The sequence below is a fragment of the Mesorhizobium sp. B2-4-3 genome (assembly GCF_006442815.1).
GTDB lineage: Bacteria > Pseudomonadota > Alphaproteobacteria > Rhizobiales > Rhizobiaceae > Mesorhizobium.
In genome coordinates this window covers 53,618-162,500 of record NZ_VFVL01000003.1, presented here as the reverse complement: position 1 = coordinate 162,500, position 108,883 = coordinate 53,618, and the positions used below count along the sequence as shown (strand labels likewise).

Sequence of the window (108,883 nt, the reverse complement as noted above, 5' to 3'; positions counted from 1 at the left end):
CTGGTGGTCAGGTAGAGTATACCAAGGCGCTTGAGAGAACTATGCTGAAGGAACTCGGCAAATTGCACGCGTAACTTCGGAAGAAGCGTGACCCTTTTCTGCGCAAGCAGGGGAGGGTGGCACAGACCAGGGGGTAGCGACTGTTTATCAAAAACACAGGGCTCTGCGAAGCCGCAAGGCGACGTATAGGGTCTGACGCCTGCCCGGTGCTGGAAGGTTAAGAGGAGGGGTGCAAGCTCTGAATCGAAGCCCCAGTAAACGGCGGCCGTAACTATAACGGTCCTAAGGTAGCGAAATTCCTTGTCGGGTAAGTTCCGACCTGCACGAATGGCGTAACGACTTCCCCGCTGTCTCCAGCATAGACTCAGTGAAATTGAATTCCCCGTGAAGATGCGGGGTTCCTGCGGTTAGACGGAAAGACCCCGTGCACCTTTACTATAGCTTTACATTGGCATTCGTAGTGGCATGTGTAGGATAGGTGGTAGGCTTTGAAACCTGGGCGCCAGCTCAGGTGGAGCCACCCTTGAAATACCACCCTTATTACTATGGATGTCTAACCGCGGCCCGTCATCCGGGTCCGGGACAATGTATGGTGGGTAGTTTGACTGGGGCGGTCGCCTCCTAAAGAGTAACGGAGGCGCGCGATGGTGGGCTCAGAACGGTCGGAAATCGTTCGCTGAGTGCAATGGCATAAGCCTGCCTGACTGCGAGACTGACAAGTCGAGCAGAGACGAAAGTCGGTCATAGTGATCCGGTGGTCCCGCGTGGAAGGGCCATCGCTCAACGGATAAAAGGTACGCCGGGGATAACAGGCTGATGACCCCCAAGAGTCCATATCGACGGGGTTGTTTGGCACCTCGATGTCGACTCATCGCATCCTGGGGCTGGAGCAGGTCCCAAGGGTATGGCTGTTCGCCATTTAAAGCGGTACGTGAGTTGGGTTCAGAACGTCGTGAGACAGTTCGGTCCCTATCTGCCGTGGGTGTAGGAATATTGAAAGGATCTGTCCCTAGTACGAGAGGACCGGGATGGACGGATCTCTGGTGGACCTGTTGTGGCGCCAGCCGCATTGCAGGGTAGCTATATCCGGACGGGATAACCGCTGAAGGCATCTAAGCGGGAAACCCACCTTGAAACGAGTATTCCCTGAGAACCGTGGAAGACGACCACGTTGATAGGCCGGGTGTGGAAGAGCGGCAACGCTTGAAGCTTACCGGTACTAATAGTTCGATAGGCTTGATCGTTCTCATTACTTATATCCATCAAGGCGCAATCCGAAGGATTGTCGCCGGCACGAATAGACAGCTTCTCGATTTGAACGTGCGTTTTGCCGACCTGGTGGTTATGGCGGAGCGGCTGCACCCGATCCCATTCCGAACTCGGCCGTGAAACGCTCCAGCGCTGATGGTACTTCGTCTCAAGACGCGGGAGAGTAGGTCGCTGCCAGGTCTGCCAAGCGCATGTTCAGCTCAAATCCGGATCGACCGGATCGAGACAGATCTTCTCGTTACGATATTTAGGCCCGCCAAACGGGATCATGGGCCGCGCAAGCGGCCCTTTCATTTGGCGGTCTCTTGATTCCGGTAAGTTAAACCTTACCTCAAAGGACGCAAGCAAACGCTTGCTCGTGGTCGCAAGCAAACGCTTGCTCGTGGTTGACGCGGGGTGGAGCAGCCCGGTAGCTCGTCAGGCTCATAACCTGAAGGTCACAGGTTCAAATCCTGTCCCCGCAACCAAATACAAAAGAGCCCGCCTCGCGCGGGCTCTTTTGTATTTTGCTGTGGTGGCCGGCGATCTTAACCTGCATCAGGGGCCCGCAAGGAGGCGAAGCCGACGCCGCGGGACAGAGAACTCAAATCCTGTCCCCGCAACCAAATACCAAAACGGCCCGCCTGGCACTCCCCCGGCGGGCCGTTTTGCTATCCGGCTGTGAGGGCTAGTCGATTTGAACTCTCATCAGGGGCTGCAATAAGGGCAAAGCTGACGCCCCGGAACAGAGAAGCCAAATCCTGGCCTCGCTACCAGCTTCGATTGAAAACGCCGGCAACTCAACGAGTTGCCGGCGTTTTGTTTTTCGTGGCGCAGTTCCGCTCAGACGGGATCGTCAGGCGTGCTTGTCGTCGGGATGGCCAAGCTCGCAGAACCAGCCGCCGAGATATTTCACCGACGGCTTGTTCGGATCGGGAACAGGGGCTTTGGCCTCGACCGCGGCGCGAAATGGCTCGGCACTGTCCTGCGGGATGAACCCAAGGTGGTCCGCACCGCTGTTGTCGACCATCTTCAGCTTGTTGTTGGAAATTCCGAAGGAGATCGTGTGGCCGACGCGCGGCGCGGTCAGCGACGCTTCGACCAGGCGCACGCAGTCGGCGAAGGAAAGATATGACCACAGCATGCGGCGGTCGGCCGGCTCGGGGAAGGACGAGAAGATGCGCAGGCACACCGTCTCGATGCCGAACTTGTCCCAATAGAGCCGGCTGAGGCTCTCGACGAAATTCTTCGACACCCCATAGAGGCTGTCGGGGCGCACCGGCGCGTCGACGCCGATATGCGCCTCGATCTCGTGATAGCCGATGGCATGCACCGACGAAGCGTAGATGACGCGCTTCACGCCGTGTTTCCGGGCGCCTTCGTAGATGTGGTAGGAGCCGCGGATGCTGGAATCGAGGATGGTCTGCCATTCGCATTCGAGCGGCGCGCCGCCGAAATGCACGATCGCGTCGCAATCCTTGGTCGCCGCGATCGTCGCTTCCATGTCGGCGAGGTCGAAGACCGCTTCCTCCTCGTGCGGCGCAAGGTCGCCGAAGGGTTCGCGCCCCGCCAGGCGGATCGTCTTGGCCAACGGCACCAGCCCCTTGCGCAGCTGCGCGCCGAGCCGGCCGGCGGCGCCGGTGATCAGGATACGTTCGTAATGCGGCATCACTTACTCCACTTGCGCGACGGCGGCGTTGATCCGCGCGATCGCCTCGGTCAGCACCTCTTGGCTGGTCGCGGTCGAGATGCGGAAATAGGGGGACAGTCCATAGGCGACACCAGGCACCGACGCCACCCGGCCTTCGTTGAGAAGATAATTCGAGACGGCCGCGTCGTCCTCCAGCACGACCCCCTTGGGCGTCTTGCGGCCGATCAGGCTGGCGCAGCCGATATAGGCGTAGAAAGCGCCTTCCGGCGGCGACAGCGTCAGGCCGTTGATCTTCCGGATGCCGTCGACGACCAGGTCGCGGCGTGCCTCGAACGCCTGGCGGAAGCGGGCGACCTCGTCCTGCGGGCCGTTGAGCGCGGCGACCGTCGCTGCCTGCGCGATCGAGCAAACCGAGGTGCAGGACTGGCTCTGGATGGTCGACATCGCCTTGAGAAGCGGCATCGGCCCGGCCGCGTAGCCGACGCGCCAGCCGGTCATCGCGTAGGATTTCGAAACGCCGTTGACGATCAGCATGCGCTCCTTGAGTTCGGGGCAGGCCTTGCCGAAGGAAACGAACTCGCGTCCGTCGAACAGGATGTGCTCGTAGATCTCGTCGGAAAGGATGAGCACCTGCGGATGCTTCGCCAGCACCGCGCCCAGCGCCTTCAGATCGGATTGCGAATAAACCGCGCCGGACGGGTTGCCCGGCATGTTGAGGAAGAGCCACTTCGTTCTCGGCGTGATCGCCTTTTCCAAGAGCGCCGGCGTCAGCCGGAAGCCGTTGATCTCCGGGCATTCGACGACGACTGGCGCACCGCCGAGCAGCTTCACCATCTCGGGGTAGGAAACGAAGTAGGGCGCCGGCAGAATCGCCTCGTCGCCGGTTTCCAGTGTCGCCATCAGCGCGTTGAAGATGATCTGCTTGGCGCCGTTGGCGACGACGATATCATCGGCGGTGTAATCCAGCCCGTTCTCGCGGCGGAATTTGCCGGCTATGGCTTCGCACACTTCGACCGTGCCGGCAGCGGCCGTATAGAGCGTCTGGCCGGCCTTGGCGGCGAAATGAGCGGCATCGATGATATGATGCGGTGTCGGAAAATCGGGCTCGCCCAGGCCGAGATCGATCACGTCGACGCCCTTGGCGCGCAGCGCCTTGGCGGCCTGCGAGGCCGCCATCGAAGCCGAAGGCTTCACCGCCGACAGGCGCGAGGCAACATAGCTCATCGGTCGTTCTCCGTGATGTAGCCCTTGGATCGGTCATTGGCCCGCGCGGCCGCGTTGCGCCTGGCCGGATCGCCATAGCCGCCGCCGCCCGGCAGTTCGAGGATCAGCCGGCGCCCTGCCGGCACATGCTGCCAGCCCTTGGGACGCATCCTGGTGCCATCGTCCAGCTTGACCACGCCAGCGACGCCCGGCTTGCCGCCGTTGCGGCCGTGGGCCGGATGATTGACGCGGTCGAACATGGCCGAAAAGTCGAACTCGTGGCCGTCGGTCGCTGCGATCTCGATGACCTGTCCAAGGCCGCCGCGGAATTCGCCGTCGCCGCCGGAGTTGGGCCGCAGCTCCTTGCGCCAGATGACGATCGGCCCGGTATGTTCGGTCGCCTCGATCGGCATGGTGTGCACGCCGGACGGGAAGGCCGTGGCCGACAAGCCGTCAAGCTCGGGGCGGGCGCCCATACCGCCGGAGTTGAACATCAGCACCTCGGCGCGTCGGCCGGACGCGCCTGAAACTGGGCGCGCCGAAATATGGATGTTCCAGAGCGCGCCGGCGCCTTCGGCGAGGATTTTTCCGGGCAAGGCCTTGGAAAAGGCGCCGAGCACCAGATCGGGAACCATGTGGCCGAAAATATGCCTGAGCGCCACCGGCGCCGGCCGCACCGCGTTGAGGATGTTGACAGGCGAGGATACGGTGAAGAAGGCCAGCGAGGCGGCATTGTTGGGAATGTCGGGCGCCACCATGCATTTCAGCGCATAGCAGGCATAGGCCTTGCTGTAGATGATCGGGCAGTTGATGCCCCAGCGGCTCATCGGATCGGTGCCGGTGAAATCGACCTCGACATGGTCGTCGCGGACCGAGACCGTGGCTGCAAGCTTGACCGGCTCGTCGTAGCCGTCGGTCACCAGCTCGTTCGACCAGCTTCCCTTCGGCAGCGCCTCGATGCGTTCGAGCATCGCGTCGCGGGTGCGCGAGAAGATGAAGTCGCCGAGCCCGTCGAGCGACGCCAGGCCGATCTCCTTCATCATGTCGACCAGGCGCCGGTGGCCGACCTCGTTGCAGGCGGCCAAGGAATAGAAATCACCGACCACCTGGTTGGGCTCGCGGACATTGGCGCGCAGGATGCGGACAAGGTCGAGGTTGACCTTGCCCTTTTCCGCGAACTTCATGATCGGGATCTGGATGCCTTCCTCATAGACCGACTTGCCGTCGGCGCCGAAGCCGCGGCCGCCGACATCGACGACATGCGCGGTGCAGGCGAAGAAGGCCACGAGCTCGCCGTTGAGAAAGGACGGCGACACCATGGTGATGTCGTGCAGGTGGCCAGTACCGAGCCAAGGGTCGTTGGTGACGTAGGTGTCGCCTTCGAACATCTCCTCGCGCGGGATTTCGTGCATGAAATGCAGCACGGCCTCGGCCATGGTGTTGACGTGGCCCGGCGTGCCGGTCACCGCCTGCGCTAGCATCTGGCCGCGCGGATCGAACACGCCGGCCGACAGGTCGCCGGATTCGCGCACCGAGGTCGAGAAGGCGGTGCGCAGCAAGGTGAGCGCCTGCTCCTCGACCACCGAGATCAACCGGTTCCACATGACCTGCATGCGGATTTCGCCAATATCGCTCATGACTGGCTGCCTTTACGGATCAGGAGGATGGCGCCGTCGCTCTGGATGACGGCGTCGAAGCTGGTGGTGACGACGGTGGAGGTCTCGCGCTCGACGATGACAACAGGACCTGCCACCCGGTCGCCGTCACAAAGCGTGTCGCGCTCGACGATGCCGTAGGTTCGCGAGGCGCCGCTGACAGGGTCAAAGACCTCGCGCGTCGTTGTCGGCTCGTTCGTCTTTTTGCCTTTGGTCAGCTCGTGCCTCGCAACGGCTGGCCGAACATCCGTCGCCTTGACCGACCAGGTGACGATCTCGATCTCCAGCCCGTCCAGCCCCTCGATGGCGCGGCCGAAGAAACGCTGGTAGTTCGCCTCGAACAGGTCCTTGAGCTTTGCTGCGGCATCATCGCCGAATGGTTCGTCCGCCAGCGGCACGGGAATTTCCCAGCCCTGGCCGGCATAGCGCATGAAAGCGGTGATCTCGCAGACGATTTTGCCGCTGGCGCCGGTGCGCACGAAACCCTCGGCGGAGGCTTTGAGATCGGCGAGCAGCGCATTGACCTCGGCCGGCTTGAACCGCGACAGCCGCGTCAGCTTCGAGGCCAACGCCTCGTAGCCGAACGGCGCCTTGAGAAAGCCGATCGCCGAGCCGACGCCGGCGCCGCGCGGCACGATACACTGATCGATGCCGAGCTTTTCGCAGAGCCTTGCCGCGTGGAGGGGTGCGGCGCCGCCGAAGGCGATCATCAGATTGTCGGAAATGTTCTTGCCGTTCTCGACGGCGTGGACGCGGGCTGCATTGGCCATGTTCTCGTCCACGACTTCGCAGATGCCGAAGGCGGTCGACATGGCGTTGAGCGACAGGCGCTCGCCGACCTCGCGCAGGATCGCCTGCTCGGATGCGGCCGTGTCGAGCTTGATCGCGCCGCCGGCAAAATTGTCGGGGTCGAGCTTGCCGAGCACCAGGTCGGCGTCGGTGATCGCCGGGCGCCTGCCGCCGCGGCCGTAGCAGGCGGGGCCGGGTTCCGAGCCGGCGCTTTCCGGTCCGGTCTGGATGCGGCCCATCGCGTCGACCCAGGCGATCGAACCGCCGCCGGCGCCGATCTCGATCATCTCGATCACCGGGATGGAGATCGGCATGCCCGAGCCCTTCGAAAAGCGGTAGGTGCGCGCCACCTCGAAGGTCCGCGCCGTGCGCGGCGCAAAATCCTCGATCAGGCAGATTTTGGCGGTGGTGCCGCCCATGTCATAGGAGACGACCTTTTCGAGGCCGAAGCGCCGGGCGATGTCGGCGGCGAAAATGGCGCCTCCCGCAGGGCCGGATTCGACCAGGCGAACAGGAAATTCCGAAGCGGTTTCGACCGAGATCAGGCCGCCGCCCGAATGGATCATGAAGACCGGGCAGTCGGCGCCCATGTCCTTCAGGCGCGTCTGCAGGCGGGCGAGATAGTCGGCCATCTGCGGCCGCACATAGGCGTTGGCGCAGACCGTGTTGAAGCGCTCGAACTCGCGCATCTGCGGCGAGACCTCGGCGCTGATCGAAATCGGAATGGTGAGTTTCCTGGAGAGGATCTCGCGGGCGCGACGCTCGTGGTCGGGGTTGGCGTAGGCGTGGATGAAGCCGATCGCTACCGAGCCGAAATTGCCGGCAGCGATCCGGTCGGCGATCTCCTCGAGTGCTGCTTCGTCGAGCGGCTGCAGTTCTTGCCCCTCGGCGCCGATGCGGCCCCGGACCGTGAACCGGTCTTCGCGCGAGATCAGCGGCGTCGGCAGTTGCAGGTTCAGATCATACTGCTCGAAGCGGTTCTCCGTCCGCATCTCGATCACATCGCGAAAACCTTCGGTCGTGATCAGCGCGGTCCGGGCGCCGCGCCGCTCGATCAGCGCGTTGGTGGCGAGCGTCGTGCCGTGGATGATGATGCCGATCTCGGCTGCAGAAATTCCGGCATCGCGGATCACCACGTCGATACCGTCGAGGATCGCCTGCTCGGGCGCCGCATAATTGGTCAGCACCTTGGTCGAAAACATCGTTCCCCTGACATCGAGCGCGATGTCGGTGAAGGTGCCGCCAATGTCGGCGCCGAGACGGATGTCGTCTGATCTGGAGGTCATGCCTTGGCCTTCTGCGAAGCGAGCGCGGCGTCGCGCATCTGGGAAAGGGTTTGCCGGGGCGTGAGCGCTTCGGGCGAGATGGCGATGTCGAGGACCGCGCCCGTTGTCGAGGCGAGCGCCCGGTCGAAGGCGGCGGCGAAATCCCCGGTCGATTCGACGCGCTCGGCGTGAAAACCATAGGCCTTTGCCAGCGCCACGAAGTCCGGGTTTTCCAGCGAGGTGCCGGAGACGCGGGCCGGATAGTTGCGCTCCTGATGCGCGCGGATCGTGCCATAGATGCCGTTGTTGATGATGAGCACGATCGGCTGCGCGCCGGCCTGCATGGCGGTGCCGAGTTCCTGGCAATTCATCTGGAAGTCGCCGTCGCCGGCAAAGCAGACGACCGTGCGGTCCGGATAGGCGACCTTCGCGGCGACTGCCGCCGGCAGGCCGTAGCCCATGGCGCCGGATTGCGGCGCGAGCAGCCGCGCCTGCGGTCCGAACTTGAAGAACTTGTTCGGCCATACGGTGAAATTGCCGGCGCCGTTGGTGAGGATGACGTCGGCCGGCAAGGTCTCGCGCAGCCAGGCGCTGACCGCGACCATGTCGACCGGGCCGGGCTGTACGGGTGCCGCGAAGGCGCCTTCATAGGCCTTGCGCGCCGCCGCGCGCCAGTCGGCCCAGCCACCCTTCACCGGCGTCAGGGCCTTGGCGAAAGTGTTCGGGCCGGCGTGGATACCGATCGCGGGCACATAGATCTTGCCGATCTCGCGGTCGGAGCCGTGCGCATGGATCAGCTTCTGGCGCGGCACCGGAACGTCGAGCAGCGTGTAGCCGTCTGTCGTCATCTCGCCGAAGCGGACATTGACGGCCAGGATCACGTCCGCATCGCGGATCAGCGTCTTGACATGCGCCACCATGCCGACGCCGGCTTCGCCGACGAACACCGGCGAATGGTTGTCGAACTGGTCCTGGTAGCGGAAGGCGGCAACCACGGGGATGTCTGAAGCCTCGGCGAAGGCCTGGAGCGCGGCGCGTCCATCGGTCGTCCAGTTGGCGCCACCCATGAGCAGCACCGGCTTCTGAGCCGCAGTCAGGATCTCAAGCGCCGCCACGACGGCATCCCGCGACGGAGCGGCTTCGAAAATCGAAGCAGGGCCGCTGAGCGGCGCGGCGTCGGTCATGGTCGTCAGCATGTCTTCGGGCAGCGCGACGACGACGGGGCCGGGCCGGCCGGTCAAGGCGGTGGTCCAGGCGCGCGCCACGATCTCGGGAAGTCGTGCAACGTCGTCGATCTCGACCGCCCATTTCGCGACGGTCCCGTAGACCGCCCGGTAATCGATCTCCTGGAAGGCTTCGCGGCCTTTCATGTCGGTGCCGACCTGGCCGACGAAGAGGATCATGGGCGAGGAGTCCTGCATGGCGGTGTGGACGCCGATGCTGGCATTGGTCACGCCCGGGCCACGCGTCACGAAGCAGATGCCCGGTGTGCCGGTCAGCTTGCCATAGGCGGACGCCATGAAGGCCGCGCCGCCTTCGTTGCGGCAAAGCACGTAGTCGAGCTTGCCATGGGTATCGTGCAGCGCGTCGAGGACGGCCAGATAGCTCTCGCCGGGAACGCCAAAGCTCTTGGTGGCACCCAAGGCAATGAGGCACTCGACAAGAAGGCGACCGCCATTGCGGACCATGCTTCGACATCCTCCTGGATCAGGATGACGTTTCGTTGAATCGCCATCCTGTTCCAACTCTTTGTTGGAGCATGATCTTCTCCGAAAACCGGTTCCCACTTTTCGGGATCATGCTCTTAAGCCGGCGGCAAGCGGACCGAGCCTGCCTTTCGGATTTATACCTGCACTGTGGCCGGCCGACGCGAAATCAAGAAATGCGATCTATACGAAAGTTTTTCTTTGCTATGAAATCCGTACCAAAACACCGGGGTTCATCATGCCCGACGGATCGAATGCATCCTTCAGCCGTGCCATGAACTCCCGCTCCACCGGACTTCTGTTCCGGTCGGCCATGGCGATCTTGGCGCGCCCGAGCCCATGCTCGGCGGCAAAGCTGCCGCCCATGCCGGTGGCCAAGGCAGCCAGCGCCTCGGCGAATGCCGTGGCCTTGCCGTCGAAATCGGCGCGGCCCTCCGGCGGCGACAGATTGTAGTGGATGTTGCCGTCGCCGAGATGACCGAACGGGTTGATCCGCACGCCGGGAAGAATGTCGTGGCATAGTTTCGCGCCGGCCTCGATGAAGCGCGCGATCGCGCCCGGCGGCACGGAGATGTCGTGCTTGAGCTGCTCGCCCTCCAGCCGCTGGCCCTCCGGCTGCTCCTCGCGCAGCCGCCAGAATTGCGCCCGCTGCGCGCCCGAATTGGCCAGCGCGCCATCAACGACCAGGCCTTGCTCCATGCCCCATTCCAGCGCCGAGGCAAGGATCTCGTCGAGAGGGACGCGCGTCGAGCCCGACGCCACTTCGACGAGCAGATAGACGTCGCCCCTCGTCTCCAGCTGATAGGCAAGATCCGGCAGATGCTTGAGCGCGAGCGTCAGGCCGACGTCCGAAAAGAACTCGAGGCCGGCCAGGAATTCTCCGGCCTCGCCGCGCAGGAAGGCGCCGAAGGACACAGCGGCGGCGAAATCGGACATCACCAAGAGCGCGCTCGCCTGCTGCCTTGGCGTGGGATAGAGCCTCAGCACCGCGCGTGTCACGATGCCGAGCGTGCCTTCCGAACCGCAGAACAGCTTGCGCAGCTGATAGCCGGCATTGTCCTTCTGCACGGCGCGAAGACCGTCCCACACCGTGCCGTCCGGCATCACGACCTCGAGGCCGAGCACCAGATCCTGCATCATGCCGAAGCGAAACGCCTGGCTGCCGCCGGCATTGGTGCCGATCAGGCCGCCGATCCTGGCGCTGCCTTCGGCCCCGAGATGCATCGGAAACATCAGGCCATGCGGTTCCAGCGCCTCATGCAGCGCGGCAAGCACCACGCCCGCGTCGACGATGATCGATCCGCTCTCCAGGTCCGGTTCGCCGATCGCCGTCATGCGTGAAAGCGAGACGATCACCGCGTTCGGCCGATCGGCGACGGCGCCGCCGCACAGGCCGGTGTTCCCGCCTTGCGGAATCACCGCCACGCCTGCTTCCCTGCATATGTTTACGACCGCCGCCACCTCCGCGGTGCTGGCAGGCCTGGCAATCCCAAGAGGCGCTACGCCATAGCGGTTGAGCCAATCGCGGTGGTAGGGCTCGGCATCACCACCGGAAAGCCAGCCTTTCGGCCCGAGGATTGCCTGCAATGCGATAACGAGATCAGCCATCTGGGTACCTGAGCTGTGGGACGAGCCGCGTATAGACAGTTGGGACGTACGGCTCAATGACCCAGGATCTGCGACAGGAATTGTCGCGTGCGATCGTTCCGGCAAGAGGTGAAGAACTCCTCCGGCGGCGCCTCTTCGACAATCTCTCCGCCGTCCATGAAGACCACCCGGTCGGCGACACGCCGCGCAAAGCCCATCTCATGCGTGACGCAGATCATCGTCATTCCATCGGAGGCGAGCGTCACCATCACATCCAGCACCTCCGATATCATTTCCGGATCGAGCGCCGAGGTCGGCTCGTCGAAAAGCATGATCTGCGGCTGCATGCAAAGCGCCCGCGCAATCGCCACACGCTGCTGCTGGCCGCCGGAGAGCTGGCCGGGAAACTTCATCGCCTGCTCGGGGATGCGGACCTTCTCAAGATAGCGCCGGGCAGTTGTCTCCGCTTCCGTGCGCGGCAGCTTGCGCACGATCATCGGTGCGATCATGCAGTTCTCCAGCACCGTCATATGCGGGAACAGGTTGAAGTGCTGGAACACCATGCCGACTTCGCGCCTGATCCCGTCGATGTTGGCGACATCATCGTTGAGCTCGGTGCCGAGCACGGTGATGCGGCCGCCATCGTGCTGCTCGAGCCGGTTGATGCAGCGGATCACGGTGGACTTGCCGGAGCCGGAAGGACCGCAGACGACGATCCTTTCGCCCCGCCCGACGGACAGGTTCACCTTCCGCAGCGCATGGAATGTCCCGTAGTGTTTGTCGAGGTTCTCGATGCGGACCGCCGGTCCGGAAGCTTTGCCCGGATTCATGTCTACCGCCTCCTCACCGTTCGCCGACCGACATGCGGCGCTCGAGGAAGGCGCCGTAGCGGGACAGGCTGAAGACGAAGATGAAGTAGATGAAGGCGATGAAGGCGTAGACCTCGACATAGGCGAAGCGCCATTCGCCGGTGCCGTAGGCGGCGTTGCCGGAGGCCAGGATCTCGAAGAAGCCGACGATGACCACCAGCGAGGTCTCCTTGAACGAGATCACGAACTGGTTGATCGTCGCCGGCAGCGCATTGCGCATCGCCTGCGGCAGAAGGATACGGCTGATGCGCTGCCAGTAGCTCATGCCGAGCGCCATGGCGGCTTCTTCCTGTCCCGCTGGCACGCCCTGCATGCCGCCTCTGACGATCTCGGCCTGGTAGGCCGAGAAGAACAGGGCGGAGCCGAGGATGACCCGATAGAGCTTGTCGCCAACCAGCCATTGCGGCAGCGCGAAGGGCAGGACGATTGCGAAAGTGAACAGGATCGAGATCAGCGGCAGCGAACGGACCCCATCGATGATGAGGGCGGTGGTACGCGATATCCAGGGAAGCTCCGACCGTCGCAACAGAGCCAGGCAGACCGCCAGCGGGAAGCCGATCAGGCAGGTGGTGACGAAGATGAAGAGGGTGAGCGCCAGGCCGCCCCAGGCTTCCTCGCCGACATAGGACAGCCCAAGCACGCCGCCCTTCATCAGCACGTAGTAGAGGGCCGTGCCTGCTCCCCAGACGAGCGCGATGCGGCGGCCCGTCCAGAAGGCCGGGATGCAGCTCAGCACCGTCATTACCACGACGGCCACACAGGCCAGCGCCGAGCGCCACTGTTCCTCGAAGGGATAGAGGCCGAAGAGGATGATGCGCCACCTTGCCGCGATGACCGACCAGCAGGCTCCAGCCGCAGCTTGGCAGGCCTCGGGTCCGCCGCTGGTCGTGAATACGGCCGAGAAGACTGCCCAGTCGAGCAGCTTCCAGACGACGAAAGCCATGATCGCCAGCGACATCAGCGACAGCAGCGCCTGGAGCGGCGTCGCGAAGAAGCGGCGCTTCAGGTCTTCGACCTTTCCCGGGGCAGGGGGAGCGACAACGACCATCTCCATCTCTCACGCCCTCAGTTGATTGCCCTTCAGGGCAATGGCTTTGTTGATGCGGTTGAAGATGGCGGCAAGGCTGAGGTTGATGGCGAGGAAACCTGCCATCAGGATGCCGATGGTTTCCAGCGTCTGGCCGGAATGGTTGATGGTCAGCGCCACGATCATGAAGAAATCGGTGAAGCCGACGGCGATGCCCATGGTCGTCGCCTTCATCAGCCAGACATACTGGTTGGCGAGGATCGGCAGCATGGCGCGCAGCGCCAGCGGCAACCGCACAAGCGTGAACACGCGCCAAGGGCTCAAGCCCAGCGAGAGCGCCGCCTCCATCTGGCCCTTGCCGACGGACTTGAAGCCGCCGCGCACGATCTCGGCGATGTAGGAGCCGCCATAGATGGCGATGGCGATAGCCAGCGCGGAAAACTCCGGCGGAATGCGCAGGCCTCCCTTGAGATTCAGGCCTTGCAAGGCGGGGAAGTCGAGAAGTGGCAGGTCCGGCAAGCGACCGAGCGCCAGGATTACGGCGGCGGTGGCCAGCGCCGTCGCCGCCGCAGCCAGTTGAATGCCGAGCCGCTCGCCGAATGGTTGGCTAAGGCGCGACGTCCTCCCCAGCCAGACGGGAAGCGCGATTGCCGCGATCACGGCAAGTATCGCCGCCGCAAACGCGATGGCCCCGACATTGGGGATCGGCACATAGAGCCCGCGGCTGGTCAGCATCATACCCCAGGCCTCATGCGCGGCGCGCGGCGTCGGCAGATGCGTGATGACGGCGTACCAGAAGAAGACCTGGAGAATCAGCGGGATGTTGCGGAAGATGTCGACATAGGTGCGGCCGAGCAGCCGCGCCAGCTCGTTCGAGGACGTCCGCGCCAGGCCGACGATCGTTCCGACCAGCGTCGCCAGCATCAGCCCGACGGTGCCGAGGAACAGCGTGTTGATGATGCCGATGAGGAAGAACCACCAATAGGGATCGTTGGCCGTGGCGGGCAGCAGCGAGAAGTTCACGTCCCAGCCCGTCGACTTGTAGAGGAAGTCGAAGCCGGAGGTGATCCCTTGCTCGGCAAGGTTGCGCCGGGCGATGACCACGCCGGCGAGCACAAGCGCCGCAAGCGCGCCGACATAGAGAACCTGCAACAGCGCGTTGCGGACCTTCTGATTTCTCAGCAGGCTGACCATCGACCTATCTCTCTCGAATTGCTGCCGGCTCCGCCCGGCGCAAGCCAGGCGGAGCCCAGAGCGGGATAACTTCAGACGCGGATCAATCGATCACCAAGGGGATCAATCGATCACCAGCGGGAACAGGACGCCGCCATTGTTCCACAGGTTGGTCAGCTCGCGATCCATCTTGTAGGGCGAATCCTTGCCGAGATCGCGATCGAAGATCTCGCCGTAATTGCCGACCTTCTTGATGACGTTGTAGGCCCAGTCGTCGGAAAGCCCGAGACCCTTGCCCATGCCCGGCGTGACGCCGAGGAATTTCGCCACCTGCGGCGAGGTCGGCTTGGCCTTGATCTCGTCGACATTCTTGGAGGTGATGCCTTCCTGCTCGGCGAAGATCAGCGTGCTCAGCGTCCAGTTGGCGATATCGACCCAGTTGTCGTCGCCCTGACGCATGATCATCACTTCAGGCTCGACCGCGAGCACGTCGGGCAGGATCACATGGTCCTCGACCTTGCTCTTGGCGATACGGGCGATGGCGAGTGTCGGTCCCCATTGCGCATAGAGGTCGCAGCGGCCCGAGAAATAGGCTTGTTCCAGCTCCTCGGTCTTTTCGATCAGCACCGGCTCGAGCTTGATGCCGAGCTTCTGGGCGTAGGCGGCGACCTGCTGCTCCTGCGAGGTGCCGGCGGGAATGCAGATCGTGCCGCCATTGGCGTCCTTGAGCGACTTCAGGTTCAGCTCCTTATGCGCCATCACCTTGGTGGTTCCAAGGTAATAGGACATGGAGAATTGCAGGCCGAGCTCGGTGTCGCGGCTGAGCGTGCCGCCCGAGGCCTTGATGATGATGTCGACGTCGCCCGACTGGAGCGACGGCCAGCGCTGCGCCCAGCTGATCGGAACGATCTTCAGCTTCGCCGGATCGCCGAACACGGCCGTGGCCACCGCCTTGCAAAGGTCGATGTCCATGCCCTTCCAGTTGCCCTTGTCGTCCACCTCGGCAAAGCCGAGATAGGAGCCGTCATGGCCGGTGCAGTTGAGCGCGCCGCGCGCCTTGACGGTTTCGAGCGTCTTGCCGCCGGCGGCTTGCGCCGGCGCAGACAGATGCACGAGGCCCAGGGCCATGGCGGCGGCCCCCCATTTGATCATTTTCATTTTGATTGTCTCCACTGTTGAGGTTGTTCCGTTTCTTGTTGTTGGAGCCCGTAGGATGCCTTTCGGAGCTCGGTCTCGAAGCCGCTTGTCAGTCGGAAAGCGGGGTCGGTTTCGGCAAGGAGATCTTGAGGTCGCTGCGCCAATCCTCCTGGGCCAGCCATCGATGGAGCGCGGCCACAGCCTTCACGCGCAGATGCCCACGCGGGACGACGAGGTAGAAGCCGGGCACTTCCTCCGGCCGCATGTCGGCGATGGCGTCGCGGCCGATCGGCGCGACCAGCGCGCCGGAGCGGAAATCCTCCTCGGCGTCGATGACGGAGACGAGGCCGACGCCGATGCCTTGCAAGGTCGCCCGGCGCATCGTCGCCGCGTCGTCGAAGCTGATGCTGCGGTCGCCGTCGGTCAGCTCCACGCCGAGGTGCCGCAATATGTCCGGCCACAGGCGCTTCGACTTGACGGTGTCGAGCAGCGTGAAACGCGTCAGGTCATGCGCCGACCCGATCTTCTCGCCGATCGCCGGCGTGCAGCAGATGATCTTCGGGTCAGGCACCAGCAGCGTGACCTCGTAGTCGGGCCAGTTGCCGTAGCCCCACTGCACAGTCATATCGATGTCGTCGCGGCCGAAGTCGGGCAGGTCGACCATCGTCGTCAGGCGCAGGTCCGCGCCGGGCAGCATATCGCGGAACAGCGAAAGCCTGGGCAGCAGGTAATGCGTCGCGAAATACGGGCTCGCATTGAGGTTGATGCGGTCGCGGTAGTTCGACTTGGTGACGCGGCGTACGCCTTCGGAAAATTCGTCGAAGCCCGCCTTGACGTAGTGCGAGAGCAGGATCGCCGACTCGGTCAGCTCGATCGAGCGGCCCTTGCGCTCGAACAGCGTCACTTGAAGCGTGTCTTCCAGCAGCTTGATCTGCTGCCCGACCGCCTGCGGCGTGACCAGCAATTCGTCGGCAGCCTGCCGGAAGCTCTTGTGCTGCGCCACGGCGTGGAAGACGCGAAGCGCATTGAGTGAAGGAAGGCGAAGCTTGCCGCTCATGGTAATTTCGCCTCCTCTCGTTCGAGCTCCGTCAATCATGCACTGCCATATGTCCGGCGGCGCCAGGCCGCCGAGACTCTATGCGTAGATGTAACCGCCTGAAACAATTACATTTTCTCCGGTCATGTAGGTGTTCTTCGGGCCACCGGCCATCAGCACCCATTCGGCGATCTCGGTGGGCTCGGCGCCACGGCCGAGCGGGCTTGCCTTGGCCAGTTCCTCGAGGAAGCCGAGGGCCTTGGCCTTCTCGGTAGCCATGCCGGCCGGCGCCACGGAGTTCACCAGGATGCCGTCCTTGGCGACGTAGTGGGCGAAGGACCGCGTCAGGCTGACGACGGCTGCCTTGGTCGCAGCATAGTGCGCGTTTTGAGGATGCGCCTTGAAGGCGTCGACGGAGGTCAGGTTCACGATCCGCCCACGCACATGGTCCTTCGGCTCTTGCGCCTGCATGTGGCGGACTGCCGCCACCATCATATGGTAGGTGCCCTTGATGTTGATGCCGTTGGAGGCGTCCCACTCGGCGTCGGTGATCTCGAGCAGCGGCCGACGCGGATAGATGGCGGCGCAGTTGATCAGCGTGTCGACACGCCCAAGCTTGGCCACGATGGCATCGAAGGCGGTGTGGCACTGCGGACCGACCTGGATGTCGCCAGTCGCGGCCGCGGTCGGCAGGCCCTTGGCCTTCGCCGGTTCGAGCGCGCTCTCCGCCGCCTGCTGGTTGATGTCGATGATGCCGATCTTTGCCGCCCCGGCCTCGACAGCCATCTTGGCCAGGAGCGCGCCGAGGCCGGCGCCGCCACCAACGATCAGAACGGAAAGATCCTTCATTCCAGTTTTCCCTACTTGGTGCCGCTGGGCGAGGTCGGCCAGGTCGGCATGATGTCGAAACGGGTGACGTCGGCCCATGCCGGCAACGCGAGCAGCGCGACGACCATCCTGGCCACGTCGTCGGGCTGCACCACCTTGCTGGCGTACATGGCGGCGCGCGCCTTGGCGTCGAGGATGTCCTGGTAGAGCTGCGTCTCGACACGGCCGGCGACGATTTCGGTGACGCGCACGCCGGACGGGGAGAGGTCGGCGCGCAGCGCGGCGGCAAAGCCGGAGATCGCCGCCTTGGTGGCCGCATAGACGGCAATGTTGGAGAATGCGGCGTGGCCCGCAACGGAGCCGGTGAACAATATGTGCCCCGACTGCCGCTCGCGCATCTGCGGCACGACGAGGCGGGTGAGCAGGATCGCCGCGCTGAGGTTCACCTCCAGCGTGGTATCGATGTCAGCGATCTTCATGTCGGCGAAATTGCCGAGCGGCGGCATGATGCCGGCGTTGTTGATCAGCACATCGATGGTGAGATCCGCCAGCACCGATTCCAGCGCCTCACGATCGGTGACGTCGACGGCGATGGGGACGATGCCCGGGCGTTCGGCCTGCAGGTCTTTCAGCGCCGCCTGGCTGCGGCCGGCCGCATAGACGTCGTAGCCGGCGTCGCTCAGCGCGATCGCCATCGCTCGTCCTATGCCGCTCGTCGCTCCGGTGATGAAGGCTGTCGTCACTTGGGCTTCCCCGTTTGCGGCTCCCCATTTGCCTGGTTTTCAGTGTGCGGCGCGGGCCGACGCCGCGAAACCAAGAAAACCAGCAAAAAGGAAAGATAAACTTTCGAGAGCCTTGCTGCCGACCGGAATATTCCAACCTGCCGGTGCGGCGGCAAATGCAGACAGCCCAAGGAAAACAATGCTTTCAGCGCGCGATAGCGGGCCGTTGGCCGCAAACCGGGAAAAAACACGGCTTTCGCGAACGACTGGCTTGGCGTGCTGCGACGGAGGCGAACGACATTGAAGCCAGCGAAACTATCCGGCTGTCGGCAAGGGCTTTCTCAGGTCGGTGAAAAGCGAGGCGGCGGCGGCTTTCTGTTCTGCTTCGGTGGCCTCGATGCCCGAAGCTTTCGCCAGCGCGCGCACACGTCCCAGGCTGTTCTGCAGATGCTTGCGCATCGCCTGGCGGGCCTTGGCTCCGTCCTGCCTTTCGATGGCATCGACGATCGCTTTGTGCTCGCTATGGATGCGCGCGTAGTAGCTGTCCTTGAGCGCGGGCTCGACCACGTAGCCGAGCTGGAATCGCGGCACGATCATCGGCCCGAGATAACTCAAGAAGCCGTGGATGAATTCATTGCGCGCGGCCTTGGCGATCGCGAGGTGGAAATCATAGTCGTAGTGGATCTGGACGGCGGCGGGGTCCGCATGCCGGGCGTCGATCTCATCCATCATGGCGCGGATGTCGCTTGCCTCCTTGTCGGTCCGCCGTTCCGCGCAGAGCCCGGCTGATTCCACTTCGACGCTCAATCTGAGCTCAAGCAAGGCGATGGTCTCCGGCAATGTCCGCAGCGCGTCCTCCGGAATCGAGAAATTGCGTGGCGCGGGCGTTTCGCTGACGAACATGCCGCGCCCCTGCTGCGGCACAACCATGCCCTCGGAGCGCAGCCGCGCCACCGCCTCGCGCACGACGGTGCGACTGACGTCGTATTCGGCGCAAAGCTCCGCCTCCGTCGGCAGTTGCGCGCCGGGAAGCAGCGACCCGGAGCGGATCTTTTCGGACAGGCTCTCCGCCACGACGGTGGACAGCGGCTTGCGCTTCGTCATCAGTCTCCCCGCGAGCAATTCCAGGAAAAGCGTGTAACGGTTTTCCGTCTGGAATTGCGTAGAAACAAAGACATAGAGCGGTTCGGCGTTTCCGTGAAACGCTGCAACGCTCGACCCAGATTCGGGAATGATGCCCGAACCGGCAGGACCATTCAAACCGCCGCTGTGACGATCAGTTCGACCAGCATACCGGGCTTGGCCATCCGGCCTTCGCCGGAGGATCGCGCCGGCGCGTGCTCCTTTGGAATCCAGGCGTCCCAGACCGTGTTGACCTCGTCGAAATCGCGCACGTCGTCCAGCCACATCTGGACGTGGAGGATGCGCGTCTTGTCCGTGCCTGCCTTGGCGAGCAGCACATCGATCTTGCCGAGCACCTCGCGCATCTGGTCGGTAGCCGATTGGCCGGGCCGGGCGACCTGGCCGGTGAGGTAGAGCGTCTGGTTGTGGATGACGCCGTGATGGATGCGGGTGTCGAAGTCGAAGCGCTGAATGTCGCTCACTTGTTCTCTCTCAGATTGCCGGCGTCTGCCGGATGGGATTGCCTTGCAGGTACTGCGCGTATGGCGCCTGCACGAGCCAGCCGGCATCGACCGGAAGCGTGACGCCGGTGATCGATGCGGCACGATCGGAGCAGAGGAAGAGCGCGGCTTCGGCAACGTCGCGTGGTTCGACGAAACGGCGCAACGCAGTCGTAGCCTGGATGGCTTGCGGGTTGCGCTCGCCCTTCTCGATCTTTGCTTTCAGCCCGTCCGACAGCGTGTAGCCGGGCGCCACGGCATTGACGCGAACGCCATCCGGGCCGAGCTCGGCGGCCAGCATTTGCGTCAGCGCCAGGACAGCATGCTTGCCCGGCGTGTAGGCCGGCAGCGACAGTGGCGCGAAAGAGGCAAGCGAGCCGACATTGAGGATCGCGCCGCGCCCGGCGGCCGACATCAACCGGCCGAACACCTGGCAGCCGAGCAGCGTGCCGCGATAGTTGATGCGCCACATCCGCTCGTCTTCGTCGAGTTCCTGGTCGAGGACGTGCTTGCCGCTCTGCAGGATGCCGGCGCAGTTGACCACGACATGCGGCGTGCCGAAGGCGCTTGCAACACCCGCCGCCAGGGCTTCGACCGAGGCGGGATCGGCGACATCGGTTTGCACGAAAAGGGCGCTTGGCGCGCCGGCGCTCTCGCAGGCGGCCGCCGCCTCCTTGCCCCGGACGGCATCGCGGCCGGCGACGACCACTTGATAGCCATCCTCGGCGAAGCGTTCGGCGATCGCGCGGCCGATGCCGGACGTGCCGCCGATGACGACGGCGGTCATCGCATCAGCCATTGCGGCGATCCTTGCGCTCGATGTCGAAGAATTCGGCCATGGCCTCGACCTGGAAATCCATCATCGGGCGTCCCGGCTGGATGCGGCAGCCGATCTCCTTCGCCGCCTTGAGCAGCGCCGTCTCGGCAGGCTCCATGATGATGTCGACGACCGTCATCTGCGGCGTCAGCTTGCTGACGTCCATCGGCAGCGGGTCGCTGGCCTTCAGCCCGGACGGCGTGGCGTTGATCGCCATATCCATGCCGGACGGATCGGGATCTGCGACCTCGATGCGGCAGTTGGGAAAAGCCTTGCCGACCAGCGAAGCGAGCTTTTGCGCGCGCTCCCGATCGATATCGGCCAGACGGATTTCCGCCGCGCCTTCTTCGGCAAGGCAGTAAGTCAGCGATGCGCCCGCGCCGCCGGCGCCGACCTGAAGGATGCGCTTGCCTGCGATCCGGTGTCCGCCGGCCTTCAGTCCCTCGATAAAGCCGACGCCGTCGAAATTGTCGGCATACCAGGTGCCGTCGGCCTGCCGGCGGACGGAATTCGCGCTCTGCACACGCGAAGCGCGATCATGGGCGGCGGCGCATTTGTAGAAGACCGGAACCTTGTACGGCACCGAGATGATCACGCCCCGGATGTTCTCGGCTGCCGTGATGCCGGCCCAAAACGTGTCGAAATCCTCCGGGCGGCAGCTCAGCGGCACCATCAGGCTGTCGAGCCCCTTCTGCTCGAAGATCTCGTTGAAGATGCCGGGGCTTTTCGCATGGCCCACGGGATGGGCCAGCATGACGAAGACATCGGCCTTGCCGGTTCCGCGCATCGTTATTCCTTTCCGTTTGAGAGTTCGTGATGACTGAGGATTTCGAGGGCTCGAACGAGTGAAGAATGGTCGGCCTCCGTGCCGCCCGCCCGGGCTGAGCAGGCATTCATCAGTTGTTGTGCCGTTGCGGTGCCCGGCAAGGCAACGCCGAGCGCGCGGGCGCTTTCCAACGCAAGATCGAGATCCTTCCGGTGCAGCCGGATACGAAAACCCGGCGCGAAGCTGCGGGCGATCATGCGTTCGCCATGCACCTCCAGGACCCGCGAGGAGGCGAAGCCGCCCATCAGGGCGCCACGCACCTTTGCCGGATCGCAACCGGCCTTGCTGGCGAAGACCAGCGCCTCGGCGACCGCCTCGATATTGAGCGCGACGATGATCTGGTTGGCGATCTTGCAGGTCTGGCCGGCGCCGTTGTCTTGCCCGATCAAGGTGATGTTCTTGCCGAGCTTCTCGAAGATCGGCAGCGCGCGCTCGAACTCGGCGGCCGGCCCGCCGACCATGATGGTGAGACTGGCCGCCTTGGCGCCGACCTCGCCGCCGGAGACCGGCGCATCGAGATAGCCTGCGCCTGCCTGCCTTGTCTTCGCGGCGAAGCCGGCCGTGGCGATCGGACTGATCGAGCTCATGTCGATGACCAGCTTGCCAGCCGACATTCCTTCCAGCACGCCGTTCTGCCCGAACAGGACGCGCTCGACGTCGGGCGTGTCGGGCAACATGGTGATGACGATCTCGGACGCCCGCGCCACCTCGGCGGGAGAGGCGACCACCGATGCGTCGAGGGTCTCCGGCAGAGGAGAGCGGTTGAGGACGGTGACGATCTCATAGCCCGCACCGGCGAGATGCCTGGCCATCGGCGCACCCATGACGCCAAGTCCGATGAAGCCGATTTTCATACGCAACTCCCATGCGGCGCCGGAGCGCCTTGCAGCTCAAGCAAGGCATATGATATAGGACATCATACAAATTTCAATGCACCTTCTTCACGACTGGAGACCGATCGCACATGCAGGAGCGCGTCAATTCGCTGAAGGCGGCCGTACAGGCCGGCCGGGCTCATATCGGCATCTGGTGCTCGCTGGCCTCGGCGCTCACCACCGAAGTCGTCGCGGGCTCCGGGGCGGGCTGGCTGCTGATCGACGGCGAGCACAGCCCGAACGACCTACGCAGCATCATGGCGCAGTTGCAGGTCGCGGCGGCGTTCCCCTGCGAGGCGGTCGTGCGCTTGCCATCCGACGATCCCAATCTGATGAAGCAGGCGCTGGATATCGGCGCCCGCAGCCTGATGATCCCCAATGTGCGCACGGCGGACCAGGCACGCGCAATCGTCGCGGCGATGACCTATGCTCCAGGCGGCTTCCGCGGTTTCTCGGTCGGCCACCGCGCCAATGCTTTCGGTCGTATCGCCGGCTACCACGCCAAGGCGCGCGAGCAGCAATTGCTTGCCGTGCAGATCGAGGACGAGGCCGGTGTGGCGAACGCCGCCGAAATCGCAGCGGTGGACGGTGTGGACGTTCTGTTCGTCGGGCCGGGCGACCTCTCCACCAATATGGGCGCGATGGGCAATCCTGGCGCCGGGCCTGTGCAGCAGGCGATATCGTCGGTACGCAAGGCCGCCGCCTCGGCAGGCAAGGCCAGCGGCATCCTGGCTCCCGTGAAGGCCGATGCGGACCGCTACCTCGCCGACGGCCTCACCATGGTAGCGGTCGGTTCCGATCTCGGCTTGCTGGCGCGGGGTTCGGACGCCCTGGTCGCCTCGTTCAATCGGTAGGAATAGTCATGGCGATCCCCCCTTACAAAGCACCGTCGCGCAACGCTTATGACATCGTCATCGTCGGCGGCGCGGTCGTCGGCTCGTCGACGGCCTATTGGCTGAGCCAGGCGCTGGGCGGCGGCGCCTCGATCCTCGTGGTCGAGCGCGACTCGAGCTACGAATTCTCCTCGACCGCGCTTTCCACCAGCGCGATCCGCCAGCAATATTCCAATCCGATCAACGTGAAGATCAGCCAGTTCGGCATCGAGATCATCCGTGGTTTCCAGGAGCGGATGGCCCCGTTCTACACGAACGAGCCGGCGCCCGATCTCGGCTTCAAGGAGCACGGGTATCTCTATTGCTGCTCGCCCGAGGGTGTGGAGGCGGCGCGCGAGCGGGTCGAGCTGCAGCGCAGCCTCGGCGCCCACACCGTCTTCCTCGAACCGGGCGCCCTGAAGGACCGTTTTCCGTGGCTGAATGTCGAGGATCTCGGCGGCGGTTCGTGGGGCGCTCGCGAAGAGGGCTGGTTCGATTCCATGGGCATGTTGAACGGCTTTCGCCGTGCGGCGCGTGGTAGCGGTGTCGAATATATCGACAATGCCGTGACGGCGCTGGACATCGTTGACGGGCGGGTCGTCTCGGTGAGGCTTGAGACGGGCGAGACGGTCGCTTGCGGCACGCTGGTCAACGCGGCGGGTCCGCGAGCGCAGCAGGTCGCCGCCATGGCCGGGCTGTCTATTCCGGTCGCGCCTTACAAGCGCTACAGCTTCGTGTTTGCCAGCGCCAATGCGATCCCGGGCCGCATGCCCAATGTCATCGACCTTTCAGGCACATTCGTGCGGCCGGAGGGCGAGCTTTTCCTTACCGGCAACACGCCGCAGGGCGACGGACCGGCCGGCTACGACGACTTCGAAATGCATTTCGAGGAGTTCGACGACCATATCTGGCCGGCGCTCTGGCACCGCATCCCGGCCTTCGACGCGCTGAAGGTGCAGACGAGCTGGACCGGCCATTACGAATACAACATGCTCGACCACAACGGCATTGTCGGCTTCCACCCGCAAGTGAAGAACTTCATGTTCGCCAACGGCTTTTCGGGGCACGGCCTGCAGCAGTCGCCGGCGGTCGGCCGTGCGGTGTCGGAGCTGATCGTCCACGGCGCGTTCCAGACGCTGGACCTTTCGCCATTCTGCTACGAAAGGATCGCGCGCAACGAACCGTTCCTCGAGGAAGCGGTGATCTAGAACAGGGAATGAATTGCAGCATACCCGAGCGAGGCGTTCGCTGCCAATGCAAGGTCGCTGCCGCGGGACGCCATCAGATAATCCGTGCGGCCAGGCGCCTAGCCCGGTAGTTCAGGATTGCGGCAGTGACACGCACACCTCAAACACTTTCGAGATAGGTCTCGATCTCGAAGTCGCTGACATTGAGCGCGAAAGTGTTCAGCTCCTGACGCTTGCAGGCGACGAAGGCGTCGCGCAGCACGTCCGGGAAGATTTCGGCGACACGCTGGCCCGCCTCGAAGGCGGCGATCGCCGAGGCCCAGTCGGGCGGCAGCTTGGCGAGTGTCAGCCCCTGGCCCTCGCCGCCGGTCGGCTCGCCGGGCGAGAGCTGGCGCTCGATGCCGATCAACGCCGCGCCGAGGATCGCCGCCAGCACCAGATAGGGATTGGCGTCGGCGCCGGAGACGCGATGCTCGATGCGGCGCGCGGCCGACGGGCCGCCCGGAATGCGTATCGCCACCATGCGGTTTTCATAACCCCAGGCGACGGCGGTCGGCGCATAGGAGCGCGGCCGCAGCCGGCGGTAGGAATTGAAATGCGGCGCGAACACCAGCGTGCTTTGAGCCATCGCGGCAAGCAGGCCGCCAACCGCATGGCGCATGGTGTCGGAGCCTTGATCCGAGCCGTCATCGAAGATGTTGCGGCCGTCCTTGTCGAGGACGCTGAAATGGACATGGAAGCCGTTTCCGGCGCGTTCGCCATAGGGCTTGGCCATGAAACAGGCGGCGAAGCCATGTTTGCGGGCAATGCCCTTGACGGTGCGCTTGAAGAGCACGGCATCGTCCGCGGCGCGCAGGGCGTCGGGCACGTGGTTGAGATTGATCTCGAACTGGCCGACGCCGTTCTCGGCGATCGCGGTGTCGACCGGAATGTCCTGCATGCGGCAGGCTTCGTAGATATCGTGGATGAAGGCTTCGAAATCGTCGACCTCATCGATCGAAAGCGCCGCGTCGGAATCGAGACGCCGACCGGTTACCGGCGAGACCGGTCCGACAGGCCGCTGCGACGTCGGATCGACAAGGTAGAATTCGAGCTCGGTCGCGGTAACGGGCGTCAGGCCGAGCGCGGCGTAGCGGTCGAGGATGCGTGCCAGCGCGCGGCGCGGATCGCCAAGGTAGGGGGCGCCGCCGTCGTCCGCCAGCCAGACCGGCAACAGCGCCGTCGGGTGCGCCGTCCAGTTGACCGGCAGTATGCCGCGCCCCGTCCAGTGGCAAAGCCCGTCGGCGTCGCCGGTCGAGAACACCTGGGCGTTGCCTTCGATGTCCTCGCCCCATATGTCGAGCCCGATGGCCGAATAGGGCATGCGCAGCTTGCCTTCGAGCGCCTTGCGCGCCTGCTCGACCGGAATGCGCTTGCCGCGCATGATGCCGTTCAGGTCGCACACCGCCGCCCGCAGGCTCTGGATGTCCTTCCTGCCGTCCAGCCACTTCAAAACGTCCGCAATCGCATCGCTCAATTTCCAGCCCCTTTTCTAGGTGCTGTAGCCCTGTCGGCTACGATATCCAATTTTCAGCTTGTGAGTTCGTGAAGGCCAACACGGCTGCTGCCGGGTGGCTTTTCTTCATTTTTTCAAGTCACTAGCTGGGATATCGGGAGGCATTTCAGGTCCATATTGTGCGATCTGCGATCGCAACATAGCGGCCCGATCGACGAAAGCCAAGCCGGATTCGAGGCCGCCTTGCCCGTCAGTGGCGCAGTTGCGGAAATTTCACCTGGCCGAGGATGTGGGCCGCACCCTCGGCGATATCGCGCACGATCGCGGCGCGCGCCCTTTCGCCGTCGCCGGCCTCGATCGCGGCCACGACCTCCTCGTGGTGGTCGATGCCGAGAATGCCGGCCAGGTCATCCTCGAAGCCGATGTGCAGGTTTCGCAGGAAGGGGCCGACCTGCATCCATACCGTCTCGATCAGGAAGAGCATCTGCTCGTTGCCGCAGTGGCGGTAGATCGAGAATTTGAAGTCATAGTTCTTGCGCAGATAGTTATCTATCCCGCCGCCGCGGGCGGCTTCGGTAAGCTCGGCGCAGTGGCGCCGGATCGCGCGCAGATTGTTGCCGTTGATGAGTTTCGTCGCGAGCTCGGTGGCCGTGCCTTCCAGGATCGTGCGCACGGCGGTCAGTTGCTGGAAGCGGTCGGCCGAAATCAGCGGCACCTCGACGCTGCCGTTCGGCATCGGGCTCAGGGCTCTGAGCGCCTGCAGCCGCATGAAGGCGCTGCGCACCGGCATGTCGCTGGTGCCGAGCTCCTTGGCGAGCTTGCGCGAGGTCAGCTTCTGGCCGGGCTGGAGCTGCCCCGACATCAAGGCGCGCACGAGCTCCAGATAGACTTTCTCATGCAGGGGAACGGTATCGACAGCGGTCAGTCCGAATTGCGATTTGTCGGCCATTGGCGATGCGCTGCTCCATCCGTCCTGAGATCTGTTTCGTCAGCTGATCCGCCGCCGGGATAGCTGGCCGGTCGTTTCGGCCGCACGATAGACGCTCAACGCGAACCGCCGCAAGGGCGGCCGGCGTTGCTATCCGATCCGCGCGTCGATGATCTCGACGAAGCGCGCGAAGAGACCCGCCTGCGACTTGATCTTGAGCTTGCGGTAGATATTGCGGCGGTGGACCTTCACCGTCCCCGGCACGATGCGCAGCGTCCTGGCGATCGATTCCGTGGAGTGGCCCTGGAGCACAAGGTCGACGATCTGCTTTTCGCGTGAGGTCAGTGACAGGCTCTTCCAGATATGCGCGCGATCGAGTTCGTTGGCTGTTGCGATGGTTTCGCCGGAGGGCTGGGTCGCGACCTCTTCGGTAGGCAGGGACGGCCAGTGCTGCCTGCAGAAGCCGATCACCGCCGGCGCCATGTCGCGCAGCAGCCTGGCATCCGCCGTTCCGAACGGCCCGGTGGCGCGCAGCCGCATCAGCGACAGCACCAGCGCGTCCTTGCCGGCCAGCGGCACGAAGAAGCCGACTTCCTCGGCGAGGCGGGTCTGGCTGTAATAGGACCGGTAATATTCGCTGGCATAGAAGCGGTCGGGCGCAAGCTCGCGCATGCGCCAAAAGCCCTCCTTGCGCTCGACGGCGGCGTGATGGAAGGGGTCGAGCAGATAGGGTCCTTCCTGATAGAGCGCGACGAAGATGTGGCTTTCCGTCGGCGAGAAGGTCTCGAACAGGAGCGGCGGCCTCGCGGCGCCGCGATAGCCGAAGATCACGCAGTGGTCGAAACGGACGTGCCCGCGCAGCCAGCCGACGATAGCCTTGCCGAAATGGTCGCCGCCGGTCTCGCGCGACGCGGCGATGACGGTGGCCAAGGCGTTGTAGTCGTCACTGCGGGAAGCGGCCAATTCATACCCCTCTAAACGATAAAATCAGCTAAATATACCACCTGCGAGGTATATACTAGGCGGCATTGCCTCTGCTAGCGTCAGGGCATTGCCTCACGCTGTCGCTGGAGCCCGTGGCTTGACTGCAGTGCCCGATATCGAATTTCGCGCGGTCACCAAGCGCTACGGCGCGGTCACCGCGGTCAGCGGCATCGACCTTGCCATCCCGCCTTCCGCTTTCGTCGCGCTGCTCGGCCCCTCAGGCTGCGGCAAGACGACCTGCCTTCGCATGATCGGCGGTTTCGAGCAGCCGAGCGAAGGCCAGGTGCTGATCCGCGGCCGCGACATGGCCGGCACGCCGCCCTACCGGCGGCCGGTCAACATGGTGTTCCAGCAATATGCGCTGTTCCCGCATCTCGATGTCGAGGAGAACATCTCCTACGGGCTGCGCCAGGCAAGACCCAGGCTGTCGTCGCGCGATATCTCCTCGAGGGCTGGCGAGGCGCTGGCCATGGTGCAGCTCGCCGGCTACGGACGCCGCAAGATCCACGAGCTTTCCGGCGGCCAGCAGCAGCGCGTGGCGCTTGCCCGCGCGCTGGTCAACAAGCCGGCGGTGCTGCTGCTCGACGAGCCGCTGGCCGCGCTCGACAAGAAGCTGCGCACCGACATGCAGATCGAGTTGCAGAACCTGCAGCGCGAGATCGGCATCACCTTCGTGCTGGTCACCCACGACCAGGAGGAAGCGCTGTCGATGAGCGACTTCGTCTGCGTCATGAATGGCGGCCGCGTCGTCCAGCTCGGACAGCCGAGCGAGATCTATGACGAGCCGGCGGACCTGTTCGTTGCGGATTTCGTCGGCAAGACCAATCTCTTGAGCGGCAAGGTGGCCGGGCTTTCCGGCGATCTCGCCGATGTCGCGCTCGCCGACGGCACGGTGATCTCGGCGCGCAAGCGGGGGCCGCTCAGCCGAGGCGAGGCCGTATCCGTCAGCCTGCGGCCGGAATCGCTCAGCCTTTCGGCGCCCGGAAACGGCAGTCTGAAAGGCATCGTCCGCAACCGCATCTTCCTGGGCTCGACGGCGGAATACGCGATCGAGGTCCAGGGCATCGGATCGCTGCTCGCCAAGGCCGATCATGTGATCGGCCAGGGCAACCTCTTCAAGCCGGGCGAACCCGTCGCCATCGGCTTTGCCGCCGGAGCGCCGCTGGCGTTTCCGGGACCCAAGAACAACGGGACCAACCAGAGGGAAGACCAACATGCCGAAATCCTATCGTGACGGACTGCCGATAACCCCCGATAAATTCGTCGACCAATTGATGCGCCTGAAGCGCGGCTCGATCAGCCGGCGCGATTTCCTCGGTCTCACCGGCCTTGGTGTGGCGACCGCGGTGATGGCGCGCGAGCTCGGCATCATGCCGACCCAGGCCTTCGCCGCCGAGAACCTTGGCGACCGCATGTCGATCGCCACCTGGCCGAACTACCACGACCCGCAGACCTTCGAGAATTTCAAGGCCGATACGGGCGTCGCCGTCGAGGTCAACGTCTTCGGCTCGAATGAGGAGATGCTGGCCAAGCTGCAGGCGGGCGGCTCGGGCTGGAGCCTGTTCGTGCCGACCAACTACACCATCTCGACCTACAAGAAGCTCGGCATCATCGAAGCCCTCGACATGGCCAAGCTCGGCAATTTCGATGGCAAGTCGGAAGATTCGCGTTTCACGGCGGAAGGCACGATCGACGGGACGATCTACGCCGTGCCGAAGAACTGGGGCACCACCGGCTTTGCCGTCAACACCAAGAAGCTGACCAAGCCGATGTCGAGCTGGAAGGAATTCTGGGACACGGCGATGGCCGAAGGCGACGGCCGCGCGATGGTGCACGACTATCAGCTGACCACGATCGGCAATGCGCTGAAATATCACGGCTATTCGTTCAACTCGCTGAAGCAGGACGAGCTTGCCAAGGCCGAGGAGCTGCTGCTCAAGGTCAAGCCGCATCTGTTCGCGGTGTCGAGCGACTATCAGCCGGGAATGCGCGCCGGCGATGCCTGGATGACGATGTGCTGGACCAATGACGGTGCGCAGCTCCACCGCGACATCCCCGAGATCGCCTATGTGCTCGGCAAGGAAGGCGGCGAGATCTGGACCGACTTCTACGCGATCCCGAAGGATGCGCCGAACAAGCCGGCCGGCTACGCGCTGCTCAACTACCTGATGAACCCGAAGGTCGCGGTGAAGGAGCATCTGGCCAACGGCGCGCCTTCGACCGACGCGCGCGTCAACGCGCTGCTGCCGAAGGAAGTGCTGGACAATCCGATCCTCTATCCGGCCGCCGATTTGTTGAAGCCGCTGGAATTCGGCGCCGCCGCGACGCTCACCGATCCGGGCCGCGCCGAGCTAATGGCGCGCTTCAAGTCGGCTTGAGCGGGAGCGGCCACAAACCCGAACCAGACAATGCGACCGGCGGACGAATGTCCGCCGGCTCCCAACCGGCTTTATCGATGCGCGGCAGTCTCTTTCGCAAAAACTTCATCACGGCGCTGCTGCTTGCTCCGGCGGCGCTGTGGCTGGTCGTCTTCCTGGTGCTGCCCTTCGTCGCCATCGCCATCTTCAGCGTCGGCGAGCGAGCGCCCGAAGGCGGCTACCAGGCAGCGCTGACTTTCGCGCAATACGCCAACCTGCCGGCGCGGGCGACCGCGTTCTGGAACACGATGGTGCTGGCCCCCGCCGGAGCGCTCGCCTGCCTGCTCGTCGCCTATCCCGTCGCCTATTATCTGGCGCTGCGGGCACCGGATCGCTGGCGATTGATCCTGCTCGCGCTGATCGTCATCCCGTTCTGGACCAGCCTTCTGATGCGCACCTATGCCTGGATGTACATCCTCGGCGGGCGCGGCATCCCGGCCCTGCTCGCCTATGTCGGCATCGAGGACCTGCGGCTGATCAACACTCCGGGTGCTGTTCTGCTCGGCATCGTCTACGGCTATCTGCCGCTGATGATCCTGCCGATCTATGTCAGCCTGGAGCGGCTCGACCGCCGGCTGCTGGAGGCTTCCGCCGATCTGGGTGCGACGCCGCTGTCGACCTTCCTCGGTGTGACGCTGAGGCTGTCGCTGCCCGGCGTCATGACCGGCTTCTCGCTGGTGATGATCCTGCTGCTCGGTGAGTACCTGATCCCGACGCTGCTCGGCGGCGGCAAGGTGTTCTTCATCGGCAACGCGCTGGTCGATCTCTTCTTGCAATCGCGCAACTGGCCGTTCGGATCGGCCATCGCCATCACGCTGGTGCTGGTCTCGGTCGTGGTGCTGACCGTCGCCAATCGGATCTCGACCCGGCTCTCGGGCGCACGCCGGGTGGACCTGATCTGATGCGCGCCTTCGTCTTTGCCGCCTTTGCCTTCCTCTATCTGCCGATCGCGCTGGTCGTGCTGTTCTCCTTCAATGCCGGGCATCATGCCAGCGAGTTCACCGGCTTCTCGGTGCAATGGTACGGCAAGGCGCTGTCCAATCCCTTCCTGGTCGAAGCGCTGAAGAACAGCCTGTTCATCGCCACGACGAGCGCGCTGCTCGCGGCTTTCTGCGGCACGGCCGCGGCGCTCGGGCTGCAGCGCGTCGGCGCGCGGACGCGGGCGCTGTTCGACGCGCTGCTGGGCGCCGCGATCGTCGTTCCGGGCGTCGTCATCGGCATCTCGACGCTGGTGGCGCTGGTGCAGCTCTTCGCCGTCCTCAATCCGTTCCTCGCTTCGCTGTGGCCGACCGACCAGCCGCCGCGGCTCTCGCTCGGCTACGGCTCGATCATCGCCGCGCACGGATTGTTCTCGATGGCGCTGGTGACGATGATCGTCGGCACGCGGCTCGGCAGCCTCGACCGCAATCTGGTCGAGGCCTCGAGCGATCTCTATGCCACGCCGCTGACGACGTTCCGATCGATCGTGCTCCCGCAGATCATGCCGGCGGTGATCGCCGGCTTCCTGCTCGCCTTCACCTTCTCCTTCGACGACTTCATCATCGCCTTCTTCGTCGCCGGCGCGCAGACGACGCTGCCGATCTATGTGTTCGCCTCGATCCGGCGCGGCGTGACGCCGGAGATCAACGCCATCGCGACGATCGTGCTCTGCGCATCGGTCCTACTTGTGCTGCTTGCGCAATGGCAGCTTGGCCGTCGAAAGCCATCGTCTTGAAAGACCAATCCATGATCCTGAAAGACCGTATCGCCGTGGTGACAGGCGCGGGGTCGGGCATCGGGCGCGCCGGGGCGATGATCATGGCCAGGGAAGGGGCGCTCGTGGTGATCGCGGACCGCGATCCGGCGGCGGGCGAAGCCACCGCCTCCGGCATCCGCGACGCCGGCGGCCGCGCCGAGGCTGTCGCCACCGATGTCGGCAACGACACGGCCGTCGAAGCACTCATCCAGGGAACGCTCGGCAAGCATGGCCGGATCGATATCCTGCACAGCCATGCCGGCATTCAGGTCGGCGGCACGCTGACGGAAGTCGGCACCGATGGCATGGACGCCTCATGGCGCATCAATGTGCGGGCGCAATTCCTGGCGGCGAAGACCGTCATGCCGGCGATGATTGCCCAAGGTGGCGGCGTCATCCTCAACACGGCGTCCAATTCCGGTGTCTTCTACGACCGCGAGATGATCGCCTATGCCACGTCAAAGCACGCCGTGGTGGCGATGACCAGGCAGATGTCGCTCGACTACGCCAGGCACAATGTGCGCATCAACGCGCTCTGCCCGGGCTGGGTCGACACGCCGTTCAACGAGCCGTTTATCGCCCAGATGGGCGGCCGCGACGCGATCGAAAACTATGTCCGCACCAAGATCCCGATGGGGCGCTGGGCAAGCGCGGAGGAGATCGCGGAAGCCATCCTGTTCCTCGTCTCCGACCGCTCGTCCTTCATGACCGGGCAGGCGCTGGTCGTGGATGGCGGCGAGAGCATCGGCTGATCTGGTCCAGCAAAGCGGACTTGCGCCGGCGGCGATGATCGGTCAAACCATAATTCCATCTTTAGTGAGACCCGTCATGCAAGCTGCAAAACAGCAATACCGCGAAAGGCATCCGATTTTTGCCTGCGGTGTTTCGTTTGCGCGTACGGGGTACCGCTGATCATGCGCTGCTGCCGCCATGAGAACCTGCAGCGCGCGGAGGAGACAAAGGTCGGCTCGCATGTCGTTCGCGACGGCTGGACCGAAGGTATGCAGGCCGCTGGACCCGGCCTTTCGGCCGGTCATCAGGCGGGCGTCCGTTCTCGGATAACGCAGCTTAGATAACGCCCCACCCGGAACGGACCTGCCCGCCGAAGCGATCTCTCCTTCGTACGGACATCACCAATGCCTGACAATCTGAACACCTCATTCCCCGGCGCGGACACGCAAGGCTGGCTGAAAACGCATGCGATCAATGAAGTCGAGTGCTTCGTGGCCGACGTCAACGGCGTGTTGCGCGGCAAGACCTTGCCGGTCGCCAAATTCCTCAAATCGCTCGACGACCGGGCGCTCTATCTGCCGAGCAGCGCCTTCCTGGTCGCCATCGACGGCCGCTATTCCGGCTCCATCGACGAGGGCTTCGCCTATTCGGACCCGGACATGCGCATGGTGCCGGACACGTCCACGCTGTGCGTCGCGCCCGGCAGCTCCGGCAAGGCCTATGTCTTTGCCGACACCTTCCGTATGGACGACCGGCCGTGGATGGCCTCGCCGCGCCATGTGCTGAGGGCCGTGCTCGACCTTTACCGCCAGCGTGGCTGGCGCGCGGTGATGGCGCCGGAGCTCGAATTCTATCTCACGGCGCCGAACCCCGATCCGGATCGCCCGATCACCGCGCCGACCGGACGCAACGGTCGGCCGGAAAGCGTGCAGCACCCTTACGACATGCAGGCGATGGAGGAGTTCGAAGCGGTGACGCGACGGATCTACGAACATGCCGCCGTCGCAGGTCTGCCGCTCGACACGCTGATCCACGAATCCGGTACGGCGCAGCTCGAGATCAATCTCCTGCATGGCGATCCGCTGGCGCTTGCCGACAAGGTGCTGTTGTTCAAGCGCCTGGCGCGCCAGGCGGCGCAGGCGAACGGCATGCACGCCACCTTCATGGCCAAGCCGATCGCCGCGCAGGCCGGCAGCTCGATGCATCTGCACATGTCGATCGTCGACGAAGCGGGCGAGCCCTTATTCGCCGGCGAAGACGGCGAGGACACCGGGATGTTCGCGCATTTCATCGGCGGCCTGCAGAAATACGTCCCCGAAATCATGCCGCTGTTCGCGCCCAACGTGAACTCCTACCGGCGCATCCGGCCCAACCACAGCGCCCCGGCCAACATCGAGTGGTCGCACGACAACCGCTCCTGCGGCCTGCGCGTGCCGATGGGCGGGCGCGCCGCGCGGCGGATCGAAAACCGGCTGCCGGGGGCGGACGCCAATCCCTACCTTGCCATGGCCGGCTCTCTGATCGCAGGCTATCTCGGTATTGAGGGGAAGCTGGCACGCTCGCCGGAAGCCTTCGGCAATGCCTATCGCAGCCGGAGCACGCTGCCGAAAACCATGGAGGAGGCGCTGGACCGCTTTGCCGCCTGCGAGCCCGCGCGGGCGCTGCTCGGCGAGGATTTCTTCCAGACCTATCTGCGCGTGAAGAGCGTCGAGCTCGACCTGTTCCAGAGCGTCGTGACGTCCTGGGAACGCGACCATCTGTTGCTCAAGGTGTGACCATGGCTTCGCGTTCGACAGGTTTCAATTCCGGTCTCGATATCGGCAAATCCTATTATGTCGCCACCGCCAATCCGGCGCCCGACCATCCAGCACTTGCCGGCGATGTCGAGGCCGATCTGGTGGTGGTCGGCGGCGGCTGCACAGGTCTGTCGGCGGCACTGCATGCGGCCGAACGTGGTCTCAAAGTGGTGCTGCTCGAAGGCGGCAAGATCGGCTGGGGCGCCTCGGGCCGAAATGGCGGCCAGATGATCCCGGGCCTGCGCAAGGGCGCCAGGGGCCTGGTCAAGAGCTTTGGGCCGGAACGGGCAAAGGCGCTGTTCGACCTCGCCTTCGAGGCGCGCGGGCTGGTGCTCGACATCATCGAGCGTCACGGCATCGAATGCGACTTGCGCCAGACCGGCCATCTGGTCGGCGCCGTCAGCGCTTCGGATGTGCGCGACTTCGAGCAAGAGGCCGAATGCCTCGCCAAGGTGATGAACTTCACCGATGTCGAGATCCTGTCGGCTTCGCAGGCGCGGCAGATGGTCGACACGCCCTATCAGGGCGCGGTCTACGAAAGGCTCGGCGGCCATATGCATCCGCTGAACTACACGCTGGGGCTCGCCCGCGCCGCTTCCGCCGCCGGCGTCGTCATCCATGAGAACTCGGTGGCCGTCCGGCTGGAGCGCGAGCCGTCGATCCGGGTGTTCACCGACAAGGGCTCGGTCCGCGCCAGGCATGTGGTGCTGGCCGGCGATGCGCTGCTCAAGGGATTGGAGCCGCGTGTCAACAGCCGCATCATGCCGGTCGGCAACTATATCGTCGCCACCGAACCGCTCGAGGGAGCGCGCAACGTCATCCCGGCCAATGTCGCAGTCTCGGACACGCTGTTCGTCGTCAACTACTACCGCATGTCGGCCGATGGCCGCCTGCTGTTCGGCGGCGGCGAGCGCTACACGCCGTCGCCGCCGGCCGACATCGCCGGCTTCGTGCGGCCGCATATGGAAAAGACCTTTCCGCAGCTTCAGGGCTGCCGCATCGATCATGCCTGGGGCGGTCTGGTGTCGGTGACGACCTCGCGCCTGCCGCATGTCGGGCATTATGGCGAGGTCTATTTCGCGCATGGCTATTCCGGCAAGGGCGTCATCCTGTCGACGCTGTCGGGCAAGCTTTTGGCGGAAGCGATCACGGGCGACGCCTCGCGGCTCGATCTGTTCTCGACGCTGACGCCGCTGCCGTTCCCGGGCGGCACGGCGCTGCGCGGGCCGCTCTATGTGCTCGGCATGCTGTGGTACGCGATGCGCGACCGGTTGCGGCATTGAGGCTGGCTTTCCCGTTCCCGGCGTGGCTAATGTCTCCGCGCCGGGACGAAATCCCGGGAAGGAAGAGCGATGAATATCGAGCCGGACCGGCTGACGAAGAAAGAACGACATGAGCTGATCCTGTCGGAGGTGCGGCGCTCGGCCTCGATCCGCATCTCGAAGCTTGCGCGCCGCATCGGCGTCGCCGGCGAGACCATCCGCCGCGACCTGATCGAGCTCGGCGAGGCGGGGCTCATCAACCGCACCTATGGCGGCGCCACCATTTCGCTGGTGACGTCGGAACCGGTGATCGCCGAACGCGGCCTCACCATGGTCGAGGAGCGCGCCCGCATCGGACGCGGCGCCGCGGGGCTGATCGAGCGAGGCCGCATCGTGATGATCGATGGCGGATCGACCACCTACGAGGTCGCGCGCAGCCTGTCGCAGCTCGGCCGGGACCTGACGATCATCACCAACTCCGTTGGCGCCGCCTCGGTGGCCGGCGCCAACCCCAGTTTCCGCGTCATCCTTTGCCCAGGCACCTATGACAGCCGTGAGGCCGCCGTGCTCGGCGAGGATACGGTCGAATTCGTGCGCCGCTACAATGCCGACGTCGCCATCATCGGCGCCTCGGCGCTGAATGCCGAAGGCCCGAGCGACATGATCTCGGGCGCCGCGGCGGTGAAGCGCGCGATGATGGGGCGATCACTGTCGACGATGCTGGTCGTCACCAACGACAAGTTCGGCCGCAGCGGCCTCGAACGCGTCTGCGCGCTGAGCGAGATCTCCGACGTCGTCACCGACAGCGAGCCGGCGGCGGCACTGCGCGCCGCGATCGACGAAGCGGGCGGCGAGCTGCACGTCTTTGCCGAATAATTCTCCGGCTGGCGCGTTTCACCGTTTCGCGGAACCGGCGAACCACTCTATCTCTTTGTTCCGACGTTCCGACGTTCCGACGCTCCGACGCAATTCCGGACGGAAAACCGCCCACACTTTTCCTAGGATTGCTCTAAGCGTCCCGGTTGGTCAAGGCGATGTGGCAGCAGCCGGGGCCGTGGCCAGGCGTCCAGGTGATATTGGCGAAGCGCACGCCGGTCGCCTCGAACAGGCCGCGGTCGAAGGCGCCGGCGATGCGGCAGAGCGTGGCGAGTTTTCCCTCGCCGACGCCGGCTTCGATCCAGGCGTCTTTCAGCGGGCAGCGCTTCACCTTGAAGGCGATGTGGTCCTGCCCTCGCTCGACATCGGTGGGATACATGCGCCCGCCATCCGGGCTGACGGCGAGAAACGCTTCGCCGATCGCCGGCGCGTCATTGGGGCCGAAGCCGGCGAAGGCCGCCGCCGCGACCTCCCGGCCGCGCTTCTCGATGCTGCGGATCATCACCGCCTCGGCCTTCTCGGCGCCGATCTCGGCGGTCAGCTCTTCGAGGAAAAGGCGGTAGAGGTCGGCGCGGTTGCGGAAGGCGGAGTCGAGCTCGCCCGACAGCTTTTCGGCTCTGGCGGATTCGGGATCGGTCATGGCGTGTCCTGATGTTGTTGTTTGACCATGGTCTTGTCCGCAAACCGGGTCCCACTTTGCGGGATCATGGTCGGCTCCTAGTCAATCTTGGCGTCGCCGCCACCAGCGCCTTGCCGATCGCCGATTGCGGGTTGGCGATGACGGCGCGGGCATCTCCGCTCTCGGCGACCCTGCCGGAATCGAGGACGATGATGCGGTGCGCCACGGCGCGGATGACGCCGAGGTCATGGGAAATGAACAGATAGGCGATCCGTTCCTGCCGCTGCAGGTCGAGCAGCAGTTCCAGGATCTGCCCGCGCACCGATACGTCGAGCGCCGACACCGCCTCATCGAGGACGATCAGCGACGGTCGCGTGGCGATGGCGCGGGCGATCGCAACGCGCTGGCGCTGGCCGCCGGAAATCTCGTGGATGGCGCGGCTGGCAAGGCTGGCGTCGAGGCCGACGCGCTCGAGCAGCGCCGCGATCCGGCGCGGACGCTCCGCGCGCGAGGCGATGTTGTGAATGCGCAATGGATCGTCCAGCACGCGCGCCACCGTGGCGCGCGGATTGAAGGCGGCGAGCGGATCCTGGAACACCATTTGCAGGCGGGCGCGGCGGGCGCGTAGCGCGGCGCCCGACAGCGCGAGGAAATCCGCGCCTTCGAAGTCGATGCGGCCGGCATCGGGCTCGATCAGACGCAGCACCAGCCGCGCGATGGTGGATTTGCCGCTGCCGGAGGGGCCGGCGAGCGCCAGCGTTTCCGCTCGGCCGATCTCGAAAGACACGTCGTCGACCGCCGCGAAAGGCTTGCCGCCGCGACGGTAGCGCTTGGCCAGATTGGAGACGGCAAGCACGGTCATGCCGACGCGCCTTGCCGGTCAAGCAGCGGTCTGGCGTCGAGGCCGAGATGGGCATCGAGCAGGGACCGCGTATAGGCATGGCGCGGCGCATTGAGGATCTGGTCCGTCTCGCCGAGCTCGATCAGTTCGCCGTGGCGCAGTACCGCGATACGATCGGCAAGCGTGGCGGCGAGCGCGATGTCGTGGCTGATGAAGAGCAGCGTCATGCCGTCCTCGGCGACCAGCCTGCGGATCAGGGCGACAATCTCGGCCTGGACGATGGTATCGAGGGCGCTGGTCGCTTCGTCGGCGATCAAGAGCTTTGGTCCAGCAGCGATTGCCGCGGCAATCGCCACGCGCTGCTTCTGGCCGCCGGAGAGCTGGTGCGGGTAGGCGTAGAGCACGGCGTCCGGGCTAGGCAGGCGCACGCGGTCGAGCAGGGTTTTGGCCAGGGTCATGGATTGCGGCCAGCCGAGGCCAAGATGAGCGCGGGCTACTTCCGCGATTTGCTTGCCGACCGGCATTACGGGGTCGAGGCTGGAAGAGGGGTCCTGGAAGACGAAGCCGATGTCACGGCCGAGGTGGGGGATGGTATCGCGTGGATGAGAAGGCTGGCGCTCTACGGCGCCCCCCTCTGTCCTGCCGGACATCTCCCCCACAAGGGGGGAGATTGGCGGTTTCGCCGCCGGCATCTCTCCTACAACGTTGGAGATTGGCGAAAGCGGCGATGAGGGCTCAATCTCCCCCCTTGTGGGGGAGATGTCCGGCAGGACAGAGAGGGGCGCGAAGGAATGAGACGTTTGCGATTTTGGTATCGTCCACTCGATGGTTCCGTCGATCACAGCACCCTTCGCCAACAGCCCCGCGACCGCCAGCGCCAGCGTGCTCTTGCCCGAGCCGCTTTCGCCGATGATCGCCAGGCGCTCTCCGGCCTCGACGTGCAGGCTCACACCTTTCAGTGCCCCCACACCATCGCGCCGATAGCGCACCGACAGATCGCGAATGGACAGCAGCGCCGTCACGACAGGCTCCTGCGCACGGCGGTGCTTTCCACCACGCCTTCGCCGGCGAGGTAGACGCCGAGCACGGTCAGCACCAGCGCGATACCGGGAACGACCGACAGGAAGGGAGCGGTTCGCAGCACCGTACGTCCCTCGGCGATCATGCCGCCCCAGGTAACGCGGTTGGGGTCGCCGAGGCCGAGGAAAGAGAGCGCTGCCTCAGTGAGGATCGCCGCTGCGACGATCACCGAGGACAGCGCCAGCACCGGCGGCAGGGCGTTGGGCAGCACCTCGCGAAAGGCTATTTCGAGCGGATGCATGCCGATGACGCGGGCGCCGGCGACATAATCGCGCTCGCGGATCGACAGGACTTCCGCGCGTGCCACCCGCGCCGGTCCGGTCCAGGCGCCGAGCGCGATCGCGGCGACGACGACGCCGAGCGAGGGGCCAACAATGCTGACGAAAGCGAGCGCGAGCAGGAAGCCCGGCACGGTCTGGAAGGCATCCGTGATGCGCATCAGCACATCGTCGACCAGGCCGCCGGCAAAGCCGGCCAAAGTGCCGACGACCGAGCCGATGAGGAGCGCAGCGGCGGCCGCCGCCAGCCCCACCGCCAGCGACGTGCGGGCGCCATGGAACAGCTCGGCCAGCACGTCGCGGCCGAGCCGGTCGGTGCCGAGCGGCAGCGACAGGTCCTGGAACGGCGGCAGCAGCGCCGGCCCGGCGATCGCCTGCGGGTCGCCGGGAAACAGCAGCGGCGCCGCCAACGCCATCACGATGAGCAAGGCCAGGATGATTGCGCCGGCAATCGCCTCCGGCGTCTGCAAGAAACGACGCAGGCGGTTCATGCGCTTGCCTCGCTGGCGCCGACGCGCGGATCGAGGACAGCGTAGGCGAGGTCGACCAGAAGATTGATGATGATGACCAGGACGGTGCTGACCAGGATGATGCCGAGCAGCAGCGGCGTGTCGCGTCCGGCGACGGCTTCCTGCGCCAGGCGGCCGAGACCCGGCACGGCGAAAACGCTTTCGATGACGACGCTGCCGCCCAGCATCTGTGCCGATTGCAGGCCAAGCATGGTGACCAAGGGCAGAAGCGCGTTGCGGGCAACATGGGCAAGCACGATGCGGCGGCGCGACAGGCCTCGCGCTCGAGCGGCAAGCACGAAATCCTGCCGCCAGGCCTCTGCCATGCCGGCGCGCATCATGCGCAGATAGAGCGCGAGATAAATAAAGCCGAGCGCCGAGACCGGCAGCACGAGATGAGTGGCGATGTCGTGGGCCCGCGCCAGCCCGGTCTTGGCCGACGCGATGGTCTCGATGCCGCCGATCGGCAGCCAGCGCAGGTCGACGGCAAAGACGACGATGAGCACAAGGCCGAGCCAGAAGCCGGGCACGGCATAGAGCGCCAGCGAGCCGATCGACAGGAGGCGGTCGCGAAAGCTGCCGGGCCGGGCACCGGCATAGATGCCAAGCGCCGAGCCCAGGCAGAAGGAGAGCGCGGTGGCGCTGCCCATCAGGATCAGCGTGGTCGGCAGGCGCTCGAAGATGATTTCGCGGATCGGCCGCGAGAAGGTGACCGACTGGCCGAGGTCGAGATGCAGCAGCGCCCAGAGGTAGTTGGCTAGCCGCGTCAGTTCCGACTGGTCGAGGCCCCATCGATGGCGCAGCAATTCGATCATGCCGGCATCGCCGCCGGTCGAGACGATATAGGCGTCGACGGCATCACCGGGGGCGGCTTCGAGCAGCAGGAAGCTGCCGATGACGACGATGAGGAGCACGAAGACGCTGCCGACGAGACGGCGGTGGAGGAGGGCGAGGGCGCGGGTCATGGCGAAAGTACGCTGTTCGCAAGCCTCTGAGGTCGCGCTCTACGGCGCCCCCCTCTGTCCTGCCGGACATCTCCCCCACTTGGGGGGAGATCAGCTGTCGTCACGGCGTTCGCCAATCTCCAAGGTTGCAGAGAGGTAAGGGGCGCGGAAGCCGCCAATCTCCCCCCTAATGGGGGAGATGTCCGGCAGGACAGAGGGGGGCGCGAAGGAACTCTCACCGTGGAAGCTGAGCACCCGATTAGGCGATGTGCAAGCCTTAGGAAAATGCTAGCCCGCGAGATAGGTGTCTGCCCAGTTCGACACCGCCCAGCGCGGGTTGTTGGCGATGTTGCCGACCGTGTCGCGGGCGACGGAGATGAAGCTCCATTCGGCGACGTTGATCAGCGGCAGATCGGCCGCCACCTTCTTCTGGAACTCCTTGTAGAGCTCGGTGCGGGCTGACGTATCCAGCGTCTCGGATGCCTTGATGATCAGCGCGTCGAGGTCGGCGTTCTTGTAGCCGCCCTGGTTGGAGAAGGGCACGCCGTCCGGGATGCCGCTCTGCACCAGGATGGTGGTGGAAATCGCCGGGTCGCCGCGGAACACCGGCGGGCCGACGGCGAGGTCGAAGGCATGATCGGTATAGACGGCCTTGATGTGGGCCGCCGAGTCGTTGTTGACGATCTCGGCGTCGATGCCGATTGCCGCGAGCGCCTGGCGCAGATAGTCGCCGAACTGTTTCGTCTCGTTGAAGTAGGGCGCCGGCAGCAGCTTCAGCGCAAAGCGCTTGCCGTCGTCGGCGCGCTTGTAGCCGGCCTCGTCGAGAAGCGCATTGGCCTTGGCGACGTCGAAGGCATAGGTCGGCACGTCGGCGGTGTAGAATTGCGGATCGTTTTTCGGCACCGGGCCGGTGGCGGCCGCGGCGTAGCCGAGGAAGATCGTCTTGATGACGAAATCCTTGTCGATGGCATGCGCGATCGCCTGCCGCACTTTCAGGTCGGCCAGCTCCTTGCGGCGGTGGTTGATCTCGACGACGAGCTGGTAGGTCAGCCCCTCATAGCCCTTGGTGATGACCTTGAGACCCGGCACCTTGGAAATGCGGTCGAGATCGGCGAGCGGCACGGCGGAGAAGGCGGCAAGCTGGATCTCTTCCGCCTCGAGCGCAGCGGCGGCCGAGGTGCGATCGGGGAGCACCTGGTAGACGATCTCGTCGAGATAGGGTTCGTCCTTGCCCCAATAGGCGTCGTTCCTGGCCAGACGGTAATATTGCCCGGCCTTGTATTCGGCGAACTTGAACGGGCCGGTGCCGACCGGCGCGTTGTTGGCCGGATTGTCCTCGATCTTGCCCACCTCATAAAGGTGCTTCGGCACGACGCTCGACAGCGCCGGCAGCGCGTTGCGGATCAGCTGGAACGGCGTCGGCTTGGCGAATTTGAAGACCGCCGTCAGCTCGTCCGGCGTGTCCACGGCCTCCAGGTCCTTGAACACCGTGCGGCCGAGATTTTGCAGCGGCTTCCAGATCTGCAGCGCCGAGAAGGCGACGTCGGCGGAGGTGAAGGGCTTGCCGTCATGCCATTTGACGCCGTCGCGCAACTTGAAGGTCACCGTCAGGCCGTCGGCGGCACCTTCCCAGGAAAGGGCCAGGCGCGGTTCGAGCCCGTCCTTGCCGTCGAAGGAGGCTTCGGCCAGCGTCTCGACGATCTTGCTCGAGATGAAGAAGACACCGTTGGAGGCGACGATCGCCGGGTTGAGGTTGCGCGGCTCGGAATCGGCGGCAAGGATCAGCCGGCCTCCCTTCTTCGGCGTCTGCGCGAAGCCGATGGTCGGCAGCGCGGTCGAGGCCAGAAGCAGCGCCGAGCCGGCCAGCAGGCCGCGGCGTGAAATCGTCAAGTCGGACATCGCTCAAACTCCCCTCTTCGCGCCGTGGCAGGCGCGGCAATCCGGCAATTATGGCCCTTGGCAGAGGTTTCGCCAGAGACGGATTTGGCGCATCATGGCTTGGCTTTGAAATTTCCGTCCACTGGACCAGCCGGCCGAAAGAGTCTCCCATGCCCCTATCTGGTAGGACCAGATTATAGAGAAACAGGATCTGGATTCGGGCAGAAACCGCCTTTGGCGCGAAAGTGATCAATTCTGGCTGGACCAGAGTGGTCAAAATGATGCAGATTTGGCCGACAGCCATAAATCATGACGTTCGGCGCTCCTGCGGCCGATGAAAAAAGGGAGAGGCAGATGAACATCGCTCCGGGCAAAACCGAGGTCAGCAATGTCCCGTTCGATCAGGCGCGGGTGGACCGGCTGATGGAAGAGGCCGGCATCGACGTGCTCTTCGCCACCTCCAAGCACAACACGCAATATCTGCTCGGCGGCTACAAGTTCATCTTCTTCGCGGCGATGGACGCGATCGGTCACAGCCGCTATTTGCCGATCGTCCTTTACGAGAAAGGCGCGCCGGAACATGCCGCTTATATCGGCAACAAGATGGAAGGCAGCGAACACCAGAACCATCCGTTCTGGACGCCGACCTTGCACACGGCCTGCTGGGGCACGCTCGATGCCGCCAATCTGGCGGTGGAGCATCTGCGCCAGATCGGCAAGTCGGCGGCCCGCATCGGCATCGAACCGGGTTTCCTGCCCTCCGACGCCTATATGCTGATCCGCAAGGCGTTGCCGGATGCCAAGCTGATCGACGCGACCGACATGCTGGAGCGCATGCGCGCCATCAAGACCGACGCGGAGCTGGAGCAGCTGCGCATCGCCTCCGAGCTCATCACCGATTCCATGCTGGCGACGATTGGCTGGGCGCGGGAAGGCACGAGCAAGACCGACATCATCGAGCAGCTCAGGCGCGAGGAGACCAATCGCGGCGCGCATTTCGAATATTGCCTGCTGACGCTGGGTTCCAGCCACAACCGCGCGGCGTCCAGCCAGGCCTGGAAGAAGGGCGAGGTGTTGTCGATCGATTCCGGCGGCAACTATCACGGCTATATCGGCGACCTCTGCCGCATGGGCGTGCTCGGCGAGCCGGACGCCGAGCTGGAGGATCTTCTGGCCGAAGTGGAAACGGTGCAGCAGGCGGCCTTTTCCAAGGTCAAGGCCGGCGTGCTGGGCGGCGACATGATCGCGCATGCGGAGAGCGTGCTGAAGGCCTCCAAGGTCGCGGCCTACACGGATTTCTTCGCGCATGGCATGGGGCTGATCACGCACGAGGCGCCGTTCCTGATGACCAACCACCCGGTCGCCTATGAAGGCACCTATGCGGCGAAGCCGCTGGAAAGGAACATGGTGCTTTCGGTCGAGACGACCATGCTTCACCCGACACGCGGCTTCATCAAGCTGGAGGACACGGTGGCCGTCACCGACGCCGGCTATGTGATGTTCGGCGATCGCGGGCGCGGGTGGAACCGGGGTGGGACGGCAGCATAGCGCTCGACGGCGCTCCCCCTCACCCGGATTGCCAGCCGAATTGCGAAGGGCAATTCGGGGCAACCCGACCTCTCCCCCAGGGGAGAGGAGCGGGCGGCGCCGGCGCCAACCTCTTCTCCCCGCCGGGGAGAAGGTGGCCGCGAAGCGGCCGGATGAGGGGGCTGCAACGCTGAAGATTATTTGCCCGCCGGCAGCAGCCTGAAATCCGGCAGGTCGCGCAGCGCCAGCTCCGGGCCGGCCGGGGAATAGACGACGAAAAGCTGCATCGGCTGGTCGCCGGTGTTCAGCGTCGAGTGGAAGCGGCTTTCCGGTACGTAGATGGTGCAGCCGGGACCGACCTTGGCCACCACCGGATTGCCGTTCTCGTCCTCGACCATCTGCTCGCCATTGCCGGAGATAACGAAGATGATCTCTTCGGCGCCCCGATGGTTGTGGCGGGTGTGGCCCTTGCCCGGCGGCAGGTCGACGACGCCGCCGGAAAAGCGTTCGGCGCCGTTCACTTCCGGCGCGACGGTCAGCGACAGCTTGCCCCAGTCGAAGCCGAAGGCGCTGACATCCTTCGGGTAGACGAACACCTTGCTCTTGTCGGCCATTGCCTCATCCCTTCCTTTCGTTTTTGTCGGAGCATCGGATTTTCCCAAAACCGGCTTCTACTTTTGGGTCCGATGCTCCAGCGCGACCGCTTTGAAATCCGCCGTCTGCCTGGCGATCGCCGCTTCGGCCGGCAGCCGTTCCATCGAGCTCGCGCCATAGAAGCCGTGCAGCCCCTCGCAGCGATCGAGGATGTAGCGCGCATCGTCGGGCATCGAGATCGGCCCGCCATGGCAAAGCAGGATGACGTCCTTGCGCACCGAGCGTGCGGCGTCGGCGATGGCGTCGATTTCCTTGACGCAGGCGTCGAGCGTTTTCGCCGAGGTGGCGCCGATCGAGCCGCCGGTCGTGACGCCCATATGGGCGACGACGATGTCGGCGCCGGCTCGCGTCATGGCGCGCGCCTCGTCGGGGTTGAAGACATAAGGCGTTGTGAGCAAGTTAAGCTTGTGCGCCTCGGCGATCATGTCGACCTCGAGCCCAAAACCCATGCCGGTCTCTTCGAAGCTTTGGCGCATGGTGCCGTCGAACAGGCCGACGGTCGGAAAATTCTGCACGCCGGAAAAGCCCATCGTCTTCAGTTCGGCCAAAAGCAGCGGCATGATGACGAAGGGGTCGGTGCCGTTGACGCCGGCCAGCACCGGCGTCTTCTTCACCACCGGCAGCACCTCATAGGCCATCTCCTTGACGATCTCGTTGGCGTTGCCATAGGCGAGCAGGCCGGCGGCCGAGCCGCGCCCGGCCATGCGGTAGCGGCCGGAATTGTAGATGATGATCAGGTCGATGCCGCCGGCTTCCTCGGCCTTGGCCGACAGGCCGGTGCCGGCGCCGCCGCCGACGATCGGCACGCCGTCGGCGATCATGTTGCGGAATTTTTCCAGGATCGTTTTGCGGGGAATGGCGGCCATGCTTGTCGTCTCTCAGTTTTTGGCGATGTCGAGGAACGCCTCTGCGGCGGCCCTGGCGAAGGCGGGGTCGTTGATGTGCAGCGGCAGGCGCGCCACCGTGCGGTTCCTGGTCGGCTCGATCGTGCGCTCGATGGCGTCGAAGAGCACTGCGTCGGCCTCGGCGTCGAAGAAGGCGCCGCCCTCGATGTCAAGCGCGGAGACGCCCTTTTCCGGGATCAGGAAACGGACCGGGCCGTCGCAGCGGGCGAGGCGACCGCCGATCCATTCACCGATCTTGCGGCATTCCTCGGCCGTGGTGCGCATCAGCGTGACGTTGGGATTGTGCTCGTAGAACAGGCGTCCGCGATAACGATCGGGGATCGTCGGCGGCGCCCAGAAGTTCACCATGTCGAGGGCGCCGACCGAGCCGACATAGGGCAGCTTCGCGCGGGCAATCGCGCCGAAGCGATCCTCGGTCGCGGGCAGCACGCCGCCGAACAGGAAGTCGCAGACTTCGGTCGTGGTGATGTCGAGGACGCCGGCCAGCAGACCGCTGTCGGCGAGCTTCTCCATCGAGCGGCCGCCGGTGCCGGTGGCGTGGAAGACCATGCAGTCATAGTCGGCGCGCAATCGGTCGACGATCGCGGTCACGCAGGGCGTGGTGACGCCGAACATGGTGAGCCCCAGCGCCGGCTTGCCGGCGGCGGCCGGGGCGGGCTTCGCGGCCATGCCGGCGATAGCCTGGGCGGCATTGTGCAGCACCGTGCGGGAGAGCCTGTTTAGTCCCGCCATGTCGGTCACCGACGGCATCATGACGATGTCGGAGACGTCGACGTAAGGCGCGGTATCGCCGGAGGCCAGCGTCGAAACCATGAGCTTCGGCAGGCCGAGCGGCAACGCGCGCATGCCGGCGGTGACGATCGACGTGCCGCCGCCGCCGCCGATGCCGATGACGCCGGCGATGTCGTTGCGCGACCGGATGAAATTGACGAAGGCGGCGCCCATGCCGGCGACGGCGGCGCCGCGGTCATCGATGCCGAGAACCGCGCCGACTCCCTTGGCATGGTGCGCGGCGACCTCGCTTGCGGGGATGTCGACCGGAACCGTCGCGCCGCGCGTGCCGATATCGACACGCATGACCGAGCCACCAGCCTTGGCGATAGTATCGGCCAGGAAAGCGAGTTCCTCACCCTTGGTGTCGGCGGTGCCGACCACATAGATGCGCCCCATCGGTGGTTCCCCGTCATCCGGCATGTCCGGCATCGCCGTCCGCCTTTTTTGCCCCACGCTTAAGCTCCTCGGCGAAAGCCTCGTCGCTGGTGGGGACCCCGTTTTTTTGCCCCACCCTTAAGCTCCTCGGCAAAAGCCTCGTCGCTGGTGGGGACCCAATATCGCGTGGCGTTGCGCCATTGCAAGTTTTTGAGACGCGCGTATCGTATTGATATGGATGTCTCACGTCAACAAGCCGCCTCCAACGACGATGCCGCCCAGGCGCCGGCCGTCGAGAAAGGGCCGCGCGCCCGCACAAGGCGACTGATGCTGGAGACGGCGACGAGGCTGATGCAGTCCGGCATGACCCCTTCGGTCAGCGAGGTCGCGGAGGCGGCGGAGGTGTCGCGCGCGACCGCCTACCGCTATTTCCCGAGCCAGGCGGCGCTGGTGCAGGCCGTGGTCGACGAAGGGCTCGGCCCGATCCTGACCTGGAAGTCGGCGTCCGACGATGCCGAGCGGCGCGTGGCGGATCTCTTCGCCACCGCGATGCCGCGCATCGAAGCCTTCGAGGCGACCTTCAAGGCGGCGCTGAAACTGTCCCTCGATCAATGGGCGCGGCGCCAGGCGGGCACGCTCGGATCGGAACCGGCCTTCAAGCGCGGCCATCGCGTCGACTTGCTGAAGGATGCGATCGCGCCGCTCAAGGGGCGCTTGAAGCCGCGCCAGTTCAGGCGCCTTGCCCAGGCGCTATCGCTGGTGTTCGGCGTCGAGGTGGTCACGGTGTTGAAGGATATATGGGGGCTGGACAGCGCCGAGATGATGTCGGTCGCGCAATGGGCGGCGGGCGCGCTGGTGCGTGCCGCGATGGCGGAATCGGAGGCGAAATCGGCGATGTCAAAGGCGACAACGGCCTAAATCTGGTTCGACCAGATTTAGGGGACAGTTTGGAATGTTAATTTTGATGGGCAGCCTGTGGCAAGGGCTTCGCATATCAAAGAGTAGGAAAAACAAGAGAAAACAGGCAGATATCGTAATGCTTCGCTTTTTCGGCTACCGCTGGCCGCTCAAGAAAGCGCTTGACGCCAAGCCGGAATTGGTAATACCAGATCAAGACCGATAAAGCGGATCAAAAAGTGAGGGCTGCGATCCATTTCCGGCAGGGCGACGAGGCCTGGAACCGGAGAGGCGCCATCACAGGAGGAACTACCAGGGCCGGCTTTCGCTGCCAGCCCGCATGAGACGGTAGAATGCGCACAAGGGAGGAAAACTATGCGCAAGTTAGTGACCAGCGTGCTTGCTGGTGTCGGCCTGGCGCTTGCCTGCGGGACATCCGTGCACGCGCAGGAAAAGTCGCTCACCATCTTCTGGGCGGAATGGGATCCGGCCAACTACCTGCAGGAACTCGGCAACGAGTATGAGAAGGAAACCGGCGTCAAGATCACGGTCGAAACCACGCCGTGGTCCGACTTCCAGACCAAGGCTTTCACCGAGTTCAACGCCCATGGCGACGCCTACGACCTGGTGGTGGGCGACTCGCAGTGGCTCGGCGCCGGCTCGACCGGCGGTCACTATGTCGACCTGACCGACTTCTTCAACAAGTACAATCTCAAAGAAGTTATGGCGCCGGCGACGGTCAAATACTACGCCGAATATCCCGGCAACAGCGGCAAGTACTGGGCAATCCCGCTCGAGGGCGACGCCGTCGGCTGGTCCTACCGCAAGGACTGGTTCGAGGACCCGAAGGAAAAGGAAGCCTTCAAGGCCAAGTATGGCTACGACCTCGACGTGCCGAAGGATTTCAAGGCGCTGCGCGACATCGCTGAATTCTTCTACCGGCCGGACCAGAAGAAATACGGCATCGCCATCTACACCGACAATTCCTATGACGCGATGGCGATGGGCTTCGAGAACGCCCTGTTCTCCTACGGCGGCGAGCTCGGCGACTACTCCACGTACAAGGTCGACGGTATCGTCAACTCCGACAAGGCCGTCGCGGCACTGGATGCCTACAAGGAACTCTACAAGTTCACGCCTCCGGGCTGGGCCAAGTCGTTCTTCGTCGAGGACAACCAGGCGATCACCGAGAACCTCGCGGCGATGAGCATGAACTACTTCGCCTTCTTCCCCTCGCTGATCAACGAGTCGTCAAACCCGAACGCCAAGAACACCGGTTTCTTCGCCAATCCTCCGGGACCGAATGGCGACCAGTTCGCGGCTCTCGGCGGCCAGGGCATCTCCATCGTCTCCTATTCGCAGAAGCAGGACGAGGCGATGAAGTTCCTGGAATGGTTCATCAAGGACGACACCCAGAAGAAATGGGCGGCGCTCGGCGGCTATACCTGCAGCGCCGCGGTGCTGAAATCGCCGGAATTCCAGAGTGCAACGCCGTACAACAAGGCCTTCTATGAGACCATGTTCAAGGTGAAGGACTTCTGGGCTGTGCCGGAATATGCCGAACTGCTGCAGCAGCTCAACCAGCGCGTTTATCCCTACATGATCGGCGGCTCGGGCACCGCCAAGGAAACGCTGGACGCGCTTGCCGCCGACTGGAACGCGACCTTCAAGAAATACGGCCGCGTGAAGTAACCGACATGCCTCACGGAGGAGGCTTCTCATGCCTCCTCCGTTTGCTTTTTTGAGAATCCGGAGCAGGGTTTTGGCGAGCACGATGATCACTACGCTGGACAGGTCCTCGCGGGCCGCAGCGCGCGGCCTCAGCGACATTTCGATCCGCAATCTCTTCATCATCCCGACGATCCTGTTCCTGATCGTCTTCAACATCTTCCCGCTGATCTATTCGCTCGGCTATTCCTTCACCGATTTCCGCGCGTCGACCAACGCGCCGGCTAATTTCGTCGGACTGCAGAACTATCGCGATCTGCTTAACGACCCCTATGTCTGGTCGAACTTCGCCATCACCGCGAAATACGTGATCGTCTCGGTCGTCGGACAACTGCTTGTCGGCTTTGGCGTGGCGATGCTGCTCAACCGGGATATTCCGCTCAAGGGCCTTATCACTACGCTGCTGCTACTGCCGATGATGCTGTCGATGGCCGTCGTCGGCCTGTTCTGGAAACTGCTTTATGACCCTTCATGGGGCGTCATCAACTATGCGCTCGGGCTCGGCAATTTCGAGTGGCTGGCAGACCCGAAAATGGCGCTCTATGCAGTCGCCTTGACCGATATCTGGATGTGGTCGCCCTTCGTCATGCTCTTGTCGCTGGCCGGCCTTTCGGCGGTGCCGAAACATCTCTACGAGGCCGCGGCGATCGACCGCGCCGGCCCGTTCTACACCTTCTTCCGCATCACTCTGCCGCTGGTCGCGCCGATCCTGATGATCGCGGTCATTTTCCGCACCATGGAAGCGTTCAAGACCTTCGATCTCGCCTACATCCTGACCAGCCAGCCGACGGCCGAACTGATCTCGATCCGGCTCTACAAGATGGCTTTCCAGGAATGGCAGACGGGGCGCTCCTGCGCCATGGCCTACATCGTGCTGATCATGGTGCTGGCGATCACCAACATCTACGTCAAATACCTCAACAAAGTGAAGGAGCGCTGACAGATGGCCGCCGTCCGCACTTCTTCAGAAATCACCTTCAACCGCATCGCCATCGTCATCGTTCTGCTGGTGACGATCATTTTCCTGGCGCCAATCTACTGGATCGCCTCGACGGCATTCAAGCCGCGCGCCCTCGCCACCACCATCCCGCCGACGGTCATCTTCCAGCCGGAGATATCGCCCTTCGTGAAGCTGTTCACCAAGCGGTCCCAGATGCGCAATCCGCCGACGCCGGAAGAATATGCGGCCGCCCCGTGGTGGGAGCGCGTCGTCTTCGACGGCGGCGAAAAGATCGTGCGCGACGGCAAGGGCGAGGTGCAGTGGTCGGGCTATCCGAGCCGCTTCCTGAACTCGCTGATCGTGGCGATCACCTCGACCGTGCTCGCAGTCGGCATGGGCACGTTCACCGCCTACGGCTTCTCGCGCTTCAAGGTGAAGGGGGAGGCGGACCTGCTCTTCTTCATCCTGTCGACGCGCATGCTGCCGCCGGTGGTGGTCGCGATCCCGATGTTCCTGATGTACCGGGCCGTGGGGCTGAACGATTCCCATCTCGGGCTGATCATCCTCTACACCGCCTTCAACCTGTCCTTCTCGGTCTGGTTGATGAAAGGCTTCATCGACGAGATTCCGAAGGAATACGAGGAGGCGGCGCTCGTCGACGGCTACACGCGCATGGATGCCTTTTTCAAGATCGTGCTGCCCGAAGCCGCGACCGGCATCGCCGCAACTGCGGTGTTCTGCTTCATCACGGCGTGGAACGAATATGCCTTCGCGCTGATCATGACCAACCGCCGCGCGCAGACCGCGCCGCCCTTCATTCCGAGCCAGGTCGGCTCCGGCCTGCCCGACTGGACGGTGATCGCCGCGGGTACATTCCTGTTCCTGCTGCCGGTCGCGATCTTCACCTTCCTGCTCCGCAACCATCTGTTGCGCGGCATGTCCTTCGGAGCGATCCGCAAATGAGCTTTCGCGCCATCAACGAGAAGTATCTCGAGCCGGGCTCGCAGATCCTGATGGTGCTGGGCATCGTCGCGCTCTGCCAGCCCTGGAACATGCCGCTCCACACCTACGGCGTGACGATCATCCTGATCGGCCTGATCGGCTTCAACGTCACCTCCAAGATCCCGCGCGAAGAACAAGCCGGCACCGGGCACGGAGCCGACCAGCAGGCGCGCAACGCGGGGGCACAGCATTGACCCAGATCGAGCTTCGCGGCGTCCAGAAATTCTTCGGCGCCGTCCAGGTCATCAAGGATCTGAACCTCAAGATCGACGACAACGAGTTCATCGTGCTGCTCGGACAGTCGGGCTGCGGCAAGACGACGACGCTGCGCGCCATTGCCGGACTGGAGACCATCGACCAGGGCGATATCCTGATCGATGGCAAGCCGGTGCAGCACCTCAAGGCCGCCGACCGCGACATCGCCATGGTGTTCCAGTCCTTCTCGCTCTATCCGCATATGAACGTCTACGAGAACATCGCTTTCCCGCTGCGCGCGACGCGCAAGAGCAGGAGCGAGATCGACACCGAGGTGCGCTCGGTAGCCAAGACGCTGCAGATCAGCGATCTCCTCAACAAGAAGCCCTCGGCGCTGTCGGGCGGCGACATGCAGCGCGTGGCCATCGGCCGGGCGCTGGTGCGGCGCCCGAAGGCGATGCTGATGGACGAGCCGATCGGCGCCCTCGATGCCAAGCTGCGCGAGGAAATGCGTGCCGAGATCAAGCGGCTGCATATCAAGCAAGGCTCGACCAGCATCTATGTCACGCACGACCAGATCGAGGCGATGAGCCTCGCCGACCGCATTGTCATCATGCATGAGGGCGTGCTGCAGCAGGTCGGCACGCCGGACGAGGTCTATTCGCATCCGGCCAATCTGTTCGTCGCGCAGTTCGTCGGCAGCCCGGTGATGAACGTGGCTGAGGCGACGGTCGCCGAGAATGCGTCGGCAGCTTCCGTCTCCGTCGGCGGCGCGGCCACCGGCTTCGAGTTTCCGCGCGCGCTGCTTTCCAAGCTCAACGGCCATGCCGGTGGCCAGCTCACCCTGGGCATCAGGCCGGAAGGCGTGCTGGTGCGCCGCGAGGCGACGGACGGTTTCCTGCCTGTCGAAACGCAGATCGTCGAGCCGCTGGGATCCTTCGATATCGTCGACCTCAAGGTCGGCTCCAAGATGCTGCGCGCCCGCACCAAGAGCGGCTTCATCGGCGGTGCGGGGGAAAAGGTCTATGCGCGGATCGATCCTTCGCAGGCGCATTTCTTCGACGCCGCGAGCGGCAAGTCGCTCGGAGTGAGATTGTAATGGCCCAGATCCAGCTGAAGAACATCTCCAAGACGTTCGGCAACCACACGGCTCTGTCCAATCTCGATCTCGACATCGCCGACGGCGAATTCTTCGTGCTGCTCGGCGAGACGGGCGCCGGCAAGACGACGACGCTGAGGATGGTCGCCGGTCTCGAAAAGCCGACCGAGGGCCAGGTCTTCATCGACGGCGTCGACGTCGCCGACTGGGGTGCTGCCGAACGCGACGTGGCGCTGGTGCTGCAGCAATATTCGCTCTATCCGCGCTACACGGTGCGGCAGAACCTCGAATTTCCGCTGAAGCCGAAGATCCGCCGGCTGCCGGACGCCGAGATCAAGGACCGCGTCGCGCGCGCGGCCCGCACACTCAGGATCGAGCACCTGCTCGACCGCAAGACGGACCGACTTTCCGGCGGCGAGATGCAGCGCGTCTCGATCGGCCGCGCCATCGTGCGCAAGCCGCGCGTGTTCCTGATGGACGAGCCGCTGTCGGCGCTCGACGCCAAGCTGCGCGAGGCGTTGCGCACGGAACTGAAGAACCTGCAAATGCAGCTCGGTGCCACATTCCTGTTCGTCACGCATGACCAGATCGAGGCCATGTCGATGGGCGACAAGGTCGGCGTGCTCAACCATGGCCGCATCGTCCAGACGGGCACGCCGCATGAGATCTACAACAATCCGCGCGACACCTATGTCGCGAGCTTCGTCGGTTCGCCGCCGATGAACCTCATCGACGGCAGGCTGGTCAACGACCGCGCCGTGATGGCGCCGATGAATTTCGAGCTGCCGCTGACAATTGGGGCCAAGACTTTTGGCGGGGGCAGGACGAGTGGCGCGACCGACGGTCGGCCACTCGTCTTCGGCATCCGTCCGGAGGACGTCTACCTGGAGAGCGGCGCGCCGGTCGAGGCACGCGTCCACGACGTCGAGAACCACGGCGTGGAAAAGATCCTGACGCTCAGGGTCGGCGAAACGATGTTGCGGGCCACCGTGCCGGCCAGGACCGATGTCGCGATCGAACAGCCGGTGCGCTTTGCCTGGAACCCCGACAAGGTGGTGCTGTTCGACAAGGGCAGCGGCGTCAGCCTGCGCCACGCCGGCTGACGGGGCCGCCGCTTCGCCGGAGGGATTTCGCCGGCCGGTGCTTGCGCTACTTCGGCAGATAGGTCTCGTAAGGCGTGTCGTTGATCAGCAGGATCACGCATTCGGTGTCCGACAGGCAGGCATCGTCATGCATTTCGTCGGCCTTCTGGGTCCAGTAGGAGCCGGGCGGCAACTCGACCCTGGTGGCTTCGCCACCCTGCATCTGCCAGTGCGCCCAGAGGCCCTTGATGACCACGGCGCGGTAATCGGCGGTATGGGCATGGACGGGCGCGCGCCAGTTGCCGGGAACCTTCAGCAGCGTGCCGGCCGGACCTTTTGCTCGTTCGCCCCATAGCGGACCGAGGCGCTGCGGCTGGCCCGGCGCCTCGACGGCGTAAGGGATCTTGTCGGCGGGCAGGTAGCTGTCTTCCAGCGCGAAAGCCGGGCCTGGCAGGATGGCGAGCGCAGCAAGCGCAAGCGGTGCAAGACGATTGGGCATGGCGGTTTCCTCCGCCAGCCAGCTTATGCGGCCTCGGCCGGCGGGGAATGACGCGGTGTCCAAAAGACTTGGCAATTCCTCCAGCGCGGCGGCCGGTTGACTGCTTTAGGAGTGTTCCTCGCTACTGCTGTTGCGGAAATGACTCGGCGCGACGCCCATCACCCGCTTGAAGGCGCGGCTGAAGGAGGCTTCCGAATCGTAGCCCAATCTCGACGCCGCCACCGAAACCCGCATGCCGTCGCGGCCAAGCCATTGCCGCGCCTGATGCATGCGCACGCGCAGCACGTATTTGGCCGGCGTCTCGCCGACCACGGTGGCGAAGCGTTGCGCAAAGGCCGAGCGCGAGGCGCCCATCATCCTGGCCAGCGCCTCCACCGTCCAGTCGCGCTCCGGCTGCAGGTGGATGGCGGCGAGCACCTTGCCGACATCCGGGTTGCGCACGGCGGCGATCCATCCGGTGGCGTCGCCGCAGCCATTCTCCACCCAGGAGCGGATGATGGTGGCCGCGAGCACGTCGGCCAGGCGGGCGAGGATGCCGCCGGAGCCGACCCGGTCCATCGTCACCTCGCCGGCCATCGCGTCGAGCAGATGCTGGATGCCTGGCGCATTCGCCATCAGCTTATGCGCCTGCATGAGATCAGGCATCATCTCCAGCAGCGGATGCGAGCCGTCGAGGTTGAAATGCATCGAGCCGCAAAACAGCAAGGTCTTGCAGCCGTCGCAGCCGTTCGAGACGTCGTAGATGTTCTCGCACACCGGCTCGATCGTGTAGCGGCCGATCGGCACCGGCGGCACGCCGGGCGCGCTCGCCAGCACATGCTCGTCGCCGCGCGGGATCAGCAGCGCGTCGCCCACCGAGAGCTCGATCCATTCCTTGGCCGGCGAGAACAGCCAGCAGCCCTGCTGTCCGATGAAATGGAACCGCGCCGCCTTCTGCGCGGGGAAGGAAACGGCCCAGGGCTCGCCAAGCACGCAGCGGCCGTAGTCGACGCCGTCCAGGCGCAGACCGCGCAACATGTCGGTGAGCGGGTCGCCCGAAGTCTCCAAAACGGATTTGGACGAATTGTAGTTCATTTCGGCGTTTCTAGCATGGAAAGTCCAGATAGTCACTCCCTATGTTGCACTGCAGCCAAATGTTGCGCTGCAACTCACCGGAGATTTGCCATGACCGAGCCTGCCACAGGCGCCATCGACGCCGCTGTCCTCGACAGAACCGAACCTGAAGAACGAAGTGAGCCTGCGTGGGGCGCGGTGGTCTCGCTGGCGCTCGGCGTCTTCGGCCTGGTGACCGCCGAATTCCTGCCCGCCAGCCTGTTGACGCGGCTGGCGCAGGACCTCGGTGTCAGCGAAGGCGCCGCCGGCCAAGCGGTGACCGCGACGGCTGTCGTCGGCGCGATCGCCGCGCCGACCATGGCGATCGTCACCAAGCGGCTCGACCGCCGGCTGGTCATGTGGATCCTCTCCGTCCTTTTGATCGTCTCCAACGTCGTCGCCGCCTTCGCGTCCTCGCTCATCATGCTGCTTCTTGCCCGCGTCGTGCTGGGCGTCGCGCTTGGCGGTTTCTGGTCGATGTCGGCGGCCATGGCGCTCAGGCTGGTGCCGATGCGGCTGATGCCGCGCGCCATGTCGATCATCCTGACCGGCGTCTCGGTCGCCACGGTCACGGCGGCGCCTGTCGGCGCCTATGTCGGCGACGTCTGGGGTTGGCGCACCGCCTTCATGATCGCGGCGGTCGTCGGCGGGCTGGCGCTGCTGGTGCAGCTCGCCACCCTGCCAAGCCTGCCGCCGACGGCGGTCGCGAGCTTCCGCACGCTGGCCGAGGTGCTGAAGCGGCCGATGATCCGCATCGCGCTGCTCGTCGTGTTGCTGGTCGCGTCCGGTCAGTTCGCCGGCTTCACCTATGTGCGGCCGTTCCTGGAGACGGTGCCGGCGATGCCGATCGAGACCATCTCGCTGGTGCTGCTCGCCTATGGCATCGGCGGCTTCTTCGGCAATTTCGCCGGCGCCTTCCTGGCCGAGCGCAACCTGAAGATGGCGGTCGGCCTGGCGCCGCTGCTGATCGCCTTGTCGGCGGCGACGCTGCTCGTGCTTGGCGCCTCGCCGATAACGGCGGCTGTCGCGGTCACCGCCTGGGGCTTTGCCTTCGGCGCCGTTCCGGTCGGCCTGCAGACCTGGCTGGTGCGCGCCGCGCCCGATCAGGCCGAGAGCGCCGGCGGCCTGATGGTCGCGACCTTCCAGGTGGCGATCGCGCTCGGCGCCATCGTCGGCGGCCTTCTGGTCGATCATGCCGGTGTCGCCACCGCCTTCGCCTATAGCGGCGTGGCGACCTTGCTCGCGGCGCTGGTGGCCTTCCTGATGGGGCCCAAGCAGGCCACTGAGTAGGCAAGCCTGCTCGCCTTGTCTGGCATCGGCCCGGCGGCTCTCACGCGCGCCGGGCCGTCAATTTAGCTTCAAGCCGAACGGCCGTCGAACTCGAACACTTCGACGGTCTTGAGGTCGACGCCGTCGAGGCAGTTGATGTTGACATAGGCGGATCGTTCGTTGCCCTGGCTGACATCCTCGGCGAAAGGGTGCATGCCGCAGGTGCGGCAGAAGCGGTGCGCGATTTGAGCCTTGCCGAAGGTGTAGCGGCCGAGGTCGTCGCCCCAGGCGATCAGATTGAGCTTCTCATGCGGCACGGCCCACAAAAGCGCGCCCTTGCGTGAGCAGATCGAGCAGTTGCAGCGCACGGCCATGCAGAGCTCACCCTCGACCTCGAACGCCACCTTGCCGCAGTGGCAGCTGCCTTTGTACAGCATCAGCATCTTCCCATCGCTGGCAGGGTGCAAAGGCACGCTTGCCGGGTTATCTCTTGCGCCGGCCCAACATCAGGCCGTGCCTAAAAGACGTTGCAACTTTGCAAGGCCCGACATCGAAAATGCAATCCATCCGAGACCGGCTTGAGATCATCCTGTCACGTCTTGCCAATCGCGCGGCCGACGAGAAGGTCTATACGAAGCTCTACGCCGAGGCCGCGCGGGCAGCCGCCGATGCGGCCGATGCCCGCCGCAAGGCCGGCGTGAGCCTCGGACCCCCCGACGGGCGCATCGTCTCGATCAAGGACCTCTTCGATGTCGCAGGCGAGTCGACGACGGCCGGGTCGCTGATCCGCGCCGAGGCCGCAGCCGCCACGCGAGACGCGGCGATCGTGCAAAGGCTGCGCCAGGCGGGTGCTGTCATCCTCGGCAAGACCAACATGACCGAATTCGCCTTCACCGCGATCGGCGATAATCCGCATCACGGCACGCCGGGCAATGCCGCCGATGCGAGCCTCATCCCGGGCGGCTCGTCGTCCGGGGCGGGCGTTGCGGTCGGCGAGGGCACGAGTGAGATCTCCATCGGTTCCGATACCGGCGGCTCGGTGCGCATCCCGGCCTCGCTCAACGGTGTCGTCGGCTTCAAGCCGACGGCGGGGCGGGTGCCTTTGGCAGGCGCTTTTCCGCTGTCGATGACGCTGGATTCGATCGGCCCGCTTGCCCGCAGCGTCGCCGATTGCGCGATCGCCGATGCGATCATGGCCGCAGAAGAGCCGGCGGTCCTTCAGCCGGCTTCGCTGGCCGGCCTGCGCATCGGCATTCCGCGCGGCGTCTTGTTCGGCGAGACGCAAGTGGAGGTCGCCGCGGCTTTCGAGGGCTGCATCGACAGGATCGGGCGGGCCGGCGCCCGCGCTGTCGATTTGTCCATCGATGATCTTGTCGCCGAGATGCGGGCTGCCACCAGGCGCGGGACCATCGCGTCCATGGAAGGCGCTGAGGTGCATGCCGATTGGCTGACGAGCGGCGCCTCGGTGCCGGTCGATCCGCATGTCACTGGGCCATTGACGCGCGCGCTGGCCGTTCCCGCTTCCGCCTATATCCGCACGATCCGCCGTCGCGGCGAACTTGTAGCGGCCATGGCGGGACGGCTTGAGGCGGTCGATCTCCTTGCATTGCCGACCGTGCCGATGGTCGCGCCCTCCATTGCCGCTATGGCCGCCGATGAAGCGCTGCGCGACAAGACGGAAGGGCTGCTCCTGCGCAACACGCAGGTCGCCAACCAGTTCGACCTTTGCGCGATCTCGCTGCCCATGCCCGGCACCAAATTGCCCGCGGGATTGATGCTGGTGGGCAAGCACGGGCACGATCGGCATCTTTTCGCGGTCGCGGCGGCGGTGGAGACATCGATCGCAAGTTGAATGCGCGGCTCCGGAGGAGTACGAGTCCTCAGTGGCCCGAGCAGTGAGCGCGTTCGCTATTCTTTGACGCGCGCTCGATGCCGGTCGCGATCAGCGTCGGCAGACTGTATTGCTTGCCGTTGAAGGTATGCCGCCGGTTTGCGATCGTGCCTGCGACGACGATCTTGCCGGCATAAAGCTTGTCTGGAAGGTCGAGCGCCTTGTCCTGCTGTGGCAGGCCGTCGACGTCGATCCACACTCCCTTGACGATCTTGCCGGTGGCGAGGTCGAGCGCGCTGTTCGAAGGGCAGGGTGCCATCACGCAGCGCAAGCCGTTGTCGCAGGGCACATAGCTGCCTTGATCAGCTTGAGCGCCAGTCGCGGCGACGCAGATGCCGGCAATCAGAACCAGGATTTCGGCGAGGTGCTTGGCCATGACGATGAAGGTCGCCGCCAAATCGGCGAAAATTGAGGCGCGGACTTCAGTCGGCCGGAAAGCGCCGCCGGTAATGCTCGATAACTTCCGGATTGCGCAGGTTGACCGGCAGCTTGCCAGCGAGCACCAGCAACGCCTCGCCGGCGGCGCCGACGCCCATGCGCATCATCGATTCCTCGGTGATGCCGGCCATATGCGGGGTGACGATGACATTGTCGAAGCCGAAATAGGGGTGGCTTGGCGGCAGCGGTTGGGTCGCAAAAACGTCGAGCGCTGCGCCGCCGATGCGGTCCTCTCGCAACGCTTCGATCAGCGCCTCGTCGTCGACAACCGGGCCGCGCGAGACATTGATCAGCAGCGCGTTGGGCTTCATGCGGGCGATGCGCTCGCGGCCGATCAGGCCGCGCGTTTCCTCCGTCAGCGGACAGCAGAGCACGATGATATCGCTCTGCTCGACCAGCGCGTCGATCGACAGGAAGCCGACACGTTCGGGCGCCGGACGCAGGCTGCGCGTCGTCGCCACGACATTGAGGTCGAAGCCGTGCGCGGCGATATGGCCGACGGCCTGGCCGACCGCGCCGAGGCCGACGATGCCGATCGTCTTGCCGGCAAGCTCGCTGGTCGAGTTGGCGTGCTCGCGCCCGGCAAGCCAGCCCTTGGCGCGCAGGTCGCGGTCCATCATGCGGAATCGCCGCAGCAGGGCAAGAGCCACGAACATCACATGCTCGGCGACCGAGCGGGCATTGACGGCGGGCACGTTCGCCACCAGCACGCCGGCGGCGGTCGCGGCCTCGACCGGGATCATGTCCAGCCCGGCACCGTGGCGGATCGCGGCGCGCAGGCTCGAAGCACCCGCAAACAGCTCAGGCGGCAGCGGCGCGCGCACGATGACTATGTCGGCGTCGCGGGCCTCAGTGGTCAGGGTCTTGGGATCGAGCGCGGAAGCGATCGCAAGCCGCCCGGCGCCCGCCAGCATGGCCGTGGCGCGAGGATGCAGCGAATGCGTCGACAGGATCTTGCGCATGAGGTTTTGTTTTTCTCCGCATTTCTGCGACGCCAAGCGATAATGCTTGGCTGCAAAATGCTCTAGGCCTTTTCGAGCGCCGCGCTTTTCGGTTCCGTTCCGAGGCCTTCGATGATCCCCTTCCAGTAGCTTTCGGCGCCCTGCAAATGGGCATTCATCAGGGCCTGGGCGAGGTTGCCGTCGCGGCGCAGCAGCGCCTCGTAGATCTGGATATGCTCGGCATGCGAGCGCACGCTGCGTTCGGGATCGTTGAAATAGATCGGCAGGCGCTGCTCGCCCATCAGGTAATAGACGCTGCAGATGTTGTGGAAGACGCTGTTCTTGGTCGCGCGCACGATCTCGAGGTGGAACTCGCGATCCTCCTTGGCGAGGCCTTCGCCGGCGGCGATGCGCTCTTCCGAAGCCTTCAGGATCTCGCGCAGGCGTTCGAAGTTCTCCTCGGTGGCGCGCGAGCAGGCAAGCTCGGCCGCCTTGATCTCGTGGATCTTGCGCAACTCTACGGTCTCGTAGATCTGCACCGGATCGAGCGGCAGGCCCGCGCGGGCGAAAAGCGCCAACGCTTCCACGCTCGCCTGCTTGGTGTCGATATAGATGCCGGACTTGGCGCGTCGCTCGACGATGCGCATGGCTTCCAGGATGGCCAACGCTTCGCGGATCTGGCCGCGGCTGACGCCGAAATGTTCCGCCAGCTCGCGCTCCGAGGGCGTGCGGCCGGACTCCTTGTCCGAGTTGGCGAAGAGGTAGGCGGCAAGTTCCGCGAGAAGGTTCTTTTCTTTCATCGTCAAATACGTTGCGCGTGCGCCTCCAGGAGTCGCTCGGAGATGGTGAAACCCAATCCCGGCTTTTCAGGGATCGCTATCATACCGTCCTTCGCTTCGACAGTCTCCTCGACAAGGTCGTGGATCATCGGATTGGCGCCGAGCGAATATTCGATGATGAAGCTGGCGGGCGAGGCGGCACAGACATGCAGCCCGGCAAAGAAGCAGGGTGCGCCGGCCCATAGATGCGGCGCGAAGCGCAGGTTGAAGGCGCTGGCGATGGTGCCGATCTTCATCGCCTCGCTGATGCCGCCGCAGAAGGCGGGATCCGGCTGGAAGATGTCGGCCGATTTCAGCACCGCCAGATCGCGGAAGGCGTAGCGCGTCGCCTCGCTTTCGCCGGTGGCAATCGGCGTCGCGCCCGAGGCACGCACTTCGGCCATGCCCGCCTTGTCGTCGGCGATCACCGGTTCCTCGAACCAGGCAAGGTCGAGATCGGCGGTCAGCTTGATGAAGCGCTTGGCCTCGGCGACGGTGTAGGTGCCGTGCGCGTCGACCATCAGCTCGATATCGGGCCCGATCGCCTGCCTTGCGGCGCGCACGCGCGCGGCCGAGACATGCGGGGCGCCGTCCATGGCGCCGACGCGCATCTTCAGCGCCTTGAAGCCGCCCTTGGCGATATAGGATTTCAACTGCTCGCCGATCGCGTCGGCAGAGGCCCAGCCGCCCGAGGCATAGGCCTGCATGCGCTCGACCTTGCGGCCGCCGAGCAGCCGCCACACCGGCTGCCCCAGCGACTTGCCGAGGATGTCCCAGAGCGCGATGTCGACGGCGCTGATCGCCGCCACGCTCATGCCGCGCCGGGCCAGCTGCGGCATGGCATGGCCGGCATGCGCCGCCGTCTCATGCCGAACGCCGTTGTAGAGCATTTCCCAGATGATGCCGATGTCGGCCGGATCGCAACCGATGAGCTGCGGGCCGATCTCGTGGTTGAGCAGATGGACGAGCGCGCCATAGCTGCCGGCGCTGCCGGCGGCGTTCTTGCCCTCGCCCCAGCCGACCAGGCCGTCATCGGTCTCGATGCGCAGAATGGCGGCGTCGAACGTCGTCACCTGGCCGAAGTCGCTGCGATGCTGCTTCGCGACTTCGATCGGGATACGAACCCACCAGGCCTGGACGCTTTTGATGCGCATGTTTTCCCTTCGGCCCCTCCGCCCGCCGGGTGGAAGGGATAGGTTTCAATCGGAGGCCTACTTGATCAGTGGCAGCAGCGTTTCGGCGGTGATGCGCATCTGGTCGGTGTAGAATTTTTCCGTAAGCACGCTGGAGCCGTGGTCCTGGATGAACTTGAGCTGCTCGGGCGAGATGTCGACCGGATTGCGCTCGACCATCTCCGGATAAGGCGCCGCCGGCGTGCGGTCGACGGGCGCGACGAACTCGTTGGTCAGCGCGCCGTCATAGCCGACTTCCTTCAGCGTGCGCACGATCTTCGGCCAGTCGATCTGGCCAAGGCCGGCAGCGAAGCGGTTGTTGTCGGCGACATGGAAATCGAACAGGCGCTTGCCGACCTGCCGGATCGCGTCATAGACGTTAAATTCCTCCATGTGGATATGGTAGGCGTCGAGGCAGACGCCGCATTCGGGGCTCACCGCATCGGCAAGCGCCAGCGCCTGGGCGCCGCGGTTGAAGAGATAGGTCTCGAAGCGGTTGAGCGGCTCGACGGCGATCCTGACGCCGACCTTCTTGGCATGGGTGAAACACTCGCGCGTGGCGTCGACCACCCAGCCCCATTCCTCCGCCTCGGTGCCGTCCGGCACGACCTTGCCGACGGTCGCGGGCACCAGCGTGATGATCTCGCCGTCGAGCTCGCTCACCATGGTGAGCACGTCCTTGACATATTGAACCGAGCGCTCGCGCTGGCCCTGGTCCCTGGCGGCAAGGTTGCGCTCGCCCAGCATCAGCGTCACCGAACCCCAGCAGCGGATGCCGTGCTCCTTGAGCAGCGCACGCGTCTCGTTGGTCTTGTACTGCTCGGGCTCGCCGGAAATCTCGATCGATTCATAGCCGAATTTCTTGATGCGCTTGAGCGTCACCTCCAGCGGCTCCGCCCGCATCCAATTGTGCGTCGAAAGATGCATGGTCTATCCTTCCCAGAATTCGCCTGTCACATTTTACCCCGCGACGCCTCCGACAGAGGCGGCCGCATGATTCCTCCCCAAGGCGTTGCCAGCATTTTCCTCCAAACTGGTTCGACCAATTGGGTCTGCCATGACCTCTACAGCAAATTTTAATGCACAGCAAGAAGTGGGTAGGGGAAGCCAAATCATCTCGTCAATAGGCTGATTTCACAAGGGAATTTTGCTCATCCGTTTGAAAGTCAGCCGCGTCTTCGTCGATTTCGGCCGCTTGACCGAATTACGAGATTTGGTAATACCAGAATGGCGCAACGCATGGACGCCGACAGTATTGACCAAACAGGCTGGCCCTCACTTCAATCGGCGCTATGCTTGGTCGCGAAAACAATGAGGGAGGATGCCGATGCCGACGACGATGAAGGGTCCCGGCCTGTTTCTGGCGCAGTTCGCGGGCGATGCCGCGCCGTTCAATTCCCTGGCTTCGATCACCAAATGGGCGGCCGGCCTGGGCTACAAGGGCGTGCAGATCCCGACCTGGGACGGGCGCCTGTTCGACCTCAAGAAGGCGGCGTCGTCGAAGGCCTATTGCGACGAGGTGAAAGGCATCTGCGCCGACGCCGACGTCGAGATCACCGAACTGTCGACGCATCTGCAGGGGCAACTGGTGGCGGTGCATCCAGCCTATGACGCGCAGATGGATGGCTTTGCTCCGCCTTCGGTCCACAACAATCCCAAGGCGCGGCAGAAATGGGCCGTCGAGCAGATGGAGTTCGGCGCCAAGGCATCGCGCAATCTCGGGCTGAACGCCTCGGTCTCATTCACCGGCTCGCTGGCTTTTCCTTACCTTTACCCCTTCCCGCAGCGCCCGGCCGGCCTCATCGAGGAAGCCTTCGGCGAACTCGGCAAACGCTGGAAGCCGATCCTCGATGTCTACGAGGACAACGGGGTCGATGTCGGCTACGAGATCCATCCCTCGGAGGACGTGTTCGACGGCGCTACCTTCGAGATGTTCCTCGACGCGGTCGGTGGACACAAGCGCTGCAACATCAACTACGATCCGTCGCACTTCCTGTTGCAGCAACTCGACTATCTCGAGTTCATCGACATCTACCACGAGCGGATCAAGGCGTTCCACGTCAAGGACGCCGAGTTCAACCCGACCGGACGGCAAGGCGTCTATTCCGGCTACCAGGGCTGGGTGAACCGGGCAGGCCGCTTCCGCTCGCTTGGCGACGGGCAGGTGGATTTCAGCGGCATCTTCTCCAAGCTTACGCAGTACAATTACGATTCCTGGGCGGTGCTGGAATGGGAATGCTGCCTGAAACATCCCGAGGACGGGGCCGCCGAAGGCGCGCCTTTTATCCAGCACCACATCATCCGGGTGACCGAGAAGGCCTTCGATGATTTCGCCGCCGGCACGACCGATAAAAAGCTGCTGCGGGCGATGATGGGGATTTGACCCGCAGCTCCCTTGAGGAGGTTCGGCCGCGGGTCCGGGTGGGGTTGAATCCCAAGTCGCAGCGGACTCTTATACCCCCACTCCGACGCCGCGCGTCGACCCTTCCCGCAAGGGGGAGGGTGAGGAGCTAAAGAGAGGACAAGAAATGGTCGGCGCATCGAAGTCGGAAGCGGGAGGCGGCCCGATCCGCTATGGCATGGTCGGCGGCGGGCAGGGTGCCTTCATCGGCGCGGTGCACCGCATCGCGGCGCGCATGGACAACGACTTCGTGCTGGTGGCCGGCGCGCTGTCGTCGGATCCGGCGCGGGCGAAGGCATCGGCCGAAGAACTCGGACTCGATCCGGCGCGCAGCTACAGCTCCTATGCCGAGATGGCCAAGGCCGAGGCCAAGCGTCCAGACGGCATCGAGGCCGTGGCGATCGTCACGCCCAACAACGTGCATGTGCCGGCGGCCAAAGCCTTCCTCGAGGCCGGCATCCATGTCATCTGCGACAAGCCGCTGGCGACGTCGCTGGCCGAGGCGAAGAAGCTTGCCGCCCTGGTCGAGAAGACCGGCAAGGTGTTCGTGCTGACCCACAACTACACCGCCTACCCGATGATCCGGCAGGCGCGCGAGATGGTGGCCAAGGGCCAGCTCGGCGACATCCGCATCGTGCAGTCGGAATATCCGCAGGACTGGCTGACCGAAGACCTCGCCGCCACAGGCCAGAAGCAGGCCTCGTGGCGCTCCGATCCCAAGCAGGCCGGCGCCGGCGGCGCGCTGGGCGACATCGGCACGCATGCCTATAATCTTGCCCGCTTCGTGTCCGGGCTGGAGCTCGATACGCTCTCAGCCGATCTCGACGCCTTCGTGCCTGGGCGCCAGCTCGACGACAATGTCAATGTCATGCTGCGCTTCAAGCCGGTCGGCAACAGGCATCCGGCCAAGGGCATGATCTGGGCAAGCCAGGTGGCGCCCGGCCACGAGAACGGGCTGAAGCTGCGCATCTATGGCTCCAAGGGCGGGCTGGAATGGGTGCAGGCCGACCCGAACTATCTCTGGTACACGCCGTTCGGCCAGCCGAAGCAGTTGCTCACCCGGGCCGGCGCCGGCGCGATGCCGGTCGCGGCCCGCGTCAGCCGCGTGCCGTCCGGCCATCCGGAGGGCTATCTCGAAGGTTTTGCCAATATCTACCAGGAGGCCGCACGGGCCATCCGCGCGGCGCGCAGGAAAGGCGGCAAGCCGGCCAAGGATGTCGTCTTCCCGACGATCGCGGACGGCGTCGAGGGCATGGCCTTCATCGAGGCCTGCGTGAAGTCGTCGAAGAAAAACGGGGCGTGGACGAAGCTTTAGGGGTGCCGATATTCAGGTGAGGCCGGTCTGCGAACGGCGGCTTCCTGCGCTTCCGGTGCTCACGTACTTAAAGTACGCTCCGCTCCGGTTCTCGGAAGCCACGGTTCTCGACTCGGCCTGACCTGAATCTCATCACCCCTAATCGAAGGTGATGGGGAGGGGTGTCGATGAAGATCGGCATGTGCATGTTCTTGTGGACGACCAGCGTCTCGAAGAAGCACGAGGCGCTGCTGAGGGACATCAAGGCGACCGGCTTCGATGGCGTCGAGATACCGGTCTTTGCCGGGGCGCCCGACGACTACAAAAGGCTCGGCGAGATGCTCGACCGCATCGGCCTGGAGCGCACCGCGGTCTCGGCGATGGGCGATCCGGCGATGAACCTAATCTCGCCAGATGCGGCGACCCGCAAGGCCGGCGTCGATTATATGAAATGGGCGATCGACTGCAGTGCCGCGCTCGGCGCGGATACCCTCAGCGGGCCCCTGCATTCGACGCTCGGCGCCTTTTCCGGCAGTGGCCCGACGGCGGCCGAGAAGAAGCGCTCGGTCGCCTCGCAGCGCGCCATCGGCGACCATGCCGGCAAGAAGAGCGTGACCATCGGGCTCGAAGCGCTCAACCGCTTCGAATGCTATCTCGTCAACACCATGGCCGACCTGTCGGAGCATATCGACGCGATCGACCAGCCGCATATCAAGGCGATGTACGACACGTTCCACGCCAATATCGAGGAGGCCGATCCGATCGGCGCCTACACGCGCAATCGCAAAAATATCGTCCATGTCCATATTTCGGAGAACGACCGCGGCGTGCCCGGGCGCGGCAACATCCCCTGGAAGGAGACGTTCTCCGCCATCCGCAAGAGCGGCTATGACGACTGGCTGACCATCGAGTCGTTCGGGCGCTCGCTCAAGGATCTTGCTGCGGCGACGAAGGTGTGGCGCGATTTCGCGGAGAGCCCAGAGGCGGTTTATCGCGAGGGGTATCGGCATATCAGGGATGGGTGGAAAAAGGCGGCTTAGGCGCGCCGCCTAACGAGCGTTGGCGATCCTTCGCGCCCCCCTCTCGCCGGTTCAGCACAGCAAGATTACCCCTGCGCCGCCTGCAGCCTGTTGTAATCATGCAGCGTGCGGCTCAGCCTTCGGCGCAGGAAGTTCGAGATGTTGTCGAAGATGAAGACGACGAGCAGCGTCAGCAGCACCATGTAGAAGACGTTGGCCCAGTTCGAGTTGGTGCGCATCGCTTCCCATAGTTTCAGGCCGATGCCGCCGGCGCCGACGGCGCCGATGATGGTGGCGCCGCGGGTGTTGGATTCCCACTGGTAGAGCGTCTGGCTGATAAAGACCGGCACCACTTCCGGCATCACGCCGTAGCGCTGCACGAGCAGGCCGTTGGCGCCGGTCGAGAGCACGCCTTCGCGCGGCTTGTCGTCGATGTTCTCGAGCGCTTCGGAATAGGTTTTGCCCAATGTGCCGATCTCGGTGAAGAAGATCGCGGCACTGCCGGCCAGCGGCCCGGGGCCGAAGGCGCGGGTGAAGAACAGCGCCCAGATCAGCATGTCGACCGAGCGCATGAAATCGAAGAAGCGTTTCAGCACCTGGCTGAGCAGGCCGCTCGGCGTGATGTTGCGGGCGGCGAAGAAGGCGAGCGGGAAGGCGACGATACCGCCGAGCAGCGTGCCGAGAAACGCCATGACGATGGTCTGCAGGAGTTTCGTCCAAACGTCGCCGTGCTGCCACTGCGCGTTGTTCCAGATGTTGTCGGCGGCCAAGGCGAGGTTCGAAGTGCCGGGCTGAAGCTCAGGCCCGGAGACGATCAGCGAGATGACCTCGCCGGCCGATTTGCCGAAGAAGGGCGAGCGCGTGTCGAAGACGAAATTGGCCCAGCCGAGGAAGCGCTTGCGAACCTTGACGCGGTCGACGGTGACGCGCACCTCGCCGGCGAAGCCCATCTTGGCGACGATCTCGTCGTCATGGACGGTCACCCAGTCAGGCACCGGACCCGTCACCTCTGGCTTGCCGCCGGTAAGCGACACCGGCACCGTCTGGCCGTTGGCGACGATCGTTGCCCTGGTCTTGTCGAAGGTGACGGACTTGTCCCGACCGTCGATCAGTACGGTGAAGGTGCCGTCCGGATTCTTGATCACCCAGTCGGGATCAGGATGCTCGCCGAGCGCCGAGAAGCGCGGATATTTGGGCGTGATCTCAGGCTGGTCGAGACGGAATTCCGGCTGCAGGTCGTAGCTGATCCATTGCGACAGGAAGAGCGGCAGGCGTTCCCAGTGCGACTCGCGCAGCACCTGCGGCAGGCTGAAGAACCAGAGGGCGTAGGCGAGGTAGAGCACCGTGCCCGCGATCAGCAGCAGTGGCCAAAAGCGCTTGTAGGCCGGCCGCTGGAACACCTGCGGGTGGCGGCTTTCGATGGCGCTTAGTTCGTCGGCGGTCATAGCCATATCAAGCGCTCATCAAAAATGCTTGCTCGCCGACAAGCTTGCGGCGCAGCCAGGCGGAGAACTGGTCGACGAGGAAAATGGTGATGAAGAGCAGCAGCACCAGCGCCAGCGTCTTGGCGCCGAAGCCGCGCGAGATCGAAAGCTTCAATTCCTCGCCGATACCGCCGCCGCCGACCGCGCCCATGATGGTCGAGATGCGCACGTTGATCTCGATCCGAAGCAGCGTGTAGGACATGAAATTGGGCAGCACCTGCGGCAGGTCGGCGAAACGCACGCGCTCGAACCAGTTGGCACCGACGGCGCGCAGGCCCTCTTCCGGGCGCATGTCGATGTTCTCGTTGATCTCATAGAACAGCTTGCCCAGCGCGCCGATCGAATGCAGGCCGATGGCGATGATGGCGGCGACAGGCCCGATCGAGACGATGGCCGCGAACAGGCCGGCAATGACGATTTCGGGGAAGGCGCGCAGCAATTCCATGAAGCGCTTGACGAAGAGCCGCAGGACCGGGCTCGGCGTCAGGTTGCGCGCGGCGATGAAGGAGAAGGGCACCGCGAAGACGAAGCCGATGAAGGTCGAGACCAGCGCCACGTTCACCGTGGTCAGCATCAGCTCGAAATATTCGGGGATGTAGAAGCCACCCCAGACATAGACGCGGCCGAGCGGGAAGTTGAACTCCTGCGTGCCCTTGTCGTTGGGCGAGGCGATGTCGAACAGGGCCCGCCAGACGTCGCTCCAGTCCTTCGGGACCAGCCAGCTCAGGAAATCGAGGATGTGCGGCAGCCGGTCGAAGAAATGCCCGGCATTGGCTTCGTCGGCGAACCACATGGTGGCGCACATGGCGACAAGCAGCAGGCCGACGCCGAGCGCGGTGTAGAAGCGGCGCAGCGAGGTCTGGCGCCGCCAGGCGTCGGCTTGCCGGCGGGTGGCGTCGGAATGGAGTGTCGCTGATGTCATGATCGGGACATGCAAAAAGGGCGGCGTCGCCGCATCGGCCCGAAAATCGAAATCCCGATCTTCGGAAAAAGCCGATGCGGCCATTCAAAGTGCTAAAGCGTACTTTGTGCGTCCAACTGGACGCACGTCGCTTTAGAGGAAGCCGCCGCCCTTTCTGATCTTGCCGTCAGCCGCCGATAGCGGCTTTGCGGGCTTCGACGATGACGCTGTAGAAATCAGGCTTCACCGGGACATAGCCAGTGAAATCGCCACCTTCGACGCCTTCGAAGCAGGCCTTGTCCTTGGCCGGCAGCGCGGTGAAGAAAGCGGTGAGCTTGGCGGTCATGTCGTCGCCAAGCGCGGTGCGGACAACCAGCGGGCCGTTCGGGATCAGGCCCGAGCGCCACACTTCGACGAAGTCGTTCGGGTCGACAGCGCCCTTGGCGACTTCCTTGTGGAAGGTGCCGGAGGTGTAGCCGTTCTTGAAGTCGCCGATGCCTGAGGAATCGTCCACCGCCACGTCGACCTTGCCGTCGCGCACGGCCAGCACGTTGTTCTCGTGGCCGCCGTTGAACTGGGTCGAGGCGAAGTAGGTTTCGTTGGACGCGCCGGTGTCCTTCGGAATCTGGGTCAGCGGGATCAGATAGCCGGAGGTCGAGTCCGGATCGGCATAGCCGAGCTTCTTGCCCTTGGCCGACTTGATGTCGGTGATCCCCGAGGTCTTCAGCGCCAGGCCGATCGAGTAATAGCCGGTCGAGCCGTCGGTCTGCTTGGTGGTGAGGATCGGCGTGACCGCCTTCGGGTCCTTGATATAGACGCTGGCGTAACCGGAGGCGCCGAGCTCGGCGAAGTCGAGCGTGCCGCCGAGCAGGCCCTGGATGACGCCATCATAGTCGGCGGCCGGGAACAGCGACACCTTCTCGAAGCCGAATTCCGACTTCAGGTGATCGGCGAGGCACTGGTAGTTGCGCAGGCGGTCGGTCTCGTTCTCGCCGCCGAGGATGCCGACGCGGAATTCCTTGATGTCAGCGGCGTGCGCGGCGCTTGCCGCCATGGCGAGCAGCGAAACCGCCCCAAAAACCATCTTCCTGAACATTTTGTCTCTCTCCTGTTGCTCCGGCTGCGCGCCGGCGGCGTTCTGATTTTTCAAGTCTTGCCTTTGACGCTGGCGGGCGATCCGGGTTGCTCTGCTGAAGTCCACGATTTGCCGGCACCGGCTGGCGCCGGGACGGTGGACTCAGTAGCCAGGGAAGGCTGGTTCGAGCGGTCCGGCGGATGCGGTGATCTTCGGCTTGATGGTCACGCTGGTCGACGTGATGGCTTCGGAGATCTCGGCGCCGCTGGCATCGGCGCCGTAGACCGTGCGCACGGCGTCGCGGTCGAGGTCTTCCGGTGCGCCATCGAAGACGACCTTTCCGGAGGCCATGCCGATGATGCGGTTGCAATAGGCGCGCGCGGTGTCCAGCGTGTGCAGGTTGGTGACGACGGTGATGCCTTCGCGCAGATTGATGTCGCGCAGCGAATCCATCACCACCTTGGCGTTGAGCGGGTCGAGCGAGGCGATCGGCTCGTCGGCCAGAAGCACTTTCGGTTGCTGCATCATGGCGCGGGCGATCGCCACACGCTGCTGCTGGCCGCCGGACAGCGTGCCGGCCGGCTGCAGCGCGGTGCGGGCGATGTCGAGGCGCTCGAGCGCGGCCACGGCCTCGGCGCATTCGGTGCGCGTGAACATGCCAAGCAGGTTGGAAACCGTCGAGCGGTGGTTGAGGCGGCCGAGCAGCACATTGGTCAGCACGTCGAGGCGCGGCACGAGGTTGAACTGCTGGAAGATCATGGCGCAGTCGCGCTGCCAGCGGCGCAGCGGCGAGCCTTGCAGGCTGGAAACCTCCGCGCCCTCAAAAAAAATCGACCCTTGGCTCGGATCGATGAGACGATTGATCATGCGCAAAAGCGTCGACTTGCCGGCGCCGGAACGGCCGATGATGCCGACCATCTGGCCGCGCGGGATCGAGATGTTGATGTCGCTGACAGCGGTGTTCTTGCCAAATCGTCGGGTTACGCCGCGGATTTCGAGCGTGGCCGATGATGCTGACATACCAAAACTCCAGTCCGTTGCGCTTTTGCAGGTCTGTTAACCTTCGCTAGCGCAGGCCGATGAAGCTGGGGTGTCGGATTGATGTCAGTTTTGTTACGTCCCACAGGCTTGGAGGTTCAACCAAGCACCAGCAATTCCTCGAAATGCTTCATGTCCTTGAAGCTGCAGAAGGCCGGCGGCCCGAGCTCGATCACCGGAGCCTCGCGCTCGAGGAACGACAGGCAGTCGTCGAACAATTCCTGCCAGGCGCCGGCGCGCTCGTCGGCGAGGCGGCGGATCTGGTAGGCGAAGGTGATGTGGAAGACATACACGTCGTGGTCGGGATGGCGGTAGCCGAACGGCACTGAAAGGGCGTCGCGCCACAGGCGCAGGATGCGCTCATCCTCGTTGGAAGCGCCGGCGACCGTAAGGCCGTTCGGCGTGACGCTGATGGCCCTGATGCGGAAGGGAGGGCAAGGTTCAAAGCGCTGCAACCGCTCGAGATAGAGACGCGTCATGTCGTCGATGCCGGTGTCGAGCGGCACGTCGGAGGGCCAGTAGGGGAGCCGGCGCCGGTATTCGATGATGCCCTGGAAGAGCGTCATGTGCAGGCTGGAGATCGGCGTGAAGGCGAGGCGGTCCGCGTCGGGCATGGCCAGCATGCGCTTGCGCGCTTCGATGATCGCAGCTTCGGAGGGTGATCCTTCAACGAGGTGGCAGACCACCGTGTTGCCGTGTTCAAGCAGGAAATTGCCTGCCGCATCGTAACGCGTGCCAAGATGTGTCGGCGACTTGGGATTGGTGCCTTCGAAGAATCCTGCGAGCGAGGGTCTGACTTTGTCGAGCATGGCGATCTCCTTGGGGAGATGGCGTCCTGTCCGAGTCATGTGTCAACGGTGTGAATGGTGAATGGTGAGAAAGAAGGGCTTCGTTGCCATTCACTATTGACCATTGACCATTCACGAACATCAACCGCCATGCTTCTCCAAAAACGCCTCGGCCTCCAGCTCGCGGAAATCGTCGAGCGCGGCGCGCAACCGGGCATGATCCCAGTCCCACCAGGCTAAAGCCTGGTACCGCTCGGCGGTGCGGCGGTCGAAGCGTTCGCGGATCGGCTTGGCCGGCACGCCGCCGACGATGGTGTAGGGCGCGACGTCCTTCGACACCACGGCGCCCGCGCCGACCGCCGCGCCGTCACCGACGGTGACGCCGGGCAGGATGGTCGAGCCATGGCCGAGCCAGGTGTCGTGGCCGATCGTGACGCGTTTGGCGCGGCGCTCGGCGAAGAACGCGCTTTCATGCTCGGCATCGTCCCAATAGTCGGAGGCGCGATAGGTGAAATGATGCAGCGTCGGCCGCCAGGTCGGATGGTTGGTGGCGTTGATGCGCACGCTCGCCGCGATGTTGGAGAACTTGCCGATGGTCGCGCACCACACGGCGCAGTCCTGCATCATGTAGGAATAGTCGCCGAGCTCGCATTCGGCGACGCGGCTGCGCTCGGCGATCTCGGTCCAGCGGCCGAGCGTCGAGTTTTCGACCTGCGCCGTCGGATGGATCAGCGGCGCCTCCGAAAGCTTTTTCATGCGGCGATCTTTCCGGCGGCGAAGGCGGTGACGTCGATGACGCGGTCGGCGACAGCCTCACGCACATCGACGTCGTGGAAGATGCCGAGCAGCGCAACGCCTGCCGCCTTCTTGGCGGCGATAAGCTCGACCACGACATCGCGGTTCTTCGCGTCGAGCGAAGCGGTCGGCTCGTCGAGCAGCAGGATCGGATGCTCGGTGATGAAGCCGCGCGCGATGTTGACGCGCTGCTGCTCGCCGCCCGAGAAGGTCGCGGGCGGCAGCGCCCAGAGCTTTTCGGGCAGGTTGAGTTGCGCCAACAGGGCACGCGCTCTCGTCCGCGCGCTTTCCCTGTCCTCGCCTCGCTCGACCAAAGGCTCGGCGACGACGTCGAGCGCGGAGACACGCGGCACGGTGCGCAGGAACTGGCTGACATAGCCGATGGTATGGCGGCGCACGGAAAGCACGGTGCGCGGGCTGGCGGAGGCGAGGTCGATCAACCCGCTGCCATGCTGGACGATGATCTGGCCTTCATCGACGGCGTAGTTGCCGTAGAGCATCTTCAGGATCGAGCTTTTTCCCGCACCTGACGGGCCGCCCAGCACGGCGCATTCGCCAGCGCGGATCGAGAAGGAGACACCCGCCACCACCGGCAGCGTGATACCGTCGCGCAGATGCATGGTGAAGCTTTTGGCGACGTCCGAGACAACGAGAGGAGTGGCCATGTTCACACCTGCAAAATCGAAGAAACAAGCAACTGGGTGTAGGGCGCGCGCGGATCGTCGAGCACGCGGTCGGTGAGGCCGCTTTCGACGACGCGGCCATCCTTCATCACCATCATGCGCTGCGACAGAAGCCGCGCCACGGCGAGGTCGTGGGTGACGACGATCGCCGCCAGCCCGAGGTCGGTGACCAGCCCGCGCAACAGGTCGAGCAGGCGCGCCTGCACCGAGACATCGAGGCCGCCGGTCGGCTCGTCCATGAAGACGAGGCGCGGGCTGGTTACCAGGTTGCGGGCGATCTGCAGGCGCTGGCGCATGCCGCCGGAAAAGGCGCGCGGCTCGTCGTCGATGCGGTCCTCGTCGATCTCGACGCGCGACAGCCAATCGACGGCGGTGGCGCGGATCCTGCCGTAGTGGCGGTCGCCGACCGCCATCAGCCGCTCGCCGACATTGGCGCCGGCCGACACGGTCATGCGCAGCCCGTCCGCCGGGTTCTGGTGAACAAAACCCCAGTCGGTGCGCATCAGGAAGCGACGCTCGGCCTCGCTCATGCGGTAGAGCTCGCGCCACTGGCCGTCGCGCATGCGGTAGCTCGCAGTGCCGGACGAGGGCAGCAGCCTGGTCGACAGGCAGTTGAGCAGCGTCGTCTTGCCGGAGCCGGACTCGCCGACCACCGCCAGAACCTCGCCCGGCCAGAGGTCGAAGGTGACGTTCTCGCAGCCGACGCGCGAGCCGTAGAATTTGGACAGCGCTGAAACGCGCAGCAACGGTTCGTCGGTCATTCTGCCGGCTCCTTTGCTTCAAGGGCGAGATGGGTTTCCGGCGCAAGGTGGCCGTGATGGCCATCGGCGCGGCGCTTCTCGCAATGGTCGGTGTCCGAGCAGACGAACATGTGGCCGCCATGGTCGTCGAGGATGACTTCGTCGAGATAGACATTCCCGGCGCCGCACAGCGCGCAAGGCTGGTCGAAGGTCTGCACCTCGAAGGGATGGTCCTCGAAGTCGAGGCTGACGACGTCGGTGAAGGGCGGCACCGCATAAATGCGCTTCTCGCGGCCGGCGCCGAACAACTGCAAAGCCGGCGAGCGGTGCATCTTCGGATTGTCGAATTTGGGCGTCGGCGAAGGATCCATCACGTAACGGCCCTCGACCTTCACCGGATAGGCGTAGGTGGTGGCGATGCGGCCATGCCTGGCGATGTCCTCGTAGAGCTTCACATGCATGAGGCCGTATTCCTCCAGCGCATGCATTTTGCGCGTTTCGGTCTCGCGCGGCTCGAGGAAGCGCAGCGGCTCGGGGATCGGCACCTGGAAGACCAGCACCTGGTCCGCGTTGAGCGGATGCTCGGGGATGCGGTGGCGGGTCTGGATGATCGTTGCCTTCGCCGTCTCGGTGGTGACGGCGACGTTGGCGACTTTCTTGAAGAAGGCGCGGATCGACACGGCATTAGTGGTGTCGTCGGCGCCCTGGTCGATGACCTTGAGCACATCGTCGGGGCCGATGATCGAGGCGGTGACTTGCACGCCGCCGGTGCCCCAGCCGTAAGGCATCGGCATCTCGCGCGAGGCGAAAGGCACCTGGTAGCCGGGGATGGCGATGCCCTTGAGGATGGCGCGGCGGATCATCCGCTTGGTCTGCTCGTCGAGATAGGCGAAGTTGTAGGTGGCGATGTCGGTCATGGCGATCACGTCCGCTCTGTGCTATTGAATTCGCGTCCAAGACTCGGAAACAAGGGCGAAACCGGATGACCCAAACCGGTTGGATACATCTCGGAATTCTGCTGCCGGTATTTGTTGGCGCCGCCGTCTTTTTCCTTCGGCGCATGTTTCTGCCCGTGCCAAAAGAAAGTGCGAGCGGTGAGACTATTACTGGCAGCAAAGGGTTCAACGAGGCGCATAGTGGCCACTACAGCGCTGGCGGAGATGGCTGAAATCATTCGGCAGCCTCCCGCTTCTCTTCCGACTTGCCGGGATTTTCACGGGCTTCGTATTCGGCGCGCATGCGGCGAACTAGGCCGAGTTCGGCCTGGAAGTCGACATAATGCGGCAGCTTCAGATGCTCGACGAAGCCGGTCGCCTGCACATTGTCGGAATGCGAGATAACGAACTCCTCGTCTTGCGCGGCGGCGACGACATCCTCGCCAAGCTCGCTCGCGCGTAGCGCCCGGTCGCATAGCGCCATCGCCATCGCCTTGCGCTCGCTCTGGCCGAAGACCAGGCCGTAGCCGCGGGTGAACTGCGGCGGCGCCTTGGCCGAGCCCTTGAACTGGTTGACCATCTGGCATTCGGTGACGCGGATCGAGCCGAGCGGCACGGCGAAGGGCAGCTCCGGCACGTCGAGTTCAAGCTCGACCTCCCCGATACGTATCTCGCCGACAAAGGGGTGATTGCGGGCATAGCCGCGCTGCGTCGAATAGCCGAGCGCCAGCAAAAAGCCTTCGTCGCCGCGCGACAGCGCCTGCAGGCGGATGTCGCGCGCCATCGGGAATTCCAGCGGCTCGCGCGTGATGTCGCCGGGCACGTGGTCCAGCGGCATTTCGCCGTCGGCCTCGATCAGGCCTTCGTGGGCAAGGATCGCCGAAACACGCGGCATGGCCTCCGGCTCGACCGGGCGCTGCGCCGGCGTCTCGACCTCGGCGCCGGCGGCAAGCTCGGGATCGAGCAGGCGGTGGGTATAGTCGAAGGTCGGGCCGAGCACCTGGCCGCCGGGCAGGTCCTTGTAGGTGGCCGAGACGCGCCGCTCGAGCCGCATCGCGCCGGTATCGACCGGATTGGTGTAGCCGAAGCGCGGCAACGTGGTGCGGTAGGCGCGCACCAGGAAGATCGCCTCGATCATATCGCCGCGCGCCTGGACGACGGCGAGAGCCGCAAGCTCGCGGTCATAGAGCGAGCCTTCGCTCATCACCCGGTCGACGCCGAGCGCCAGCTGCTCGACGATCTGGTCGAGGCGCAGCGCCGGCACCGATCGGTCGCCGCGGCGGCGGTCGGCAAGCAGGCGGTGCGCATTGGCAATGGCGGCTTCGCCGCCTTTCACCGCGACATACATGTCATGCCTCCATCGATTTGATGCGGGTGGTGCGCGGCAGGCAGGCGAGGCTGCCGGGCGCGGCCAGGATGATGTCGACGCCGCGCGGGAAACGCTGGTTGTTCTGCTTCCACTGCTCGACGAAATGGCGCGGCATGCCTGGGGGCGCGATCATCGACGTCTTTTCGATCCCAGGACCTTCGAGCAGCAGCGAGGGGCCTGAGGCGAGGTCGTCGACCAAGAGGATCAGCGTCGTCGAGCGATCGGGATATTCTTGCGTGCCCTGCGCAAAACCGTCGAGCGCCGCCATCTCCCTGGGATTGGCGATCAAGGCGAAATGCGCGTCGGCCGGGGTGTTGGCCAAGGGCGCGCCGGTGTGGAAGCCGAGCCAGGCCTTGACCGAGGCGTCCGCCTGCAAGGGCGGATCGAGCCAGATTGGCGTATCGTTGTCGCAGAGCGCCAGCGCCACGGCACCTGCCGTCGCCGACAAAGGCGCCGGCGGGCGGGCGATCTGCGGCAGGTCCTGGACGGTGCCGGGGCGCGCCATCGCGTCCATGATGGCGCGGAAGACGGTCTGCGCGTCGAAAACCGGCTCGGTGAAGCCGCCGTCGATCGATTGCGTGGCGATGTCCATCAGTCCTCTCCGCGCACCATGGTGAAGAAATCCACTTTCGTGGCCGCCGTCTCGACACGCTTTGTCTCGCGCGCCGCATCGAGCGCCGCACGCAAGGGCGCCGCGAGCTTCGTCTCGACCGCCTCGCGATGCGCCGGGTCCTGCCAGAGCGCGTCGGCGATCGCCGTGAGCCTGGCCTTGCCCTTGTCGCGGCCGAGCGCATAGGAATGGCCGACCTGGCCGGATGGCAGCCGCACCGTGGCGCGGGTGACCGTCGCCTCGCCGACATTGAACGGCGCGCCGCCGCCGCCGATCCGCCCGCGCACCGTCACCAGTCCGGTTTCGGGGCCACGCAAAAGCTCGGCCTCGGAAGGCAGGCCCGCTTCGTTCCACAGTCGGGCGATCTCGTCGGCCGCGGCATGCGCCAGCGTCGCCATCAAGGCCTTCCGCCCGGCCTGCTCGCGCGCTTCCTGTCCTCGCATGGCATCGCTCCGTTACATGCATAAATTTGTCTATTGATATAGACAACTATACAAATTATACTCACTTCGTAACGGGAGTCCATGACGGGTGGATGACAGCGGGTGCAAAAGTTGGGGTGAGGACGTTGGGGGCGGGGAAATGACCGGGCTGGCAAGCAGCATCGAGAGACGTAACGGGGTATCGCTGTGGCGGCAGATCGCCGATCGGATCCTGCAGGCGATCGCCAATGGCGATTTCGCCGAGAATGCCGCGCTGCCGCCTGAAGTCGCGTTGGCGGAACGCTACGGCGTCAACCGCCACACGGTGCGCAGCGCCATTGCAGCGCTTGTGCAGGAAGGCGTGCTGAAGGCCGAGCAGGGACGCGGCACCTTCGTCTTGTCGCGCAAGCGGCTGTCCTATCCGATCGGCGCGCGCACGCGCTTCTCGACCGGGCTGCAGGGGCAGACGAGCGAGCGGCATATTGCGCTCTTGTCGTCGTCCACCGAGCCGGCCGGCCGGCGCATCGCCGAGGCGCTGGGCATCGCCAAGGGCGCGGCCGTCATCCGCCTGGAGACGCGCGGCGAGGCCGACGGTCATGCGGTGTCGCGGGCGACGACCTGGTTCGACGCCAAACGCTTCGCCGGCATCGAGGCGGCAATGGCGGAAACGGGATCGATCACCGCATCGCTCAAGCGCTTCGGCATCAACGATTATCTGCGGCAATCGACCGTGCTGTCGGCACGGCACGCCGACGCTGACGACCTTGCCGCCCTCGATTTGCAGCCTGGCGCCATCGTGCTGGTCACCGTCGCGGTGAATGTCACGCTCGACGGCCAGCCGATCCAGTTCGCGGAGTCGCGCTTTCCGGCGGAACGGGTGGAGCTCAGGCTCTTGGCCGGCGATTAGGTCTTCATTCGCAGGCGATAACCCCAGACGGTCGTCATCCACGGGCGGAGCGACGCGAAGCGGAGCGTAGACCCGAGGATCCATTCCGTGACTTTAATCGTAGGGTGCTGCGGAGCAGAATTCTGCATCGTGGCAACGCCTCAACTTCACGGAATGGATCCTCGGGTCTGCGCGCGTCGCTTCGCTCCTTGCTCCGCCCGTGGATGACGAAGGAACAAGCGCTGCGGCTAATCGCAAAGGCGCGCACTCTGCCAAATCCAGCACCCGTCAGGCACCGAATCGATAGCTCACCCGACCTCGATGACCGCCTTGATCAGCCCCGACTTCTCATGAGCCCACCTGGCAAGGTCGCGCGGCGTCTCGGCAAGCGTGGTTCGATGGGTCACGAGCTTGTTCAACGGCACGGCGCCGTTGCGAATCGAATCTGCGACATGGTCGAAATCGGCCTTCAGCGCGTTGCGGCTGCCGATCAGCATCATCTCGCGCTTGTGGAATTCGGGGTCGGAGAAGGTGATGTCGTCCTTGACGACGCTGACCAGCACCAGCGTGCCGCCATGCGCGACATGGGCGAAGGCCGACTGCACGGATTGGGTGTTGCCGGTCGCGTCGAACACGAGGTCGAATCCTTCGCCGCCGGTCGCCTGTCGGACCAGGTCGGCAGCCGCTGCCTTCGAACTGTCCAGCGGGGCAAAGCCGAGCTCCTTTTCGGCGAAGCCGAGACGTTCGGCGCTCATGTCGAGCAGGCTGACATCCAGCCCGGCGATGCGCGCGAAGATCGCCGTGCCGAGGCCGATCGGTCCGGCGCCGACGACCAGCGTGCGCTGGCCGGGCAGCCCGAGCGATCGGCGCACCGCATGCGCGCCGATGGCCAGGAATTCGACCGCCGCGGCGTCGGCCAGCGACAGGCCGTTCGCCGGGTAGAGGTTCTGCGCCGGCACCAGGATCTCGTCGCACATGGCGCCGTCGCGGTGGACGCCCAGCACCTCGATCTTCACGCAGCAGTTCGGCTTGCCGCGCCGGCAGGCAATGCATTTGCCGCATGAAAGATAGGGGTTGATGACGACCGGCTCGCCGACGCTGATCTCGACGCCTTCGCCCTTCTCGACGATCGTGCCGGCGACCTCATGGCCCATGATGCGCGGATAGGCTAGAAATGGGTGCTTGCCTTCGAAGATGTGGTAGTCGGTGCCGCAGATGCCGACATGGCTGACCGCGACGCGCGCCCAGCCGGGCGGCGGTGCGCCGGGCCCGGCGCGGTCTTCGAGGACAAGCTCGCCGGGCGAGCGGCAGACAACGGCTTTCATGGGCAATCCAAGGCAAAAAGCGCCGGCCTCGCTTGAGCGGGCCGGCGCGGAAGGTTCAGGGAGCGTTCATTTGCCGCGACGGCGCAGGCCGTCGAAGTAGACGATGACGATGATCAGCAGGCCGGTGATGACGCGCTGCCAGAAGGTGTTGACGTTGAGCAGGTTGGCGCCGTTGTTGATCGTCGAAAGGATGAAGGAGCCGATCAGCGGCCCATGCACGGAGCCGATGGCGCCGAACAGCGAGGTGCCGCCGATCACCGACGAGGCGATGGCCTGAAGCTCATAGGTGTCGCCCTGTGTCGGGTTGCCGATGCCGATGCGCGAGGCCAGCAGCACGCCGACGATGGCGGCGAGCAGACCGGACAGGATGTAGGCCATGAAGATGGTACGCGGCACGTTGACGCCCGACAGGCGCGCGGCCTCCGCATTGGAGCCGACCGAGAACAGGTAACGGCCCCAGCGTGTGTGGTGCAGGAAGATGTAGGACGGGATGGCGACCAGGATCACCATCCAGAATAGATAGGGGATGCCGAGCAGCGAGCCGCGCGAAAACGCCTGGAACGGGTCGCTGTTGATGGAGATCGAGTTGCCGTTGGTCATCAGAAGGCCGATGCCGCGCAGCGAGGTCATGGTGGCCAAGGTGATGATGAAGGGCGGCAGGCCCATCTTGACGATGCCGAAGCCGTGGAAGAGGCCGATGGCGACACCGACCAGCAAGGTCGCCAGCACCGCCGCCCAGATCGGCCAGCCGGCATTGATCAACAGCGCGACGATGACCGTGGTGAAACCGACCACCGCGCCGACGGACAGGTCGATGCCGCCGGTGATGATGACGAAGGTCTGGCCGACGGCCAGAATGGCGATCAGCGAGCCCTGGCGCAGAAGATTGGTGATGTTGAGGGTCGTGGCGAAGGACGGCGTGGCGACAGCCAGCACGATCCACATCAGGAGGAGAAGGCCAAGCAGCGTCAGGCCGAACAGGGCGTTGAAATTGCGCTTGGATCGTTCGGCGGGGATCGCCTCGGTGCTCATATCTGTCCTCCCGACTTTTCTTGTTTCTCGGCCAGTGCCTGACCCAAAATGTCCTCGTGGCTCGCGGTCCGGAAACCGTGCGTGGCGACCAGCTTGCCGCGCCGGAACACATGCAGCGTGTCGGCAAGCTCGTAGACTTCCGGCAGGTAGGACGAGATCAGGATGATGCCGGCGCCCTTGGACAAGAGCGTCGAGAACAGGCGGTAGATCTCGGCCTTGGTGCCGACATCGACGCCCACCGTCGGCTCGTCGAAGATGAACAGCTTGGCGCCATGCGCCAGCCATTTGCCGATGACGATCTTCTGCTGGTTGCCGCCCGACAGGCTTGAAGCCAGCGCATGGCGCGTCGGCGTCTTGATGCGCAGGTCGGCGATCTGGCGGTCGGCCTCGGCCTTCTCCTTGGCGCCGGAAATCAAAAGGTTGCTGGAGATGCGCTTGTAGATCGGCAGGTTGAGGTTCGTGCCGACGGGCAAATTGAGGCACAGGCCCTGGTCGCGGCGGCTTTCCGGGGCCAGCGCCATGCCGAGCCGGATCGCGTCGTGCTCGGAGTTGACCTGGACCTCCTTGCCTTGCCACAGGATCTGGCCCGCAGATTTTCTGTGGCGGCCGTAAAGCGTGGTGACGAACTCGCTACGGCCGGCGCCGATCAGGCCGTAGAGGCCGACGATCTCGCCGGCGCGGACGGTCACCGAGACATTCTCGAAGCCTTTGCCCGAGAGGTTCTTCGTCTCGACGATGGTGGCGCCAGGGGTGAAATGCTCCTTGTGGTAGATCTGCTCGATCGAGCGGTTGATCATCAGCTTGACCAGCTCGGCCTCGTCGGTCTCGGCGATGTTGCGCGTGCCGACCAAAGTGCCGTCGCGCAGCACAGAAACGCGGTCGGCGAGCTCGAACACTTCCTCCATGCGGTGGCTGATATAGATGATGGTGACGCCTTCGCCCTTCAGGCGGCGGATCAGCTTGAAGAGCTGGTCGGCCTCCTTGCGGGTGAGGTAGGCGGTCGGCTCGTCGAAGATCAGGAATTTCGTGCCGCGCACGGTGGCGCGGGCAGCGGCGATCAACTGCTGCTGGCCGATGGTGAGGTCGCCGAGAACCACATGCGCCGGCAGGTCGAAGCCCAGCCCGTCGATGATCTTCTGCGCTTCCTTCACCATGGCGCGCTGCTGCAGCAGGCCGAAGCGGGACTCCTCCTCGCCGAGGAACATGTTGGCGGCGACGGTGAGATGGCGGCACAGCACCACCTCCTGGTGGACGGCGTTGATGCCGAGCGCCATCGCCTCGTACGGTGTGGCGAGCGCCTCGGTTTTGCCTTCCCAGATCACCTCGCCGGAAGTGCGCGGCATGACGCCGGTGAGAAGCTTGATGAGGGTGGACTTGCCGGCGCCGTTCTCGCCGACGATGGCGTGGATCTCGCCCGCCTTGAAGGCAAGGTGCACCGGCTTCAGCGCATGCGTGCCGGGGTAGCGCTTTTCCAGGCCGTTGAGCTCGAGGATCGTCCTGCCCGGTTCCAGCGTGGGGGCCGGATGCAGTTCCTGCGCCGTCGACGTCATGACAATCCTCCCAGATTGGTCTCAACCATTGGGTACGCGGCGATGCGTCCGGCGCGCATCTTGAAGGCGGAGCCTAAATCAGGCCGGCGAATTTCCAAATCGCCTGATGGATGTTTCCGGGGCGCGAGGCCCCGGAAACGACTGTCGCGACGCTGCTCAGTTGAGCTTCGGATTGAGCAGCGCGTCGATCTTCGGATCCTTCATGTTGTCCTTGGTGACGAGGTTCGCGCCGGTGTCGACATTGGCCTCGACCTTCTCGCCCTTGGAGGCGGCCAAGGCGGTCTTGATGCCGTCATAGCCCATCCGGTACGGATCCTGGACGACGAGGCCGGAGATGACGCCGTCGTTCAAGAACTTGATCAGCTTCTCGTCGCTGTCGAAACCGATCAGCGCCATCTTGCCGCCGAGGCTGTTCTCGGCGATCGCCTGGCCGACGCCCTGCGCCATGATCAGGTTCGAGGCGAAGATGCCCTTGAGGTCCGGGTTGGCGGTGATCAGGTCGGTCGCGATGTTGAGGCCCGTGGTGGCCTGGCCGTCGGCATATTTGTCGGCGACCAACTCGAGGCCCGGATACTTGGCCTTGATCTGTTCGATGAAGCCTTGCTTGCGCTGCTCGAGCGAGCCGGCGCCGGGAAGCGCCGTGATCAGGGCGACCTTGCCTTCCACCTTGCCGCCATTGGCGGCGCCGATGGCGGCGGCGAGGCCGTCGGCGGCGACGCGGCCGCCCTGGACGTTATCGGTGGTGAGGAAGGAGGTGAAGGCCTTGGAGTCGGCGCCGGAGTCGATGCCGATGACCTTGACCTTGGAGGCCGCCTCGTCGATCGGCTTGCCGAGCGCCTTGAACTCGGTCGGCGAGATGACGATCGCGGCAGGGCTGCTGGCAACCGCGTTTTCGAGAATCGAGATCTGGCCGTTGACGTCGGTTTCGGCCTGGGCGCCGAGCTCCGGCACGTTGACGCCGAGATCCTTGCCGGCCTTGCGGGCGCCGGCCAGCACGATCTGCCAGTAGAAGGACGTGGTGTCCTTGACGATGATCGGAATGGTCACGTCGGCGGCCGAGGCGGGCGCGGAATGCATCGCGCCGGCAAGCATGGAAGCAGCGGCCAAGGCCACGAAGGCACGGCGGTTGAGAAGGCTGGTCACGAATTTCATTAGGTTCCTCCCTAAGGTCGCCTGGTGAAGGTTGCGGAAGCTCCGTCTGGATAGGCGCGGCCCGAACAGAACTTTATCAATAAAAAACAGATGCCTTTTTTTGATAATGCATCGCCATGGTCGATGCAAGCGGCGTCTGGTGGCTCTGCCAGCTCTCCCTGGCAGGACATGGCGCGTCCGCTCCTTCTTGTCGATACGGAACGATAATTTCACGATACTGTCAACGTGGAATATTCATTCCATCTCAGGGTCGCGCGATTGTGAAGGCAACTTCCTTTCTGGCAGCGCTTCCTCCACGACAATGGCCCGCGACTAAAGCGTCGCGCCGAGGTGCCAGGGCACGAATTCGTTGTCGCCGTAGCCGAACGCCTCGCTCTTGGTCTTGCGGCCGGACGCCGTTTCGATGATCAGCTCGAAGAGCTCGCGGCCCATGCCGGCGATGGTCTTCTCGCCCGAGGCGATGACGCCGCAATTGACGTCCATGTCCTCTTCCATCTGGTGATACATGGTCGAATTGGTGGCGACCTTGATCGACGGCGTCGGCCGGCAGCCGAAGCAGGAGCCGCGGCCGGTGGTGAAGACGATGACATTGGCGCCGCCGGCCACCTGCCCGGTGGCCGAGACCGGGTCGTAGCCGGGCGTATCCATGAACACCAGGCCGCTGCCCGACACCTTCTCGGCATAGCCGAAGACGCCGTTGAGCGGCGTCTGGCCGCCCTTGGCGACGGCGCCCAGCGATTTCTCGAGGATCGTGGTCAGGCCGCCGCGCTTGTTGCCGGGCGAGGGGTTGTTGTCGATCGAGGCACCGTGCTTGGCGGTATGGTCCTCCCACCATTTCACAAAGCCGTCGAGCTTGGCGGCGATCTCGGGAGAGGCGGCGCGGTAGGCCAGCAGATGCTCGGCGCCGTAGATTTCTGTCGTCTCCGACAGGATGCCGACGCCGCCGCAGCCGGCCAGGATATCGACAGCGGCACCCAATGCCGGATTTGCCGTGATGCCGGACATGCCGTCCGAGCCACCGCATTGCAGGCCGACGACGATCTCCGAGACCGGGATCGGCTCGCGCTGCAAGTGGCCGACCTCATCGGCGATCTCGGCCAGCACGCCCATCGCGCGCTCGACCGATTTGCGCGAGCCGCCGGCTTCCTGGATGTTGAAATGGCGTTTTCCGGCGGCCGCGCCCTTCTGGCCGTAAAGCGTGAGCTGGTTGACCTCGCAGCCTAGCCCCACCATCAGGATGCCGCCGAAATTCGGGTGGCGGGCATAGCCGGCTAAAGTGCGGTGCAGGACCATCATGCCGTCGCCGGTGGCGCTCATGCCGCAGCCCTGGCCGTGAACGATCGGCACGAAGCCGTCGATGCCGGGATATTTCGGCAGAAGCGTGCGGTTGGCTTCGTCCGCAATGGCGTGGCAGACGGTCGACGAGCAATTGACGCTGGCGATGATGCCGATGAAGTTGCGCGTGCCGGAGCGCCCGTCGGCGCGGCGGTAGCCCATGAAGGTGCGCTTGCGGTCGGCCTCGGTGGCGTGCTCGGCCTCGCTCGGCGGCACCACCGGCAAGCGGCCGCTCTCGAAGACCAGATTGTGCGAATGGACATGCTCGCCAGCCGTGATGGCTTGCGTGGCGCGGCCGATCGCCTGCGCGTATTTCACCACCGCTTCGCCCGCGGCGATCGACTTGATCGCCACCTTGTGGCCAGGCTCGATCACGGCGGTCGCGGCGGCGCCGCCCGGCAATGGCGTTCCGATTTCGATGCGTCCGTTGGCGACGGCGACATTATCGGAAGGCGAGAGAAGGATGGTGTTTGCAATGGTCACGGGCGGCTGTCCTGGGTGATCCTGGGAATGCGGGCGGATTGACTTGCGCCCGTTTAAAGGTAATGTCTTTTATCGGGAAAAAACAATTTTGCGTCAATTGTTTTTTCGTCGTGGGCAATGCGCGTCGCTGGGACGTGCATGATTGTCCTTCTGGCAAGCCGGCGAAAGGCGTTCCGCTTTTCGGAAGCTTGCTCTAGGAACACCGATCATATCGCGCTTCCGGCAGGCCGCGGCAAGCGTTGGGGGATACGGGGCATGTCGAAGAGCAACAATGTCTACAAGGACGCCTTCAACCGCTGCCTCAGGCTGCTCGACGAGACCAAGAGCCTGCCATCGGAACCGGAGCTCGGCACACTGCTTGGCGTCAGCCGCACCACGGTGCGCAGCATCCTTGCGCGCATGGAAGAAACCGGGCTGATCGACTGGAACAAGCGCAACAAGACGGTGCTCAGGGCGCCGCGGCCGGAGGATTTCTTCCCCGAGGAAGAGACCGATTCGCTCGCCGAGATCATCGAGCGCTCCTTCATGCGGCGTCTGCTTGCGGAAGGCGCGGAAGCAGGCATGCAGATCAACGAGCTGGAGCTGGCGCGCGAGATCGGCGTCGGCACCACCAGCGTGCGCGAATTCCTGATCCGCTTCTCGCGTTTCGGGCTGATCGAGAAGCGGCGCAACAGCCACTGGGTGCTGAAGGGTTTCACGCGCGCCTTCGCGCTGGAGCTGACCGAGATCCGCGAGATGTTCGAGCTGCGCTCGGCGGCGGCTTTCGCCGCGCTTCCGGAAGACAGCGCGGTCTGGGTGGACCTCGACATGCTGGAGATCCAGCACCGCCAGCTCGCCAGCGAGATCGCCACGCGCTTCAACGAATTCTCCGAGCTTGACGAGCGCTTCCACCGGCTGATCCACCGCGCCTCGCACAACCGCTTCATCGTCGACTTCTACGACGTGATCGCGATGATCTTCCACTACCACTATCAGTGGAACAAGGCCGAGGAGCGCCAGCGCAACGAGGTCGCGGTCCAGGAGCATCTCGCCTATATAGCGGCGCTGAAATCGCGCGATCCCGGCAAGGTGGACGCCGCCTGCCGCAAGCACCTGAAGTCGGCGCGCCAGACGCTGCTGACCTCCATTCCCGAAGGGCGGCAGGCGCAACCCGCCTGAAGGCGTATCTGTCAGGGCGCGTTTGACCGGTATCGCGCCGCGTTGCCGCAGCGCGGTTTTGCCGATTTTCCGGCCGCATCGTCCGTGTTATTCCCTTTTGGGCGCAATTCCGGAAGGCTACGGCGAAGTCGCCGAACCCAACCGTTTCACACTTTTCCTGGAATTGCTCTAGAGTCGATCAAGTTTCCGGGAGAGGCTTTCCGTTGAATATCCGGCTGAGACGATGGAGCATGCCGGCCGCGTTCGTCGCGGCGCTGCTTCTATTGCTTCAGTCCTCTCTCGGCGCTTTCGCGTTCGGCGCGCCTTCGCAGCTCGACGCCTTCGGCAACGTCATCTGCACGCATGAAGGCGCGGTAAAGCTCCCCGGCGGCGATCCACACCAGCGGCATATGCCGGCCTGCTGCTCGCTCGGCTGCAGCATGGTTTCGCCGGCGCATCTGCCGCCGCCGGAAGCAGGCGCGCTGGCCAGGACCCAGCTTTTCGAGGCGGTCGCCTTCCAGCTTCCGGCCTTCCGGCACCAGGATTTCGCGCGCGACCGCTCTCCGGCCAATCCGCGCGCGCCGCCGGCAATGGTCTGATCCGCGGAACCTTTTCGCGGGCCTATTCATCCAATGATCAGACTGTTCGCGGCCGCGAAGCGGCGCGATCCTCACATTCATGGAGCAACCATGTCCAATCTTCTTCCCAGGGCTCGGACCTATGCCCTTCGCCGCGCGCCGCCGTTCTACCTCCAGCTGCGCATCGGCCTTGCCGTGCTTGCCCTTCTTCTTCTGGCCTGCATTCCCGCCGCCTTGGCGCATGAGTTCAAGGTCGGCGATCTCGAGATCGAGCATCCCTGGTCGCGGGCGACGCCACCTGGCGCCAAGGTGGCCGGCGGTTATTTCACCGTGATCAACAAGGGCAGCGCGTCGGACCGGCTGCTGTCGATCTCCTCCGACATCTCCGACAAGGCCGAGCTGCATGAGATGGGCGTCAAGGACGGCGTCATGACCATGCGGCCGGTCGAGGGCGGGCTGGAGATCCCGGCCGGCGGCAAGGTCGCGCTGAAGCCGGCCGCCTATCACCTGATGTTCACCGGCCTGAAGCGGCAGCCGAAGCAGGGCGAGAAATTCCCGGCGACGCTGACCTTCGAGAAGGCCGGCAGCGTCACCGTCGAGTTCGCCGTCGAAGGCATGGGCGAGACGGGCAGCGGCGATATGGACATGGACCACGCCGAGTAATCCGCCAATTCGAAATCAGAGGGACAATTCATGAGAAAGTATCTTTTGGCGGCGGGCGTGCTTTGCGCGCTCGGGACCAATGCCGCGCTCGCCCACATCACGCTCGAAACGCAGGAAGCGGCTGTCGGCTCCACCTACAAGGCGGTCCTTCGCGTGCCGCATGGCTGCGAGGGCAAGGCGACGACGGCCGTGCGCGTGCAGATCCCCGAGGGCGTGATTTCGGTGAAGCCGATGCCCAAGCCCGGCTGGACGCTGCAGACCAAGAAGGGCAAGTACGAGAAATCTTACCAGCTCTATGGCGAGACGCTGACCGCCGGCGTCAAGGAAGTGGACTGGAGCGGCGGCAATTTGCCCGACGAGTTCTATGACGAGTTCGTTTTCCGCGCCTCGCTGGCGGCCGACCTGCCGGCCGGCCAGATGCTCTATTTCCCGGTGGTGCAGGAATGCGGCGACGCCACCGACCGCTGGATCGAGATCCCCGCGGCGGGCCAGGATGAGGACGCCTTGGAAACTCCGGCGCCCGGCATCAAATTGCTGCCGAAGAAATGATCTTTCGTTGGCGCGCCCCATCGGGGCGCGCCACCATTTCCTGGCCACCATTTCCTGGCCACCATTTCCTGGCCACCATTTCCTGGCCACCATTTCCTGGCCACCATTTCCTGTAAGACGGCATGAACGCAGCACAGGCTTCCTCGACGATCCGCATGCATACCGGCCCGCTTACCTGGCTGGTCGCGGCGCTCATGGCGATGGCGGTGTTGGCCGTGCCCGGCCGCGCTTTCGCGCATGCGGCGCTGGTCGCGACCGACCCGGCTGACGGCGCCGTGCTGACGCAAAGCCCGGCGCGATTTTCGCTGACCTTCAGCGAGCCCGTCTCGCCACTGGTCCTGACGCTCGTGCGGCCGGACGGCTCGCAGCTTGCGCTTACATCCTTCCGTCTCAACGACCAGACGGTCGAGATCGACAATCCCGAAACGCTCAGATCCGGCACGCATGTGCTGAGTTGGCGGGTGGTGTCGGTGGATGGTCATCCTGTCGGTGGCTCGGCGCTGTTTTCCGTAGGCGCGCCAAGCGCCGCGCCTGTGGCGGGCGAAGCCGTCGACTGGACGCTGCGCGCGGCGATCTGGGCGGCGAGGCTGTTTCTCTATGCCGGGCTCTTCCTCGGCGTCGGCGGCGCGTTCGCGCTCGCCTGGCTGGCCGGGGACCGGCGCCGCGGCCAGCGCTTCGTCGCCGCGGCACTGCTTTTCGGCCTGGTCGGCGCGCCGTTGTCGCTCGGCCTGCAGGGATTGGATGGGCTTGGCGCCCCGCTCGCCCGGTTTGCGACACCGGCCGTCTGGAAGACCGCGCTGGAGACGAGCTATGTCTGGACGGTGCTGATCGGCCTGATCGCGCTTGGCCTCGCACTGGTTTCGCTTGCCGGACCGCCCGGCCTTCGCAAGCTGTCGGCAGGCGTGGCACTGCTTTGCGTCGGCGGCGCTCTTGCCGCAAGCGGCCACGCAAGTGCGGCCGAACCGCAATGGCTGACGCGGCCGCTGGTGTTCCTGCATGGCACTGCGATTGCCTTCTGGGCCGGTTCGCTAGCTCCGCTTGGCCTGGCATTGCGGCGGGAGCCGGCGGAAGCAAAAGCCTTTCTGCGTCGCTTCTCCCGCGCGATCCTGCCGGTCGTCATCCTGCTTGCCGCAAGCGGGATCGTGCTGGCGATCATCCAGGTGCAGCAGCCGGCGGCGTTGATCGACACGTCCTATGGCCGGCTGCTGCTCTTGAAGCTGGCTCTGCTGCTCTTCCTGTTCACGCTTGCCGCGGTCAACCGCTGGACGCTGACGGCGCCCGCGGAGGCCGGCGACACCGAGGTGCAGCGGCGGCTGGCGCGCTCCATCCGCATCGAGGTGGTCATCGTGCTTGCGATCTTCGGCGTCGCCGCCGGCTGGCGCTTCACCCCGCCGCCGCGCGCGCTGGCGATCGCCGCCGCGCAGCCGGTGTCGATCCACATCCACGCGCTGAAGGCGATGGCCGATCTCAGCATCACGCCGGGCCATGCCGGCGAGGTCGCCGCTTCGATGATGATCATGACCGGCGATTTCGGACCACTCGACGCTAAGGCGGTGACGCTGGTGCTGTCGAAGCCGGATTCCGGCATCGAGCCGATCAAGCGACCGGCGACCAAACCGGGCGACGGAACATGGCGCGTCGACAATCTCGTCATCCCGCTGCCCGGCCGCTGGAATGCGCGGCTCGACATCCTCGTCTCGGACTTCGAGGTGGTGAAGATCGAGGCTCCCATAGAGATCAGGGCGCAATAACCCAACCCACCGACACAATTCGGTGAGACGGTTGACGCCGCCGCCAAGGCCCGTCATTCATCTGGGAAAGGCGTTCTCCAGGACGCAGCCCACAACAAGCATCCAAACGCAGGGAAGAAACGATGGAAAAAGCCGAAATCGGCCTGATCGGCCTTGGCACGATGGGCTCCAACCTGGCGTTCAACATCGCCGAGCACGGGCACCGCATCGCCGTCTTCAACCGCACAAGCGCGCGCACCGACGCATTCCTCGAAAGCGCCGGCGCTCTCAGGGACAGGGTGGTGCCATGCTACAGCCTGGAGGAACTCGCCGCCGCCATCCGGCCGCCGCGCCCGATCATCATCATGGTGCTGGCCGGCAAGCCGGTCGACGAGCAGATCGCGGCATTGCGCGGCGTGCTCTCCGACAACGACATCGTCATCGATGCCGGCAATGCCAATTTCCGCGACACGATGCGCCGCTTCTCGGAGCTGTCCGGCTCGGGCCTGACCTTCATCGGTATGGGCGTTTCGGGCGGCGAGGAGGGCGCGCGCCACGGGCCGTCGATCATGGTCGGCGGCACAGAGGAGTCCTGGAAGCGCGTCGAGAAGGTGCTGACGGCGATCTCCGCCAAGTTCAAGGACGAGCCCTGCGCCGCCTGGCTCGGCACCGACGGCGCCGGCCATTTCGTCAAGACCATCCACAACGGCATCGAATATGCCGACATGCAGATGATCGCCGAGATCTACGGCATATTGCGCGACGGGCTCGGCATGGCGCCCAAGGAGATCGGCAAGGTCTTCGACGGCTGGAACAAGGGCCGGCTCAACTCCTACCTGATCGAGATCACCGCCAAGGTGCTGGCCGCCGACGATCCCAAGACCGGCAAGCCGGTGGTCGACATAATCCTCGATCGCGCCGGACAGAAGGGCACCGGCAAATGGTCGGTGATCGAGGCGCAGCAACTCGGCATTCCGGCGACTGCGATCGAGGCGGCGGTCGCGGCGCGCGTGCTGTCGTCGATCAAGGACGAGCGGCAGGCGGCGGAAAAGGCCTATGGCAATATCGGTGTCGAGAAGATTGCCGGCGACAAGGCGACCCTCTTGAAGGATCTCGAGCTGGCGTTGTTCGCCGGCAAGATCGCGGCTTACGCGCAGGGTTTCGCGGTGATGAGCGGCGCCTCGAAGGAATTCAACTGGAACCTGCCGATGCCGACCATCGCCAAGATCTGGCGCGCCGGCTGCATCATCCGCTCGCAGATGCTGGACACGATGGCCGAGGCGTTCGGTTCAGGCAGCGCTTCGACCAACCTGCTGATGGCGCCGGCCTTCATCGCCTTGATGAAGGAGGCGCATCCGTCGCTCAGGCGCGTCGTGGCGCGCGCTTCCGAGGCCGGCACGCCGGTTCCCGCGCTGTCGTCGGCGCTCGCCTATTTCGACAGCTACCGCCAGGGCCGCGGCACGTCGAACCTGATCCAGGCGCAGCGCGACTTCTTCGGCGCGCACGGGTTTGAGCGCATTGGCGAGCAGGGGGCGTTTCATGGCCCGTGGGGCAGCGGGGCGGGGCATTAACCCCGATAGGGCAGAACCTCGCTCGGCGTGCTGAGCGACTGCAGCGTGCCTGGGTCGGCGCCGCCGATCCAGCCGAGCACCGCGCGGGCGAGCTCGGAGCCGGCCAGCCTGAAATTCTCGTTGACGACGAGCAGTTCGCGCCTGAACAGATGCAGCAGTTCCGACGACTGTTTCGACACCACGTCGACGTCGCGGCCGAGCTTCAGCCCGGCGTCCTCGATGCCGGCCACGATGGCGAGCGTCGCTGCGGCGGCGCTGCTGACGAAACCGTCCGGCCGGTCCTTGCGCCGCATCAATTGCGCTGTGCGCATCCTGATCTGCTCGATCGACTGATCGATGGAGACGGTGTTGAACGGCACCTCGCTGGCACCCACCTCGCTCAGCGCATCGGCAAAGCCGGCGACCGTATGGCCGTGATAGGTGAGGCCAACCGGCGGCGTCACCAGGGCAAGTCGGTTGCGGCCCCGGCCGGCGAGGTAGCGGACGGCTTCGCCGGCAAAGGCGTAATTGTCGAAGTCGTGATAGGGATGCACCAGGCCCATGTCGGTGCGGCCATGCGTGGCGAAGGGAATGCCGCGCTCCAGCATGTAGCGCGCCCGCGGATCGCTGGGCTGGGTGCGCGAGATGATGACGCCGTCGGCCGAGCCCGTCTCGACCAGATAGCGCACGGGATCCAGCGGATCCTGCGAGCGCGAATAGGGCGTGACGATCAGGTGGTAGGGCGTGTCGGCGATCACCTCGGTGACGCCGTAGATGATGTCGGAGACGAAGCTCATCAACTCGTGCTCGGTGTTTAGCACAAGCGAGATGACGTTGGTCTTGCCGGTCCTCAAGCGGACGCCGGCTCGGTTCGGGCGGTAGCCGATCTGTTTGGCCACCAACTGGACACGGCGCCTGGTCTCGGCGCCGATCTCGGGCGCATCCTTCAGCGCGCGCGAGACGGTCGTGACGCCAAGCCCGGTCATGAAGGCAAGCGTCTTCAGCGTCGGCCGTTCCTTGCCCGACGTGCCGTCGTCGCCCTTCTTGGTTACCCGTCTATCCATTCGTCCCGCCCGTCAGGCGCATAGCAGCCGCGGGGCCGACCGGCAATCGTGCGGCGGTGACATTTGCGCGACCTTCAGCCCTGCGGCCCGGTTCAATATACTGAAACGTTACAGATTGCCAATCTTCGTGATCGACCGGCAAGGCCGCGCCCCTTGCATCTCGGGTGCGGCAATGAACCGAAAGTCGCTGGAATCACAAAGAAATATCGGTCCAGGCCTGCTTTTGGCACCAATCGACTGTTCCGGCGCCGGCGTTGCCGCCTCAGAAGAAAGATTTTGTTCGCGCTTCGAAAAAATCTTGATTGGCTTCAAGGCGAGGGGTTGCCTAGGCGGATCATTTGCCGTATCGAAAATCTGTAACGTTTCAGATTCTGGGAGGAAGCCGAAATGCGATACAAATTCCTGACTGCCGCCTTTGCCGCGACGGTTGCGCTCAACTTCGCCGGTCCAGCGGCCGCGACCGACCTGGAAGTCACTCACTGGTGGACTTCCGGCGGCGAGGCGGCGGCGGTGGCCGAGCTTGCCAAGGCGTTCGACGCGACAGGCAATCACTGGGTCGACGGCGCCATTGCAGGCTCCGGCGGCACAGCGCGGCCGATCATGATCAGCCGCATCACCGGCGGCGACCCGATGGGCGCCACCCAGTTCAACCACGGCCGCCAGGCGGAGGAGCTGGTGCAGGCCGGGCTGATGCGCGACCTCACCGATATCGCCACCAAGGACAAGTGGACGGAAATCGTGCGGCCGAAGAGCCTGCTCGATAGCTGCACCATCGACGGCAAGATATACTGCGTGCCGGTCAACATCCATTCCTGGCAGTGGCTGTGGCTGTCCAACGAGGCCTTCCAGAAGGCCGGCCTGCCGGTGCCGAAGGACTGGAATGAATTCGTGGCGGACGCGCCGGCGCTGGAAAAAGCCGGCATCATTCCGCTCGCGGTCGGCGGACAGGCCTGGCAGGCCTCGGGCGCCTTCGACGTGCTGATGGCCGCGACCGGGGGCACCGACACGTTCCTCAAGGTCTACAAGGACAAGGACGCCACCTTCGCGGCCGGCCCGGAGATCGCCAAGGTGTTCAAGGCGGCGGACGATGCCCGCAAGATGGCCAAGAACACCAATGTGCAGGACTGGAACCAGGCCACCAACTTGGTCATCACCGGCAAGGCCGCCGGCCAGATCATGGGCGACTGGGCGCAGGGCGAGTTCCAGGTCGCCGGCAAGACCGCCGGCAAGGACTATACCTGCCTGCCCGGCCTTGGCCTGAACGAAGTCATCGCCACCGGCGGCGACGCCTTCTACTTCCCGCTGCTCAAGGACGAGGCAAAGACGAAGGCGCAGGCGGTGCTCGCCGAGACCTTGCTCGATCCGAAGACCCAGGTCGCCTTCAACCTCAAGAAGGGTTCGCTGCCGGTGCGTGGCGACGTCGACCTCAACGCGGCGAACGACTGCATGAAGAAGGGCCTCGCCATCCTCGCCAAGGGCGCCGTCATGCCGTGGACGGACCAACTGCTTTCGCAGGACAGCCAGAAGCAGAAGGAGGACCTGTTCTCCGAGTTCTTCGCCAAGCCGGACATGACAGTCGAAGAAGCGCAGAAGCGCTTCGCCGCCATCATCGCTTCGGCCGATTGATTTACCGGCGCCCCGCCAGCTCCCGGCCCCTGCCTATCGGGGGTTGGGAGCATGATGTCCTCATTGCCCCAGCCCGGCTGTCGAGATGAGCAATAGCGAACGCCCCAACCAGCTTTTCCGTAACCTCAATGCGAAGATCGCATCGATTCCGATGGTGCTCACCGCGCTTGTGGTGTTCGTCGGCGGCACGGCGTGGACGGTACTCTACTCCTTCACCAATTCGAAGCTGCTGCCACGGCTCAACTTCGTCGGGCTCGACCAGTATCATCGGTTGTGGGCGACGCCGCGCTGGCTGATCTCGATCGAGAACCTCCTGATCTACGGCGTGATCTCGCTGGTGTTCTCGCTGGTGATCGGCTTCGTCCTGGCGGCGCTCCTCGACCAGAAGATCCGCTTCGAGGATACGTTCCGCACCATCTTCCTCTATCCCTTCGCGCTCTCCTTCATCGTCACCGGGCTGGTCTGGCAATGGCTGCTCAACCCGGATTTCGGCATCCAGCGCGTCGTGCGCGACCTCGGCTGGACGAGTTTCAGCTTCGACCCGCTCTATAATTCCAGCATCGTCATCTACGGCATTTCCATCGCCGCGCTCTGGCAGGGCACGGGGCTGATCATGTGCCTGATGCTTGCCGGCCTGCGCGGCATCGACGAGGACATATGGAAGGCGGCGCGGGTGGACGGCATCCCGATGTGGAAGACCTACCTGTTCATCGTCATCCCGATGATGCGGCCGGTCTTCATCACCACGCTGGTCATCATCGCCGCCGGCATCGTCAAGGTCTATGATCTCGTCGTGGCGCAGACCAGCGGCGGGCCAGGCATCGCCTCCGAAGTGCCGGCAAAATACGTCTACGACTACATGTTCTTCGCCCAGAATCTCGGCCAGGGTTTCGCCGCCTCGACCATGATGCTGCTCTCGGTGATGATCGTCATCGTGCCATGGGCCTATCTCGAATTCGGAGGCCGCCGGCGTGGTTGATGTCGCTGCCTCCCCGTCCGATGCGGTCGTCCTTCGGCGCGACGAAGCCGGGCCCGCCGGAGCGAAGCCGCGGCATGCGCTCTCGCGCCGCAACATCTTCCTCTACGGCACGCTGATCGTCGTGGCGCTCTATTACCTTTTGCCGCTTTATGTGATGATCGTCACGTCGCTGAAGGGCATGCCGGAAATCCGCCTCGGCAACATCTTCTCGCCGCCGGTGGAAATCACCTTCGAACCCTGGGTGAAAGCCTGGGCGACCGCCTGCACCGGCCTCAACTGCGACGGGCTCTCGCGCGGCTTCTGGAATTCGGTGCGCATCACCGTGCCGTCGGTGCTGCTGTCGATCGCGATCGCCTCGGTGAACGGCTATGCCTTGGCCAACTGGCGCTTCAAGGGCGCCGACACCTTCTTCATCATCCTGATCGTCGGTGCCTTCATCCCCTACCAGGTGATGATCTACCCGATCGTCATCATCCTGCGCGAGATCGGCATATACGGCACGCTGACCGGCTTGGTGATCGTGCATTCGATCTTCGGCATGCCGATCCTGACGCTCTTGTTCCGCAACTATTTCACGTCGATGCCGGAGGAGCTGTTCCGCGCGGCGCGCGTCGACGGCGCCGGCTTCTGGGGCATTTATCTGCGCATCATGCTGCCGATGTCGCTGCCGATCTTCGTCGTCGCCATCATCCTGCAGGTGACCGGCATCTGGAACGACTTCCTGTTCGGCGTCGTCTACACGCGCCCCGACACCTATCCGATGACGGTGCAGCTCAACAATATCGTCAATTCGGTGCAAGGCGTTAAGGAATACAACGTCAACATGGCGGCCACCATCCTGACCGGGCTGGTTCCGCTCATCGTCTATTTCATTTCCGGCAAGCTCTTCGTGCGCGGCATCGCCGCCGGCGCGGTGAAAGGATGATGATGGCAGCGGCAATCGCCAATCCCAGCGTTTCGATCCAGGACCTGTCGCTCAATTTCGGTGTGATGTCGGTGCTGAAGACGCTCAATCTCGACGTCGCCGAGGGAGAGTTCATCGTGCTTCTGGGACCGTCCGGCTGCGGCAAATCCACCTTGCTCAACTGCATCGCCGGCCTGCTCGACATCTCGGAAGGCCGTATCTTCATCAAAGGCAAGAACGTCACCTGGGAGGAGCCGAAGGACCGCGGCATCGGCATGGTCTTCCAGTCCTACGCGCTTTATCCGCAGATGACGGTCGAGAAGAACCTTTCCTTCGGCCTGCGCGTCGCCGGCGTGGCGAAGGACGAGATCGCCAAGCGCATCGCGCGCGCCGCCGAGATCCTGCAGATCGAGCCGCTGCTGCAGAGGAAGCCCTCGGCGCTGTCCGGCGGCCAGCGCCAGCGGGTCGCGATCGGGCGCGCGCTGGTGCGCGACGTCGACGTCTTCCTGTTCGACGAGCCGCTCTCCAATCTCGACGCCAAGCTGCGTTCGGAGCTGCGCGTCGAGATCAAGCTTTTGCACCGCCGCTTGCAGAACACGATGATCTACGTCACCCACGACCAGATCGAGGCGATGACCCTGGCCGACCGCATCGCGGTGATGAAGGGCGGCGTGATCCAGCAGCTCGACGCGCCGCAGACCATCTACAACCGTCCGGTCAACCGCTTCGTCGCCGGTTTCCTAGGCTCGCCGGCAATGAATTTTCTCAAAGGGGAGCTGGAGACGGGCGCCACGCCGACGTTCAAGGGCGATGGCGTTTCGGTGCCCCTCGACCGCTATCAGTTCGAGGGCGATGGTGGGCGCACGGCCAAGTCCTGCGTGTTCGGCATCCGGCCCGAGCACATCGCCTTCGGCGATGCCGCCAAGGCCATGCCGTTTACCGCCGAATCGACGGTCGAGATCGTCGACCCGATGGGGTCCGATACGCTGGTGTGGACGAAGCTCGCCGGCCAGATCATCTCCTTCCGCGTCGAAGCCGACAAGACGCTGCGCAACGGCGATGCGATCCGCATCGGCTTCGATCCGGCGCGCGCCTCGCTCTTCGACGCTCAAACCGACAGCCGCCTTTAACGCTGAAAACCATCCCCCAAGCAGAACGGACAGGACAGATGAACTGGTCATTCCAACTCTACAGCGCCCGCAATTTCCAACCATGGAGCGGCGTGGTGAAAATGCTCGGCGAGCTCGGCTACAGCCAGGTCGAAGGCTTTGGCGGCGTCTATGACGACCCGAAGGCGTTTCGCGCCGAGCTCGACAAGAACGGGCTTGCGATGCCGACCGGGCATTTCTCAATCGATGCGCTGGAGAACGATTTCGATGGCGTGCGCGAGATCGCCGACGCGCTCGGCATCAAGCTGCTGATCTGCCCCCATCTGATGCCCGATCAGCGCCCGTCCGACGCCGCCGGCTGGCGCGGCTTCGGCGAGCGCCTGGCCAAGGTCGGCGAGGTGGCAAAGAAGGCCGGCTACGGCTTTGCCTGGCACAACCACGATTTCGAGTTCAAGGCGCTTGCGGACGGCTCGCTGCCGCAGGAATACATCCTGTCCGCGGCGCCCGACATCGGCTGGGAGATGGACGTCGCCTGGGTGATCCGTGGTGGCGCCGATCCGCTGCCCTGGATCGAAAAGCACGGCAAGCGCATCGTCGCCGTGCACGTCAAGGACATGGCAAAGCCGGGTGAGGGGCTGGACGAGGACGGCTGGTCCGATGTCGGTCACGGCACGATCGACTGGGCGGGCCTGTTCAAGACATTGCGCGCCAAGAGCGCGGCGCAGTATTTCATCATGGAGCAGGACAACCCCAACGACATCGAGCGCTATGCCCGCCGCTCGATCGCGGCAGCCAAGAGCTGGCAGGAGTAATCGAAATGGCAGAGAAACTTGGCGTCGGCGTCATCGGCTGCGGCAACATCTCGAAGGCGTATTTCTCGCTGTCGCCGCTGTTCCGCGGCATCAAGATGCGCGCCTGCGCCGATATCAACATGGATGCCGCGAAAGCGCGGGCAAAGGAGTTCAAGCTGCGCGCCGAGACGGTCGACGACCTGCTCAGGGACGACGAGATCGATATCATCGTCAACCTGACAGTTCCGGCGGTGCATTACGAAATCTCCAAAGCGGTGCTCGACGCCGGCAAGCATGTCTATTCGGAAAAGCCGTTCGTGCTGTCGATCGGGGAAGGGCTCGATCTCAAGAAACGGGCCGAGAAGAGGGGCCTGCGCATCGGTTCGGCGCCAGACACGTTCCTCGGCGGCGCGCACCAACTGGTCCGCGATCTCATCGACAGCGGCAAGCTCGGCGCGATCACCAGCGGCACCTGCCATGTGATGGGCCACGGCATGGAGCACTGGCACCCCAACCCGGATTTCTTCTTCCAGCCGGGCGCCGGTCCGGTGCTCGACATCGGGCCGTATTATGTCACCAACCTGATCCAGCTGGTCGGGCCCGTGAAGCAGGTGGCGGCTTTCGCGACGACGCCGGCCAAGGAGCGGACGATCTCGTCGAAACCGCGGGCGGGTGAAAAGATCCCGGTGAACACGCCTACCACCATCCATGCGCTACTCGAATTCGCCAATGGCGCGGTGATCACGCTCAACACCAGCTGGGACGTCTGGAGCCATGGCCACGCGCCAATGGAGCTCTACGGCGAGTTGGGCACCGTCTTCGTGCCGGATCCGAATTTCTTCGGCGGCGAGGTGCGCTTCACCGACTCGGCCAAGCCGGTGAAGAAGCTGCCGAAATGGAACCATCCGTTCGGCGTGCCGAACGAGATGCACGGCCATGGCATGATGGCGAACTACCGCACCGCCGGCCTTGCCGACATGGCGGTCGCGATTGCCGAAGGGCGGCCGCATCGCTGCTCGATGGAGCTGGCGCTGCACGCGGTCGATGTCATGACCGGCATCCTGCGTTCCGGCGAAAGCGGCAAATATGTCGCCATGCAGACGACCTGCGAGCGGCCGGCCGCGCTCGGCGTCAAGGACGCGAAGGCGCTGCTGGCGAAGAAAAAGTAGGTGGCAACCCCTCTCCCCGTTCCGGCGGGGAGAGGGTAAGGGTTAGGGGCACGCATCGATTCAAATCAGGTTGGCGGTGGTCGCCGCGCCGTTTCGATCCCGAGGATTCCCCATGCCCTATGTCGCCGCCGAAAACCGCTACGAGAAGATGATCTATAACCGCTGCGGACGGTCCGGCCTGAAGCTGCCGGCCATCTCGCTCGGGCTGTGGCACAATTTCGGCAACGACACGCCGCACAGAACCAAGCAGGCGATCGCGCGCAAGGCCTTCGACCTCGGCATCACGCATTTCGACCTTGCCAACAATTACGGCCCGCCGCCCGGCTCGGCCGAAACCGCGTTCGGCGAGATCCTGCGCACCGATTTCGCCGCCTATCGCGACGAGATGATCATCTCGACCAAGGCCGGCTACGAGATGTGGGCCGGCCCCTACGGCGAATGGGGCAGCCGCAAATATGTGCTGGCCAGCCTCGACCAGAGCCTCAAGCGCATGGGGCTCGACTATGTCGACATCTTCTATTCGCACCGTTTCGATCCCGAGACGCCGCTCGAGGAAACGATGGGCGCGCTCGACCATGCGGTGCGCTCGGGCAAGGCGCTCTATGCCGGCATCTCCTCCTACAATTCGCAGCGCACGCGCGAGGCGGCCGATATATTGCGGCAGCTCGGCACGCCATGCCTGATCCACCAGCCGAGCTATTCGATGCTCAACCGCTGGATCGAGGAGGACGGGCTGCTCGACACGCTGGAGGGGCTCGGCATCGGCTCGATCGTGTTCTCGCCGCTGGCGCAGGGCATGCTGACCGACAAATATCTCGGCGGCATCCCCGACGGCAGCCGCGCATCCCAAGGCAAGTCGCTCAAGCCCGCCTTCATCAACGACAAGTCGATCGCCAACATCCAGGCGCTCAGCGCCATTGCCGGCCGCCGCGGCCAGACCCTGGCGCAGATGGCGCTGGCCTGGGTGCTGCGCAAGGGCCGCGTGACCACGGCGCTGATCGGCGCCAGCCGGCCGGAGCAGGTTGAGGATTGCGTCGGCGCGCTCAAGGCGCTCGAGTTCTCCGATGCCGAGTTGGCCGAGATCGACACTTACGCGCGCGAGTCCGACATCAATCTCTGGGCGGCTTCGGCCGAACGCAAGGGGCCGCCACGCAAGTAGCGATTAGCCGGCGAACCATCTCGTCCAGCGCGCACCAGAAGGGATGTGCTGCGGAAACAGTGGCAAAATCACTCGTTCGTCGCTATCTCAGGGGAATTGAAGTCGTTCGCATGCGAGATCTTGCGCGAGCGTCGATTGGGCGAACAAGATGACGGCAAGAGATGCGCTGACCAAGAACCAGCTTTGCGTGCTCGAGAAGCTCGAGGCGTCCAGCGGGCCGCTCAGCGCCTATACGCTGCTCGACCAGTTACGCGAGCGCGGTTTCCGGGCGCCGCTGCAAGTCTACCGAGCGCTCGACACGCTGGTGAAGTCCGGCTTCGTGCATCGGCTCGAAAGCCTCAACTCCTTCGTCGCCTGCGCCGAGCCGCACGACCACAGCCATTCGATGACGGCCTTCGCCATCTGCGACAATTGCGGGCAGGTGACCGAAATGTCCGACCACGATGTCGATCACCGGCTTGACGAATGGGTGCGCTCTACTGGATTTGCGGCCAAGAAGGCGGTGATCGAGTTTCGCGGGGTGTGCGCCAAGTGCAGGGCTGAGGCCGCGTAAGGGTCAGTTAGCCGGTTGATGCCGGCGCGAGGCACCCCCCTCTGTCCTGCCGGACATCTCCCCCGCAAGGGGGGAGATTAGCTGTCATCTCGGGTTTCGCTAACCTCCAACGTTACAGAACCAGCGGAGCGCGGAAGCTGCCAATCTCCCCCCTTGCGGGGAGATGGCCGGCAGGCCAGAGGGGGGTGTGAAGGATCGCGGCGCCTGCCGGTCCAGCTCAATGCGCCTCGTCCCAGTTGTTGGCGGCCCGCGCATCGACATGCAGCGGCACCGACATCGAGACCGCCGGCATCGGCGCGTTCTCCATGACGCGGCGCACGACGGGGATCGTCGCCTCGACCTCCGCTTCCACCGTCTCGAAGATCAGTTCGTCATGCACCTGCAACAGCATGCGGGCGGAGAGCTTCGCCTTGTCCAGCGCTTCTTCCATATGCACCATGGCGCGGCGGATGATGTCGGCGGCGGTGCCCTGGAGCCTGGCGTTGATCGAGGCGCGCTCGTTGAAGGCGCGCACCGACGGGTTGGAGGCCCTTATCTCCGGATAGTGGATGCGGCGGCCGAAGATGGTCTCGACGAAACCGTTTTCCCGCGCGTAGGCCTTGGTCTCCTCGATATAGTCGCGGATGCCCGGGAAGCGCTCGAAATAGCGCTTGATATAGGCGCCCGCCTCCTCGCGCGGAATCGAAAGCTGGTTGGCTAGCCCGAAGGCCGAGATGCCGTAGATGATGCCGAAATTGATTGCCTTGGCGCGCCGGCGTACCTCCGAAGGCATGCCTTCGACCGGTACGTTGAACATTTCCGACGCGGTGATGGCATGGATGTCGGCGCCGTCGGCGAAAGCCTGCTTGAGCTGCGGGATATCGGCGACATGGGCAAGAACGCGCAGCTCGATCTGGCTGTAGTCGGCCGAGACCAGCTTGTGGCCTTTTTCGGCGATGAAGGCGGTCCTGATCTTGCGGCCCTCCGCGGTGCGCACCGGGATGTTCTGCAGATTGGGATCGGAGGACGACAGACGCCCCGTCGTCGTCGCTGCCAGCGCGTAGGAGGTATGGACGCGGTTGGTGCCGGAGTTGATGAAGCCGGGCAGCGCGTCGGTGTAGGTCGATTTCAGCTTGGTCAGCTGGCGCCAGTCGACGATCTTGCGCGGCAGCTCGTGGCCTTCGGCGGCAAGGTCTTCCAGCAGCTGCGCCGAGGTCGACCACTGGCCGGTCTTGGTCTTCGAGCCGCCCGGCAGGCCCATCTTGCCAAACAGGATATCGCCGAGCTGCTTGGGCGAGCCGATGTTGATGCGTTCGCCGACGATCCCGTAGATTTCCTCTTCGACGCGGGCGGCGCCCTGCGCCAACTCGCCCGATAGCCGCGACAGGATCTGGCGGTCGACCGAGATGCCGCGCTGTTCCATCCGGGCGAGCACGGGCACCAGCGGCCTTTCCAGCCGCTCGTAGACGGAAACGAGGCCCTTGGCGGCCAACCTCGGCTTCAGCACCAGCCAGAGCTGCAACGCGATGTCGGCCTGCTCGGCAGCGTATCTCGTCGCGCGCTCGATATCGACCTGGTCGAAGCCGATGGCGCTCTTGCCCGAGCCGGCGAGCTCCTTCTTCGAGGCTGGCGCGTGGCCCAGCCACTTCTCCGACAGCGAGGCGAGGTCGTGACCGCCGGAGGTGCCGGCATCGAGCACGTAAGAGATCAGCATCGTGTCGTCGAACGGCCCGACCTCGATGCCGTGCCGGCCCATCACGACGATGTCGTATTTCATGTCCTGGACGATCTTGAGGACCGACCGGTCCTCGAGCAGCGGCTTCAACAGCGCCAGCGCCTCGCGGACCGGAATCTGGTTCTCCAGCATGCCGCCGCCGAGCAGGTCGCCATTGCCGCTCTTGTGGGCGAGCGGCACATAAACGGCGCGGCCAGGCGCGATCGCCATGGAAATGCCGATGAGATCGGCCTGCATCGGGTCGGACGAGCTGGTCTCGGCGTCGAGCGCAAGGATGCCGGCGTCGCGGGTTTCGGTGATCCAGGCCTTGAGCGTGGCCGTGTCACGAATGACGCTATAGGCCGAAGGATCGATCTTGCGCGCCGTCGCCTGTTCCAGCCGCAGCGCCGAGAGCAGCGATGGGGTGTCGCCCTGCGGCGGCGCGTCCTCGCCCCTTGTGGCAGGCGCGGCGGGTTTTGCGGCGTCGTTCGATTGAGGTGTCGGCTGTCGCGGCGATGCGCCGGCGCCGACATCGGGGCCATGCGCGGTATCGGCGCGCTCGACGGTAACGGCGGAGGCCTGGACGTCGCCGATCTCGGTCGCGGTCGCTTCGGCGACGCGTCGCGTCAGCGTGGTGAATTCCATCGTCTTCAGGAAGCCGATCAGCTTCGGGCCATCCGGCGCATGCAGGACAAGGTCGTCCAACCCTTCCCTCAGCGGCACGTCGTTCTTCAACGTCACCAACTCGCGCGAGATGCGCGCCTTGTCGGCATTGGCGATGATGGTCTCGCGGCGCTTGTCCTGCTTGATCTCGGAAGCGCGCGCCAGCAGCCCGTCGAGGTCGCCGAATTGTTCGAGCAATTGCGCCGCGGTCTTCGGGCCGATGCCGGGCACGCCCGGGACGTTGTCGACCGAGTCGCCGGTCAGCGCCTGCAGGTCGATCATCTTTTCCGGTGGCACGCCCCATTTCTCGATCACCTCGGGAATGCCGATCTGGCGATCCTTCATCGGGTCGTACATGCCGACGGTCGGACCGACCAGCTGCATCAGGTCCTTGTCGGAGGAGATGATGGTGGTGTCGGCGCCGGCTTCGCAAGCCAGCCGGCAATAAGTCGCGATGATATCGTCGGCCTCGAAACCCTCCGTCTCTATGCAAGGGACATTGAAGGCTGCGGTCGCCTGGCGGATCAGGCCGAATTGCGGGATCAGGTCCTCCGGCGGCGCAGAGCGGTTTGCCTTGTATTCGGGGTAGAAATCGCTGCGGAAGGTTTTCGACGAATAGTCGAAGATGACGGCGAAATGCGTCGGCACCACGCCGACATCGGTGTTGCGGGCGTCCTGCATCAGCTTCCACACCATGTTGCAGAAGCCGAGCACCGCGCCGGTCGGCAGGCCATCGGATTTGCGGTTCAGCGGCGGCAGCGCGTGATAGGCGCGGAAAATGTAGCCGGAGCCGTCGACGAGGAAGAGGTGATCGCCTTTTTTCATGCCGGCAGGGATAGCGCGGCCGGGCTTCGCGGTCCATGGCTAAGGCTGTGGAACCCACCGGTTCGGGCAACACCCCTGACACATCCTGTCCGGCTGGAAATCTGCCGCTCACGGGCATGTTACAAAAGTGTAATTTTGGTGCCCTTGAATCGCCACGTTCACAGACCCAAATACATGTCATCGGCAGTTTTCGCCGAAGTCCGGAGTAAGGCCCGTCCCCCGCCTATACCGGGCAACTGCGGCAGCCTATCCCCCCTCTCCGGGCTGCCGCAACGTTTCGAGTAAAGACCGCCGTGGTTCCCCCTCCACCACGGCGGTCTTCTTTTATCTTCCGGCAGGCATTCCCGCGCTTGGTCCAACGATCACGGCTTTTCGTTTCCGGTGTTGCCCTTTAGGGTCGGCCGAAAACTCGAAAGGTCTCCGCATGTCCAGAATCTCCCCCGTCCTCGACCGTCTCGACCAGAATCTCGACCAGAGCCTGGAGCGGCTGTTCGGCCTGCTCGGCATCAAGTCGATTTCCACCGACCCGGCCTTTGCCGCCGACTGCCGCAAGGGCGCCGAATGGCTGGTCGCCGAGCTCAAGCTGATCGGCTTCGACGCAAGCGTGCGCGACACGCCCGGACATCCGATGGTGGTGGCGCATCACGAGGGACCGGCAGGCGCGCCGCATGTGCTGTTCTACGGCCACTACGACGTCCAGCCGGTCGATCCGATCGAATTGTGGGAAACCGATCCGTTCGCACCGTCGATCAAGGAGATCGAGGCCGGCCGCAAGGTGATCACCGGCCGCGGCTCGGCCGACGACAAGGGGCAGTTGATGACCTTCGTCGAGGCCTGCCGCGCCTGGAAGCAGGTGCATGGCAATCTGCCGTGCCGCGTCACCATCCTGTTCGAGGGCGAGGAAGAATCCGGCTCGCCGTCGCTGAAGCCGTTCCTGGAAGCCAACGCCGCCGAGCTGAAGGCGGATTTCGCGCTGGTCTGCGACACCAGCATGTGGAACCGCGAGACGCCGTCGATCTGCGTGTCGCTGCGCGGCATGGTCGGCGAGGAGATCACCGTCAAGGCGGCCAACCGCGACCTGCATTCAGGCCTTTATGGCGGGCCGGCCGCCAATCCGATCCGCATCCTTGCCAAGGTGCTGGCCGACATCCACGACAAGGACGGCCATGTCACCATTCCGGGCTTCTATGACGGCGTCGAGGAGACGCCTTCGCAGGTGCTGAAATCCTGGGAAGGGCTCGGCGAGACGGCCGAGACCTTCCTCGGACCGGTCGGGCTTTCCATTCCGGCCGGCGAAAAGGGGCGCTCGGTGCTCGAGCTCACCTGGGCGCGGCCGACGGCGGAATTCAACGGCATCATCGGCGGCTATACCGGCAAGGGCTTCAAGACGGTGATCGCGGCGGAAGCGTCGGCGAAAGTGTCGTTCCGGCTCGTTCACAAGCAGGATCCGAAGAAGATCCGCGCCGCCTTCCAGGCCTTCGCGCGCGAGCGCATCCCGGGCGACTGCTCGGTCGAATTCCACCCGCATGGCGGCTCGCCGGCGATCCAGCTTTCCTATGACTCGCCGTTCCTGACCAAGGCCAAGGACGCGCTGTCGGACGAGTGGGAGAGGCAGGCCGTGACCACCGGCGGCGGTGGCTCGATCCCGGTGGTGGGCGATTTCCAGACCTATCTCGGCATGGAATCGCTGCTGGTCGGCTTCGGCCTCGACGACGACCGCATCCACTCGCCGAACGAGAAATACGAGCTGTCCTCGTTCCACAAGGGGCAGCGGTCCTGGGCGCGCATTCTCGATGCGCTGACCAGCTGAGCGAAAATCACGAAAGACTTGAGATTCAACTTTCTGTTGATTTTTCTCCGGATCGCGGCGAGGACGAATTAGCTAGCGCGAAGTGCTGCGGCATTGCCAGGATGCGCAACGCCGCAGGCGCGACCCGGAGAAGAGAATGACCGATATCCGTTTCCACAAAAACGATCTGCCTGACCTCACCCGCTATGATGTCGGGGCGGTGGCCATCGACACGGAAACGCTGGGGCTCAACCCGCATCGCGACCGGCTCTGCGTGGTGCAGATTTCGCCCGGCGACGGCAGCGCCGATGTCATCCAGATCGCTTCAGGCCAGAAAGAGGCGCCGAACCTCGCCAGCCTGTTGAGAAACAACGCTATCACCAAGCTGTTCCACTACGGCCGCTTCGACATCGCCGTGCTCTACAACGCCTTCGGCGTGATGGCGGAGCCGGTGTTCTGCACCAAGATCGCCTCGCGGCTCACCCGCACCTATACCGACCGGCATGGACTGAAAGATCTCTGCAACGAATTGCTCGGGATCGGCCTGTCGAAAGCGCAGCAATCCTCGGATTGGGCGGCGGAAACGCTCTCGCCCGAACAGCTCGAATATGCCGCCTCCGACGTGCTCTATTTGCATCGTCTGCGCGAGGTGCTCGCGGCGCGCCTGGCGCGCGAGAACCGCACCAAGGAGGCGGACGCCTGCTTCCGTTTCCTGCCGACGCGCGCCAAGCTCGACCTGATGGGCTGGGCCGAGGAAGACATCTTCGCGCACAGCTGACGGAACCCGGCGCGCCCAGGGACGTTCATGCCGGTCTATGCAGGGCCGGCTCGCGGCGGGGCCGGTTCATGGAGGGAGTGACATGGCAGAGCGCAAATCGATAGAAAGCGCGCCGAAGGACGGCTCGAAGGTCACCATCCTGTGGAAGGACGGCGACGGCGTCGTCAACGAATCCATCGGTCAGTATCGCGACGGCGGCTGGTGGGTCTACACCGACAGCGACACGCAAAAGAAGGTCGATCCGACGAGCTGGCGTCCGGCATCGGGCGATGACGACGACCAGTAGTCGCCCGCGGCCTGTCATTTCAAAGCAGGCGTGAGACTTGGTCGCAACGAGGGGACGCAATGAGGCAGAACACGCTCTATCTGATCATCGGGGCGCTTGTCGTCGTGGTCATCGCGCTCGGCATCTATGTCTATCGCGAGCAGACCAGGCCGAAAGGCGTCGAGCTCAAGATCGACGACAAGGGCATTTCGATCCAGCAGAATTGAGCATGGTGGCCAGCCGGAAGAGGCTGGCGCCGCGAGGGGCTAGACTGGCTTTGCGAGACGACATTGCGCCGGGGGGATTTCGGCCGGAGATACAGGGGCTGCGCGGCCTGGCCGTAGCCTTTGTGGTGATCTTCCATATCTGGCCGGCAGCACTTCCCGGCGGCTATGTCGGGGTCGACATCTTCTTCGTCATCTCCGGCTTCCTGATCACCGGCCTGCTTACGCGCATGGTGCTGAGCGATAGCGGCATCTCGCTTGTCGGCTTCTACACGCGCCGGGTCAGGCGATTGCTGCCGGCGGCGATCGTCGCGCTCTTCGTCACGCTGGCGGGAACGCTGCTGTTTGTGTCGGACGCCTGGTGGGAAGAAACCGCCAAGCAGGTGATTGCAAGCGCGCTCTACGTGCAGAACTGGCGGCTTGCCGAGCAGGCCGTGGACTATCTCGGCGCCGAGGACGCGCCGAGCCCGGTGCAGCATTTCTGGTCGCTGTCGATCGAGGAGCAGTTCTACATCGTCTGGCCTGTGCTGATGATCGCTGCGCTGTGGTGGGCCAGGCGTCGCGGGCACTCGCCCGTGCAAATACTTACCTTCGTGCTCGGCGCGATCCTGGCGGGCTCGCTCGCGGCTTCCGTCGCTCTCACCCGATCCGATCCGGCATGGGCCTATTTCGTCACCCACACCCGGGTCTGGGAACTGGCCCTTGGCGGGCTCCTGGCGCTGACCCTCGACCGGTTCCAGGCGAACGGACGCGTGCGGGCGACGATGGCTGCCGCCGGTATGCTGGCCGCGCTCGCGTCGGCGATGCTGTTTTCGAGATCGACCGATTTTCCGGGCTTCAAGGCGCTGCTGCCGACGCTCGGCGCGGCGCTGATCATTGCGGCCGGCAGCGTACGCATTGGCCGCTTCCGCGGCCTGGATATCGCGGTGCTGCGCTATGTCGGCGATCGCTCCTACTCGATCTATCTGTGGCATTGGCCGTTGATCATTTTTTACGCCGCGCAGCGCGGCGCCATCGACCTTGCCGATGGTCTTCTGCTGATCGTCGCCACCCTGGTGGTTTCCGAACTCTCCTATCGCTTCGTCGAAGAGCCCTATCGCCATTCGCGCACGTCCCCGGCATGGCGGCCGCTGATCGACGGCACGGTGGCGGTGGGGTTGTGCGTGGCGGTGGCCGGCGGACTCGTCCATGCGATCGACCGGCAGCCCATCGATACCAGCCTGATCGGAACGCCGAATTATCCGGGACCTGCGGCCCTGCTGGCGAACGCTGTCGTTCCCGAGGGCGTCGAGCCGCTGCCACCTTTGAGCAAGATCGGCAGCGATGTGCCCGTCATCTACGGGATGAAATGTCATCAGGAGCAGAAGGGGACCGATGCGACCGGTTGCCCACTCGGCGACCCGGCTGGGACGAGGACCATTGTCATGATGGGCGATTCCCACGCGGCGCAATGGGTGCCGGCAATCGACAAAATCGCCAAAGACAGAAAATGGAAGCTCGTCAGCTTCACCAAGGCGGCATGCCCGGTAACCCGGCTCACCATCCTTGACGACGGCAAGCCGTATGAGCAATGCGCGCTGTGGCGGGAGAAAGTTCTCGCCGAAATTGCGAAATTGAAGCCCGATTTCGTGTTCACCAGCCAGAGCAACTACGCCAGCGTTGCGCAGGACGCGATGATCGAGGGGCTGCGCAGCGTCTGGAGCGAGCTTACAAGCCAGGGCGTCCGCGTCGTCGCCATCCGCAACACGCCTTTCAGCCTGTTCGACCCGCGCAATTGCCTGGGAACCGATCCCGGCAAATGCATCAATCCGCGCAACGAGGTCGAACGGGAAAACATCTATGCGCTCGCCGCCCGGTCCGTACCGGGGGTGAGCGTGGTCGACATGAACGATGCGCTATGCGGCAAGGAGAGCTGCCCGGCGGTGGTCGGCAACATTGTCGTGCTGCGCGACAACCATCATCTGACGGCAACCTACGCGTTGGCGCTGGCGCCCTATCTGG

Annotated in this window: 101 protein-coding genes, 1 tRNA gene and 2 rRNA genes (2 of these 104 cut by a window edge); 46 read left to right on the top strand and 58 right to left on the bottom strand. The window is 64.5% G+C overall.

The window, feature by feature from the left end:
- From FJ956_RS04865 to FJ956_RS04855, 3 genes are all read left to right on the top strand, one after another.
- Nucleotides 1-1,244, top strand: a 23S ribosomal RNA gene (locus FJ956_RS04865) (it extends 1,556 nt beyond the left edge of the window).
- 90 nt (nucleotides 1,245-1,334) lie between these two features.
- Nucleotides 1,335-1,449: ribosomal RNA gene (rrf, locus tag FJ956_RS04860) — 5S ribosomal RNA — on the top strand.
- A gap of 210 nt (nucleotides 1,450-1,659) precedes the next feature.
- Nucleotides 1,660-1,736, top strand: a tRNA-Met gene (locus tag FJ956_RS04855).
- Between the two features lie 368 nt (nucleotides 1,737-2,104).
- On the opposite strand, the gene FJ956_RS04850 is transcribed toward FJ956_RS04855, so the two are convergent.
- From FJ956_RS04850 to FJ956_RS04765, 18 genes are all read right to left on the bottom strand, one after another.
- Nucleotides 2,105-2,917, bottom strand: coding sequence for an NAD(P)-dependent oxidoreductase (locus tag FJ956_RS04850; RefSeq protein ID WP_140673919.1), 813 nt, complete (start codon nucleotides 2,915-2,917; stop codon nucleotides 2,105-2,107).
- 3 nt (nucleotides 2,918-2,920) lie between these two features.
- Entirely contained in the window at nucleotides 2,921-4,123 is a 1,203-nt protein-coding gene (locus FJ956_RS04845; protein WP_140673921.1) for a pyridoxal phosphate-dependent aminotransferase, read from the bottom strand.
- Nucleotides 4,120-5,739, bottom strand: coding sequence for a hydantoinase B/oxoprolinase family protein (locus tag FJ956_RS04840; RefSeq protein WP_140673923.1), 1,620 nt, complete (start codon nucleotides 5,737-5,739; stop codon nucleotides 4,120-4,122). The genes FJ956_RS04845 and FJ956_RS04840 overlap by 4 nt, the downstream gene beginning before the upstream one ends.
- Nucleotides 5,736-7,832 carry a hydantoinase/oxoprolinase family protein gene (locus FJ956_RS04835; RefSeq protein WP_140673925.1) on the bottom strand — a complete coding sequence of 699 codons (2,097 nt, stop codon included), beginning with the start codon at nucleotides 7,830-7,832 and terminating at the stop codon, nucleotides 5,736-5,738. The genes FJ956_RS04840 and FJ956_RS04835 overlap by 4 nt, the downstream gene beginning before the upstream one ends.
- Nucleotides 7,829-9,499 (bottom strand): thiamine pyrophosphate-binding protein, encoded by a 1,671-nt coding sequence (locus FJ956_RS04830; RefSeq protein ID WP_140673927.1) that lies wholly within the window; start codon nucleotides 9,497-9,499, stop codon nucleotides 7,829-7,831. The genes FJ956_RS04835 and FJ956_RS04830 overlap by 4 nt, the downstream gene beginning before the upstream one ends.
- 222 nt (nucleotides 9,500-9,721) lie before the next feature.
- The gene (locus tag FJ956_RS04825; protein WP_140673929.1) at nucleotides 9,722-11,125 is read right to left on the bottom strand and encodes an FAD-binding oxidoreductase; all 1,404 of its coding nucleotides are present in this window, start codon (nucleotides 11,123-11,125) and stop codon (nucleotides 9,722-9,724) included.
- A gap of 53 nt (nucleotides 11,126-11,178) precedes the next feature.
- Nucleotides 11,179-11,934 carry an amino acid ABC transporter ATP-binding protein gene (locus FJ956_RS04820; RefSeq protein ID WP_140673931.1) on the bottom strand — a complete coding sequence of 252 codons (756 nt, stop codon included), beginning with the start codon at nucleotides 11,932-11,934 and terminating at the stop codon, nucleotides 11,179-11,181.
- 13 nt (nucleotides 11,935-11,947) lie between these two features.
- Entirely contained in the window at nucleotides 11,948-13,021 is a 1,074-nt protein-coding gene (locus FJ956_RS04815; RefSeq protein ID WP_246681603.1) for an amino acid ABC transporter permease, read from the bottom strand.
- A gap of 9 nt (nucleotides 13,022-13,030) precedes the next feature.
- Nucleotides 13,031-14,194, bottom strand: a complete 1,164-nt coding sequence (locus FJ956_RS04810; RefSeq protein ID WP_140673935.1) for an ABC transporter permease subunit — start codon at nucleotides 14,192-14,194, stop codon at nucleotides 13,031-13,033.
- A gap of 102 nt (nucleotides 14,195-14,296) precedes the next feature.
- The gene (locus FJ956_RS04805; RefSeq protein WP_140673937.1) at nucleotides 14,297-15,331 is read right to left on the bottom strand and encodes an amino acid ABC transporter substrate-binding protein; all 1,035 of its coding nucleotides are present in this window, start codon (nucleotides 15,329-15,331) and stop codon (nucleotides 14,297-14,299) included.
- A gap of 88 nt (nucleotides 15,332-15,419) precedes the next feature.
- Nucleotides 15,420-16,367: a LysR substrate-binding domain-containing protein gene (locus tag FJ956_RS04800; protein ID WP_140673939.1), complete on the bottom strand. Its 948-nt coding sequence runs from the start codon at nucleotides 16,365-16,367 to the stop codon at nucleotides 15,420-15,422.
- Between the two features lie 78 nt (nucleotides 16,368-16,445).
- On the bottom strand, nucleotides 16,446-17,195 hold the full coding sequence (locus FJ956_RS04795) for an SDR family oxidoreductase (protein WP_140673941.1): 750 nt from the start codon (nucleotides 17,193-17,195) through the stop codon (nucleotides 16,446-16,448).
- Between the two features lie 11 nt (nucleotides 17,196-17,206).
- Nucleotides 17,207-17,917 (bottom strand): SDR family oxidoreductase, encoded by a 711-nt coding sequence (locus tag FJ956_RS04790; protein ID WP_140673943.1) that lies wholly within the window; start codon nucleotides 17,915-17,917, stop codon nucleotides 17,207-17,209.
- A gap of 294 nt (nucleotides 17,918-18,211) precedes the next feature.
- Complete coding sequence (locus FJ956_RS04785; RefSeq protein ID WP_140673945.1) at nucleotides 18,212-19,000, bottom strand: FadR/GntR family transcriptional regulator; 789 nt, start codon at nucleotides 18,998-19,000, stop codon at nucleotides 18,212-18,214.
- 152 nt (nucleotides 19,001-19,152) lie between these two features.
- Nucleotides 19,153-19,500: a RidA family protein gene (locus FJ956_RS04780; protein WP_140673947.1), complete on the bottom strand. Its 348-nt coding sequence runs from the start codon at nucleotides 19,498-19,500 to the stop codon at nucleotides 19,153-19,155.
- Nucleotides 19,501-19,510: 10 nt separating this feature from the next.
- On the bottom strand, nucleotides 19,511-20,317 hold the full coding sequence (locus FJ956_RS04775; RefSeq protein ID WP_140673948.1) for an SDR family oxidoreductase: 807 nt from the start codon (nucleotides 20,315-20,317) through the stop codon (nucleotides 19,511-19,513).
- Nucleotides 20,310-21,122, bottom strand: coding sequence for a shikimate dehydrogenase (locus FJ956_RS04770; RefSeq protein ID WP_140673949.1), 813 nt, complete (start codon nucleotides 21,120-21,122; stop codon nucleotides 20,310-20,312). The genes FJ956_RS04775 and FJ956_RS04770 overlap by 8 nt, the downstream gene beginning before the upstream one ends.
- A gap of 2 nt (nucleotides 21,123-21,124) precedes the next feature.
- Nucleotides 21,125-22,015: a 2-hydroxy-3-oxopropionate reductase gene (locus tag FJ956_RS04765; RefSeq protein ID WP_140673950.1), complete on the bottom strand. Its 891-nt coding sequence runs from the start codon at nucleotides 22,013-22,015 to the stop codon at nucleotides 21,125-21,127.
- A 110-nt stretch (nucleotides 22,016-22,125) separates the two neighbouring features.
- Here FJ956_RS04765 and FJ956_RS04760 point away from each other — a divergent pair, with 110 nt between their 5' ends.
- Together FJ956_RS04760 and FJ956_RS04755 are read left to right on the top strand one after the other, a co-directional pair.
- Entirely contained in the window at nucleotides 22,126-22,890 is a 765-nt protein-coding gene (locus FJ956_RS04760; protein ID WP_140673952.1) for an aldolase/citrate lyase family protein, read from the top strand.
- Nucleotides 22,891-22,898: 8 nt separating this feature from the next.
- Nucleotides 22,899-24,116: an FAD-dependent oxidoreductase gene (locus FJ956_RS04755; RefSeq protein ID WP_140673954.1), complete on the top strand. Its 1,218-nt coding sequence runs from the start codon at nucleotides 22,899-22,901 to the stop codon at nucleotides 24,114-24,116.
- A gap of 139 nt (nucleotides 24,117-24,255) precedes the next feature.
- Here the strand turns inward: FJ956_RS04755 and FJ956_RS04750 are convergent, their stop codons facing one another.
- The 3 genes from FJ956_RS04750 to FJ956_RS04740 all read right to left on the bottom strand — a co-directional run bounded on the left by FJ956_RS04750 (nucleotide 24,256) and on the right by FJ956_RS04740 (nucleotide 27,481).
- Nucleotides 24,256-25,611 carry a glutamine synthetase family protein gene (locus FJ956_RS04750; protein WP_140673956.1) on the bottom strand — a complete coding sequence of 452 codons (1,356 nt, stop codon included), beginning with the start codon at nucleotides 25,609-25,611 and terminating at the stop codon, nucleotides 24,256-24,258.
- 229 nt (nucleotides 25,612-25,840) lie between these two features.
- Complete coding sequence (locus tag FJ956_RS04745) at nucleotides 25,841-26,539, bottom strand: GntR family transcriptional regulator (protein WP_140673958.1); 699 nt, start codon at nucleotides 26,537-26,539, stop codon at nucleotides 25,841-25,843.
- 129 nt (nucleotides 26,540-26,668) lie between these two features.
- Nucleotides 26,669-27,481 (bottom strand): LuxR C-terminal-related transcriptional regulator, encoded by an 813-nt coding sequence (locus FJ956_RS04740; RefSeq protein ID WP_140673960.1) that lies wholly within the window; start codon nucleotides 27,479-27,481, stop codon nucleotides 26,669-26,671.
- A 118-nt stretch (nucleotides 27,482-27,599) separates the two neighbouring features.
- Between FJ956_RS04740 and FJ956_RS04735 the strand changes: the two genes are divergently transcribed.
- From FJ956_RS04735 to FJ956_RS04700, 8 genes are all read left to right on the top strand, one after another.
- Nucleotides 27,600-28,736, top strand: coding sequence for an ABC transporter ATP-binding protein (locus tag FJ956_RS04735; protein ID WP_140673962.1), 1,137 nt, complete (start codon nucleotides 27,600-27,602; stop codon nucleotides 28,734-28,736).
- Nucleotides 28,717-29,880, top strand: a complete 1,164-nt coding sequence (locus FJ956_RS04730) for a spermidine/putrescine ABC transporter substrate-binding protein (protein WP_140673964.1) — start codon at nucleotides 28,717-28,719, stop codon at nucleotides 29,878-29,880. The genes FJ956_RS04735 and FJ956_RS04730 overlap by 20 nt, the downstream gene beginning before the upstream one ends.
- 77 nt (nucleotides 29,881-29,957) lie before the next feature.
- Nucleotides 29,958-30,821 carry an ABC transporter permease gene (locus FJ956_RS04725; RefSeq protein WP_140673966.1) on the top strand — a complete coding sequence of 288 codons (864 nt, stop codon included), beginning with the start codon at nucleotides 29,958-29,960 and terminating at the stop codon, nucleotides 30,819-30,821.
- Entirely contained in the window at nucleotides 30,821-31,633 is an 813-nt protein-coding gene (locus tag FJ956_RS04720) for an ABC transporter permease (RefSeq protein ID WP_140673968.1), read from the top strand. The genes FJ956_RS04725 and FJ956_RS04720 overlap by 1 nt, the downstream gene beginning before the upstream one ends.
- Nucleotides 31,634-31,644: 11 nt before the next feature.
- On the top strand, nucleotides 31,645-32,406 hold the full coding sequence (locus FJ956_RS04715) for a glucose 1-dehydrogenase (protein WP_140673970.1): 762 nt from the start codon (nucleotides 31,645-31,647) through the stop codon (nucleotides 32,404-32,406).
- Nucleotides 32,407-32,790: 384 nt separating this feature from the next.
- A complete protein-coding gene (locus FJ956_RS04710; RefSeq protein ID WP_140673972.1) occupies nucleotides 32,791-34,161 on the top strand; it encodes a glutamine synthetase family protein in 1,371 nt (456 codons plus the stop codon).
- Nucleotides 34,162-34,163: 2 nt separating this feature from the next.
- Nucleotides 34,164-35,465, top strand: a complete 1,302-nt coding sequence (locus tag FJ956_RS04705) for an FAD-binding oxidoreductase (RefSeq protein ID WP_140673974.1) — start codon at nucleotides 34,164-34,166, stop codon at nucleotides 35,463-35,465.
- A gap of 69 nt (nucleotides 35,466-35,534) precedes the next feature.
- On the top strand, nucleotides 35,535-36,320 hold the full coding sequence (locus tag FJ956_RS04700) for a DeoR/GlpR family DNA-binding transcription regulator (RefSeq protein WP_246671995.1): 786 nt from the start codon (nucleotides 35,535-35,537) through the stop codon (nucleotides 36,318-36,320).
- A 133-nt stretch (nucleotides 36,321-36,453) separates the two neighbouring features.
- Here FJ956_RS04700 and FJ956_RS04695 read toward each other — a convergent pair whose 3' ends face one another.
- The 6 genes from FJ956_RS04695 to FJ956_RS04665 all read right to left on the bottom strand — a co-directional run bounded on the left by FJ956_RS04695 (nucleotide 36,454) and on the right by FJ956_RS04665 (nucleotide 42,490).
- Complete coding sequence (locus tag FJ956_RS04695) at nucleotides 36,454-36,960, bottom strand: L-2-amino-thiazoline-4-carboxylic acid hydrolase (protein WP_140673976.1); 507 nt, start codon at nucleotides 36,958-36,960, stop codon at nucleotides 36,454-36,456.
- Nucleotides 36,961-37,024: 64 nt separating this feature from the next.
- Nucleotides 37,025-37,801 carry an ATP-binding cassette domain-containing protein gene (locus tag FJ956_RS04690; RefSeq protein WP_140673978.1) on the bottom strand — a complete coding sequence of 259 codons (777 nt, stop codon included), beginning with the start codon at nucleotides 37,799-37,801 and terminating at the stop codon, nucleotides 37,025-37,027.
- Nucleotides 37,798-38,802, bottom strand: coding sequence for an ABC transporter ATP-binding protein (locus tag FJ956_RS04685; protein ID WP_181170111.1), 1,005 nt, complete (start codon nucleotides 38,800-38,802; stop codon nucleotides 37,798-37,800). The genes FJ956_RS04690 and FJ956_RS04685 overlap by 4 nt, the downstream gene beginning before the upstream one ends.
- Nucleotides 38,799-39,629 (bottom strand): ABC transporter permease, encoded by an 831-nt coding sequence (locus FJ956_RS04680; protein ID WP_140673980.1) that lies wholly within the window; start codon nucleotides 39,627-39,629, stop codon nucleotides 38,799-38,801. Before FJ956_RS04680 ends, FJ956_RS04685 begins: the two co-directional genes overlap by 4 nt.
- On the bottom strand, nucleotides 39,626-40,612 hold the full coding sequence (locus FJ956_RS04675) for an ABC transporter permease (RefSeq protein ID WP_140673982.1): 987 nt from the start codon (nucleotides 40,610-40,612) through the stop codon (nucleotides 39,626-39,628). Before FJ956_RS04675 ends, FJ956_RS04680 begins: the two co-directional genes overlap by 4 nt.
- 267 nt (nucleotides 40,613-40,879) lie before the next feature.
- On the bottom strand, nucleotides 40,880-42,490 hold the full coding sequence (locus tag FJ956_RS04665; RefSeq protein WP_140673984.1) for an ABC transporter substrate-binding protein: 1,611 nt from the start codon (nucleotides 42,488-42,490) through the stop codon (nucleotides 40,880-40,882).
- A gap of 333 nt (nucleotides 42,491-42,823) precedes the next feature.
- On the opposite strand from FJ956_RS04665, the gene FJ956_RS04660 reads away from it, so the two are divergent.
- The gene (locus tag FJ956_RS04660) at nucleotides 42,824-44,017 is read left to right on the top strand and encodes a Xaa-Pro peptidase family protein (RefSeq protein WP_140673986.1); all 1,194 of its coding nucleotides are present in this window, start codon (nucleotides 42,824-42,826) and stop codon (nucleotides 44,015-44,017) included.
- 176 nt (nucleotides 44,018-44,193) lie between these two features.
- On the opposite strand, the gene FJ956_RS04655 is transcribed toward FJ956_RS04660, so the two are convergent.
- From FJ956_RS04655 to FJ956_RS04645, 3 genes are read right to left on the bottom strand one after another with little or no spacing between them, the layout of a single operon-like run.
- Entirely contained in the window at nucleotides 44,194-44,610 is a 417-nt protein-coding gene (locus FJ956_RS04655) for a cupin domain-containing protein (protein ID WP_140673988.1), read from the bottom strand.
- Between the two features lie 57 nt (nucleotides 44,611-44,667).
- Nucleotides 44,668-45,516 (bottom strand): phosphoenolpyruvate hydrolase family protein, encoded by an 849-nt coding sequence (locus FJ956_RS04650; protein ID WP_140673990.1) that lies wholly within the window; start codon nucleotides 45,514-45,516, stop codon nucleotides 44,668-44,670.
- Nucleotides 45,517-45,528: 12 nt separating this feature from the next.
- A complete protein-coding gene (locus FJ956_RS04645; RefSeq protein ID WP_140673992.1) occupies nucleotides 45,529-46,725 on the bottom strand; it encodes a Tm-1-like ATP-binding domain-containing protein in 1,197 nt (398 codons plus the stop codon).
- A 213-nt stretch (nucleotides 46,726-46,938) separates the two neighbouring features.
- Between FJ956_RS04645 and FJ956_RS04640 the strand changes: the two genes are divergently transcribed.
- The 7 genes from FJ956_RS04640 to FJ956_RS04610 all read left to right on the top strand — a co-directional run bounded on the left by FJ956_RS04640 (nucleotide 46,939) and on the right by FJ956_RS04610 (nucleotide 53,668).
- Nucleotides 46,939-47,622 (top strand): TetR/AcrR family transcriptional regulator, encoded by a 684-nt coding sequence (locus tag FJ956_RS04640; RefSeq protein WP_140673994.1) that lies wholly within the window; start codon nucleotides 46,939-46,941, stop codon nucleotides 47,620-47,622.
- A gap of 354 nt (nucleotides 47,623-47,976) precedes the next feature.
- Nucleotides 47,977-49,293 carry an ABC transporter substrate-binding protein gene (locus tag FJ956_RS04635; RefSeq protein WP_140644645.1) on the top strand — a complete coding sequence of 439 codons (1,317 nt, stop codon included), beginning with the start codon at nucleotides 47,977-47,979 and terminating at the stop codon, nucleotides 49,291-49,293.
- 70 nt (nucleotides 49,294-49,363) lie between these two features.
- Nucleotides 49,364-50,269 (top strand): sugar ABC transporter permease, encoded by a 906-nt coding sequence (locus FJ956_RS04630; protein ID WP_140644644.1) that lies wholly within the window; start codon nucleotides 49,364-49,366, stop codon nucleotides 50,267-50,269.
- A 3-nt stretch (nucleotides 50,270-50,272) separates the two neighbouring features.
- Nucleotides 50,273-51,232, top strand: a complete 960-nt coding sequence (locus FJ956_RS04625) for a carbohydrate ABC transporter permease (RefSeq protein WP_140673996.1) — start codon at nucleotides 50,273-50,275, stop codon at nucleotides 51,230-51,232.
- Nucleotides 51,229-51,465: a hypothetical protein gene (locus tag FJ956_RS04620; protein ID WP_140644642.1), complete on the top strand. Its 237-nt coding sequence runs from the start codon at nucleotides 51,229-51,231 to the stop codon at nucleotides 51,463-51,465. The genes FJ956_RS04625 and FJ956_RS04620 overlap by 4 nt, the downstream gene beginning before the upstream one ends.
- The gene (locus FJ956_RS04615) at nucleotides 51,462-52,565 is read left to right on the top strand and encodes an ABC transporter ATP-binding protein (protein WP_140644641.1); all 1,104 of its coding nucleotides are present in this window, start codon (nucleotides 51,462-51,464) and stop codon (nucleotides 52,563-52,565) included. The genes FJ956_RS04620 and FJ956_RS04615 overlap by 4 nt, the downstream gene beginning before the upstream one ends.
- A complete protein-coding gene (locus FJ956_RS04610; protein WP_140673998.1) occupies nucleotides 52,565-53,668 on the top strand; it encodes an ABC transporter ATP-binding protein in 1,104 nt (367 codons plus the stop codon). Before FJ956_RS04615 ends, FJ956_RS04610 begins: the two co-directional genes overlap by 1 nt.
- A gap of 46 nt (nucleotides 53,669-53,714) precedes the next feature.
- Here FJ956_RS04610 and FJ956_RS04605 read toward each other — a convergent pair whose 3' ends face one another.
- Together FJ956_RS04605 and FJ956_RS04600 are read right to left on the bottom strand one after the other, a co-directional pair.
- A complete protein-coding gene (locus FJ956_RS04605; RefSeq protein ID WP_140674000.1) occupies nucleotides 53,715-54,146 on the bottom strand; it encodes a DUF4437 domain-containing protein in 432 nt (143 codons plus the stop codon).
- Nucleotides 54,147-54,251: 105 nt separating this feature from the next.
- A complete protein-coding gene (locus FJ956_RS04600; protein WP_140674002.1) occupies nucleotides 54,252-55,220 on the bottom strand; it encodes an AraC family transcriptional regulator in 969 nt (322 codons plus the stop codon).
- 90 nt (nucleotides 55,221-55,310) lie between these two features.
- Between FJ956_RS04600 and FJ956_RS04595 the strand changes: the two genes are divergently transcribed.
- Nucleotides 55,311-56,528, top strand: a complete 1,218-nt coding sequence (locus FJ956_RS04595) for an MFS transporter (RefSeq protein ID WP_140674004.1) — start codon at nucleotides 55,311-55,313, stop codon at nucleotides 56,526-56,528.
- A gap of 68 nt (nucleotides 56,529-56,596) precedes the next feature.
- Here the strand turns inward: FJ956_RS04595 and FJ956_RS04590 are convergent, their stop codons facing one another.
- The gene (locus tag FJ956_RS04590; protein WP_140674006.1) at nucleotides 56,597-56,944 is read right to left on the bottom strand and encodes a GFA family protein; all 348 of its coding nucleotides are present in this window, start codon (nucleotides 56,942-56,944) and stop codon (nucleotides 56,597-56,599) included.
- Nucleotides 56,945-57,063: 119 nt separating this feature from the next.
- Here FJ956_RS04590 and FJ956_RS04585 point away from each other — a divergent pair, with 119 nt between their 5' ends.
- Nucleotides 57,064-58,359, top strand: coding sequence for an amidase (locus FJ956_RS04585; protein ID WP_140674008.1), 1,296 nt, complete (start codon nucleotides 57,064-57,066; stop codon nucleotides 58,357-58,359).
- A 28-nt stretch (nucleotides 58,360-58,387) separates the two neighbouring features.
- On the opposite strand, the gene FJ956_RS04580 is transcribed toward FJ956_RS04585, so the two are convergent.
- The 5 genes from FJ956_RS04580 to FJ956_RS04560 all read right to left on the bottom strand — a co-directional run bounded on the left by FJ956_RS04580 (nucleotide 58,388) and on the right by FJ956_RS04560 (nucleotide 62,694).
- A complete protein-coding gene (locus tag FJ956_RS04580; protein WP_246671996.1) occupies nucleotides 58,388-58,774 on the bottom strand; it encodes a hypothetical protein in 387 nt (128 codons plus the stop codon).
- Nucleotides 58,775-58,820: 46 nt separating this feature from the next.
- Nucleotides 58,821-59,798 carry a hydroxyacid dehydrogenase gene (locus FJ956_RS04575; protein ID WP_140674010.1) on the bottom strand — a complete coding sequence of 326 codons (978 nt, stop codon included), beginning with the start codon at nucleotides 59,796-59,798 and terminating at the stop codon, nucleotides 58,821-58,823.
- Between the two features lie 62 nt (nucleotides 59,799-59,860).
- Nucleotides 59,861-60,577, bottom strand: a complete 717-nt coding sequence (locus tag FJ956_RS04570; RefSeq protein WP_140674012.1) for a FadR/GntR family transcriptional regulator — start codon at nucleotides 60,575-60,577, stop codon at nucleotides 59,861-59,863.
- A gap of 2 nt (nucleotides 60,578-60,579) precedes the next feature.
- On the bottom strand, nucleotides 60,580-61,749 hold the full coding sequence (locus tag FJ956_RS04565) for a mandelate racemase/muconate lactonizing enzyme family protein (protein ID WP_140674014.1): 1,170 nt from the start codon (nucleotides 61,747-61,749) through the stop codon (nucleotides 60,580-60,582).
- 57 nt (nucleotides 61,750-61,806) lie between these two features.
- Nucleotides 61,807-62,694, bottom strand: coding sequence for a sugar phosphate isomerase/epimerase (locus FJ956_RS04560; RefSeq protein WP_140674016.1), 888 nt, complete (start codon nucleotides 62,692-62,694; stop codon nucleotides 61,807-61,809).
- A gap of 400 nt (nucleotides 62,695-63,094) precedes the next feature.
- Here FJ956_RS04560 and FJ956_RS04555 point away from each other — a divergent pair, with 400 nt between their 5' ends.
- The 3 genes from FJ956_RS04555 (at nucleotide 63,095) to FJ956_RS04545 (ending at nucleotide 66,502) form a co-directional block, all read left to right on the top strand.
- A complete protein-coding gene (locus tag FJ956_RS04555; protein ID WP_140674018.1) occupies nucleotides 63,095-64,150 on the top strand; it encodes a sugar phosphate isomerase/epimerase in 1,056 nt (351 codons plus the stop codon).
- A 145-nt stretch (nucleotides 64,151-64,295) separates the two neighbouring features.
- Entirely contained in the window at nucleotides 64,296-65,483 is a 1,188-nt protein-coding gene (locus FJ956_RS04550) for a Gfo/Idh/MocA family oxidoreductase (RefSeq protein ID WP_140674020.1), read from the top strand.
- A 167-nt stretch (nucleotides 65,484-65,650) separates the two neighbouring features.
- Nucleotides 65,651-66,502: a sugar phosphate isomerase/epimerase gene (locus FJ956_RS04545; RefSeq protein WP_140674022.1), complete on the top strand. Its 852-nt coding sequence runs from the start codon at nucleotides 65,651-65,653 to the stop codon at nucleotides 66,500-66,502.
- Nucleotides 66,503-66,567: 65 nt separating this feature from the next.
- Here FJ956_RS04545 and phnE (FJ956_RS04540) read toward each other — a convergent pair whose 3' ends face one another.
- The 13 genes from phnE (FJ956_RS04540) to phnG all read right to left on the bottom strand — a co-directional run bounded on the left by phnE (FJ956_RS04540) (nucleotide 66,568) and on the right by phnG (nucleotide 77,342).
- Complete coding sequence (phnE, locus tag FJ956_RS04540) at nucleotides 66,568-67,932, bottom strand: phosphonate ABC transporter, permease protein PhnE (RefSeq protein WP_140674024.1); 1,365 nt, start codon at nucleotides 67,930-67,932, stop codon at nucleotides 66,568-66,570.
- Between the two features lies 1 nt (nucleotide 67,933).
- Complete coding sequence (gene phnE, locus FJ956_RS04535) at nucleotides 67,934-68,887, bottom strand: phosphonate ABC transporter, permease protein PhnE (protein ID WP_140674026.1); 954 nt, start codon at nucleotides 68,885-68,887, stop codon at nucleotides 67,934-67,936.
- 166 nt (nucleotides 68,888-69,053) lie between these two features.
- Nucleotides 69,054-69,962 (bottom strand): phosphonate ABC transporter substrate-binding protein, encoded by a 909-nt coding sequence (gene phnD / locus FJ956_RS04530; RefSeq protein WP_140674029.1) that lies wholly within the window; start codon nucleotides 69,960-69,962, stop codon nucleotides 69,054-69,056.
- 141 nt (nucleotides 69,963-70,103) lie between these two features.
- Nucleotides 70,104-70,961, bottom strand: coding sequence for a phosphonate ABC transporter ATP-binding protein (gene phnC, locus FJ956_RS04525; RefSeq protein ID WP_140674031.1), 858 nt, complete (start codon nucleotides 70,959-70,961; stop codon nucleotides 70,104-70,106).
- 116 nt (nucleotides 70,962-71,077) lie between these two features.
- Nucleotides 71,078-71,788: a DUF1868 domain-containing protein gene (locus tag FJ956_RS04520; protein ID WP_140674033.1), complete on the bottom strand. Its 711-nt coding sequence runs from the start codon at nucleotides 71,786-71,788 to the stop codon at nucleotides 71,078-71,080.
- Between the two features lie 120 nt (nucleotides 71,789-71,908).
- Complete coding sequence (locus tag FJ956_RS04515; protein ID WP_140674035.1) at nucleotides 71,909-72,523, bottom strand: DapH/DapD/GlmU-related protein; 615 nt, start codon at nucleotides 72,521-72,523, stop codon at nucleotides 71,909-71,911.
- A complete protein-coding gene (phnL, locus tag FJ956_RS04510) occupies nucleotides 72,520-73,227 on the bottom strand; it encodes a phosphonate C-P lyase system protein PhnL (protein ID WP_140674037.1) in 708 nt (235 codons plus the stop codon). The genes FJ956_RS04515 and phnL overlap by 4 nt, the downstream gene beginning before the upstream one ends.
- Before the next feature lie 2 nt (nucleotides 73,228-73,229).
- Nucleotides 73,230-74,006, bottom strand: a complete 777-nt coding sequence (gene phnK / locus FJ956_RS04505) for a phosphonate C-P lyase system protein PhnK (protein ID WP_140674039.1) — start codon at nucleotides 74,004-74,006, stop codon at nucleotides 73,230-73,232.
- Nucleotides 74,003-74,902, bottom strand: coding sequence for an alpha-D-ribose 1-methylphosphonate 5-phosphate C-P-lyase PhnJ (locus FJ956_RS04500; RefSeq protein WP_140674041.1), 900 nt, complete (start codon nucleotides 74,900-74,902; stop codon nucleotides 74,003-74,005). Before FJ956_RS04500 ends, phnK begins: the two co-directional genes overlap by 4 nt.
- A 5-nt stretch (nucleotides 74,903-74,907) precedes the next feature.
- The gene (locus tag FJ956_RS04495) at nucleotides 74,908-75,159 is read right to left on the bottom strand and encodes a hypothetical protein (RefSeq protein ID WP_140674043.1); all 252 of its coding nucleotides are present in this window, start codon (nucleotides 75,157-75,159) and stop codon (nucleotides 74,908-74,910) included.
- Nucleotides 75,156-76,268 (bottom strand): carbon-phosphorus lyase complex subunit PhnI, encoded by a 1,113-nt coding sequence (locus FJ956_RS04490; protein WP_140674045.1) that lies wholly within the window; start codon nucleotides 76,266-76,268, stop codon nucleotides 75,156-75,158. Before FJ956_RS04490 ends, FJ956_RS04495 begins: the two co-directional genes overlap by 4 nt.
- 1 nt (nucleotide 76,269) lies before the next feature.
- The gene (gene phnH, locus FJ956_RS04485) at nucleotides 76,270-76,881 is read right to left on the bottom strand and encodes a phosphonate C-P lyase system protein PhnH (protein WP_140674047.1); all 612 of its coding nucleotides are present in this window, start codon (nucleotides 76,879-76,881) and stop codon (nucleotides 76,270-76,272) included.
- Entirely contained in the window at nucleotides 76,881-77,342 is a 462-nt protein-coding gene (gene phnG, locus FJ956_RS04480) for a phosphonate C-P lyase system protein PhnG (RefSeq protein ID WP_140674049.1), read from the bottom strand. Before phnG ends, phnH begins: the two co-directional genes overlap by 1 nt.
- A gap of 139 nt (nucleotides 77,343-77,481) precedes the next feature.
- Here phnG and phnF point away from each other — a divergent pair, with 139 nt between their 5' ends.
- Nucleotides 77,482-78,228 carry a phosphonate metabolism transcriptional regulator PhnF gene (gene phnF / locus FJ956_RS04475; protein WP_140674051.1) on the top strand — a complete coding sequence of 249 codons (747 nt, stop codon included), beginning with the start codon at nucleotides 77,482-77,484 and terminating at the stop codon, nucleotides 78,226-78,228.
- Between the two features lie 287 nt (nucleotides 78,229-78,515).
- Here the strand turns inward: phnF and FJ956_RS04470 are convergent, their stop codons facing one another.
- The 5 genes from FJ956_RS04470 to FJ956_RS04450 form a co-directional block, all read right to left on the bottom strand.
- Nucleotides 78,516-79,532 (bottom strand): zinc-binding alcohol dehydrogenase family protein, encoded by a 1,017-nt coding sequence (locus FJ956_RS04470; protein WP_140674053.1) that lies wholly within the window; start codon nucleotides 79,530-79,532, stop codon nucleotides 78,516-78,518.
- A 66-nt stretch (nucleotides 79,533-79,598) separates the two neighbouring features.
- Nucleotides 79,599-80,564, bottom strand: a complete 966-nt coding sequence (locus tag FJ956_RS04465) for an ABC transporter permease (RefSeq protein WP_140674055.1) — start codon at nucleotides 80,562-80,564, stop codon at nucleotides 79,599-79,601.
- Nucleotides 80,561-82,114, bottom strand: coding sequence for a sugar ABC transporter ATP-binding protein (locus tag FJ956_RS04460; RefSeq protein ID WP_140674058.1), 1,554 nt, complete (start codon nucleotides 82,112-82,114; stop codon nucleotides 80,561-80,563). Before FJ956_RS04460 ends, FJ956_RS04465 begins: the two co-directional genes overlap by 4 nt.
- A 156-nt stretch (nucleotides 82,115-82,270) precedes the next feature.
- Complete coding sequence (locus FJ956_RS04455; RefSeq protein WP_140674060.1) at nucleotides 82,271-83,266, bottom strand: ABC transporter substrate-binding protein; 996 nt, start codon at nucleotides 83,264-83,266, stop codon at nucleotides 82,271-82,273.
- Between the two features lie 312 nt (nucleotides 83,267-83,578).
- Nucleotides 83,579-85,084 carry an altronate dehydratase family protein gene (locus FJ956_RS04450; protein ID WP_140674062.1) on the bottom strand — a complete coding sequence of 502 codons (1,506 nt, stop codon included), beginning with the start codon at nucleotides 85,082-85,084 and terminating at the stop codon, nucleotides 83,579-83,581.
- A 255-nt stretch (nucleotides 85,085-85,339) separates the two neighbouring features.
- Between FJ956_RS04450 and FJ956_RS04445 the strand changes: the two genes are divergently transcribed.
- The 6 genes from FJ956_RS04445 to gndA all read left to right on the top strand — a co-directional run bounded on the left by FJ956_RS04445 (nucleotide 85,340) and on the right by gndA (nucleotide 91,312).
- The gene (locus tag FJ956_RS04445; RefSeq protein ID WP_140674064.1) at nucleotides 85,340-86,242 is read left to right on the top strand and encodes a GntR family transcriptional regulator; all 903 of its coding nucleotides are present in this window, start codon (nucleotides 85,340-85,342) and stop codon (nucleotides 86,240-86,242) included.
- A gap of 230 nt (nucleotides 86,243-86,472) precedes the next feature.
- Entirely contained in the window at nucleotides 86,473-86,820 is a 348-nt protein-coding gene (locus FJ956_RS04440) for a hypothetical protein (RefSeq protein ID WP_140674066.1), read from the top strand.
- A gap of 90 nt (nucleotides 86,821-86,910) precedes the next feature.
- The gene (locus FJ956_RS04435) at nucleotides 86,911-87,462 is read left to right on the top strand and encodes a copper chaperone PCu(A)C (RefSeq protein WP_140674068.1); all 552 of its coding nucleotides are present in this window, start codon (nucleotides 86,911-86,913) and stop codon (nucleotides 87,460-87,462) included.
- Nucleotides 87,463-87,492: 30 nt separating this feature from the next.
- A complete protein-coding gene (locus FJ956_RS04430; RefSeq protein WP_140674070.1) occupies nucleotides 87,493-88,011 on the top strand; it encodes a YcnI family protein in 519 nt (172 codons plus the stop codon).
- Nucleotides 88,012-88,133: 122 nt separating this feature from the next.
- Nucleotides 88,134-89,762 carry a copper resistance CopC/CopD family protein gene (locus FJ956_RS04425; RefSeq protein WP_140674073.1) on the top strand — a complete coding sequence of 543 codons (1,629 nt, stop codon included), beginning with the start codon at nucleotides 88,134-88,136 and terminating at the stop codon, nucleotides 89,760-89,762.
- A gap of 59 nt (nucleotides 89,763-89,821) precedes the next feature.
- The gene (gene gndA / locus FJ956_RS04420) at nucleotides 89,822-91,312 is read left to right on the top strand and encodes an NADP-dependent phosphogluconate dehydrogenase (protein WP_281405609.1); all 1,491 of its coding nucleotides are present in this window, start codon (nucleotides 89,822-89,824) and stop codon (nucleotides 91,310-91,312) included.
- On the opposite strand, the gene FJ956_RS04415 is transcribed toward gndA, so the two are convergent.
- Nucleotides 91,309-92,355, bottom strand: a complete 1,047-nt coding sequence (locus FJ956_RS04415; protein WP_140674077.1) for a LacI family transcriptional regulator — start codon at nucleotides 92,353-92,355, stop codon at nucleotides 91,309-91,311. The two genes, gndA and FJ956_RS04415, sit on opposite strands and share 4 nt — an antisense overlap.
- 387 nt (nucleotides 92,356-92,742) lie before the next feature.
- Here FJ956_RS04415 and FJ956_RS04410 point away from each other — a divergent pair, with 387 nt between their 5' ends.
- The 8 genes from FJ956_RS04410 (at nucleotide 92,743) to FJ956_RS04375 (ending at nucleotide 100,645) form a co-directional block, all read left to right on the top strand.
- On the top strand, nucleotides 92,743-93,981 hold the full coding sequence (locus FJ956_RS04410) for an ABC transporter substrate-binding protein (protein ID WP_140674079.1): 1,239 nt from the start codon (nucleotides 92,743-92,745) through the stop codon (nucleotides 93,979-93,981).
- A gap of 85 nt (nucleotides 93,982-94,066) precedes the next feature.
- Nucleotides 94,067-94,960 (top strand): sugar ABC transporter permease, encoded by an 894-nt coding sequence (locus tag FJ956_RS04405; RefSeq protein ID WP_140544557.1) that lies wholly within the window; start codon nucleotides 94,067-94,069, stop codon nucleotides 94,958-94,960.
- A complete protein-coding gene (locus FJ956_RS04400; protein WP_140674081.1) occupies nucleotides 94,953-95,885 on the top strand; it encodes a carbohydrate ABC transporter permease in 933 nt (310 codons plus the stop codon). Before FJ956_RS04405 ends, FJ956_RS04400 begins: the two co-directional genes overlap by 8 nt.
- Entirely contained in the window at nucleotides 95,885-96,994 is a 1,110-nt protein-coding gene (locus FJ956_RS04395) for an ABC transporter ATP-binding protein (protein ID WP_181170112.1), read from the top strand. The genes FJ956_RS04400 and FJ956_RS04395 overlap by 1 nt, the downstream gene beginning before the upstream one ends.
- A 38-nt stretch (nucleotides 96,995-97,032) precedes the next feature.
- The gene (locus FJ956_RS04390; protein WP_140674083.1) at nucleotides 97,033-97,785 is read left to right on the top strand and encodes a sugar phosphate isomerase/epimerase; all 753 of its coding nucleotides are present in this window, start codon (nucleotides 97,033-97,035) and stop codon (nucleotides 97,783-97,785) included.
- Between the two features lie 5 nt (nucleotides 97,786-97,790).
- A complete protein-coding gene (locus tag FJ956_RS04385) occupies nucleotides 97,791-98,933 on the top strand; it encodes a Gfo/Idh/MocA family oxidoreductase (protein ID WP_140674085.1) in 1,143 nt (380 codons plus the stop codon).
- 112 nt (nucleotides 98,934-99,045) lie between these two features.
- Nucleotides 99,046-100,092, top strand: a complete 1,047-nt coding sequence (gene mgrA / locus FJ956_RS04380; protein WP_140674087.1) for an L-glyceraldehyde 3-phosphate reductase — start codon at nucleotides 99,046-99,048, stop codon at nucleotides 100,090-100,092.
- A 148-nt stretch (nucleotides 100,093-100,240) separates the two neighbouring features.
- Complete coding sequence (locus FJ956_RS04375) at nucleotides 100,241-100,645, top strand: Fur family transcriptional regulator (protein WP_041003614.1); 405 nt, start codon at nucleotides 100,241-100,243, stop codon at nucleotides 100,643-100,645.
- 217 nt (nucleotides 100,646-100,862) lie between these two features.
- On the opposite strand, the gene polA is transcribed toward FJ956_RS04375, so the two are convergent.
- Complete coding sequence (polA, locus tag FJ956_RS04370; protein ID WP_140674089.1) at nucleotides 100,863-103,826, bottom strand: DNA polymerase I; 2,964 nt, start codon at nucleotides 103,824-103,826, stop codon at nucleotides 100,863-100,865.
- Between the two features lie 424 nt (nucleotides 103,827-104,250).
- On the opposite strand from polA, the gene FJ956_RS04365 reads away from it, so the two are divergent.
- The 5 genes from FJ956_RS04365 to FJ956_RS04345 form a co-directional block, all read left to right on the top strand.
- The gene (locus tag FJ956_RS04365) at nucleotides 104,251-105,636 is read left to right on the top strand and encodes a M20/M25/M40 family metallo-hydrolase (RefSeq protein WP_140674092.1); all 1,386 of its coding nucleotides are present in this window, start codon (nucleotides 104,251-104,253) and stop codon (nucleotides 105,634-105,636) included.
- A 136-nt stretch (nucleotides 105,637-105,772) separates the two neighbouring features.
- Nucleotides 105,773-106,393, top strand: a complete 621-nt coding sequence (locus FJ956_RS04360; RefSeq protein WP_140674094.1) for a ribonuclease D — start codon at nucleotides 105,773-105,775, stop codon at nucleotides 106,391-106,393.
- 82 nt (nucleotides 106,394-106,475) lie between these two features.
- Nucleotides 106,476-106,679 (top strand): hypothetical protein, encoded by a 204-nt coding sequence (locus FJ956_RS04355; protein ID WP_140674096.1) that lies wholly within the window; start codon nucleotides 106,476-106,478, stop codon nucleotides 106,677-106,679.
- A 59-nt stretch (nucleotides 106,680-106,738) separates the two neighbouring features.
- A complete protein-coding gene (locus FJ956_RS04350) occupies nucleotides 106,739-106,885 on the top strand; it encodes a hypothetical protein (RefSeq protein ID WP_140674098.1) in 147 nt (48 codons plus the stop codon).
- Nucleotides 106,886-106,935: 50 nt separating this feature from the next.
- Nucleotides 106,936-108,883, top strand: partial view of an acyltransferase family protein gene (locus FJ956_RS04345; RefSeq protein WP_181170113.1) — the 5' portion only. The gene runs 20 nt beyond the window's last position; only the first 1,948 of its 1,968 coding nucleotides appear in the window; its start codon is at nucleotides 106,936-106,938; the stop codon falls past the right edge of the window.

Bases quoted from the DNA above. Each gene is read 5' to 3' on its own strand.
- FJ956_RS04850 (WP_140673919.1), bottom strand. From the start codon at position 2,917: ATGCCGCATTACGAACGTATCCTGATCACCGGCGCCGCCGGCCGGCTC.
- FJ956_RS04845 (WP_140673921.1), bottom strand. From the start codon at position 4,123: ATGAGCTATGTTGCCTCGCGCCTGTCGGCGGTGAAGCCTTCGGCTTCG.
- FJ956_RS04840 (WP_140673923.1), bottom strand. From the start codon at position 5,739: ATGAGCGATATTGGCGAAATCCGCATGCAGGTCATGTGGAACCGGTTG.
- FJ956_RS04835 (WP_140673925.1), bottom strand. From the start codon at position 7,832: ATGACCTCCAGATCAGACGACATCCGTCTCGGCGCCGACATTGGCGGC.
- FJ956_RS04830 (WP_140673927.1), bottom strand. From the start codon at position 9,499: ATGGTCCGCAATGGCGGTCGCCTTCTTGTCGAGTGCCTCATTGCCTTG.
- FJ956_RS04825 (WP_140673929.1), bottom strand. From the start codon at position 11,125: ATGGCTGATCTCGTTATCGCATTGCAGGCAATCCTCGGGCCGAAAGGC.
- FJ956_RS04820 (WP_140673931.1), bottom strand. From the start codon at position 11,934: ATGAATCCGGGCAAAGCTTCCGGACCGGCGGTCCGCATCGAGAACCTC.
- FJ956_RS04815 (WP_246681603.1), bottom strand. From the start codon at position 13,021: ATGGTCGTTGTCGCTCCCCCTGCCCCGGGAAAGGTCGAAGACCTGAAG.
- FJ956_RS04810 (WP_140673935.1), bottom strand. From the start codon at position 14,194: ATGGTCAGCCTGCTGAGAAATCAGAAGGTCCGCAACGCGCTGTTGCAG.
- FJ956_RS04805 (WP_140673937.1), bottom strand. From the start codon at position 15,331: ATGAAAATGATCAAATGGGGGGCCGCCGCCATGGCCCTGGGCCTCGTG.
- FJ956_RS04800 (WP_140673939.1), bottom strand. From the start codon at position 16,367: ATGAGCGGCAAGCTTCGCCTTCCTTCACTCAATGCGCTTCGCGTCTTC.
- FJ956_RS04795 (WP_140673941.1), bottom strand. From the start codon at position 17,195: ATGAAGGATCTTTCCGTTCTGATCGTTGGTGGCGGCGCCGGCCTCGGC.
- FJ956_RS04785 (WP_140673945.1), bottom strand. From the start codon at position 19,000: ATGACGAAGCGCAAGCCGCTGTCCACCGTCGTGGCGGAGAGCCTGTCC.
- FJ956_RS04775 (WP_140673948.1), bottom strand. From the start codon at position 20,317: ATGGCTGATGCGATGACCGCCGTCGTCATCGGCGGCACGTCCGGCATC.
- FJ956_RS04770 (WP_140673949.1), bottom strand. From the start codon at position 21,122: ATGCGCGGAACCGGCAAGGCCGATGTCTTCGTCATGCTGGCCCATCCC.
- FJ956_RS04765 (WP_140673950.1), bottom strand. From the start codon at position 22,015: ATGAAAATCGGCTTCATCGGACTTGGCGTCATGGGTGCGCCGATGGCC.
- FJ956_RS04760 (WP_140673952.1), top strand. From the start codon at position 22,126: ATGCAGGAGCGCGTCAATTCGCTGAAGGCGGCCGTACAGGCCGGCCGG.
- FJ956_RS04755 (WP_140673954.1), top strand. From the start codon at position 22,899: ATGGCGATCCCCCCTTACAAAGCACCGTCGCGCAACGCTTATGACATC.
- FJ956_RS04745 (WP_140673958.1), bottom strand. From the start codon at position 26,539: ATGGCCGACAAATCGCAATTCGGACTGACCGCTGTCGATACCGTTCCC.
- FJ956_RS04730 (WP_140673964.1), top strand. From the start codon at position 28,717: ATGCCGAAATCCTATCGTGACGGACTGCCGATAACCCCCGATAAATTC.
- FJ956_RS04725 (WP_140673966.1), top strand. From the start codon at position 29,958: ATGCGCGGCAGTCTCTTTCGCAAAAACTTCATCACGGCGCTGCTGCTT.
- FJ956_RS04720 (WP_140673968.1), top strand. From the start codon at position 30,821: ATGCGCGCCTTCGTCTTTGCCGCCTTTGCCTTCCTCTATCTGCCGATC.
- FJ956_RS04715 (WP_140673970.1), top strand. From the start codon at position 31,645: ATGATCCTGAAAGACCGTATCGCCGTGGTGACAGGCGCGGGGTCGGGC.
- FJ956_RS04710 (WP_140673972.1), top strand. From the start codon at position 32,791: ATGCCTGACAATCTGAACACCTCATTCCCCGGCGCGGACACGCAAGGC.
- FJ956_RS04705 (WP_140673974.1), top strand. From the start codon at position 34,164: ATGGCTTCGCGTTCGACAGGTTTCAATTCCGGTCTCGATATCGGCAAA.
- FJ956_RS04700 (WP_246671995.1), top strand. From the start codon at position 35,535: ATGAATATCGAGCCGGACCGGCTGACGAAGAAAGAACGACATGAGCTG.
- FJ956_RS04695 (WP_140673976.1), bottom strand. From the start codon at position 36,960: ATGACCGATCCCGAATCCGCCAGAGCCGAAAAGCTGTCGGGCGAGCTC.
- FJ956_RS04690 (WP_140673978.1), bottom strand. From the start codon at position 37,801: ATGACCGTGCTTGCCGTCTCCAATCTGGCCAAGCGCTACCGTCGCGGC.
- FJ956_RS04680 (WP_140673980.1), bottom strand. From the start codon at position 39,629: ATGAACCGCCTGCGTCGTTTCTTGCAGACGCCGGAGGCGATTGCCGGC.
- FJ956_RS04675 (WP_140673982.1), bottom strand. From the start codon at position 40,612: ATGACCCGCGCCCTCGCCCTCCTCCACCGCCGTCTCGTCGGCAGCGTC.
- FJ956_RS04665 (WP_140673984.1), bottom strand. From the start codon at position 42,490: ATGTCCGACTTGACGATTTCACGCCGCGGCCTGCTGGCCGGCTCGGCG.
- FJ956_RS04660 (WP_140673986.1), top strand. From the start codon at position 42,824: ATGAACATCGCTCCGGGCAAAACCGAGGTCAGCAATGTCCCGTTCGAT.
- FJ956_RS04655 (WP_140673988.1), bottom strand. From the start codon at position 44,610: ATGGCCGACAAGAGCAAGGTGTTCGTCTACCCGAAGGATGTCAGCGCC.
- FJ956_RS04650 (WP_140673990.1), bottom strand. From the start codon at position 45,516: ATGGCCGCCATTCCCCGCAAAACGATCCTGGAAAAATTCCGCAACATG.
- FJ956_RS04645 (WP_140673992.1), bottom strand. From the start codon at position 46,725: ATGGGGCGCATCTATGTGGTCGGCACCGCCGACACCAAGGGTGAGGAA.
- FJ956_RS04640 (WP_140673994.1), top strand. From the start codon at position 46,939: ATGGATGTCTCACGTCAACAAGCCGCCTCCAACGACGATGCCGCCCAG.
- FJ956_RS04635 (WP_140644645.1), top strand. From the start codon at position 47,977: ATGCGCAAGTTAGTGACCAGCGTGCTTGCTGGTGTCGGCCTGGCGCTT.
- FJ956_RS04625 (WP_140673996.1), top strand. From the start codon at position 50,273: ATGGCCGCCGTCCGCACTTCTTCAGAAATCACCTTCAACCGCATCGCC.
- FJ956_RS04620 (WP_140644642.1), top strand. From the start codon at position 51,229: ATGAGCTTTCGCGCCATCAACGAGAAGTATCTCGAGCCGGGCTCGCAG.
- FJ956_RS04610 (WP_140673998.1), top strand. From the start codon at position 52,565: ATGGCCCAGATCCAGCTGAAGAACATCTCCAAGACGTTCGGCAACCAC.
- FJ956_RS04605 (WP_140674000.1), bottom strand. From the start codon at position 54,146: ATGCCCAATCGTCTTGCACCGCTTGCGCTTGCTGCGCTCGCCATCCTG.
- FJ956_RS04600 (WP_140674002.1), bottom strand. From the start codon at position 55,220: ATGAACTACAATTCGTCCAAATCCGTTTTGGAGACTTCGGGCGACCCG.
- FJ956_RS04595 (WP_140674004.1), top strand. From the start codon at position 55,311: ATGACCGAGCCTGCCACAGGCGCCATCGACGCCGCTGTCCTCGACAGA.
- FJ956_RS04590 (WP_140674006.1), bottom strand. From the start codon at position 56,944: ATGCTGTACAAAGGCAGCTGCCACTGCGGCAAGGTGGCGTTCGAGGTC.
- FJ956_RS04585 (WP_140674008.1), top strand. From the start codon at position 57,064: ATGCAATCCATCCGAGACCGGCTTGAGATCATCCTGTCACGTCTTGCC.
- FJ956_RS04580 (WP_246671996.1), bottom strand. From the start codon at position 58,774: ATGGCCAAGCACCTCGCCGAAATCCTGGTTCTGATTGCCGGCATCTGC.
- FJ956_RS04575 (WP_140674010.1), bottom strand. From the start codon at position 59,798: ATGCGCAAGATCCTGTCGACGCATTCGCTGCATCCTCGCGCCACGGCC.
- FJ956_RS04570 (WP_140674012.1), bottom strand. From the start codon at position 60,577: ATGAAAGAAAAGAACCTTCTCGCGGAACTTGCCGCCTACCTCTTCGCC.
- FJ956_RS04565 (WP_140674014.1), bottom strand. From the start codon at position 61,749: ATGCGCATCAAAAGCGTCCAGGCCTGGTGGGTTCGTATCCCGATCGAA.
- FJ956_RS04560 (WP_140674016.1), bottom strand. From the start codon at position 62,694: ATGCATCTTTCGACGCACAATTGGATGCGGGCGGAGCCGCTGGAGGTG.
- FJ956_RS04555 (WP_140674018.1), top strand. From the start codon at position 63,095: ATGCCGACGACGATGAAGGGTCCCGGCCTGTTTCTGGCGCAGTTCGCG.
- FJ956_RS04550 (WP_140674020.1), top strand. From the start codon at position 64,296: ATGGTCGGCGCATCGAAGTCGGAAGCGGGAGGCGGCCCGATCCGCTAT.
- FJ956_RS04545 (WP_140674022.1), top strand. From the start codon at position 65,651: ATGAAGATCGGCATGTGCATGTTCTTGTGGACGACCAGCGTCTCGAAG.
- phnE (WP_140674024.1), bottom strand. From the start codon at position 67,932: ATGGCTATGACCGCCGACGAACTAAGCGCCATCGAAAGCCGCCACCCG.
- phnE (WP_140674026.1), bottom strand. From the start codon at position 68,887: ATGACATCAGCGACACTCCATTCCGACGCCACCCGCCGGCAAGCCGAC.
- phnD (WP_140674029.1), bottom strand. From the start codon at position 69,962: ATGTTCAGGAAGATGGTTTTTGGGGCGGTTTCGCTGCTCGCCATGGCG.
- phnC (WP_140674031.1), bottom strand. From the start codon at position 70,961: ATGTCAGCATCATCGGCCACGCTCGAAATCCGCGGCGTAACCCGACGA.
- FJ956_RS04520 (WP_140674033.1), bottom strand. From the start codon at position 71,788: ATGCTCGACAAAGTCAGACCCTCGCTCGCAGGATTCTTCGAAGGCACC.
- FJ956_RS04515 (WP_140674035.1), bottom strand. From the start codon at position 72,523: ATGAAAAAGCTTTCGGAGGCGCCGCTGATCCATCCGACGGCGCAGGTC.
- phnL (WP_140674037.1), bottom strand. From the start codon at position 73,227: ATGGCCACTCCTCTCGTTGTCTCGGACGTCGCCAAAAGCTTCACCATG.
- phnK (WP_140674039.1), bottom strand. From the start codon at position 74,006: ATGACCGACGAACCGTTGCTGCGCGTTTCAGCGCTGTCCAAATTCTAC.
- FJ956_RS04500 (WP_140674041.1), bottom strand. From the start codon at position 74,902: ATGACCGACATCGCCACCTACAACTTCGCCTATCTCGACGAGCAGACC.
- FJ956_RS04495 (WP_140674043.1), bottom strand. From the start codon at position 75,159: ATGATTTCAGCCATCTCCGCCAGCGCTGTAGTGGCCACTATGCGCCTC.
- FJ956_RS04490 (WP_140674045.1), bottom strand. From the start codon at position 76,268: ATGTATGTCGCGGTGAAAGGCGGCGAAGCCGCCATTGCCAATGCGCAC.
- phnH (WP_140674047.1), bottom strand. From the start codon at position 76,881: ATGGACATCGCCACGCAATCGATCGACGGCGGCTTCACCGAGCCGGTT.
- phnG (WP_140674049.1), bottom strand. From the start codon at position 77,342: ATGCGAGGACAGGAAGCGCGCGAGCAGGCCGGGCGGAAGGCCTTGATG.
- phnF (WP_140674051.1), top strand. From the start codon at position 77,482: ATGACCGGGCTGGCAAGCAGCATCGAGAGACGTAACGGGGTATCGCTG.
- FJ956_RS04470 (WP_140674053.1), bottom strand. From the start codon at position 79,532: ATGAAAGCCGTTGTCTGCCGCTCGCCCGGCGAGCTTGTCCTCGAAGAC.
- FJ956_RS04465 (WP_140674055.1), bottom strand. From the start codon at position 80,564: ATGAGCACCGAGGCGATCCCCGCCGAACGATCCAAGCGCAATTTCAAC.
- FJ956_RS04460 (WP_140674058.1), bottom strand. From the start codon at position 82,114: ATGACGTCGACGGCGCAGGAACTGCATCCGGCCCCCACGCTGGAACCG.
- FJ956_RS04455 (WP_140674060.1), bottom strand. From the start codon at position 83,266: ATGAAATTCGTGACCAGCCTTCTCAACCGCCGTGCCTTCGTGGCCTTG.
- FJ956_RS04445 (WP_140674064.1), top strand. From the start codon at position 85,340: ATGTCGAAGAGCAACAATGTCTACAAGGACGCCTTCAACCGCTGCCTC.
- FJ956_RS04440 (WP_140674066.1), top strand. From the start codon at position 86,473: ATGCCGGCCGCGTTCGTCGCGGCGCTGCTTCTATTGCTTCAGTCCTCT.
- FJ956_RS04435 (WP_140674068.1), top strand. From the start codon at position 86,911: ATGTCCAATCTTCTTCCCAGGGCTCGGACCTATGCCCTTCGCCGCGCG.
- FJ956_RS04430 (WP_140674070.1), top strand. From the start codon at position 87,493: ATGAGAAAGTATCTTTTGGCGGCGGGCGTGCTTTGCGCGCTCGGGACC.
- FJ956_RS04425 (WP_140674073.1), top strand. From the start codon at position 88,134: ATGAACGCAGCACAGGCTTCCTCGACGATCCGCATGCATACCGGCCCG.
- FJ956_RS04415 (WP_140674077.1), bottom strand. From the start codon at position 92,355: ATGGATAGACGGGTAACCAAGAAGGGCGACGACGGCACGTCGGGCAAG.
- FJ956_RS04410 (WP_140674079.1), top strand. From the start codon at position 92,743: ATGCGATACAAATTCCTGACTGCCGCCTTTGCCGCGACGGTTGCGCTC.
- FJ956_RS04405 (WP_140544557.1), top strand. From the start codon at position 94,067: ATGAGCAATAGCGAACGCCCCAACCAGCTTTTCCGTAACCTCAATGCG.
- FJ956_RS04395 (WP_181170112.1), top strand. From the start codon at position 95,885: ATGATGGCAGCGGCAATCGCCAATCCCAGCGTTTCGATCCAGGACCTG.
- FJ956_RS04390 (WP_140674083.1), top strand. From the start codon at position 97,033: ATGAACTGGTCATTCCAACTCTACAGCGCCCGCAATTTCCAACCATGG.
- FJ956_RS04385 (WP_140674085.1), top strand. From the start codon at position 97,791: ATGGCAGAGAAACTTGGCGTCGGCGTCATCGGCTGCGGCAACATCTCG.
- mgrA (WP_140674087.1), top strand. From the start codon at position 99,046: ATGCCCTATGTCGCCGCCGAAAACCGCTACGAGAAGATGATCTATAAC.
- FJ956_RS04375 (WP_041003614.1), top strand. From the start codon at position 100,241: ATGACGGCAAGAGATGCGCTGACCAAGAACCAGCTTTGCGTGCTCGAG.
- polA (WP_140674089.1), bottom strand. From the start codon at position 103,826: ATGAAAAAAGGCGATCACCTCTTCCTCGTCGACGGCTCCGGCTACATT.
- FJ956_RS04365 (WP_140674092.1), top strand. From the start codon at position 104,251: ATGTCCAGAATCTCCCCCGTCCTCGACCGTCTCGACCAGAATCTCGAC.
- FJ956_RS04360 (WP_140674094.1), top strand. From the start codon at position 105,773: ATGACCGATATCCGTTTCCACAAAAACGATCTGCCTGACCTCACCCGC.
- FJ956_RS04355 (WP_140674096.1), top strand. From the start codon at position 106,476: ATGGCAGAGCGCAAATCGATAGAAAGCGCGCCGAAGGACGGCTCGAAG.
- FJ956_RS04350 (WP_140674098.1), top strand. From the start codon at position 106,739: ATGAGGCAGAACACGCTCTATCTGATCATCGGGGCGCTTGTCGTCGTG.